Source organism: Sphingomonas sp. VDB2, from assembly GCF_047946695.1.
Lineage (GTDB): Bacteria > Pseudomonadota > Alphaproteobacteria > Sphingomonadales > Sphingomonadaceae > Sphingobium > Sphingobium bisphenolicum.
In genome coordinates, this window is record NZ_CP159616.1 from 2,501 (window position 1) to 117,843 (window position 115,343).

Genomic DNA, 115,343 nt, shown 5'->3' on the forward strand with positions numbered 1-115,343 from the left:
TTCCGAATGGGATAACCCACCTTCACCATTTAAGACTGGTCCTGAGCAATCAGGATCCGTGTTAAATGGGAGAGGTATCACTAAGCTGAATAAAATAGGCTTTGGTGAAGCGAACCCGGAGAACTGAAACATCTCAGTACCCGGAGGAAAAGACATCAACCGAGATTCCGTTAGTAGTGGCGAGCGAACGCGGACCAGGCCAGCGCCTGGGATATAATTAGCAGAAGTCTCTGGAAAGGGACGCCATAGCGGGTGACAGCCCCGTATGCGAAAATGATATCTCAGGACTTGAGTAGGGCGGAGCACGTGAAACTCTGTCTGAACATGGGGGGACCACCCTCCAAGCCTAAATACTCGTACATGACCGATAGTGAACCAGTACCGTGAGGGAAAGGTGAAAAGCACCCCGATGAGGGGAGTGAAACAGTACCTGAAACCGGATGCCTACAAGCAGTGGGAGGGTCCTTGAGACCTGACCGCGTACCTCTTGCATAATGGGTCTGTGACTTAGTGTATCAAGCAAGCTTAAGCCGTTAGGTGTAGGCGCAGCGAAAGCGAGTCTGAATAGGGCGACCATAGTTTGATGCATTAGACCCGAAACCCGGCGATCTATGCATGACCAGGTTGAAGGTGCGGTAACACGCACTGGAGGACCGAACCGTTCAATGTTGAAAAATTGTCGGATGAGTTGTGCTTAGGGGTGAAAGGCCAATCAAGCCGGGAAATAGCTGGTTCTCCGCGAAATCTATTGAGGTAGAGCGTCGGATGATTGCCGTTGGGGGTAGAGCACTGGATGGTTGCGGGGGTCGCGAGATCTACCAATACTAACCAAACTCCGAATACCAACGAGTCTAGTCCGGCAGACAGACGGCGGGTGCTAAGGTCCGTCGTCAAAAGGGAAACAGCCCTAACCTACAGCTAAGGTCCCCAAGTCATCACTAAGTGGGAAAGCATGTGGGATTTCCAAAACAACCAGGAGGTTGGCTTAGAAGCAGCCATCCTTTAAAGAAAGCGTAACAGCTCACTGGTCTAAATAAGAGATCCTGCGGCGAAGATGTAACGGGGCTAAAGTGATGCACCGAAGCTTAGGGTTCAGTCTTTGACTGAGCGGTAGCGGAGCGTTCCGTAGGCCGTTGAAGCGGAAGGGTAACCGACCGTGGAGGTATCGGAAGTGCGAATGCAGACATGAGTAGCGATTAACAGTGTGAGATGCACTGTCGCCGAAATTCCAAGGGTTCCTGCTTAAAGCTAATCTGAGCAGGGTAAGCCGGCCCCTAAGACGAGCCCGAAGGGGGTAGTCGATGGGAACCACGTTAATATTCGTGGGCCTGGAGGTGTGTGACGGATGCCGTAACTGGTCAGGGCTTATTGGATTGCTCCTGGCTGGGAAGGTGTCCCAGGAAATAGCCCCTCCGTATAGACCGTACCCTAAACCGACACAGGTGGAATGGTAGAGTATACCAAGGCGTTTGAGAGAAGTATCCTGAAGGAACTCGGCAAATTGCCTCCGTACCTTCGGAAGAAGGAGGCCCCATCTAAGCGCAAGCTCTGATGGGGGGCACAGGCCAGGGGGTAGCGACTGTTTAGCAAAAACACAGGGCTCTGCTAAGTCGGCTTCAAGACGACGTATAGGGCCTGACGCCTGCCCGGTGCCTGAAGGTTAAGAGGAGGAGTGCAAGCTCTGAATTGAAGCCCAGGTAAACGGCGGCCGTAACTATAACGGTCCTAAGGTAGCGAAATTCCTTGTCGGGTAAGTTCCGACCTGCACGAATGGCGTAACGACTTCCCCACTGTCTCCAGGATATGCTCAGCGAAATTGAATTCTCCGTGAAGATGCGGAGTACCCGCGGTTAGACGGAAAGACCCCGTGCACCTTTACTGCAACTTCAGAGTGGCATTAGGAAAGAGCTGTGTAGCATAGGTGGGAGGCTTTGAAGCATCGACGCCAGTTGATGTGGAGCCATAGGTGAAATACCACCCTGCTGTTTTCTGATGTCTAACCTCGTACCGTTATCCGGTACAGGGACCCTCTGTGGTGGGTAGTTTGACTGGGGCGGTCGCCTCCTAAAGAGTAACGGAGGCGCGCGATGGTGGGCTCAGGACGGTTGGAAACCGTCTGTTAGAGTGCAATGGCATAAGCCCGCCTGACTGCGAGACTGACAAGTCGAGCAGAGACGAAAGTCGGTCATAGTGATCCGGTGGTCCCTCGTGGAAGGGCCATCGCTCAACGGATAAAAGGTACGCCGGGGATAACAGGCTGATGATTCCCAAGAGCTCATATCGACGGAATCGTTTGGCACCTCGATGTCGGCTCATCACATCCTGGGGCTGGAGCAGGTCCCAAGGGTTTGGCTGTTCGCCAATTAAAGTGGTACGTGAGCTGGGTTCAGAACGTCGCGAGACAGTTTGGTCCCTATCTGCCGTGGGCGTCGAAATTTGAGAGGAGTTGACCCTAGTACGAGAGGACCGGGTTGAACATACCTCTGGTGTACCAGTCGTTCCGCCAGGAGCGCAGCTGGGTAGCTATGTATGGACGGGATAACCGCTGAAAGCATCTAAGCGGGAAGCCTCCCTCAAGATAAGATTTCTTAGGACGGTCGAAGACCACGACCTTGATAGATCGGATGTGGAAGTGCGGTAACGCATGAAGCTAACCGATACTAATTGTCCTATTCGCGCTTAAGAGTCCCACCATCAACGACAGTGCTGGAAACAGCAATCGTCAGCGATCGTAGGTTGTTAAGCCAGCCCAGATATATGTTTATATACGAACCAAAATGTGCACGGCATCGATCAAAAACCCATATATGCGCCAGCTTCATTGCTTGGTGACCATAGCGTCTGTGACCCACCCGATCCCATCCCGAACTCGGCCGTGAAACCAGTCTGCGCCGATGGTACTATTGCTCAAGCACTGGAAGAGTAGGGCGTCGCCAGGCATTGAAGCTCGCGCATATATCGGAACACAAAAAACCCATTCACAACGTCTTTTGCGATCTCTGGTCGTGCCTCTGGCGCGGGATGGAGCAGCCCGGTAGCTCGTCAGGCTCATAACCTGAAGGTCGCAGGTTCAAATCCTGCTCCCGCAACCACAGGTCGCACCCAGTCAACCACAGCCCACGTCAGCAGGCAGGCGACCTGGCCCGATGATCCCCAGGATCATCAGCCGTCGGCGTTCAACCCGAACTGCCTTTGGTGCTGCCGTCCCGTCAGGCTCATAAGCTGAAGGTCGCGTTCAGCCGGAGCCGGGCAAAACCCGGCGAAGACCATGGGCCAAAAGGCCCATAAATCCTGCTCCCGCAACCAAATTACATCCCAGTGAGCAACGCGAACGCAAAGATTTGCGTTCCCCGGCAAAGGCCGGGGTCCATTGCACCCCATAACCCCGCCCACAAAGCGGGGTTTTTTATTGCCCGCGCCATGTCCAACCCAACATGCCGGGCGGCGGACATCTCCCGCCGCCGACCCCATATCACCGATCGGCGCCTTCCAACTGCCGACTGAAATACACCATCTGCATCGGCTTGCCTGGGGCGATGTAATGCCATTCGATCAGACGCTCCTGCGACCAGCTGAGGATGGCCGACGAGGTCAACTCGGTACCGTTGTCGCTGACCACCGTGTGCGGCTTGCCGCGTATCCCGATCAGTCGCGTCAGTTCCCGAGCGACCCGCACGTCCGACAGCGACGTGTCACCAGCGCCAGGCGTTCCCGCATAAAGTCGTCGACCACGCATAGGATGCGGAACCGACGGCTGCACGTCAGGGTGTCGGAGACGAAGTCCAGCGACCAGCGCCAGTTCGGGCCGTCCGGCAGCACCATCGGCGCCCGCGTGCCCAGAGCCCGTTTACGACCACTGCGGCGGCGGACCCACAGGTTCTCCTCGCGATATATCCGCAGTAGCTGCCTGTGGTTGGGCGTCAGACCCTCCCGCGCCAGCAGATAGCCCAAGCGACGATAGCCGAACCGGCGACGTTCAGCCGCCAACTCGCGCAGCCGCTGCCGCAGAGGGCCGTCATCCGGCGGCGACGACCCGTACCGGATCACTCTGCGGCTCACGCCAACCAGATTGCACGCCCGACGCTCGCTCAGCCCGTGATGCTCACAAGCATGGGCGATGGCATCCCGCTTAGCGCCGGGCGTCACCATTTTTTTGATGCCAGATCCTTCAGCACAACGTTGTCGAGCATCGCCTCAGCCGAAAGCTTCTTCAGCTTCGCACTCTCATCCTCGAGCGCGCGTAGCCGCCTAGCCTCGGACACCTCCAGGCCGCCGAACTTGGCCTTGTACTTGTAGAAGGTCGCGCCGCTGATCCCGTGCCGACGACATACCTCCGCTGTCGGCATGCCCGCTTCGTGCTCCTTCAAGATCGCGATGATCTGCTCTTCGCTGAACCTGCTCCGCTTCATTCCGTCCGACTCCTTCGCGTCGGACTCTACTCAAAATCGGTCACATTCCAGGGAAGTACGTCAGCGCCATTGTCAATCAGAACGCATCGACTGCATCATGATGGCCATTCAGTCTACTGGCAGTGCTTCAAAGCTAATATTATTCTGCATCTCGATGGTTCCTGGGCCGACCGCCATGGGGCAGCGCACGCCTGGCATGGCGACCACGTCGAACAATTCGGCGATAAAACCGTCCAGCTTGATCCATTCGACCACGTCGCCGGTCGACAGGTCCACGATCATCACACCGCACCAGGCGGTCGCGTCTCGGCCGCGCATCTCGTCGTCCAGTTGCAGGCCCGCGAACGTGCCGTTGCGCGGCTTGGACAGGGTGACGAACGCGAAACCGTCGTGCAGTGCCAGGCCACGCAGGAAGCCGGGACAGAAGGCGATGTCCTTGCGCATGCCGCTGACGGGGTCGATGCGGCAGATGCGGCCGCGACCGGAATCGAGCAGGACGATGCTGCCGTCGCGATCGACTCGGGGGCTGTGGGGCATCGATAGCTGGTCGGTGATGATGCTGCCGTCGCGATAGTCGATGAGGACACCGCCCTCATGCCGCCGCTCGCGCCAGCCGTTCACGACGTCGCTGCGGCTGACCGCCGTCAGATAGGCCGGTCTGCCGTCCACCATCGCGAGGCCGTTGAGGTGGCAGCGATCCTCCGGCGCAAGGCGGGAGATGAAGGGTGGCTTCCACAGCGGCCTGAAGCTGTGCCGCACGTCGAGCGTCGCCAGGCAGCTATATTTGGTGTTGACGAACAGGATGTGGCCATCGGGGTCGACGCCCAGTTCGTGGATGTCGATGTCGCCCGTCGTCTGCGCATTGCGGGGTATCAGCACCTGATCGAACGATCCGTTACCGACTTCGCCGGGGCGCAGCATATTCTCCAGCCGCCAGACCTGATCGAGAGCGCCTAGATACAGCCGACCGGACGGCTGCCAGCACAAACCCATGGCGCGGGTGAATTTTTGTTGATTGAAGGACACGCTGCCGTTCGGCAGCACGCCGACGAGAAACAACTGGCCGCTCTGGTAGCAGCTGAACGCCATGCTGGTGCGGTGCTGGGTAAGCCAGCCGGCAAGCCCACGCGATACGGTGAGATTGGTAGCCTGGTTCGCAGCGGGCGGCGGTGTGGTGGAGGACATGCAGGATCCGGAATCGTGAAGGGGAATGATCGCCGTGCAGGCGTTCGAGGATTAAGGCCTGAACGCCGGCGCGGCAATTATCCCCTTGATTAAATGTCAGAAGCCGATCCGCAGGCCGACCTTGCCGCCGCCGCTGCGATAGTCGCTGCTGAAGCGGGTATCGCCCTCGATAAAGCCGGTAATGCGCCCCTGCGTGATCGACAGCCCGACCCGGCCCTTGCCATAGGCGCCGATCCTGTCGTCATCGAACGATACGCCGGTCGTCATGGTGCTGAACGTCACCGCCGCCTTGCCGCCAAAGGGCTGGACATAGTCGCCCTGCGCATAGAGGTTCAGCTTCGCACCGCCGCCTATGTCGCGCGTGGAGCGTAGCCGCAGGCCCGCACTCGCCCGGCCACCTTCCAGATCGTCGAAATCGACCGTCAATGGCAGATCGAGCGGATCGATCGAGACATGCTGCCAGGAGATGCTGGCGACCGGTTCGATATGGAAGGCGTCCGACCCCAGGCTGAGGCCGATCTCACCGCGTGCGCCATAGGCGTTGCCGTCGATCTTCTTCCCATTCGCACCTGCCGACGCCAGCTTCACATCGATATTGTAGAAGTCATATTTGGCCAGAGCGTTGGCGAACAATATGCCGCTGCTAAAGCTTGCATAAGCGCCCAGGTTCCAGGCGTCGAAGCTGACGCGGTCAACCGACCCGGTGAAGCTGACGATCGAACTGGCATAGCCGCCGGTGAGACCAAAGCCGATATTGCCGTTGCCGATATCGACGCCCAACTGGCTGCCGAACACATCCTGCTTATAGCCGATATTCGCCGCCTGATCGAAGCCGAAAGCGTTGAAGATGCCGGCTTCGTCACGCTTGGCGACCCCACCGACCGCCGACATCCAGAAACCGGAACCGGTCACGCCCGCATCGCGATTGGCGGACAGATGCGCCGCTACGCTGTCGGCGCTCTCGATCCAAAGCGACTGCGCCGTCTCACCGATATTGAGCAGGCGATAGGCCGCGGTCGAGGGCGCGATCGCCAGCGCGAAGCCGTTGGTCGCCGTGTCGAACACAAGGCCGCGCTGGAACAGCCCGCTCGAAACCTGGTTTGCGGCCAAAGTGAAAGCGGTCGCAGAAGTGCCCGTCCCGGCCTGGATTAGCGTCGGAGTACGGCCCAGTTCCGGCGTACCGCTAATGTCGAGCGCCACTATGGTCGACCCCGTCGCTGCGCCGCCGATCACCAGCTTGTCGGCGCTGATCGTCGCGCCATAGGCAAGGTCGAGGCCGAGCGTGCTCGCGCCACTACCCGTAAACGCGCCCGACAGCGTCAGGACGTCGCCTGCGGTGCCATTGCGCAGGTCTGTAAGACCGCTGTTGGCGAAGCTTTCAAGGCCGGTCACGCTGCGGCTGACCGGCGTGGCGGCGAGCGCCGATAGGCTTGCGGCGGCGTTCGGTGCCAAGCGCAGTGTGCCGCTGTTGACGATGGCGTCGCTGCCCGCACTGAAATTCACGTCGCCGGCCAGCAGCAGCACGCCGCTGTTGATCAGTCGATCGTCGCCTGCGCCGAAGCGGGTGCCATCCGTCAGGCGCAAGGTGCCGCTGTTGGTCACGCTGTCATTGCCGTCGGTCAACGCCAGCGCGCCGGATATAGCACCGCTGTTGACGATAGTGATGGGTGCGCCGGTCGCGCGTACCGCTGCGCCGGTGCCGCCGGAGATCGTGCCCGCATTGATCAGACTTGCGCCCCGTCCGGTCTGGAACGTCACGGCATCATGCGTGGCCGAGACGGTCCCGCCCGCCACGACCGTCAGCGCACCAGTCCCATAAGAGACGATGGCGACGCCGTCACGGCCTGTTCCGGTGGCCAAGACCGTGCCGACAGTGACGTCGGCAGAGGTTGCGCCGCTCGCCATGACCGCCGCCAGTGGGCCATCGGTTTCATTGTCGCCACTCGCTTCCACTCTATTGGCGCGCAGGGTGATGCTTGCGCCCTGCGCCTCGATCGAGGCATAGCGCGTCGCATTGGTCACGACGCGGTTCGCGGCGATGTCGACCGCGCCGCCGGTCGCCGCGTAAATGCCGGTGGCCCCCGCGCCGTCGGTGATGATAGTCCCGCTGATCGCGATGCTGATGTCCCCGCTCGTACCGGTGGCCAGCACCCCGTTGCGCCGGTCGCCGGTCGCGATGATCGTGCCGCCCTGGATCAGGATGTCGCCGCTTGTCGAAGAAGCAGCGACAGCCGACGTATTGCCGTCGCCGCTGCTTTGCACCGATCCGAAGGTGATAGACGCGCCGGTGGCACCGCTGGCGGCAAGGCCGGGACCGACGCCGGTGTCGCTCGCCTGGACAAGCTGTTCGACCGTGATGGAGGCCATGCCATTGGCGGCGAAGGCGCCTATGCCCCTGCCATCGGCAACATGCACCGTACCGGCGATCGCCGTTGCGTTGCCCTGGGCGTAGCTGGACACATCCATGCCGAGCGCGGCGGCGCCGGTCACCGTAATACTCTGCGCCGCACCATAGGCCGCACCATAGCTGTGCGAGACGAGGCCGTGTGCGGCCGCCCCGCTGGTCGTGATCGAACCGGCCATGGCGGCGGCAACTTCGCCTGCCTCCACGAGCAAGCCGATCGACCCGTCGCCACTGGTCGTGATCGACGCGACATCGGCATAGGCGCGGACATAGCTGCGCGCATGCACGGCGTTCGCATTGTCGCCTTGCGTCGAGACGGTGCCGGTCGAGATCGCCACATTGCCCTGGGTCGCACCCGCATAGATGCCGGTGGCGCCATCGCCGCTGGTCGACACGCTGCCCGTACCGCTGACCAAGGCGCCGCCGGGACTGCGCACCGCGATGCCGCCTTCCAGCGTGCCCGTGGTGGTGATGCTGCCGTCAAGATAGACCGCTGCGGCATCGGCCGCCTGGACCGAGATGATCGCGCTGGCAGGGTCCTGAAGCCGACCGCCGGGACCGGCAGGCACGTCGGGGCCGCGAAGTTGGTCTGCCGAACCGATGACGGTGCCAAGCACGGTAACCGACGCGGCACCGCCGCTGAGGACGTTGACGCCGCGTGCGCCATCGCCGCTGACGGTGAGATCACCGACGGTCAGTTCGACATCCTGACCCGCCATGATGTCGATCGCGCTGGCGCCATCGCCGCTGACGGTGGCTGCGCCGACCAGTATATCGGCGGCACCGGCGGTCTGGAGGGTCAGACCGACGCTGTCGGCACCCTCTGCTATGATCGAACCGACCCCGACATAGGCGTCCGCGCCCGAAGCAATACTGATCCCCTGGCTTTCACGTCCTGACACGGACACGGAATTGAGCGCGATGCTGGCGGGGCCATATGTCGATACGATCACGCCGCCCGCATAATCGCCTTCTGCCGAGACCTGGCCCGCCACGATAGCCGCTCCGCTGGCGGCGGTGACATCGATAGCCGAGCTGGATTCGCCCTGCACCGAGACGGCGTTGACGGCGACGGTCGCCATGCCGCCATTATAGACATAGACGCCACCGGCGTAATTGCCGGTCGCGGACAATTGGCCGGCGAGAATATCGACGTCGCCTGCCGACTCCACGCTGATCACGCCACTATAGTCACCCGTGGCATTGCCCGACTCCAGTCCGATCGTGGTGCGGCCGCCGCTAGATACCAATATGGCTTGCGCACTCTCCCCTTCGGCCGCCAACCGACCGGCGACGATACCCACATCGCCAGCCGCCGTGACGTCGATCGCATTGCCATATGCGCCGGAGATGCTGGCGGATTGAACGCCGACATTGGCTGCGCCGCCTGTCGTCACCAATATACCGTCGGCGCGATAGCCCTCGACCGCCAACTGGCCTGCGTAGACGGTCGCATCACCGTCTGCCGTGACATCGATCGCGCTGGCGTAGGTTCCCGAGATATCGGCCGATCGCAGCGCGACCGTCGCATCGCTGAACGTCGCCACCGAAATGCCCGTCGCATAATAGCCGGTCGCGCTGATGTCGCCCGCGACGACATTGGCGCCGCCCGATGCGCTGATGCTGATGCCGGTGCTGTAGTCGCCGTCCAGCGTGGCGGTGCCGAGCGCGACATTCGCCACGCCGGCCGTCGTGACGTCGATGCCGGTGGCGGTGTTGCCGGAAGAAGCCAGTTCATCGAGGATCACGGTCGCGTCACCGGCGGACACCGTCCTGATCGCGGTCGCACGATCGCCCGTCGTGCTGGCCGACCCTACGCCGACAGCAACCTCGCCCAAGGCGCTGGCGAAGATGCCATCGGCCCTTCGCCCCTTGGTGGAGAGCGTGTCCACCAGGATGGATGCGTCGCCCCCGCTGCGGGTCGTGATGCCGTTGGCACGGGTACCGGCCGTGGTCACGCTGCCGGCGGCGATCGCGACGTCACCCAGAACATAGGCGGTGATGCCGCTGGAGGACGCGCCGCTCGTGGTGACGCTGCCTACCTGAATATCTGCCGCGGTTGCCGGCTTGGGGATCGATATCTGTTCGCCGTCATAATAAAGGTCGCCGACATAATAGCCTGGCAGATTGTAGGTTTCGGTACGCCCGGCGATGGTGATGCCGTGAGACCCTGCGCCTTCCGTCGTAATCGATCCAACGGTAACAGTGGCGACGGTTGGCGTTTCGATCTCCAGCGCGGTGGAGAAATCGCCCGATGTCGCCACATCGTTCAGATCGACCGTCACATCGGCGCCAGCGAGGATCTGGATCGCCTTGGCCTCGTCGCCCTGCGTGAACACATTGCCATTGCCGCTGATCGTCACCGCGCCGCGCGTATAGGCGGAAATGCCGCCCACGCCGCCGCCCGAAGCCTCCACCGTACCGTTATTGACGATGGCAATGTCACCACCGGTGTCGGCGAAACTGCCGTCGGTATAGACATATTCGCCGTCCGCGCCGATTGCGACCGATCCGGGGATATAGGGCCGCTCGCCGCGCACCCGAACCGCAAAGTCGCCGCCATTGCCGCCACCCTGGGCTGACACGGTGCCATCGATCAGGACGCCAGCCGAATAGCCTTCCACATCGATCGCGGTCGCGCGATAGCCGGTCACGACGACATCCTGCACGGCGACCGCAGCATTGCCGTTCGTCGCGCTGGCATCCACGGCGACGGCGCGTTCGCCCGTCGCGGCGATCAGGCCCGTCGCCACGATCGCGGCATCGCCAAATGCACTGGATGCGCTGACTGTGCGAACGCCGCCGGCGGCGGTCGAGGCATCGATGATGCGTATCAGCGCATCGCCGGTGCCGGTGCTGGCGATGACGCCGAACGAGCCGCTATAATCTTCCGACGTCGCATGGACGCTGGCGAGGTCGATCACGACGTTGCCCGCATCGGATCGGGCGGACACGCCGGTCGAAAGCGCACCATGGGTGACGACGCTGCCGCCGCCGACAACCGCGACATCGCCGGCGCCATAGACATCGATGCCGACGCTGCCCAAGCCGAAGGTTTCGATCGTCCCGAATGCGCCGATCGACGCATCGCCTTGAGCAGACCGAACATAGGCGCCGTAAGAGTTCTGGCCACGCGTGACGATGTCGCCATTCAGCGCCATTGCTACGTCCGCGCCGCGCGCGATTAGGCCATCGCTGCCATCGCCCCAGGTCGAGATGTCGCCAACGCTGACGGTCACGCTGCCCGATCCGCTATTCGGCGTGATCCGCGCCCCGGCAGCGACCGCGGCGCTCCGGTCGCCATAGGTGGCGATCGGGCCTTCGGCGATCACAGTCACGTCTCCGCCGTTCAGCGCGCGCGCATCGATTGCGCGTGCGTCGTCACCATAGGTGGTGACGGAGCGGGCGAGCAGGTCGATCGCGCCGTTGCTGGTTTCAAGATCGATGCCGCGGGCTGAACTGCCGGCCGTCACTATATCCGGGGCGATGGCCGTGATGTCGCCGTTTGCCGTCCTGATCTTGAGGCCGGTCTGGTCGACGCCTTCGGTCACGACCACGGCACCCTCTTCCGCGTAGAGCGAGACCGAGGCAGCGTCTGTCGCCGAAAGGTCGATCGCGGGCGCGGCGTTGCCGCCGGCCGGCATTACGATGGCAACGCCGCTGCGCACCAGCATGTCCAGATCGAGCAGGTCGGACGCCGGATCGGCAGCGGGGGGCTGCGCCCCATAGGCAATGCCGTCGGCGAAAGGATTGCCGCTGTCGTCGCAGATCACGCTACCCTGTTCGCTGACGTCGCCACAGGCCCCGGCAGCTTCCGCCCGATCCGCGAACGACATGCAGGCCAGCGCGGCGACCATGGCCGTGCCGGCGACGAAGGTCATTCGCTTCGGAACAGGCTTCGTCTCGAAAAAGGGCGCGAGATCAAGAACCGTCTGCGTGTCGCGCTCCGGCGCACTGACGACGAAAAAGCTGCGCGAAATGCCTACCGCGAACATGGCGAATCCCCCTGCGACATCGACGGAAGAAGGCTCCCATTAGCCCGCTATCCCGTCGCGCCGCGCAATTCGGCCGTCGCGCAGCGACAAGTCAACGCGTTGGCGGGGTGGTGATACAGAATGCTGGAACTCTGAGACATTATGGGCGTAAAGCATAAAGCCAAATTTAATTATGTTCGATTTTAAAGGTTTATTGATTCGGTCCATGACGTCACCATCCGACAGAGGCATCCCATTTTTCCAGGTATCGACCGACGACGTCTCCGCGGAGATGGCGTTCGCGGCCTTTAAGCAGTCTGTGCAGGATGTCTTCGCCATTTCCAGGCGATCGGACGACGATTATCGGCTCGACCTGATTGCCTGGCATCTGGGCACCATCATGCTCGGCACCTTCCGATCCTCGGCGCTGGCGTTTGATCGATTGCCCGCGCTCGTGGCGTCGAGCGGTCTGGATCATTTCCTGGTCCAGCTTTATGTCGAAGGCGGCTTCACCGGCGTGGCCGGCGACAGACCGGTGACGGTGGGGGGCGGCGACATCGTCATATTCGATCTGGCCCAGACCCTGCAGACGCAGGCCAATGATTTCAGTAATATCACATTGCTGATCCCGCGCGCCTTTTTCGACCCGACTAACGGTCGCATAGATGGTTTGCATGGTCTGGTTTTGCCCGCGGGCGGCGCCATTACGGGTATGCTGGCAAGCTATATGATTGCTTTGGCTGAACGCACCACAGCCCTTGGTGCTGATGAAGCCGATGTCGCGGCGAAATCGACGGTAGCGCTCATCACCAATCTTCTTTCTGCTTCAAACCGCCAAAATCTTTCTACCGCCACCTTCACGCCGTCTCCGATCAGCCGGCTGACGACGGAGATAGACCGACGGCTGCGCGATCCGGACTTGGATGCAGATATGCTGGCGGCATCGTTGGGCATGTCGCGCGCTTCATTATATCGGGCATTCGATACGATGGGGGGCATTGCCGATTACATCCGCCGGCGCCGGTTGACTATCGCCGCGATGGCATTGACGATACCGGAAAACCGTCGACGCAAGATTTCGGAAATCGCTTTCGAATGCGGTTTTTCCAGCGAGTCCGCCTTCAATCGTGCGTTCAAGGCAGCTTTCGGCATGCCGCCAAGCCAGGCACGCGCACATAATAATCTGCTCTGGTCATGGGCCAATAACAACGTTCATCCCAATGCGAGCGCTGATTTCGTGCGATGGATGAGGATGCTGCGCGCTTGAAATTTCCGATTGGCGTAGCTCGAACTGATGCGGGGATGCTCCGCCGTTTTGCGACGAGACGGAAGACCGTCACAGGCTGCAACGGCCAAGGCCGTGCCAGTCTTCGTCAGAAAATCTGGAACGTCGGCCTGTTCCCGATCTGAATTCGGTATCTGCCTTCTTAGAAGGGGAAGGTGGCGGGAATTGAAGCTGTAAAGGGTTTAGACCCACGCAAAGCGCATTTCGCTGGGCTTCCTGCCATGCCGGTCGTTACTCTATATATGCGACAGAGCATTTGGTGGACAAGCTTGACTGGATGACGTGCGCTTGATTCGAGGCCGCCATCCGCTGAGACGCTTTTACTTAGACATACTTCATGATAGCGCTCCCAAGCACAAAATGGGGAGGGTCCGATATGGGCGGTGACATTCTATCCGTGTTGAAGGGCACGTTGGACCCTCACGGCCCCGCGGTGACCGCAAAAATGGTCAGTTACACGCCGGCGGACTATAGCGTTCATTTCTTTCTGCAACTTGTGTTGATCATGGCGACATGTCGCGCGGTGGGATGGCTGGGCCGAAAATTTCTGGCTCAGCCTCAGGTGGTGGGCGAAATGATCGCGGGTGTGATCCTGGGGCCGTCGCTGTTCGGGATGATCGCACCGGAGCTGCACGCGATGATCTTTCCAAAGGAAACCAGCAGCGTCCTTTACGCCGGGTCGCAATTGGGCGTATCCCTTTATATGTTCCTCGTCGGCCTGACCTTGAGGCTTGATCATTTTCGATCCAAGGCGCGCAATGCAGCCATGGTTTCGGCGGCCGGGCTGCTTGCGCCGTTCCTGATGGCCGTGTTGATCACGCCTTATATATTGCAGGTTCCTGGTCTGTTTGCGGATGGGTTGGGGCAGGGGCAGGCCACCTTGTTCATGGGTGCATGTATTGCGCTGACCGCTTTCCCTATGCTGGCGCGGATCATCAACGAGCGCGGTTTGGCGGATAGTCCGCTCGGAACGCTGTCGCTGACGGCGGGCGCATTCGACGACGCGGCGTCATGGTGTGTTCTGGCCGTGGTGCTGGCTTTGTCAGGGGGTAACAGCGCGATCGCGGTCGTCGCGATCGTGGGCGCGGTTCTGTACGCTGCGTTTCTCCTGTTGTTCGGCCGAAAATTATTGGCGCCGCTGGGCCGGGCCGTCGAGGCGCGGGGCGAAATGAGCGCAACGATATTGGCCATAACATTGTCCCTATTCTGCCTGTCCGCTTTCATCATGGATGCCATCGGCATTCACGGGATATTCGGCGGCTTCATTTTGGGTGTGTTCATGCCGCGCGGTCTGTTCGTGGAAGAACTGAAGGCGAAGATCGAGCCTGTAGCGGTCGTCCTCCTTCTGCCGATGTTCTTCACCTATTCCGGCCTTAACACGCGCTTGGACGTCATGAGCTCGGTTCCCTATCTTTTGGTAGCTTTGGGGATATTGTTCGTCTCCATCGTCGCCAAATTTGGCGCCTGTTATCTGGCGGCCCGTTTGTCGGGGGAAGATAATCACACCGCCTTGGGCATCGGAGCATTGATGAATTCCCGTGGTCTGATGGAATTGATCATCGTCAATATCGGCATACAGAAGGGGATAATTCAGCCGGCGCTATTTTCGATGCTGGTGCTGATGGCCGTCGTGACCACGATGATGGCTGGCCCCCTGTTCGAGCTTTTTTATGGTCGGCGTGCGCGCGCTATTGTCCGATTGGCCCCCAATATTTGACAGGCATTGCGCCAACAGTTCGTCTATGCCGTCAGTGCGCCTCCAGGCTTCGAACGCCATAGATGGTGCTTTTGCCCTTGAGGCCTGTGAGCGTGACGGTGGACTGGGCTGCTCGTGTCGGTACGAGTGGATAGTCGATGAGCAGCCATTCATTATGCTTGCGCTGTTCGCGTCGTTCGACGGCGACCTCCTGGCCATCCACGACGATACGCAGTTCGCGGCCGGTGTCGTTGCCCCAATAGGTGATTTGGAGAAGGGCAGGGCCTGGACGACGCTGAATGGTGAAACTGGCCTGCGCGCCTTCCGGCAGGGAGCGATTCTTCTTGCCGTAGAATTCAGCGCTCTGTCCGTCGGTAGCGGTGAAGCCATGATCGCGTTCGGGCTGCATCTCGCCGATGTGGAAAATGTCGATGGTGCGGCGCGCGAGGTCGACGCGCATAGCCTCTGCCGCAAGATAGGCCGCGCGCTCTTTCTGCCAGCTTTGCGGTGTGAAGGTGCGGAAATAGACCGCAGTGCGGCGGTCGTAAAGCGGATAGAAAGGCACGATGTCGTGCTTTTGGCCCAGCACGTCGGTCGCGCGATAATGATGCGGTTGATCGGAAAGGACCGTCAGCGCGCTGGCTGCGTCATTCTGGATCAGCAGAGCAGGGGCAGGACCATCGAAGCGCTGATCCGCCGGCGCGAGATTGGCCGCGAGGACCAGCGGCCCGCTCATATAGGCATAGGTCTCAGGCGCGCCGGCGAGCGGTTCTGATCGCAACGTCATCGGGATGGTGACGGCGATGCGATCGCCCGCGCGCCAGCGACGATCGATGCGCCAGTAACCGTCCTGCGGTTGCGCGGCGAACGGCTGGTCGTTGAGCATGACGGTCGCGCCGTCTGCCCAGGCCGGGCGGCGGATGGCCAGGGTGGTTGCGCGGCGAGGGGCGCGGGCGACCGTCAGGGTGACCAGGCCGTCGTGCGGATAGCGCGTGTTCATGTCCAACGTCAGGCCTTCTGGCAGGTCCAGCGTCGAGGGAATGAAGAGATTGACGAACAGCGTCGACCCATCGCGCCAATAGATGGAATCGGCATGTTTGGCGTGGCTTTCCATACCCGAACCGACGCAGCACCAGAAACTGTCCTCTGGGGTTGAATAGTCACGCTTGGCCCCGGCTTCCATCGGCATGAAATAGACGAACTGGCCCGTATCGGGCCGCTGATGGGCGAGCATATGGTTGATCTGGATTCGTTCATAGAGGTCGAACCAGTCTGCGCTGGGCGACCAGCCATAAAGATGGCGGGTCAGCTTGAGCATGTTATAGCTGTTGCACGCTTCGCAGGTCGCGGTGGTCAACTGTTCGCCCTGCCTGTCCGGCTGGCCGAAATGTTCGCGTTCCGAATTGCCGCCGATGACATAGCTGTGATGGCCGGTGACCGCCGTATGGAAGAAACGGGCCGCGTTGGCGTCCTGCGCTTCGCCGCCCACCTCATGCAGGCGCGCCAGGCCGATGACCTTGGGTATCTGCGTGTTGGCGTGCAGGCCCACCAGCTTGTCTTCGCCGCGCACCAGCGGATCGACCACCGCATGATGGCGCAGCCGCCGCGCGACATCGAGCCAGCGGGGCGTACCCGTCAGCGCATAGAGTTCGGCATAGCTTTCCAATATGCCACCATGTTCGACCGACAGGACTTTCTGGAGTTGATTATCGTTCAACCCCTCGACGATGGTCGCAAAATAGTCGCCGAGGCCGACCGCGATCGACAGCGCAGGGCTGCGCCCGGCCAATTGATAGGCGTCGATCAGACCTGCGAGGATCTTGTGCAGGGCATAGATCGGCACCCAGGCGCCGTTGAGTTCCCACGTCGCGCGGATATCGCCGCGACGGATTTCCTCGAACACGATCTTGCCCGGCACCGATTGGCCGTCGCGCATCACCGTCATGCCACCCAGATAGCCGTCTTTACCGGCCTCCTGAATGCGCTGCATGGATGCCAGCGTTCGGTCCAGAACGGCTGTCAGTTCAGGGTCGTTTCCATTGGCGATGATCAGCGATACGGCGGAGATCCAGTGGCCCATCGTATGGCCTGCGATGCTTTCGCTCTCCCATCCGCGATAGACCGGTGCGGGCGCGGTCAGGCCCGCGCTGATGTAGAAGTTGTGGAGCAACCGTTCCGGGTCGAGCGAGAGAAGATAGCGGCGATTGGCCGCCATCGCATCGGCAAAGGGCGAAGGCTTTAGCCGCACATGGCGGCTGGGGACCGGCGTAGCGCGCCGTGGGCCGCGCGCGGTCGCGGCGCGCAGCATGGTGGGCGAGAGCGGGAAAAGCAGACTGGCCGAAGTCAGCAACGTCCGGCGGGCAAGTGGGTAGCGCATGCCATTCTCTCTCCTTGTCAGCGGCGCAGGGCCGCGTCGCCCCAGGTCACCGGCACGGCGTTAGCTGTAACGCCGTCGGCACGGGCGATGAGTTCGAGGATGGCGACCCCCTCGACGTCTGCGTCCAGCGGCTGGGCAGGTGCCCCGCGACGCAGCGGTGGCGTGCTGGCGAGCGCTTTGCCGTCGCCATAGAGGAAGAAACGGACCGGTTGATCGCCATCCAGCGCGCTGTCGTCCACCCCCACCGACGCGGTGAAGCGGGCAAAGCCTTTGTTGCGCACTTCAAGCCGCGAGTTGGCAAGGATGCCCACGCCCGACGCGAAGGTGCGGCCGGCAATCACAAGCGCCTGATTATAGGGCGTCGCATCGGCCATCGCGCCGCCCCATCCGGCATACATGGGCCGCTCGCCAATCCCGCGCGTGCTGCGCCAGCCGGGTATCGACCGATAGATGGTGGGATCTGGTTCGGGCCGCATCACCCCGTCCACTGCCGGATTCACGACGCCGGGCTGCTCCGACAGATAAAGGCCGTCAGCCAATAGGCGGCCGCCTTTCGCGCGAAACACCAGGGTTTGGCGCGGTTCGACACGCAGCTTCATTTCTTTGGTGAACTCGCTCTTCGCACCCGTCCAAAGATCGGACAAGGCGATCGGGCGATCGGTGCGAAACTTCAGGTGCTCGGCGGTCAGCACAGCATTTACGGTGGACAATCCCCGGTTGAACAGCGCGACGGCTTTATCGCCGTTCGCCAGCGTCTTGACGAGAATCTGGAAACCATCGCTGTCGAAGGCGACCGTCGCCTGATTGCCGGCAGGGTCCTGATTGAGCGCGATCAGCTCTGCATTGCCGAAAATATCGAGCAGCGGTTGGGGTGTGGTGCGCAAGTCCGCGCCGATCAGGAGCGGCGCGTTCATCATCGCCCAGAGTGTGAAATGCGACCTGGCCTCGGTCAGATGTACTGAATCAAAGTCACCCTTGCCGATGAACAGCATATCGGGATCGTTCCAGCTGCCCGGATGCGCGTAAAGCGCGCGGCGCACGGCGCTGTCATAATTGGTAAGCATCCGGCCCCACTCGGGCGAGATGTCGTCGCTGGTGCGCGATATGCTGCCGACATCCTTGCCCCAGGCGCGAACATTGGCGCTGCCCCAGATGCAGAGCGAAAGCAGATAGTCGCCGTCAGGATTATATTGGGCGAGCGATCGGTTGATATCGGCAAAGAGCGTCTTGACCGCCGGGATGTCCGATCGGGTAATGCTGTGCTGGTCGATGAGAGGAGGCAGAGCGCGGAACTGGCCATTGCGGACGCGCTCCGCATCGGCGGCGAACGCGCGGATGCCGCAGCCGTCCACCTTGATCGCGTCGAAGCCCCAGTCCGCGAAAAAGAGGCGGATATCCTGGTCGCTATGCCCGTACAGGCCGACTTCACGCTCGGCCACCGTGCCTTCTGGCAGTTGGGCAGGACCGTCCGAATAGGCCTGGGAGCAACTGTTGCGGCCCAGGTCGGAATAGATGCCGGCCTTGAAACCCATGGCATGGAGTTTGTCGGTCAGGGGACGGAAGGAGGGATCGCCCTTTACGATGCGGGACGAAGGAAATTTGTCGGCCCGGATGATGAGTTTGTTGTCGCTTGTGCGGCGTTTCAGCCACCAGCCATCGTCGATGTTGATGAAGCGATAGCCCTTTTTCGCAAGGCCGGTATCCAGGATACGCTGGGCGGAACCGAGCAGCTTCTCCTCATCGATTTCCGTGAAAAAGGCGTTCCAGCTGTTCCAGCCCATCGGGGGCAGTTTTGCGCTGCCGGACTGATAGGCGCTCCAGCGGCCGGTGGGGGCCAGCGGATCGGCGGCATTGGGGCTGGTGGTCTGCGCCCAGAGGTTGGTGCTGGCGCACAGCGCGATCATAGGCAGGAGATAGCGGCGGAGGGTCATGCGAAATCCTTGGGCGTCAGGGAAACCGGCGCACCGGTCTTGAGTGTCAGGGTCCGGCGTTTGCCAGCGAGGCGGACGGTGCGCGGGCCCGACAGTTCGGGGCGCAGGATCGCATGGTCGAGTTGGCCGTCCTTCCAGTAGAGATCGACGCCGCAGCGGCCACGCACGCGCAGGCCGGTGATCCGGCCGGTCGGCCAGGCTTTTGGAAGCGCCGGCAACAGATCGATGACGTCGCCATGACTATCCACCATCATGGCGACGATCCCCGCCGCGCCGCCGAAATTGCCGTCGATTTGGAACGGCGGATGGGCGTCGAACATATTGGGATAGGTGCGTTCGGGGCCGAGCAGGAAGCGCAGGACCTCATGCGCATGATCGCCTTCGCGTAGGCGCGCCCACAGGCTGATGCGCCAGGCGGTTGCCCAGCCGGTCGCACGGTCGCCCCGTATCTCCAATGAACGGCGCGCGGCTGCGGCAAGATCGGGCGTGGCGTCGGGCGTGATCTGGTAGGACGGGTGGAGGCCGTAGAGGTGGGACACATGACGGTGATTCTGCTCCGGCGCGTCGGAGTCCCAATCCTGCTGCCATTCCTGAAGCTGGCCCTGACTCCCGATTTTATAGGGCGCGAGCGCGTCGCGCGCAGCGCGCGCTTCGGCGACGAGCGCGGCGTCGGTGTCCAGAATGGTCGCGGCCTCGATCGTCTGGGTGAAGAGGTCGCGCAATATCCCCATATCCATCGTTGGCCCCGCGCAGAGCGTCCCGCCATGGCCGTGTGGATTTTCAGGGCTCATCGACGGGTTGGTGACGAGAAAGCCGGTGGTTGGATCGCGCTGGAGCGTATCGAGGAAGAAACGCGCCGCGCCGGCCATCAGGGGATAGATGGACGCCAGATAGGCGCGATCGCGACCATAGTCATAATGGTCCCATAAATGGGTGCAGAGCCAAGCGCCGCCGGTGGGCCACAAGCCGAATTGCGCGCCGTCGATCGGTGCGGTGGCGCGCCACAGGTCGGTGTTGTGATGGGCGACCCAGCCCCGCGCGCCATACATCGTCCGGGCGGTGCGCTCGCCGGTAACGGCCAGTTCGCGCACCAAATCAACCAGCGGCACGACGCATTCGCCCAAGGCTGTCGGCTCGGCCGGCCAATAGTTCATCTGCGTGTTGATGTTGATCGTATATTTGGAACCCCAGGGCGGATTGAGGCTGTCGTTCCAGAGGCCCTGCAAATTGGCGGGCTGGCCACCGGGGCGGGACGAGCAGATGAGCAGGTAGCGAGCATAGTCGAAATAGAGGGCGGCGAGCGCGGGATCGTCGTTGATCTGGGAGGCGGCAATGCGTTGATCGGTGGGCAGCAGCGCGGCCGGCGTAGTGCCCAGGTCAAGGGTGACGCGGCGGAACAGGCGCTGGTGCGCGGCGGCGGTGTCGGTGGCGATGCGGACGAATGGGCGGCCCTTGACCCTGGCCAGCGTGGTGGCGGTGGCGGCGACCGGATCGCCGCTGACATCATCGAAGCGCTTGTGGCTGGTCGCCATGGCGATGAACAGAGTGACGGCCTTGGCGTCGCGGATACTGAGACGGCCATCGGCGCTATGCGTGGCACGGCCGCCTTCGATCTGTGCCGCCAGACGCGCGGCGAAGCAGAGGTTGCCCTCGATCCCCTTGGATGTGCCATTGCGGCCGGTGAGGAGTAGCCCGACGGGGCCATCCGCCATGATCTCGATGTCGCGTTGGAGTGAGCGCAAGGCGATGTCGACATCGATTTTGCCTGACCTGCCAATGGTCAAGTGGACCGCAACGAGCTGGTCAACCGGGGAGGCGACGACCTGACGGACATGGGTGACGCCGTTGGCGTCGAACCGGGTGGTCGCTATCGCCTTGTCGAGATCAAGATCGCGGCGATAGGCGCTGGCGTCGCCGATGCCGGGGAAGTCGAGGATCAGGTCGCCCAGCGTCTGATAGGGCATTTGGGTCAGCGGTTTGGCCATCAGTGTCTGGTTGGCGAGCGCTTCGGCTTCCGCGATTTTCCCTGCGAAGATCAGCGCACGCACTTTGGGCAATATATCCTTGGCCTGCGGATTGACGGGGTCATAGGGCTGGCCTGCCCAGAGCGTGCTTTCGTTGAGTTGCAGCCTGTCCTGATTGACGCCGCCGAACAGCATCGCTCCCAGACGCCCATTGCCAATGGGCAGCGCTTGGGTCCATGCCGTCGCGGGCTGGCGATACCATAGCAAGGGCGCGGCTGATGCGTCGGGCGCTGCGGCGGTCGGCCGGGCTGATATGAGCGCGGCGGTGCCGGCTGCCATGGCGGCCATGGTTTCACGACGGCTCAGGGTCATGGCTGCAAGCCTGTGGCCAAGGGCGCGAGGGTGAAGCTGTCGATATCGACATAGCCGCCCGAGGCGGTGGAATTATAGCAGGACAGTGCGATCTGTTGTCCCTGGAAGGTGCCGGTGCGCCAGTCGAAGGCAAGCGGGAACGGGCCGCCGACTTCCGTCCATTTGCGGTTGTCGAGGCTGTAGGCGACATGGCCCTGCTTCATGTCGAAATCCATGTCAGTACGCAGCCATATGCTGTTGCCGGCGATGGGTATGGCGGGGACGCGGACCTGGGTGCGGGGGCCGTCCTTCGTGCTTTCGGTCAGTTGCATCCGCAGCGATCGTGCGTTTTTCGCACCACCCACGATCGAGATCTGGGCACTATATTTGCCGAAGCTGCCCAAACCGCAGATATCGCTCGCCTTGATCCCGGCGATGTCGAGTTTTGCGATGGCGCGCATCCTTGGCCCCTGCGCCTTTTGCGTCAGCGTGTTGCGCGCGGTCCAGATGCCGTCCGCACGAGTTGCATGAAGACGCAGGAAGCCGGGACGCTGCGTCAGCGACCATTTGCTGTCGTCTGGATTATGGTTCCATTGCCATTGCAACCCAAGTTTCGACGAGGAGAAATCATCCGACGAAGGCGGTTCGGTGAAAGGATGGCCGGCGATCGGCTTGGGCGACCGCTCGGGCACGACGTCGGGCTTGTCTGGCCTGCCCCACCAGGGCCAGTCGTCCTTCCAGAAGATGGGGCTGATATTGGTCATGCGGCCGATGGCACCCGCGTCCACCATGACGAAGCCATACCAGCTACCGTTCGGCATATCGACCATCCCGCCCTGATGGCCGCCGGTCTTGTCGTCGATCGACGGTTTGGTTTCCCATGGCCCCCAAAGGCTGCGCGAGCGCGATATAGTCATCGCGAGCTTGCCGGGGATGGCGTTGAAAAGATAATAATAGCTATTGTGACGGATGATCTTCGATCCCTCCGCGCCCTTGTTATAATAAGTGACTTTGGCGGCGGTGACGGCGGAGAGCTCGTCGTTGAGCGTCAGCAGCGTGACCGTGCCGTCCGAGCCGATCGAGGTGCCGAGATAGGCGGTTCCGTCCGCGTCGATGAACAAGGCGGGATCGAAGGCTTCGCGGTCCAGTTCCTTATAGGTCCAGGGGCCGCCGATCCTGGCCGATCGGTAGATACGCGTCTTGTGGCCGACCGGGGTGACGGCGAGATAGAACAGGCCCTTGTGCCAGCGCAGGCTGGCTGCGTAGAAGCCGTGGCGATAGTCGCCACCGTTTTTGAGGTTATAGCGGGGGTCGCCGTCAAGCCGATCGACCACGTGGGTCGCAATACGCCAGTTCACCAAATCCTTCGAATGGAGGATGGTAACGCCTGGCGCGTTGGCGAAGGTGGTGGAGACGAAATAGAAATCGTCCTCGACCCGAATGATGTCGGGATCGGGATAGTCGGCGAACAGCACCGGATTACGATAGGTGCCATCACCCTGATCGGACCGCCAGACCTGCGCGGGCAGGGCGGCGGCGATCAGGCCGGTGGCAAGGGCGAGGCTAATGCATGCGGTCCGGATCATGGCGGTGCGCCTCAGTTGGCCGGCATGTAGTGATAGGGGCCAACGACCGTGCCGACGAAGCCGCCCGCTTTTTTCGTACTGAGCAGGGTGGCGTCGACGTCAGCCTTCAGCGTCTTAATAGCGCCATCGACGCCATAGTCGAAGGCGATCGTTCCGCCGGTCGCGCGGATGGTGAGGGTCACAGGGCCGCTAGTGGCGACGGGTGCGGAGGCGACCAGCGTGTCGGCATCCGCCGTGTCACGGGTGTACAGGGCGACCACCGGCTTGCCCGCGATCCGGGTGAGGCCGAAGAAGAGGTTGCTGCGATCGCTCTGTACGGCGGCAAGGCCGGCGCGGTCGCCATCCTTGGCCGGGGTGTAGCGCAGCGTGGTGGAGAAGGTGGCGTTACTATGCTGTTGCCGCCGTCCGATGAAGGCGGGAACGCCGTTCAGGTCACCAAGGGACGCGCCGCTTTCCAGCGCCAGCGCGCCGCCCGTGAGGTGGTAGAAGGGCTTTTGCGGTGTACGGATGCCGACCCATTCCATCGGCAGCGCCGCGCCGTCGAATTCTTCGATATAGGCGAAATCGCCGCTGGTGGGCAAAATAGGCTTGGCTTGGGCGGGCAGATTGGGCGCCTTGAGGACATGGGGGATGGCCTGCCCGCGTGGCAGGATGATCGGCCATCCGTCCTTCCACTCCACCGGCAGCAGGAAGGTTTCGCGGCCGATATTATAATGATCGTCGCCGTCATAGGGGCGGACGGCCAGGAAGGTCGCCCACCAGTCGCCATTTTGCGTCTGGACAAGTTCGGCATGGCCGGCCGAGCCGATCATGTCGGGCCGCGCCGGATCAAGATCGCGCTGTGTAAGGATCGGGTTGCCGTCAAACGGGACATAGGGGCCGCGTAAGTCTTTCGAGCGAAAGACGACTTGCGAATGGTTGACGCTGGTGCCGCCTTCGGCCGCAGTCAGATAATAATAGCCTTCCTTGCGGAAGATATGCGGTCCTTCGATCCAGACCGGCTTCCTGGCGATGTCGACGCCGCCGTTGATGAGTTGGGTGCTTTCCCCCACCATCTTGCCGGTGCGCCAGTCATATTCCTGAATCCAGATGGCGCGATGTCCGTCGTAGCGGGGCGCTTCGTCGGGCGCGCGGTTGTTGACGATATAGGCCTTGTCGCCCTCCCAATAGATGGACGGATCGATCCCTTCGAAGGGCAGCCAGAGCGGGTTGGACCAGGGGCCGGCCGGGTCTCGGGCGGTGATGACGAAATTGCCCTTACATTCGACGCAGGTGTTGACGATGTAGAAGGTGCCGTCGTGATAACTGATATCGGGCGCGAACACCGCCTGCGAGGTCCGACGGCCATCGAAATTCAACTGTTCGGGCCGGTCGATGGCATTGGCGATCTGGGTCCAGTTGACCAGATCCTTCGACCGGAAGATCGGCAGGCCCGGATAATGGGCGAAGGACGAATTGACGAGATAATAGTCGTCGCCAACACGTGTCACCGACGGGTCCGGATAATAGCCGGTCAGGATCGGATTGCGATATTCACCGGGCTTGACCACGACCTTTTCCGTCGAATGCCCTTTATAGGTAAAGCGTTCGAACCGCGCCGGGGCGGCGTGGGCGGAGGCGGCGAACAGCGACAGAGACAGAGACAGTATCGAAGGCATGAGCGCAGACAGGCGCAAAGTACGTCGGGCCATGATTATTCTCTCCTCCCACTGCTGCGCTGACGCGCGCCGCATCTATCGTTAGCGCTAACATAATCCGCTATGAATGTTCGGCGCAAGCTGTGTTTATGTTTCCGGATCACTGGCCGTGACACCGGCCTCCGTTTGCACGACAGTCTTCATGGTGCCGTCCGACTCATATTCCAGCCGCTCCACCGTCACGGCACGACGCCCGATCGCGCCACTCTGGTCGCCGATGGCGAGCGCTGCATTGTGCAGGAAAATATACCATTGTTTCTTGAACTCGGTGATGCCGGCGTGGATGGTGAAACTGTATTTGCCCGACCCGGTCAATTCCCCGCGATAGGTCCAGGGGCCGCCGAGCGACGGTGCCGTAGCGTAGGAGATACGCTCGTCGCGATGGGTGGCGCGGTCGAGCGAGGCGTAGGTCAGATAATAGAGCTTGCCCCGCTTGTGCAGCCAGGGCCCTTCCTCGAAATGCGGCGGTGTGATCTCGCGGATCGGCCCGTCGATCTCGATCATGTTGGGCTTGAGCTTCGCGATATAGCATTGGCGATTGCCCCAGGCGATCCACGTGACGTCGTCATCGTCGGTAAAGACGGTTGGGTCGATATCCTCCCAACTATGCGTGCCCTTGGGCGTCATCTGGTTGGTGATGAGCGCCGATCCCTTAGCATCGACGAACGGGCCGGTGGGCTTGTCGGCAACCGCCACAGCGATCGCCTTGCCCGGATGCGTGCCGTCATGTTCGACTGCAGCGTAAAACCAGTATTTGTCATTCTTCTTGATGGTCTGCGACGCCCAGGCGTCCTTCTTGGCCCATTTGAAGTCGGACACGTTCATGATCGGGCCATGGTCGGTCCAATGTCGCATGTCGGTGGTTGAATAGACGAGCCATTCGCGCATGTTGAACATTTCGTCCCGTTGCGCCTCGTCATGGCCGACATAGAGATAGAGACGGTTCCCATCGACCATCGGCGCAGGGTCCGCGGTGAACTTGTCTCGGATGACGGGATTGGCGCCGGGTGCGTCCTGCGACAGGGCTGGCGCCGCCATGGCGCTGAGGAGGAAAAAGGCAAGGAGCGAGCGGCGCATGAAGATGGTCCTTATGGATGGACGTCAGGAGAGGATGATACGGTGCGCTTCCCCTTTAGGATTGGGTCCGCCTTGCTGTTTTCGCCGACAGTTGGCTGTGATCGATGGGAGGGGCCTTGAAGGAAGGCCCGTATTTCCTGCTTTGCCGATGCCGGTCCATGTTTTAGGTCGGCTGATCGATTTGGGAGCGCGTAAGGAAAAACATGGCACGATCGCAGCAGGTGGGGCGTGGCGCGACCATAGTGGATGTTGCAAAGCGCGCCGGGGTTTCCTCGATGACCGTATCGCGGGTCATCAATGGGCGATCGGGCGTCAGCGCGGAAACGCGCGCGGCTGTCGAGGACGCCATCAAGGCGCTTGCCTACACGCCCAATGTCGCGGCGCGCAATCTGGTGAATTCGACGGAATTGCGGATCGGCATCATCTATTCCAATGCGAGCGCCGCCTTCATGAGCGAGTTTTTGACGGGCGTCTTCGAGGAGGCGTCGTCGCGCGGCGCCAGACTGATGTTGCTGAAAGGAGAAGGCGGGCGCCCTCCGGCGGTCGAAGCCATTGAAGATCTGGTTGCATCCGGGCTGAGCGGCGCTTTGCTGGCGCCCCCGCTGGGGGAGGCGCCCGATGTGCTGCGCGTGCTGCGGGATGCAGGATGCGCTATGGCGGCGGTGGGGGCCTATCAGACGCCCGGTACGATCTGCGTTCGCATCGACGATCGCGCGGCGTCCTACCAGATGGCCCGGTTGCTGCTTGATCTGGGCCACCGGCAACTGGGTTTCATATTGGGCAACCCCGACCAAGCGGCGAGCGCGGAACGGATGGCCGGATTCTATGCAGCGGTCCGTGAAACCGGTGGGGTGGAGGTCCATGTAGTTCAGGGCGACTTCACCTATGCGTCGGGACTGGCCGCAGCCGAGCATCTGTTGACATTGCCCAAGCGGCCGACCGCCATTTTCGCAAGTAATGATGACATGGCCGCCGCGGTCGTTTCTGTAGCGCATCGGCGGCATCTGGACGTTCCGACCGAACTCGCTGTGGCAGGGTTCGACGATACCACCCTGGCGAGCACGCTGTGGCCCCCGTTGACTACGGTCCATCAACCTGTGCGCGAACTCGCGGCCGAAGCGCTGAGCCTCTTGATCGCCGAAATCGCGGCGAAAAAGGGCAAATCGCGCGTCCCGCGCGAAACCATCCTCGATCACAGGATCGTCGAGCGTCAATCGACCGGCGCGCATATGTCGTCATTACCTTCATAGAGGAACCAGGCGAAATCGGCTGGGGTCGCCGTGCCGGACAAATCCTGACAGGCCATGCCGACGAAGGTCCCGGTGAAATTGGGAAGGCCGGGACAAGTGACCTCATCCGAGAGGATCGTCGCATCGAGTTGTTGGGGCAGTATATGCCAGATTGATGCCCCTTCGCTCCGCCAACCGAAGATCAGCGCATCTCCGTCGACTTGTGCCCTTAGCTCGATCGATCCTTCCGGCAGCGGTCCGATCACCTCGATAGTAATGCCTTCCGCAAGGGCGGGCGATGCGATCATCAGCTGTAACTCGCGAACGTCCGCTTCCTTGCTGATGCTCAGATAGTAAAATTTCGTGCTGTTATAGTAGAGGATGAGGCCCGCTGCCTGCTGAAAGCAACAGGGCGAAAAGTCCACGCATGTCGTCGCGGTGAAGCGACCATGTTCCAGCCGGCGGGCGACAAGCGCCTGTTCGAAATGGCTGCCGACGGTTTCCCGGCCATGCAGTCTCAGGAAGCCGGGCCGTTCGGACAGGCTGAAAAGCCGCTCCGGCACGGGGGTGCGTAACCATTGAAATTCTGGGGGTAAATCCCCGCGATCAAAGCCGCCATCCCATCTGTTCTGGGGCCAGGGCATCGACGGCAGTTCGGGTGCCTCAGGGGCCTCCATCGGCTGTGCGCTGCCGTCCAGCGTTCGGAGCCATCCATCGTCATGCCATCGCATCGGCTGGATCGCCGTCTCGCGGCCAAGGATACATCGCTCTCGCTTCGGGATGGGCCGTCCGCACAGATAGGCGAGCCACGGCGTGCCATCCTTCAGTTCCACCAAGTCGCCATGGCCTGTGCGCGTAAGCGGCCCTTCGCGATTGCCGGCCGCTGTCAGTACCACGGCGTCGGGGTGAATCGCATATGGACCCAGCAGGTCGCGGGAACGGGCCATCACCACCGCATGATCCCAGCCGGTGCCGCCTTCCGCCACCAAAAGATGATACCATCCGTCGCGCTTGTAGATGTGGGGGCCTTCCGTGAAACCCAGATCGGTTCCTTCGAAAATCAGATGGGGCTGGCCAACGAGTTTCAGGGCGGTGCGATCCAGTTCCTGGATCTGGATGCCCGCGAAACGGCCGCGGCCGGGACGGTGATCCCAGAGCATGTTCAGCATCCAGCTTCGCCCGTCCTCGTCGTGAAACAAGGCGGGATCAAAACCGCTGCTGTTGAGGTGGACGGCGTCCGACCAGTCGCCGTCAATCTGGTCGCAATAGACGACATAATTGGGGAAGTCGCGCAATGACGCGCCCTTCGCGCCGTTGACCGTGGTGACGCCGTACCGCTTCACATTGGTGAAGATGAGCCAGAAGCGGCCATCGGCATAGCTGAGGTCGGGCGCCCAGACGCCGCAGGAATCGGGCACGCCGCGCATGTCCAGTTGTGACGCGCGCGCCAATGGGCGGCCGATCAGCCGCCAATGTTTCAGATCACGGCTATGGTAAATCTGCACGCCCGGATACCATTCGAAGGTCGATGTCGCGATGTAGAAATCATCGCCAACCCGCAGGATCGATGGATCGGGATTAAAACCCGGAAGGATGGGATTTGAGATGATGTTCATGCCGGTTTGCGTATCAACGTCCACAAGAGAATGGCGCCCAGCAGGTCCAGGAGGCCAAGGATGATGAAGAATGGGCCGTAGCCGACCTGGTCGACGGTCTGGCCCAGGAGGAGGGTGAAGACGAGAACGCCCAGATTGCCCGCCAGTCCGGCCAGACCTGCCGCGGTGGCCACCATGTTGCGCGGAAAGAGGTCCGACGCCATCGTGATGACGGTGACCGACAGCGTCTGATGCGCGAACCCGCCCAGACAGAGCAACGCTATCGCGACATAAGGGTTCGTCGCCATGCCGACAAAGGCCATGCCGGTCATCATCACGGCGCCCAAAGTGAAGGTCCAGCGGCGGGCATCGATCAGGTCGACGTTGCGCCGTTGCAGGAAGGTGACGACGGCCGGACCGAACAGGCATCCAAGATCGGCCGCGAGAAAGGGTAGCCAGGCGAAGAGCGCGATCTGCGTCAGATCGAAACCGCGCACGCGGGCCAGATATAAGGGCATCCAGAAGGACAACATGCCCCATACCGGATCGGCGAGCATCCTGGGTAGGGCAATCCCCCAAAGGTCGCGTTGGCGCAGCAGCGACAGGATGGACGCGCGTGTCGCCTGCGGGGCGAGCCGGGCCTCCTGTCCACTGGTAATATAGTCGCGTTCCTGCGCGGTCAGTCGCGGGTGGTGGGCGGGGCTATTATAATAAAATAGCCAGAGTAATGCCCAGACCAGACCGATGGCCCCAGCAATGACGAACGCCAGCCGCCAACTGTGCATCATGACGGCCCATGCTACCAATGGCGGCGCGAAAACGGCGCCGAAGGACGCGCCGATATTGTAGACGCCGCCGGCCAGCCCACGTTCCTTGGAGGGGAACCATTCGGCCACCAGCTTCTGGCCTGCGGGTTGCGCGGAACCCTCGGCCAATCCCAGCAAGCCTCGCAGGGCCGCAAATCCGAACCAGCCGTTGACGAAGCCATGCGCCATTGTGATGAGCGACCAGGCGGCGACGCAGACGCCAAAACCGATACGCAATCCTACGCTGTCGAGAAAATAGCCTGCCGCTGGCTGAAACATGACGCCGAGCTGAAACGCGCTCGTGATCCAGCCATATTCGACACTGTTTATCGACTGTTCCGTCAGAATGATCGGCGCCGCGACCCCCAGGACGGAACGCGAAAGATAGTTGATGACCATCGCGCCCACGAACAGGCCGATGATGGTCCATCTTATTTTTCCCATGCGTCGGGTCATCGCAACCACCGCTTGATAACGTTAACACAAATTATCGGAAGCGGACGTCGTGGGCATAACATCGCGGATTTCCCATGATCCGCGCGCTTGCGTGCATGAAGTGACACTAGTCGTTCCAACGCATGGCATCCTCATCTTTTCAGTCTTGTCAGACTATTGACAACAATCCTGGAAGATATCAATAGACGTTGTTAGCGCTAACTAAATTTCTGTCGAGTCTTTGACATGCTCGGCAGAAGAGGTGCCGTTCCGGAGCTTGCTCCGCGACAGACAGAAAAATCCAGGGGAGAGCATCATGTCACAATCCAGTTTTCGTGTCGTAAAATCCTGCATGGCGTCCGCCACGGTCAGCATGGCGGCCATGCTGGCCTCCATGGTCGCTGCGCCCGTCTTCGCGCAAAATGCAGTTGATGTCGCCGCGCCTCAAGACGCAGAGCGACGCGCCGCCGAGAGTGACATCGTCGTCACCGGATCGCGTATCAAGACCAGCGGCTATACCGCGCCCACGCCAACGACCGTGATCGATTCGGGCGCGATCGAAGCCAACGCGCAGCCCAATATCTTCACTACCATTGCGCAACTGCCTTCCTTGCAGGGGTCGAGCGGCACGTCAGTCAACACGTTCAGCACGTCGAGCGGGCAGCAGGGACTGAGTTCTTTCTCGCTGCGCGGCGTGGGCGCGATCCGTACCCTGACGTTGCTGGATGGCCAGCGTGTCGTCGGCGCGAATGTGACCGGCGTTCCCGACATCAGCCTGTTCCCGCAACTTCTCGTCCAGAGGGTCGATGTGGTGAATGGCGGCGCGTCCGCATCCTATGGATCGGACGCGGTCGGCGGCGTCGTCAATTTCATTACCGACACCCGGTTCAAGGGCGTCAAGGGCAATGTCCAGGGCGGCATCAGCCGATATAGCGACAATGAGCAGTTCCTGATCCAGTTGGCGGCCGGCACCAGCTTTCTCGACGATCGCGCGCATCTGGTCGTCAGTGGCGAATATGCCGATGAAAAGGGCGTAGGCGGCGGCGATTTCGGTATCGGCCTCGCCGGTGGGCGCGACTGGTTCAAGCAGACCAGCCTGATCGACCGCGGTGTCGTGAACGACGGATCGCCGCGCTACGTGCTGCGCGATTATGCCCAGGCCATCAATTATGCCAAATATGGCTTGATCACGGCTGGCCCGCTTCAAGGCACGGCCTTCGACCAGAATGGCAATCCATTTCAATTCAATTATGGTTCAAACGGCGTGCCGACGCGCGGCAGCTCGAATGTCGTTGACGGCTGCTTCCCCGGCTTCTGTCTTGGCGGCGACCTGTCGGGCAATGTCGATGCGGGTCGGACGCTTCAGTCGGCGATCAAGCGTATCAACAGCTATGCGCGTTTGGGCTTCGACTTCGCCGACAATGACGAACTGTATTTCACCTTCAATTTCGGTCAGGTGAAAACGCATAACACGCCGGTCGGCGGGATGAACAAGCCGGGCCTGACCATCCAGTGCGCCAATCCGTTCGTGCCCGATTCGATCAAGGCGGCGTGCGCGACCGCGGGCATCAGCAACTTCAGTTACGGCACCAGCAATGCTGCGTTGGGCAATACCCGCGTGGATACGGATCGTCGGCAGTATCGCGGCGTGATCGGCGCCAAGGGCGCGTTCGACCTGCTGGGGACCGAATGGTCCTACGATAATTATTTCGAGCATGGCGTGAATTTCACCGCCATCGACGTGTCCAATATCCTGCTGACCAATCGTTTCAACGACGCCATCAACGCGACCACGTTGAACGGATCGATCGTGTGCGCCAGCGCCACCGCGCGGGCGAACGGATGTCAGCCGCTCAACATTTTCGGCGGGAATCCGTCGGCCGGGGCGCTTGACTATATTATGCCGGAAAACGGCCCGTTCCAGAGGACCCGCCAGACGCAGGACGTGGTCAGCATAAACTTTTCGGGTTCGCCCGTCGATCTGTGGGCCGGTCCGCTCTCGATCGCATTCGGCGGCGAATATCGGCATGAATTCTACCGGGTGCGCGCCGACGCCTATGGCATGGGTTCGAATTTCGCCCCCAACACCGCGGACTATCCGTTCGACCCCACGCTGCTGCCGGGCGGCAATAATTGGTATGCCGGCAACTATAAGAGCGGTGGTGGCGCTTATGGCGTGAAAGAAGCCTTCTTCGAGGCCGACTTGCCGATCATCAACAGCGATGCGCTGGGCAAGGCGAACATCAATGGTGTGGTGCGCGTGACCGACTACAGCACGTCCGGCACTATCTGGGCGTGGAAGGTTGGTGGCACCTGGAACCTGCCGGTCGACGGATTCCGCCTGCGCGGCGTGACGTCGAAGGACGTGCGCGCGCCAAACCTGTCGGAATTGTTTGCGGCGCCCGTCACCACGACGCTGCCCAACTTCTTCGATCCGTTCACCGGCAGAAATGTGCTGGCGATCCAGAACAGTATCGGCAACGCCAATTTACGTCCCGAAACTGCGCGCAATACGACGGCGGGCATCGCGTTTTCCGGCGCATCCTGGCTGCCGGGTTTCAGCGCATCGTTCGATTACTACAAGATCAAGATCAAGGATGTCATTTCCAGCCTGGGCGCGGGCGACATCGTCAATTTATGTTTCCAGAATGTCCGGCCCGAAACCTGTGGCGCGTTCAACCTGAACAACCAGCAGGGGCCGAACTTCATCAACGTGCAGGCGTTCAACCTGGCATCGATCGATACGAGCGGCTTCGATATCGAGGCCAGCTATCAGTGGCAGCGGCCGCTGGGCCTGCCGGGCAGCCTGACCTTGCGTGGCTTGGCGACCCATGTCCGCAAATTCGTGACGGACTCCGGCCTGATCGGCACGATCCCAGTGGATTCGGCTGGCGTCAACACCGGCAATACGCCCGACTGGAAATTCCTGGCCATACAGAGCTACGAGAATGACAAATTTTCGTTCATGATCCAGGAACGCTGGTTCAGTTCGGGTGTGCTGGGGCATCAATATGTGGTCTGCGAGCCAGGTAGCTGCCCTGCCTCCACCAACACTGCGCCGACCATCGACCAGAACTATATGCCGGGCGCCTTTTACATGGACATCGGCGGCACCTACAATCTCACACCGCAGGTTACCGCCTATTTCAAGGTCGATAATCTGTTTGATCGCGATCCGGCAAAATCACCGTTCTTCGTCAATCCGGCGCTCTATGACGTGATCGGCAGGATGTACCGCGCAGGCGTGCGCTTCCGTTTCTGATCGTCACGTGTCAGGTCGGTCATTCCGAATTCGGCCTGACATAATCATATGAGACTGGGGAGAGGGTGTTCATGAGACGAACCGCCTTCATGGCTGCGATGGTGGCCATGTTCCATCCGGCCGCATTGCAGGCGTCCTCTCCCCCTTCTTCCGTTGCATCCGCGTCCAAGCAGCGGCTCGTCATATTGAGCGATATCGAGGCCGACCCGGACGATACACAGTCTTTCGTTCGGCTATTTCTCTACGCCAACCAGATTGATCTGGAAGGCCTGGTCGCGACGACGTCCGTTCATATGAAGCAGGCGGTCCATGCGGATTCGATCCGAAGCGTCATCGATGCCTATGGCAAGGTGCAGCCCAATTTGAACCTGCACGAACCGGGCTATCCCAGCGCTGGGCGCTTGCACGCCCTGGTGCGCGAAGGACAGCCGGCTTATGGGATGGCGGCGGTTGGCGAAGGGCGGGACACGGCAGGATCGCGCCTGATCGTGCAGGCGATCGAGAAAGACGATCCACGGCCGCTTTGGATTTCGGTCTGGGGCGGGGCGAACAGTTTGGCACAAGCGCTTTACAGCTTGCGCGCCACGAGGTCCGCTGAGGATGTGGCGCGGCTTGTGAGCCGCCTGCGCGTCTATACGATTTCCGATCAGGACGACAGCGGCGCATGGATACGCCGGAACTTCCCCGCGCTTTTCTACATCGTCAGTCCCGGCGGTTATGGCGCCGGGACGTGGACTGGCATCCATAGCCGGATCGAAGGCATCGACAACAGCGTCATCGACAACGACTGGTTACGGGACAATATCCAGCAAGGGCACGGCCCGCTGGGCGCGGCCTATCCCGATGTTTCCTATGGGATGGAAGGGGATACGCCGGCTTATCTGTCCTTACTGCCCAATGGACTGAGCGATCCGGACCACCCGGACTGGGGCGGCTGGGGAGGGCGGTATGAATTCTACGTGCCCGCCGCCGCGGCGACCGACCCCAATGGCTTTACAGGTGGGGTGCCGATCGAACAGGAGACACGGCCGATCTGGACCAACGCGACAGACGCCGTGGCGCCGTTGACCCGTAACGCGACCGGGCGCGCGGTTGCGCCCGCCGAACGGTCGATCAGGGATTTTCGCGCCACGCTCTGGCGCTGGCGAACGGATTTTCAGAACGACTTCGCCGCGCGGATGGACTGGGCGATCAAGGCCTATAAGGACGCCAATCATCCACCGAAGGTCCAACTCGCGCATCCCGACCGGATGACGGTGAAGGCCGGACAGCGTTTCTTCCTGAGCGGTCTGGGCACGACAGACCCTGACGGGGACAGCCTGAGCTATTATTGGCTCCATTATCCCGAAGTGGGTGGCTGGGCGTCGGCGATTCCGTCGGGGATCGCGCCGAATATCGTGACGGTCGATTTTACCGCTCCGATGGTCAAGGAGCGACGCGAGGCGCATTTCATCTTGTCGGTCACAGATAAGGGAACGCCGCCTGTTACCCGGTACCGACGGGTGATTGTGACGATCGAACCCTGAATGGGATAGCCAAAGATGACGGATGAGCGGAGGAAGTGGATGCGGATGCGGTGGTCTCTCATATGCGCGGCCCTTGCAGGCTGGCCTTTTCCGACAGGGGCGCAATTGCCCCCGATGCCGGACATCCCACAGGTCGGCGCGCGTGACCGTCAGGCTGGGGATCAGCTGCGGATCGTCATTCCCAACCGCCCCGACGCCGCGCCGCTGGTCGTGCATGTTTCTCCAAAGGGATCGGACGATGGGGACGGGTCAGCCACGAGACCCTTCGCCTCGCTGGTCCGTGCCCAGCAGGCGGTGCGGATGCTCAATCATGATCACGATGTCACCGTGGCGCTGGCCGAAGGCGTTTATCGCCTGCAGGCGCCGCTCCGTTTCAACGCCAGAGACGGTGGGCAAAACGGCTACACCGTACGTTGGGAAGGCGCGCCCGGTCTGCGCACCATGCTGTCCGGCGGCGCCCCGGTCACGGGCTGGAGCCAAATCGACAAGAAGCGCGATATCTGGGTCGCGCGCGTGCCGGTCGGCATGGACCCGCGACAATTGAGCGTTGCCGGGCGATTGGTCCAGCGTGCGTCGGTGGAAATTCCCCGATCGGCGGTGGCCTTCCATCCATGGGGTCTGGAAATCCGTGACCCTGCTTGGCGATTTCTCGCAAAATTGCCTGATCAGGGCAGGCTGGAAGTCGAAGGGATGAGCTGGTTCACCCATCGCCATGCGGTGGTGGATCATATCGACGGCGACAGGATCGTGATGCGGCAGCCTGGCTGGCGCAACAATCTGGTCGGATATGACACGCTTGCCCGTCCGGTTTCGGTGGAGGTGGCCCGCATGTTCCTAGTGAATGCCTTGGCATTTCTGCGCGATCCGGGCCAGTGGTTCGTCGATCCCAAGGCCGGGCAGCTTTATTATAAGCCGATGCCGGGCGAGAATATGAGCCGGATCGAAGTGGTCCTGCCGCATCTGGACCATCTGGTTTCCATCGCTGGCACCTATGAGGATCCCGTTCGGGATCTGGAATTTCGTCGGCTCCATTTCAGCCATACGAGTTGGCGACGCCCGTCCGGGCCGGATGGCTATGCCAGTCAACAGAGCGGCGCCTACCTTGCAGGCGAACTTGTCGATTACCCGGCCGATCCCATCCGCGATTGCAGTTGGGGGTGCTGGTCGTTCGAACGGATGCGCAATCGTTGGAGTCAGCAACCTGCTGCCGTGCAGCTTGCAGCAGCGCGGCGCATCGTCTTTGACGAAGATCGATTTTCCGAACTGGGGCAGATCGCGCTGGGTATCGGCAACAATCCGGAGGCCAATGATAGCGGCATTGGTTTTGGCGCGGCGGCGATCGAGGTGACGAACAGTGAATTTATCGATCTGGCCGGGGGAGCGATCATGGCGGGCGGGGTGCAGCCTGACGCCCATCATCCCTCGCGTCCGGAGATGGGATTGCGCGATATCGTCATTCGCAACAATCGCATCAAAGGTGTTTCGCACGACTATAAAGAGCAATCGGCCATTCTTGTGACCTATGCCTCTGCTACGATCATCATGAACAATGATGTGTCCGACACGCCCTATGACGGCATAGATATAGGCTGGGGATGGGGTGCCAATGATCCTGGTGGAAGCGCAGAATATTGGCGAAAACAGCGTGGATATTATGATCAGCCGGGAAATATCGTATATGATACGCCAACGACGCTGCGCGATACGGTCGTAAAGGGAAATCGTGTGGGACGGGTGAAGCAATGGTTCCCCGATGGCGGCGCAATCTATCATCTGTCTGCTGATCCAGGCGGCCTGATCGCGGAAAATTATATATATGATGTCACAGGGGCCGGGGGCATCGCCATCTATCTTGATGAAGGTTCGCGCTATGTGACCGTACGTAACAATGTCATCGATAATGTGGGTGGGGTGTGGTTGAATCTCAACACCCAGTCTCATATTGCTCCCAAACGCACCGCGTTGGACAATGTGGCAATGCAGAATTGGTATAATAGTGGAAAGATAAATGGGGAATGGAGCAAATATCTTAATAATATTGAAAATGACAATGTGAAAGTTACAGGCAATAGCTGGCCGATCGAGGCAAGGAAGATTATTGATTCAAGCGGAGTGCGGGGTACGTCACCGACGAGGCCTTAGCTGGAGAAGGCAGGATGGCGTTGGCCTGAGCCGCGATTACAGGTTCTGCGGTGCGCGGACGGGTTTGCACGACGCGTAACGAGATAAGTGCAGGGCCGCACAATGTGCGGTCCATGTGGGGATGGTAAACACCAGGATCAGCGAAACCGTTGCGCTCATGCCACGGCACACGCGCTGCAGTCTCATTCTTGCGATGGGGCGCAGATGCTGCGGCGCTTCGGAATGACGAACGAGCGCGTATAACGCCATTTCAGGCAATAAATACGGACGGTGACCAGGCACGGTGAGAATGAAGAAAATATCCGGGCATAGTAGGCTTTTCTCCGGATTTTCCCGGCATGACACCGCAGCGTGGATGAGGCCTTTGCGTTGTCTGCCTTGCGTCAATTTCAAGAAAGCCTATGGCCGCCGGCAGCAAAAAGAAAAGGAAAAATCATGGCGGCCTTATCAGCGGATGAGCGGCGGGATCATTTTGCGCACTGTGTCCAGCTCTTTGGTGGCATCACATCCTTCTCGCGGCGCCTTGGCATCGACGAGCGGGCTATCCGCCGTTTTATCAACGGCGAGCGTGCTCTCAGTGACGGTCTGCTGGCAGACACCGCGACAGCATTGCGCCAACTTATCGCCGAATCGACCGTTGCCGAAGAGCAAATCTCGCAGATGATGCGTGCCGAACCGCGTCCATAATAGGCAAGAACCGGGAACGGGTCGGAATACGGGCCTTTCGTTCCGCTGACAGTTTGGACACCCCTTGGCTTGGCAGGGCAAGGGGTTTGAGCCGCTGCTGCTGCGCCGCTTCATGGTTTGCGTTGGGACTTTGCGCTCGGTCGGCTTTGGGGCGCGGCAATGCCTCACTGCAACTGCTCGCGTGCATTCACGTCCCTGCAGCGTAGTGACCGCCCGCAGACCCGCAGACCATGCGCTGACATAGGCCAACCCCCTTCCTGCCAACGCAGCGTCCAGAATGGCATTCGCCCGATCGAGGGTCAGCGGACCGTCCAGCGCAACTTCCGGTTCCTGCCCGCATTGCGAGAACGCCCAGCGAGTGGACATGCCAAGTTCAGGGCCGCCGGTGCGAAAGTTGCCGGGTCGAACCGCGGCAACTACGGCGAGGCAGGGCGTTATTTGGCCGTCGTGCAGCGCGATGTCGGGACATTGCATCGCCAGCCCCTGGCGAAGGGAGCCAGATGATAGTCATTGGCATAGATATTGGGCGCGGTGAGATAGTCGGTGGAGACGATCTGCGCGCCGCTGGCCAACGCAGCGTCCCTGCGCGCGCCATCATTGTTCCGAGCATCGGCCGTGTCGATGTCGGCGCGGGTGCGGACGAGATAGCCTTTCTGCACGGCGTCGCGGATATCGGCGCCGCGCGTCAGGGCGTTGTCGAAGAGCATGAATGCCGTGTGGGCCATACCCGCCTTGCCCTGCACGAAGGCCATGCGTCCTTGCAATGAGGGGCGACCGTCAAGATAGGGGGCAAAGGCAGGGAGGTTCATGCCCGGCACCAGATAGAGGAACAGGAACTTGCCCCGCGCCTGCGCCACGGTCGGCCAGCGCCTGGCCAGTGCGGCGGCCTCCAGCGTGGGCATGTCGCCGCGCAGGTCGTCGGGCGTGAAAACCTTGTCCCGGCCCAGGATCGTGCGAATGCTGTCATCGACTTCCTCGAACGCGGCCTTGTCGAACGGCGGTACGGCCGTCGCGCCGGGAATAGCCTTGTCCAGGCCCGACAATTTGGGTTCCAGCAGAATGAAGACCGGGCTGTGGTTCGGCTCTGAATCCGACCATTGTTTCAGGATCGTCAGGCAGGATTTGAGCGTCGGGCACTGGCTGCGGAAATCAAGGTCGGCGACATGGAAGACCTTCATGCCGGGCTTGGCGAGTTCGTCACGATAGATGGGCGCGAGATCGGTGGCACCCTGTTCGCGCAACTGTCGATAGGGCAGCGGATCGGCATAGGCGCCGCCCTTGGGATCGGGCTGCATGTCGATTTCCAGGCTGCGCACGCCGCTGCGCAACTGCGCCTGAATTGGCATCTGCACATAGTCGAGGGTCTTGGCCATGTCGGTGATGCCACCGGGATGCTCGTCCTGCATAGCGGCCGCCTTTTCAGGCGACAGGGTCTTGACCATCGACTGCATCAGCGTGGCGAGGCGCGGCGCCATCAGCGCCATGACGCGCGGGTCAGCGGGCATGGCATAGCTGTTATGGGTGCCTACCACCTGGATCTGGTTGATCTGCAGGGCGTCTTCGTTCGGCGCGGCAGAGGGTTGCGGGGCCTGGGCCACCGCCACCCCTGAAAGGAGCGCAGCGGCAGCCAGACTGCCGACGATGTAGTTTTTCATGATGGGTGTTTCCGGTCCGATAATCAGAAGCTGACGTTGACGAAGCCGCCAACCGTGCGACGGGCATTGGGCGATGTGTAGTGAAGCAGGCCGAGCGCACCGTAATTCTGCCAGCCGGTCGAGAAATAGGTGTCGAACAGGTTGCGGGCATAGACGCCGAACTCGACCGTCTTGCTGGGCAGCGCGAAGGTCAGGCGGGTGTTGACCAGGCCATAGCTCGGCACGTTCGAGTAGGTCGGCTGGCCCACCACGGTCCAATATTCGCTGCGATACGCATAGTCGGCATGGGCGCGCACTTCGAAACCGGAGCCGAATTCGGTTTCATAGTCGATCGCCGCTGTGCCCGACCATTTGGGCGAGTTGGTCAGGCGCGATCCGGTATAGTCGGTCGTGGCGTTGTAGACATAGTCGGTGAACTTGGCGTCGGTATAGCTGAGCGCGCCTGACAGGGTCAGGCCGCGCGCCGGCTGGACCGCGATATTGCCTTCCACGCCCTGCGTGCGCAGGCCACCGGCGTTGCCGATCACCGTCGCGTCCAGCAGGCCGCCATTGCCATCGGGAATCTTGGTCAGGATGGTCGCCTGGAAGTCCTTGAAGTCCGAGCGGAAAATATCGACGTTCACGCGCAAACGGCGGCCGAACCATTCGGACTTGATGCCCGCCTCCCATGCCTTGACCGTTTCATCGCGATAGGGCGCATATTTGTTGCCGACAAAGGCGATACCCGCCGGTTTGTAGCCGGTCGAATAGCTCGCATAGAGCATGACATTGTCGGTGACCTGGAATTGCGGAGCGATGCGATACGAGAAGTTGTCGCCCGACACCTTGCCATAGTCGATGGCGGGGGCGGCGCTCGATCCGACGAAGATCGGCGTATAGCCCGCGATCGGCACGGGATCGACGGTGATGAAGTCCAGACCCTGTGAGTTGTTATCGTGGGTGTAGCGGCCACCCAGCGTCAGGCTGAGCCGGTCCGAAATGTTGAATTTGAGCTGGCCGAAGGCGGCCATCGTCTCGTTCTGTGCGTCGAAGCGGGAAGCGTTTGCGTCCACCCCGATCGCGCCGGTTAGCGCGAACAACCTCGATGCGGGTACGCCGTTAGTGTACAACGGCGCACCGAGCGTACCCCATTGCAACTGCACCTGGCGCGCGCGCAGGTCGTTGTAGAAGCCGCCGACCAGCCATTCAACGAACCCGCCGGTGGGGGAGGCGAGATGGATTTCCTGGCTGACCTTTTGCGTATCCAGATAGCCGTTGTTGAACGGGATATAGGCATAACGATCGACAGGTACGAGGCTGGCGGGGGTCGCATTGTCATAGCGCGTGACGCGATAGGCGGTGATCGAGGTCAGGTCGAGATCGCCAAGCTTGGCGTTCAGGCGCAGCGACGCGCCCCATTCCTCGGTCGCGATCTGGCCAAAGGACGAGTCGGCCGTGTCGGCGCTCTTCGGGCCGGGGAAGACGCCCAGTTCATTGAGGATCGCGGTGACGGCGGCGGGCTGGCCAGAGACCGGCGTACGCACGCTGCTGTCCCAATGATAGGCATAGTCGCCCGACAGCATCAGGTTGAACTTGTCTGATGGTTCCAGATACAGCTTGGCGCGGCCGCCATATTCATGCTGTGATCCAACCTTGCGGTTCAGCGTCACGTTGCGGCCGAAGCCGTCATACGCCTGGTCGAAACCAGACACGCGCAATGCGGCAATCGGCCCCAGCGGGATATTCACCGTGCCGTTCAGGATGCGCTCGTCATGCTCGCCGAAGCTGGCGCTGGCCTTTACGGAGGCATCGCCGATCCTGGGCTTGCCGGTGGTCACCGCGATGACGCCGGATGTGGCGTTCTTCCCGAACAACGTGCCCTGTGGCCCCATCAGCACATCGACGCGCTCGATATCGACCAGTCCGGTCAAGCCATTGGCGCGCTGGCCGTCCATCACGACATCGTCGACCACGACACTGACCGACTTTGCGTTGGAAAAGTCGAAGGAGGTGCTGCCGACGCCGCGGATCTGGAAGGCGGCGCCCTGCGTCGGATCATATTGCACGCCCGGCATGGTATATTGAAGGTCGGTGACGGAGGTGTAGCCGGTCTTGGCCAGCGTCTCACCGCTGATCGACTGGATCGCCAATGGCACCTTCTGGCTGCTTTCGGCGCGGCGCTCGGCGGTCACCACGATTTCCGTGAGGCCTGTATCCTCCGCAGCTTCCTGCGCCTGGGCGATTCCCGCACCGAAGGGCGCGGCGGCGCCCATCAGCATTGTAGAAACCAGGTAAAAGGCGCGCTTTCCCTTGAGAATTGACATGATTTTTGCTCCGTCCCTGTAAATGTTGGGGCGGCACTAGGGCTGATTGGTGACGGTTTTAAGACGATAGTTCGAGTATAATATATGATATAAAAGATAATTTAAAACGATCGTATGGCATCACGCGAGAAGTGCGGTGACATCGGGGCCGGACAACGGCGCTTCTCCGACGGCCATTGCGCGGAGACCATTGCCGATCATCGCCATGACCATTGCCTGCACCCGCGCACGGTCGAAGCCGGGGGCGATGCCCAACCATTGGGCGACCTGAACATGCACATTTTCCGCGCGCCGCCGCCGCATATCGATCGCGAACGGTATGAAGTCGGGATTCCACAATGCGGTCAGGGCGCTATCATGGGTCAGGCGGATCACATCGCCGCTGCCCGGTGCCGCGGCATTGGTCGCCCGGATATCCGCGCGCATCCGTCGATAGATGGCCTCCACCCCCGCGGAAAGTATGTCCCGCTGGGAAGGGTAATGATGCGCCACGCTGGATGCGGCCATGGCGCAGGCGTGGCCGACGACGCGATGCGATAGCGCGCCCACACCCTGTGCGATGATGACGTCAGCGATATGGTCGGCGATGACAGCCTTGGCGCCCTCGGGTATTTCGGCCGCCTTGCCGAGTGCGGCGGCAGCCGGCACCGCCAGTCGGTCGACCAGATGCATATGCCATGCGTTCCGGTCGCCCCCGACCGGCAGGCTGTGGTCCCGCAGCAAGCCACGCACCGTGGAATGGCGCAACAGCCTATAATCCACATTATCCGCCAGCAGCAGCGAAAAGGGCTGTTCGTCCAGGCAATAGCGCGCGACCCTTCGGCTCAGGCCCGGCCGGTCGGTCGGGACGCCCAGCAGATCGGTCCAGAGCTTCTCGCCATGGTCGAGCAAGATCCTCACGTCCGGCATCGCCCGGGCGTCCCGACTGGCGAGGAGCGCGAGTTCACAAGTGACGATCGCCGACGTACGCCGCTCGGGCAGGTCGAGCCATTCGCAGATCAGGTCGGGCAGGATGTGCGCCGCGACAGGATCGACACCGGCCAGTCGTTCTCGCCAGCGATGCCCGACTGCGGTGAGCAGATCGATTTCCCGGTCCACGATCGCGCGGACCAGCGCTGCGCGATCGCCGATGCGGTAGCTGATCGAGCCTACGGATATGCCGGCCTCGTCGGCAACGGTGCGCAGGCTCATGCCGGACAGTCCCCGATGCGCGATGACGGTTCGGGCGGCGTCCAAAATAGCCGCGTTGCCTTCAAGGCTACGGGTGGCGCTTCGATCGGGAGAACTGGTCATGCGCCATTGCATATCGTGTAGCGGCGAACAGTCCAGCTTGACGCGTCGTCCCAATTCGGATTGTCGCCAGCCTGTCACGCATGGCGTCTATCGGCCCGGCTGTGATCGCCAATCGCCTGCTCCCGATCGCCTTCGGCATGACCCATGCGGGCAAGAGCCTGCTGTGGGCGGGCACCGACGCCTTCACCCTCTTCATCCTCATCAAGATACTGCATATGCCGCCAGTCACGGCCGGCGCGCTGTTCGTGCTGTCCTCCTTCTGGAACGCGATGGTAGATGGCGTCTGGGGCCATATCGTCAATCGCTGCGCGGCAATCCGCATGATATTGCCGAGCCTGTGCGGCCTGGCGGCGGGACTGGGCTGCCTGTCCTTCATCGTTCTGCCCTGGTTACCGACCGAGTCCACAGCCGAGACGATTTTTGCGCTTTTCCTGTTCAGGACGGCCTTCTCGCTCCTCGACGTCCCGCACAACGCCACGGCGGCTGTACTCGCCAATCTCCATGGCCATCTGGTCGTAGCGCGGTGGCGAACGATCCTGAGCGCCCTGACTGCAATCATGGTGGCTGCGGCGGCTTTACCGATGATCGACACGGCAGTCATCGGACCGCATATGGCGCGGATGATGTTCCTGGGAATCGCCGGCCTGGCTTGCTTGCTGCTGGCGCCGCTTCCCTGGCTGATACGCATGGCTCGCCCCGCGACGCCAATTTTCCGTAACGCGCGCATGGGCCATGCCAAGGGGGTGTCGCTAAGCGGACTCGCGCTATTCTGTCTCGCCCAGATGCTGGGTTTCGCAGCGCTGGGCTCCATGGGCAAGGCGATGCTACATGCGGGCGCGATGCAGGGCTGGTTGTTCGACTATGCCCTGTTGATCCTCACCGTGGTCCGCCTCGCGGCGGTCGGCCTGTGGTCGCCTCTCGCCGCGCATATGGGGTCCGCCAGAGCGTTGAGTGTGGCTTATATGGGCAGCGCGTTCGCAACCATCGCCCTCCCCGCAGCGATCGGTCAAGGGACATGGAGTGCCGCCGTAATTCTTGGCCTTTTGGGAATGTCCGTTGGTGGCGTGATCCTGCTGGCCTGGTCCAGCTTCTCCGAGCAACTGGGCAATTGGGGCATGGCGGATGATCCGGCCGCCGCCGCCCGGGCCTATGGCTGGTTCACGGCGACATCGAAGATCGGTCTGGGCTTTTCCGGCCTGTTCACTGGCGCCTGGTTGAGTCAGGCGGGCGGTGGCTCGATCTGGGCATTGTGGATGCTCGTCATGCCCATTGCCATCCTGTGCCTCGCAAGCGCTTTGCTGGCTTGGCTCGGTTGGGGTTTGAGGATGCGCGTGACGTTGCAGCGGTTCGAGCCGGCCTGAGTCGCTTGAGAAAATCGCTATGGGCAAAAAATGGGCGCGAGATCAGCAGATCGTTTCCGGCGGCCTTTGCGCACCGAGGCGGGTGGCCCGATTTTCCACCACGGCATGGAACCCATCGCCTCAACGCAGTGGGCGGTGCACGTCGCCCGCCTACATCTTGCTGGGCGACGGACATGATCGGTGCGCCCATATATTCCTCTCAGCATCCCATTCGCAGCCAATATCTTCTGGCGCAGCCAATGAGGGGGCGATGCATCATTGCGTATTCCCATTCGACTGCGGCCCTGCGGGGGCATAGTCCAATCCAAAAGTTCAATATCATTCAGTTTTGAGGTCTTAAGACAAGGGCGATGCCGTTTTCTTCCGTTGCCATCACGGCTGTGCCAGCGGGCAGGGCCTGGGTGACGTCATGCCGATTGATCGGGACCGGGTTAGGACTGTCCGGCGCTGGCCCGCGCAGAAAGGTCTTGTCGTCCAAAACAAGCGTGACATCGATTTCTTCTTCGCTGCGGATGACGATTTGATCTGTCGATATGCTCTTGACGGTGCCGACGACCGGAAGTCGGCCGGATCTGCGCACCGCACGAATATCCAGGGACAGGCGGAACCGGTCGGACGTGTTCGAGCGTCCATAATGCGGCATGGTACGGGTAAAGATCACCACGTCGCCAAGGCGGTAATCGGCCGTGCTCCAACTGTCCTCCGGGATCGGTCCGTCGGTAAAGCCCGCCTTGCCGTCTGCAAATGCCATGTAACCGCGTTTCTCCTGGCCCGCGGCTATGACCAGGCCGCCGACCTTGTCATCGATATCTGTGAGCGGCATCCAGCAGGTGACGAACTCCACGCCGGGATTGGACATGCCATCCTGATGCAGGCCTAGATAAGCGTCGGACGTGGCGTTTTTGTTCGGTGCTACGATGCGATAATAATCCATCGGAATCCAGTAAACGGCGTCGTCCAGCACATCCTCGAAAAACGCGTTGATCCGGGGCTCGCGGACGAACTTCTGCCAGACTTTCCGTTGGTGCAGCGTACGGAAGGTGGCTGGGAAATTCTCGATCGGTCGGCCGTTCCAGAACGGGTCGGTTGAATCGGCATCGACAAGTTCGAGCGCCTTGAGTTCGCGCATATATTCGTCACGCAATGCGATCGTCGCCTCCCGATCGAGAACATCCCGGAAGAACCAGTAGCCATGCTCCTCCCAGATGCGCGTCAGCGCCTCGCGGTCTCCCAGGGCATGGGTGGAATCCATCAGTTCACGCACGTCGTTTCTCCCGCCAACCCGGCTTGTGTCGAAGATATTGGGGGCAAACATGCGTGGCTTGGCCTGACGCGGCCATATGACAGAACGCGCCAGTTTTGCGCCATGTCCAAGGGCGCGAGCCTATCGCATGGTCCATCCGGAAGCGGAGGATATGTGACAAGACCGACGGTAGGAACGAGCGCGCGACCCGACCTTCCCCTGGCGGTGGTGGTCGGGGCCGGTGGCATGGGCGCTGCGATCGCGCGCCGGCTTGGCGCGCGTAATAGGTTGATAGTTGCCGACCGCGATCGGGCTAGTCTGGATCGGCTGGTTGCTGCCCTGTGTGCGGAAGGTCATGATGCGCGCGGCGTCGTGTGTGACGTGACCGACCGCGCTGCGGTTGAGGAATTTGCTGAGGTGGTTGCAAAAGCGGGGCCGCTGGCAGCGCTGGCCCATGTCGTCGGACTGTCGCCGAGCATGGGTGATTTTCGCACGATCATGGCGGTGAATCTAATCGGTGCCCGCCTGATTCATGATGCGATGCTGCCGCTGGCGACCGGCGGCACGGCCGCGATCTTCATTGCTTCGCTGGCTGCGCATGCGGCGCCGATCGATCCGTCGCTGCACGCGATATTGGACGATCCGCTGGCGCCCGTTTTCCTGGACAGGATCGAAACGGCGCCAGATGAACCCGCGACGCCTACACTGGCCTATCGTCTATCCAAATCAGCCCTGATCCGCCTGTGTCAGCGTGAAGCACGGGCATGGGGAGCGCAAGGCGCGCGCATCCTTTCGCTGTCGCCGGGCCTGATCGCGACGCCGATGGGCGCGCTTGAATTTGAAAAGCAGCCGATGAAGTACGACCTGCTGGCCGCCACGCCGCTGGCGCGCGAGGGTACGATGCTGGAGATCGCGGCGACCGTCGACTTCCTCATATCGCGCGATGCCTCCTTCATCAGCGGTATCGACATTCTTGTGGACGGCGGGCTGCTTGCCGCCATGCGCCATCCTGCTTCCGGAGAGCCGACGTGACCGCACCGACAACCCCGATCCCTGTCCATCTGCATATCGGCGACCGTAGATTAGCGCAGGCATCTGGCGGCACGCACGATCATATCTATCCCGCGGACGGATCGACCACGAGCCGCATCCCGCTGGCGGGCGCCGCCGAAGCGCGCGAGGCGGTTGAGGCTGCGTCAGAGGCATTCAAGAGCTGGCGCCGGTCCAAGCCCATCGAGCGGCGCCAGATGCTGCAGCGACTGGCGCAACTGATACGCGATAATGATGCGGAGTTCGGACGGCTGGGGGCGCTGGACAACGGCACCCCTGCAACCTTTGCGGCGGGCGGGGCGCATATCGCCGCTGAATGGATCGACTATTATGCCGGTTGGGCGGACCGGATCGAAAGCCGGGTCAACAGCACGGTGATGGCCGACGGCGAACTGGGCTACACGCTGGCCGAACCCTATGGCGTGATCGGCGTCATCATCACCTGGAACGGTCCGCTGATCTCGCTGGGCATGAAAGTCGCGCCGGCGATCGCGGCGGGCAATACCGTCGTGGTGAAGCCGTCCGAGATGACGCCCTATTCGGGCGAGCTGTTCATGAAGCTGGCGGCGGAGGCGGGCATTCCGGCTGGCGTCATCAACATGATCCCCGGATCGATCGAGGCGGGCGACGCGCTGGTGCGGCATCCTCTGGTCGAGAAGGTGAGCTTCACCGGCGGGCCAGTAACGGCGCGCAAGATATTGGCGGCCTGCGCCGAACAGATGAAACCCGCGGTGCTGGAATTGGGCGGAAAGTCGGCCAATATCATCTTCCCCGATGCCGATCTGGATGCAGCCTGCACCTTCGGCGTGTTCAATTCGATCGGCATGATGAGCGGCCAGGGGTGCGCCTTCCCCACGCGGCTGCTGGTTCATACGGACATTTACGACCAGATGGTCGAGCGGGTGTTGGCGATCGCCGCCCACATCAAGGTCGGCGATCCCTTCGACGCTGCCACGACGTCAGGCCCGGTGATCAACGAGGCCGGCATGAACCGCATCCTGGCGATGATCGAAACCGCGAAGACACGGGGTGCGGGGACATTGCTGATGGGTGGAAACCGGATCGGCGGTGCACTGGCCAGCGGCTATTTCATCGAGCCGACCATATTCGGAGAGGTCGATCCGGATTCGGACCTGGCGCAAAAGGAATTGTTTGGCCCTGTGCTGGCGATCAGCCGTTTTCGTGACGAGGCCGAGGCGATCCGCATTGCCAACGCCACCCGTTACGGCCTGTCCGCCTATGCCGAAACGCGCGATCTCGGCATTGCGATGCGGCTGGCGGAAGAGCTGAAGAGCGGCGTCGTGCTGATTAACCAGTCCCGTAACATCCAGCCCAAGCGACCGTTCGGCGGACTGCTCGACAGCGGCTATGGGCGCGAGGGCGGCAAGGAGGGGCTGGACGAGTTCCTGCGCGTCAAGACCGTCGGCATCGGGCTGCCGCGGTGAACGCGGCTGTCGTGCCATCGCCGGAACGCCGCGGCTTTCGCGCGTGTCCTTATCTGTTCGCCCTGTTGCTGCTGTCGCTGGGCATCGTGCTGGCCTGGGGCGGATTGTCGCTCGTGCGGCTGGGCGGATCGCCCTATTATCTGCTGGCGGGCCTGACCGTCATCGCCAGTGCTGTGCTGGTGGGGACGGGACGTCACGCGGGGGCCAAAGTCTATGGCGTGATGCTGGCGGCGACACTGGCCTGGTCGATCTGGGAGTCGGGCTTCGACGGCTGGGCGCTGACCGCGCGGCTCGCCGCGCCGACGGTGCTGGGCCTGTGGTTCCTGATGCCCTGGACCCGGCGCAAGCTGGCGGGCGACGCGCCCTGGTCCTGGCCGACGCGGATCGGCATAGCGGTGGCCGCGCTGTTGCTGGGCGCGACGCTCAACGCTGCGTTCGGCACCCGGCCGGTCGATCCCCTATTCCAGACCGGCATGGCGCCGGTCCCGGTCGCGACGATGGCGGCGGTCCCCGCGCAGCAGCAGGTCGGCGACTGGGCAAGCTATGGCAATGACGCGGGCGGTACCCGCTTCTCGCCATTGGCGCAGATCACGCCTGCCAATGTCGGCGACCTTCAGCCGGCCTGGACCTACCGCTTCGGTCCGGCGCCGGCCGGTGCGCCCCGGTCGTTGCAGGTGACGCCGATCAAGGTCGGCGACACGCTCTACGCCTGCACCAGCTATAACGACATCGTGGCGCTGGACGCGGAGACCGGGCATGAGCGTTGGCGCTATGGCGCGCACACCGACGTCAGCGGCGTGCCCCACGGCGCCTGTCGGGGCGTATCCTATTATCGCGTGCCCGGCGCGGTCGGCGCCTGCGCCGCGCGCATCTTCACCAACACGATCGACGCGCGCCTGATCGCGGTGGATGCCGCGACCGGCAAGCCCTGCCAGGATTTCGGCCACAACGGAATCGTGTCCCTGCAGGAGGGCATGCCCAAGTCGCCCAAGGGCTATTATTATGTCAGCTCCGCGCCAACCATCGCGCGCGGCCGCATCGTGCTGGGCGGATGGGTGTTCGACAATATGTATTGGGGCGAGCCGTCGGGCGTGATCCGCGCCTTCGACGCCGTCACCGGCAGGCTGAGCTGGGCGTTCGACATCGGACGGCCTGACCGCAAGGGCGCGCCGCCGCCGGGGGAAACCTATACCCCGTCCACCCCCAATAGCTGGGCGCCGATGAGCGTGGACGACAAGCTGGGCCTGATCTACGCGCCCTTGGGCGGGGCAGTGCTGGACTATGCCGGCCACGCCCGCCGCCCGTTCGACGACGCCTGGTCGGGTTCCGTCGTCGCGCTGGACGCGGAAACCGGAACCCCGCGCTGGAAGTTCCAGACCGTCCATCACGACCTGTGGGACTATGACGTCGCGTCGCAGCCGACGCTGGTGGACCTGCCGATGCCGGGTGGCGTCCGTCATGCCCTGATCCAGCCTACCAAGCGCGGCGAGATGTTCGTGCTGGACCGGGAGACGGGCAAGCCACTCTATCCCGTGACAGAACATGCTGCGCCAACGCGCGGCGCGGTGCCGGGGGAGCGCCCATCGCCCAGTCAGCCCTATTCGGATGCGATGCCGTCCTTCCGGGGGCCATTGCTCACCGAGCAGTCCATGTGGGGCGTGACGCCCTTGGATCAGCTCTGGTGCCGTATCGCCTTTCGCGAGGCGCGCTATGACGGGCCGCTGACGCCGCCCGGCTTCACACCCAATATCGTATCGCCCGGCTTCCTGGGCGGGTCGGACTGGGGCAGCGTGTCGATCGACGCCGACCGACATCTGATGATCGTTAATTCCAATCGCATGGCAAATTACATCAAACTCATCGCGCGTGCGACCGCCGACAAGATGGGCATCGCCCCTGCCGACCTGACGAAGACGACAAGCGGGGAGGGGGCGGGCTATGCCGCGCTCAAAGGCACGCCGGTCGCGGTGAAGATCTATCCCTTCCTCTCGCCCATCTTCGCGCCCTGCCAGGCTCCGCCCTGGGGCAATATCAGCGCGGTCGATCTGGTCACGGGCAAGCTGGTGTGGACGCACAGGCTGGGTACAGCGCGTGACAGTGGTCCACTCGGCCTTTCATCCATGCTGCCCTTCCGTATCGGTGTGCCCAATATGGGCGGCGCGGTGACGACGCGCGGGGGTCTGTTCTTCCTCGCCGCGACCCAGGACCGCTATCTGCGCGCTTTCGACACCGCGACCGGCGAGGTGCTGTGGCGCTCGCGCCTGCCAGCCGGCGGCCAGTCGACACCGATGACCTATTTGTCGTCCCGCGGACGGCAGATGGTGGCCGTCGCAGCCGGCGGCCATCCGATGATGAACACCAGGGCCGGCGACTATCTGATCGCTTATGCCTTACCTGCAAAAGCCAAATGAGAAGGACCGGGATATGGGAGAGAAACGCGAGCAGGCTATGGGCCTTCTGAAGAGGATGCTGGCGCCCGAAATGGCCGCCGAACTTGGCAAGGGGCCGACCGGGCCTTCCTTTGCCAGCCAGATCGGCGAGATGGCGATGAACAATATCTTCGAGCCGTTGTGGACCGACGACACGCTGGACACACGGACGCGCAGTCTGGTGACGGTGTCGATCCTGATCGCGTTGCGCGCCTATGACGAACTGGAAATTCATTTCCCCGCCGCCATCCGCAACGGCGCGACGGTCGCCGAGCTGGAGCAGGTCATCTACCAGGCGAGCGGTTATGCCGGTTTCCCCGCTGCGCACAGCGCGCGCAATGTCGCAATCGCCGCGCTGGGGCGCGCAGGCATGTTGGGCTGAGGGTCGGCCATGGACAGTCTTGCGGGAAAAGTCGCCATCATCACCGGTGCCGCCAGTGGCATCGGCCGCGCTACGGCGCTGTCGCTGGCGGCGCGCGGCACGTCGATCCTCGTCGCCGACATTAACGCCGATGCCGCGAAGACGGTGGCTCGAGAGATCGAGACCGCCGGCGGCGACGCCATTGCCCAGCCGTGCGACATCACCTGCGACAACGCGTTCGAGGCACTCAAGGACAGGGCGCTCGACCGGTTCGGTCGGGTCGATATCGTCATGAACAATGCCGGCGGGCTGACCCGGGGATTGCCCGAGCATGTCCCGCTTGACGAGTGGCGCCGGGTGCTGGACGTCAACCTGCTGTCGGTGGTGCGCAGCAACCTCGCTTTCCTGCCGCTGCTGATCGCGCAGGGCAGCGGCCATATCGTCAATACCGCCTCCTTCGCCGGGCTCATGACCTATGCCTTCGACCGGCTGGCCTATTCGGCCTCCAAGGCGGCGGTGGTCCAGATTTCCGAGGGGCTCGCCCTCTATCTGCGCCCCAAGGGTATTGGGGTTACGGTGCTGTGCCCCGGACCGGTGAAGACGAACATCATGGCAAGCCTGCGCACTTTCGGCCCGCCCACCGATACGCGGGGGCCGGGGCCGGCTTTTGACCTGATGGAGCCAGCCGAGGTCGGAGAGCAGGTCGCCGACGCCATATTGGCCAACAGCTTCATGCTGCCGACGCACGCCCAGATCCGCGACCATCTGATCGACCGGGCAGGCGATTGGGATGGCTTCATCGACCGGCAGATTGCCGACCCGCATATTGTCGCCCGCGCGGCCGACGCATGAGCGGTCCCACAGGACGCGCGCGCCGTCCGGCCTACACGCTGGCGCTCCTGACCTGCGTCTATTTCTTCTACCTGCTCGATCGCAATGCCGTGCTGGTGACGCAGGAGTTGTTCAAGGCGGAATTCCACCTGAGCGACACGCAGGTGGGTCTCGCCACGGGGCTGAGCTATGGCGTGTTCTACGCACTGGTCGGCCTGCCGCTCGGCTTCATGATCGACCGGACGAACCGGTCCCGCCTGCTCGGCGCGCTGGTCGCGATCTGGAGCGGGGTCACCATGCTCTGTGCGCTGGCGGGACAGTTCTGGCATCTGGCGGTGTCGCGCGCCATCGTCGGCGCGGCGGAATCGGGCGGATCGCCGACGTCGCTTTCGATCCTGAGCGACCTGTATCCGCCTGAGAAGCGCGCGACCGTTTCCAGCATCTTCTTCGCTGGCGCCGGCGTCGGCGGCATCGTCAGCTTTCTTGTGGGGGGCTATATCGCGCAGCATTTCGGCTGGCGAGCGGTGTTCTTCGTCTATGGCGCTCCGGGCCTGCTGCTCGCCGCGCTCATCTGGTTGACCGTGCCCGAGCCGAAGCGTCGGGCGATCACCGATACGAGCGTGGCGCGCGGCTTCTGGACGACCGCGCGCGGGCTTATCCAGGATCGCGCGCTGCTGCCCGTCTATTGCGGGTCGGTGCTTTATACCCTGTCCATGTCGGGTGTCGGCAGCTGGATGGTGCCCTATCTGATGCGGGTCCATCATCTGCCGGTCGCGACCGCGGGCGTCACGGTAGCGCTTGCCTTCGGGCTGTTGGCGACGCTGGGCAGCATCGCTTTCGGCTTTGCGTCGGATTGGTTCGAGCGGAAACGCAAGGGCGGGATGCTGACCGCGCTCGCCATCGCCGCGCTGTTCAACGGCGGCGCCGGGATCGCGCTCGCGGTGTCGCAATATTTCCCGGTTGCGCTCGCCTGCTTTGCCCTGTGGGGCGTGAGTGCGCTGGTCTATTCCGGGCCGGCCAATGCGGGCATCGCCGGCCTGGCGCCTGAACGCGCGCGCGGCGTGGGTTTTGCTTTGTTCGCAGTGCTGTGCAACCTCATAGGGTCGGGGCTGGGGCCTTTGCTGACGGGCCTGTTGTCGGACTGGCTGGCGCCTGCGCTGGGCGCGCGTTCGATCAGTGCGGCGATTGGCGTGCTTGCAACCGTCCAGCTCGGTGCGGCCGTCGCCTTTTTCCTGGCGGCGCGCCAATGGCGAGCGCGCCAGCAGGTCTGACCGTTCTGACGGCTGCGCAGGAAGTTGTGGGCTGTAGGGTGCTGATGACGACGATTCTGGAGTAGGCACACGTAAAAAAGAGCCCGCCGGATATGTATCCGGCGGGCCATTGCGTCCCCCTTTGGCCGCAATCCTTCAGAATTTGTAGCCCAGCTCCAGGCCGTACATACGCGGCTCGTTATAGGAACGGGTGAAGATGCCCAGGCTCGCCGAACTGGCCGAGCTGGCATAGGCGTAGGTGTCGTTAAAGGCGTTGCGCAGGAAAGCCGCCACCGTCATGCCGCTACCGCCGATGCCGCTCCATTCGATCCGCGCGTTGACATTGTCATAGGCCGCGAACGTGTCGTTGCCGTTGTAGAAGCGGCTCTGGTGATAATGGTCGGCATTCAGCACGATCTCGCCATCGGCCGGGCGGAACGGCAGCACCCAGCGGATCGAGTTGGTGAGCGACCATTTGGGCGAAGCGGGCGTAAGCGAGGGCAGTTGCAGGCCTGGAATGTCAGGCAGCGTGTTCGAGAGGATCTTCTGATGCACATAGGCCAGCGTGTTGGTGAAGCTGAGGCTCCGGTTGGGCTGGAACATCACTTCGGTCTCGAAGCCCGACAGGCGGCGCTTGCCGACATTGATGCCGATCGAACTCGATTGGGGCGCCGACGTGTCGTTCGACGGTACGATGGCTGAGGTGTTGAAGGCGACCACAGCATTCGAATAAGTGCCGCGATAGGCCGATACGTTGAAGCGCAGCCGGCCCTCGCCCAGGCGGAATTCAGACTTCACGCCGATTTCGACATCCTTGAGCGTTTCGGGCTGATAGGATTGATAGGGACGAAGGTCGGCCGGATTGGCCGTGGGCAAGCCGTTGTTGCCGATGCAGACGCCGTTGGAATTGCCCGTCGTGCAAGGCGTGGTGAAGCCCGGATAGTTGAGGCCGCCCTCGCGGTAGCCCTTCCGGTGGGTGACATAGGCGAAGATTGAATCCGAGACCTGCCAGTCGACGCCCACATTGTAGGTAGTTGCGCTTTCCTTCGTGCTTGCCGTGCTGGCGCCAGCCGCCGAGGCACAGGCGTCCGGGGCGATGGAGGGTTCCGACGTGTCGATCAGGATGGTCGGCACCGTGGTCTTTTCGGTTACCGAACAGGCGCTTTGCGACGTCTTGTTGTAGCGGATGCCGCCATTCAGCTTGATGCTGTCCGTGATCTTGAAACCGAGCTGGCCGAACACAGCCTTGTTGGTCTTGTCGGTATAGGCGATCACCCAGGGGCCCGCGGCGGCGGCGACGGGAAAGTTGCTGCCCTCCAAACCGGTCGGGTTTTCCTTGATGTAGAAAGCGCCGACCAGATAATCGAGCCGGTCGTTGAACAGCGTACCGAAGACGTGGAATTCGTCGCTGATTTGCTCTTCGCGCGCCCGGTTCGATGCGGTGATGATCGGCAGCGGCGTGAAGGCGACGCCGTCGGTGTTGAGGTCGGTTTCCAGATGGGTGCGGCGATAGCCGAAGATGTTGCGCAGCGTCACCGCGTCGCTCAACGCGAACTCGGTCTTGTTGGATACGCCCCACAGGTCGCGGTTGAGGCGCTGGTTGATTTCCGAGAAGGTCTTGCGTGGCCCCAGTTGTTGCTGGAGCGCAAAGGCGTCGTCAATGTCGTTGCCCGCCGGAAGGGCGCCGGGAATGGCGCCGCAGCCGGGGTTGAACGCGTTGACGGTATGGCAATCGAAGAAATGGGCCAGTTGCGGGACACGGACGAGGCCCGTGGGCAGCACGGCGCTCAAGATCGAGCCGGTGCCGGCCTCGCGTGCGCGGAACCAGTCGAATATCGTGATATTGCGGAACCCGTCGGTCGGTTCGATCAGCAGCGAGGCGCGGAAGCTGTCCTGGTGAACATCGTCCATGTCGTGCCCGCCGGACAGATTTTTGGTGTATCCATCACGGCGGGTCATCTTGCCGGACAGGCGCAGGGCGATCTTGCCATCGATGATCGGCACGTTGATGGCGCCTTCGACGTCCTTATAATCGTAATTGCCGTAGCTGCCGCGGACATAGCCTTCCAGATTATAGGTAGGTGCCTGGGGCGTAATGATTACGGCGCCACCAATGGCGTTGCGGCCGAACAATGTACCTTGCGGTCCCTTGAGCACCTGAACGCTGCCCAGATCATAGGCTGGAATGTTGGATCCCTGGAAATTCAGCGGGATGTCGGCAAAGTAATTGATGACCGCATTCGGCGCGACGCCGATCGGGATGCGCTGCAGCCCGCGCATGACGACGTTCATATTGCCGCCGCCGCCCTGATGGACGAAGCGTATGCCGGGGGCGACGGCCGTCAGGTCTCCCAGCGAGCGCACGCTCTTTTCGGCCAGCGCCTCGGTGCCGAATGCAATCACCGATACGGGAACGGTCTGGGCATTTTCCTCGCGCCGATTAGCCGTGACGATGATGTCGCTAAAGGATGCGTCGCTGGCCGTTTCCTGTGGCGGCGCCTTCGCGGAACTTTCGGCTGTCTGGGCATAGGCCGGGCAGACCGTCACCGCCCCCATGGCCAGCGCGCTCGCGCTCATCATTTCCATCAACTTCATGATAACCCCTCCCATTGTGCACCCGGCATCGCTTTGTGCGATCTTGCCGACATGGGAGAGCATAGGCAGCGCGGGGAAGGCTTCAATTCAGGAGAACTTGCGGGTTTTGCCGGGCTGCGCCGCGCGGAACGCGCGCTAAAGTCGGATCATGTTACGGGTCGGTACGCCCATGCATCTCCCGTGGAGGTGACTCCGAACGGAAGCGCACAGGTTCCTCATTCGACGGCGGAGGGAGCGAGCGGGCTGCAGCCGTAGAGGAACAGATGCACGGTCCGCTCGGCATGCGCGCGAATGTCGCGATATTCCTCGGCATGGACTGGTTCGAGAATGACATGATTGGTGAAAAAGATGGTCTGGAAGAAATGTTCGGCCAGAAACTCCGGTTCGGCATTCACGAGGGCGCCGGTGCGCAGCATTTCGGCAAAATATTGCCGCAGCGGCAAGCCTTCTTCTTGACGGAACACTTCCAGGCATCGACGGCTCAGTTCGGGATGAGTTATGGCCGCGCTCAACAGGACGCGCGCGAACTGATAATAGGGCTGCGATCCGCAGACGGGACGGAACATGCGCAATATATGTTGTTCGGCAAAGTCGCTCAGCACCTGCTTGATCGGCAGGTCGGTTCGCAATGTATTCCGCAACAGCACCGAACTCGTCCCGACTGCTTCCAGAAGGCATTGCGCGAACAGTTCGGTCTTGTCGCCGAACAACTGGTAGATCGCTGCCTTTCCCACGCCCGCTGCGAAGGCGATCTCGTCCAGATTGGTGCCGGCAAAGCCGCGCTCCAGGAAAATCTCGGTCGCACGATGCAGAATCCGCAGGCGCTTCTGGGGCGAAGCAGTCTCGACAATGTCCAGAGGCACACGCGACGGTGCGGCGGTGGAAACATCCTTCAGCCGCCGGACGGGATCAGAAGCCATGGTCCGCTCTCCACATATAGCAGGCGCTCTTTTAAGCGTCGATTGCCGCCGATGTTTAGCGTGCGCCTTCATCTCCGCCACCTGCCTTCGGACAGGACGCTCAAGGCGCGGCTATTGGTTTTAGAGGGACACAGATATGAAGCAGGCCGTCGATCCATTCGGCATTTTCTTCCAGCTTGGCTATGTCGCCCGCGACATTCGGGGCGCCGTCGCCATGCTGGAAACCCGGATGGGTGCACGCCGTATTGACCTGATCTCGGATTTCGCCGATCCGGCGGGGAATGCCGTCGCGATACGGTCGCTGGCTCATTTGTCGATGGGTGATGTCGAGATCGAGATCATCCAACCCCGGCTCAACTGGCCTTCGATCTATCTCGACGCCCTGCCGATCGGTGGCGCCATGATAGGGCTCCATCATCTGGGCTATATGCAATCCGACATGCCTTCGTGGGAGGCTGCGATGCGGACGATACGCGCGTCGGGCATGGACATCGCCATGGAAGGCGACACCCCGAACGCACGCTTCGCCTACGTCGATACCAGACTTCTTGTGGGGCATTTCACCGAAATGGTCTATCGCGCTTCGAGATAGAGCTTGCGGATGTGGCGCGCGCGCGGGGTCGATGTGTCCCACTGCACCGCATCGTCGCGATCGGCGAGCCGCAGGTCGGGCATGCGCGCGAGCAACTTGTTCAGAAGCAGCGGCACGACATTGCGGGTGATCGCATTGCCTATGCAGGTGTGCATACCATAGCCGAAGGCCAGATGGTCCTTCCCATTGGGTCGGTCGATGTCGAACCTGTAGGGATCGGGGAAGATGTCCGGATCATGACAGGCGACCCCGAGCATGGCATAGACCGGCATGCCTTTGGGAATGACCTTCCCACCCAGTTCCGTGTCATCGGTCGCGAAGCGCATGACGAGCGATACAGGCGGGTCGAGCCGCATACTTTCTTCCAGCACGGCGCCGGCAAGCGATGGATTCTGCCGCACGCGTTCCGCGATGTCCGGATGCCGCGCCAGGTTCATGAGCGAGGCCGCGGCAGCGCCCGCGACCGTCGATACGCCACCGATCAGCAGAACGATCATCATCGCCATCATCTCGTCATCATCGATCGCGCCGTCCTCGGCGCCATCGGCAATGACTCCGATGAGATTATGGCATCGACCTTGCCGGGCAAGCGCCTGTTGTTCCTTGCAATAGGCCGCACCCTGGGCCCAGGCGTCGAGATAGGGTTGCGGCTTGGGATCGCCCGGTCGCATGCTGTCCAGCAGCGGCAGCGTCGCGACATAGTTCATGAAAATCGCCTGGTCCTTGTCCTCGATCCCCAAAAAGCGACGCAACAAAATGTCGATCGAAAGCGGTTTGGTGAGATCGCCGAGCGCTTCGAAGCCTTTGCCTCGCTCCACTATGTCGTCGATCAGCCTGTCGATAAAGATCGCGGCATTTTCGTTCAGCATCTGCGTGCGCTTGGGCGTGAAGGCGGGGTTTACGACTTTGCGGCGGCGCGTATGGTCTGGCGGGTCGGCATAGTTCATCACTGGCAGGCCATTGAAGAAGTCGATCCGCTCCATTCCGGGTAGATTTTTCGGCTTAAGGCTGGAAAAGGCCTTGAAGTTGCGCAGCATCGCCTGGTTTTGCGCGAAGCCTGCGACATAAGCCGATGGCACACCCTCCATATGGATGAAGCCCGGAGACTGGGTGAGCAGCATCGGATGGAATTTTTCTGGATGGCGCCGGAAGGCGTCCCCAAACGGATCGAAGTCGGAAAATTCCAGATCCCTGGCATTTCCCGCAATATAGCTGGTCATCGTCGCCTCCCGCAATTCTTCTCATCGGGGCGACCTTAGGAAGAGACCCTCATGCGGGTCCATCAGGCAGAACTCGCGAGTTCGGGACGAGAATAGGTAAGCCAGGGGTTCACAATTTGTCTCGTCGCATCCGGGCAAGCGGAATGTCCGCTTCTGCGTGTACGAGCGGCAGCAGGCAGCGATACGCCGCCACTTCAGGACGCTCTGCCGAGTGATCCCGTTTTGCTTCGCGAGGGCGCGCGAATGAAGCTGGCGATCACTGTAGCTGGCCTCGACTGGCGTGCGTGGCGTTGCCGCTGCCGTGGAGAAGGTGGCCCATGGCTCCCTCCGCTGCGATGAGGATACCTATACGCTGGCACCAAACGCCCAGCGTCATGCGTTTCCAATGCGCGACGACGCCGGTCTGGCATGCTGCCTGCGGCTATAAAAGCGCGATGATCGCAACACTGTCCGATGATGTCATGAACAGGCTTTTGCCATTGGCGCCAAAGCAACAATTGGCGACCGCCTTGCCGGTGCCTACGATGCCCAGCAATACCCCGTCTGGTGTCAATATATGCACGCCGCCCGGACCGGTCGCAAAGACATGGCCATTGGGCGCCACCTTGATCCCATCGGGCAAGCCCGGCAGACTCTGGGCGCGCTGGCTTCTCATGTCGTGAAACAGGCGCTGATCGATAAGGCGTCCTTTGGCGTCCAGCGTGTAGGCGCGTACCTCCGGCCGCTTTTCGTCGGATAAGGCCAGATACAGGGTGCGGCCGTCCGGCGACAGCGCCACGCCGTTGGGACGGCGGTGATTGCCATCCAGCAGGGCCACGTCACCATCCGGCGTCAGCGCATAGAGGCCATTATGGTCGATTTCGCGCAGCGACGACGCATCGCCATCCGCAAAACCATAAGGCGGATCGGTGAAATAGATGGTGCCCGATGGCGCGATGCACAGATCGTTGGGGCTGTTGAAGCGCCTGGACTGAAATCGATCGGCCAGGATGATGCGCTTGGTTGTTTGCAGGTCGATCCGTACGATCGCGCGCGTGCCGCTGTCGGCGGCGATCAGTTGACCCGTCTTGTCGATGGCCAGACCGTTGAGACCGGCTTCGCGAATGCCGGGAGGCACAGCGGTTTGCAATCCGGCGGGGGAGAGGAAAGGCTGCGCGCCCAGTCCGGCACGCCAGCGATAGACGATGTTGGCGGGCGGATCGCTGAACAGCAGATAGTCGCCCTGTGGCACCCACACAGGCCCTTCGGCCCAGCGAAAGCCGTGGGCCAATATCTCGATCGAAGCGGATGGCGCGATGATCCGATCCAGCGCCGCGGACAGGCGCGTGACGCTGCCCATGGTCGCCGATCCGGCAACAGATTTTCCCACTGCGATCGCAGCGAGCGGCATGGCGGCCAGCGACGCCAGCACGGTCCGGCGCGCGATCAAGCGCCAATCCTGACGCTGCGGCCCTGCGCCGTGGATTGATAGATCGCCTCGATCACGCGCAGGTCGGCCAGACCTTCTTCGCCCGGCACGATCGGCGTCTTGCCCGTCAGGATGCATTCGGCGAAATGATCGAGTTGCCCCGCAAATTGCGTTTTGCCGGCCGGGGGCAGGGTGCGCGGCGCGGTGACGCCATCCTTGCGGATCGTCATGCTTTGGCCGGCATAGGGCGTCGCCGGCTCCATCCCGATCCAGCCCTGCGTTCCGTTGACGCGATAGCTGTTATGCCCGCTGCTGTAACTGGAAATACAGTCCGCCACGATGCCGGACGGAAAGCGCAGCAGGAAGCTGATCCGATCCTCCACAGTGCGGAAACGCGGGTCGGATCGGTCAGTGGATTCGACTGCGCTCACTTCCACCGGTTCCTCGCCCGTCAGGTAACGCGCGGCGTTCAGGCTGTAGATGCCGATGTCCATCATCGATCCGCCGCCGGACAAAGGCTTGTCGAGCCGCCATTGGTCCGGCTTGATCGGAAAGCCATGTTCCGCCGTGATCAGGCGAGTGGGGCCGACATGCCCGCTGCGCGCCAGATCGATGGCCAGGCGGTTATAGGGTTCGAACCGCGATCGATAGCCGATCATCAGCTTCTTCCCCGCCTGGCGACAGGCCGCGATCATCGCCTGACAATCGGCCACGGATGTCGCCATCGGCTTTTCGCACATCACATGCTTGCCAGCCTTCGCGGCGCGAATGGCATATTCGGCGTGCAGGCTGTTGGGCAATATGATGTAGACGGCGTCGATATCGGGATTATCGCGGATGCGATCGAAATCGGCATAGCTGTAGCGATGCGTCTTGGGGACGCCATATTGATCGCCAAAGCTCTCCAGCTTGGCCGGCGTGCCGCTGACCAGCGCTGCAATATGGGCGTGCTCGCACCCGGCGAAATTCGGCATGATCTGGCGTGTGGCATAGGAACCAAGCCCGACGATCGCATAGCCGATCTTGCGCGCCGGCGCCGCCGACACGCCGCTGCCGACGGACGCCAGCATCAATCCGGCGCCCAAACCGCCGATAATGTCACGCCGCGAACCGGTCGCCATATCCGCCTCCCAATATCCTGTGGCTTTGCGCTTTCAGTCAGCCGGCCAACCAGGCGCAGCGCGAAGCCAGCCCAGATTGCGCGCGGCGATCGCGGCTTGTGTGCGGTTGCGCACATTGAGTTTGCGCATCAACGCCGTCATGTGCACCTTCACCGTTGCTTCCGCCATGCCCAGTTCATAGGCGATCTGCTTGTTCAACAGGCCCGAATGGACGCAGCGCAGGACTTTCATCTGGGTGGGGGTTAGCGCCGGCGGCTCGTGGGGTCTTGCAGGCTGTCGGAAGTCCCGCTGATCGGAACTATCGTGCAGGTCCAGCGCAATGAACATCCGTCCTCTCCCTGTTCGATCCGATTTGAATCAGCCAGCCTGTTTGGCTGCCAGCTTGATGAATATCGTTAGCGCTAACAATAAGAGGATTGGTCAGACAGGTTCAAGCCAAAAATGCGATATACGACCATGAAAGGGTAGAATATCGCAAAATGGCGCGATATCTGTCTAACAGATTTATAGAAGCGCTGGTGCGGGACGTCGTGATGGCGGCGCGCGAGAAGGGGGAGAAGGATGACGTTAACATCGCGTCGGTCGGCCATGGCCGACCATGTCCCGACAAGGCTGTCCATCCGCTGGGTCGCCGGACGATGACACCGGCGGATTATCGGCTGATCCTGTCGGCCGTCATCGGCATCGCGCTCTCCATTGTCCTGATCATCCGGGGTCGCTTGCATCCCTTCGTCGGCCTGCTCTGCGGTGCCTTCACCGTGGGCCTGCTCGCGGGCCTGCCCATGGAAGACACTGCCAAGGCGGTCGAAAAGGGGGCAGGCGCCATCCTCGGCGGCACTGGGCTGGTCGTGGCACTCGGCCTTGGCCTCGGCGCGATGCTGCAATTGTCCGATGGCGCTGGCGGCATGGCCCGTGCCGCGCTGCGTCTATCGGGCGTGAAGGGCGCGCCATGGGCCAGCCTGTTCACGGCGATCGTCATCGGCCTGCCGCTCTTCTTCGAAACCGGTCTGGTCTTGCTGCTACCGATCGTCGCATCGGCCGCGGCCGCGCTCCCCGCGGGGCAGAATGGCGATACGGCGAAGCTCCGCCTCATGCTGCCCGCGCTGGCGGGCCTGTCCGTTGTTCATGCGCTGGTGCCGCCGCATCCCGGCCCGTTGCTGGCGGTCAACGCACTGGGCGCCAATCTGGGTCTGACTCTGCTCTACGGCCTGATCATCGGCATTCCGACGGCAATCATCGCCGGGCCGCTACTGGCGCGCTTCACCGCGCCGGGCGTGACGCTCAGCCCGCCCTTGCTCGATCCGGTGAAGGTCGATGTCGGCCCCCCCTCTGTCGGCCGCTCGCTCGCCGCCGTGCTGTTGCCGGTTGTCCTGATCGCCGCAGGACAGGCGGTGGCGCTGCTGCCGCCAGCCGTGGGCGTGCATTTCCATTGGCTTAGCTGGGTCAGCGATCCGGTGGTGGCGCTGCTGGTGGCCGTGCTCGCCGCCTTGCCGCTGCTGTTCGGCCGCCGGATCACCGACCGCACGATCCAGAACGCGATCTGGACCGAAGCGATGACGCCCGCTGGCGGCATCATCCTGGCGATCGGCGCGGGCGGCGCGCTCAAGCAGGTGCTGGTGACGGCCGGGCTGTCCGACATGCTAGTGCGGGTGGCGGATGGCGGCGCGATTTCGCCGCTCATCCTCGCCTGGGGCGTATCGGTCTGCATTCGCCTGGCCACCGGTTCCGCCACCGTGGCGACGATCACCACGGCCGGCGTTATGCAGGGGCTGGTCGCCTCGTCGGGGGTGGAGCCGGAATGGATGGTGCTGGCCATCGGCGCAGGCTCGCTCTTTTTCTCGCATGTCAACGATCCCGGTTTCTGGCTGGTGAAAAGCTATCTGGGGACAGATATGGCGGGCACCTTCAAGACATGGTCGATCATGGAAACAGTGGTCGCGATCGTTGGCCTGTTGCTGGTGCTGTTCGCCAGCAGCATCTTTTGAGGTGGCGACCCATGCCTTCCCGCGACAGGGACATAACCCGATGAACCAGACGCGCCTGTCCGATCATGTCTATGCGGCGATCGTGGACATCATCAAAGGCGAAGGGTTGGAAGTCGGCGGCCGTCTCCCTGCCGAAGCACGCCTGGCCGAAATGTTCGGCGTGTCGCGCGCCATCGTACGCGAAGCGCTGATGCGGCTGGCGTCGGACGGCATTACCGAAGCGCGGCGTGGCGCTGGCTCCTTCGTCAAGAGCCGCCCGTCGGATCGGCTCGCCGCCTTTATGCCGTCCACGGAATTGCCGACGACGCTGGGCAGTTATGAAGTGCGCTTCGTGCTGGAAGCGGAAGCGGCGCGCCTCGCGGCCAATCGCCGAACGCCGCAGGACATGGCGGACGTCGAGGAGGGCATGGAGTTGCTGCGCGCGGCCCTGCTATCGAGCGAACCCGCCCATATGCAGGATATGGAACTCCACCGCCGCATCGCGCAGGCGACCGGCAATCCCGCCTTTCTGGTCGCCTTCGACGCGCTCCATGCGGATGTCGACAAGATCATGCGCGCGGGCGTGGACATCAGCCGCTCGCGCCCGCCCGAGGTGATCGCGACGATGTTGCGCGAACATGACCAGATCGTCGATGCCATCCGCGCGCAGGATGCAGAGGGCGCGGCCCTCGCCATGCGCTGGCATCTCTGGGAAGGACGGCGGCGGTTGATGCCCTGACTATTGGTAGCTTTTCAGCCAGCCAAGCACCTGATCGCGTAGCTCTTTTGGCGACGCATCGGTCGTCAGGACCAAGGCCGCCTCATCGCAGGATGGCCGTTCCAGCGTGACCAACTGGCTGTCGAGCAGGCTGGCGGGCATATAATGGCCCGGCCGGTTCTGCAGCCGCGTCAAAAGCCGTTCGCGGCTATTTTCCAAGAGGACAAAGCGCACCGGCGCGCCGATTCCCGCACGCAGCCGATCGCGATAGCTGTACCGCAATGCAGAGCAGGCCGTGACAACCGCTACAGATGTCTCGATCGCTGTTGCACTGGCCTGCGCCAACCGATCGAGCCAGGGCCAGCGATCCTCGTCCGTCAGCGGATCGCCGCGCCGCATCTTCTCGACCGCGTCGGGCGCATGATAGTCGTCGCCTTCCAGAAACGGGCAGGCGAAGGCGTCGGCCAGCAAAGCCCCCAATGTCGATTTGCCGCAGCCACTGACGCCCATGACGATCACGGCCAAGGGGGCAGGGGCGGCGGCAGATGGCGGCAAAGCAGCGTTCCTTGGAGAACAGGCGATGCCCCCACGGGCATCGCAATGATGCGATCCCCTGTACCAGCCGGGCAAAGACCCTGAAAACTACGACCTTCGTCGCAAGTGCCAAAGCCCGCCTCAGCTTATAGCCGTGCGACGCAGCAAGATGACAAGATGGAAGGTCGGCTATGATCGCACGCAGCATGATCGCCGCTTTATTGGCGGCGACCACTTTGGCAACACCGGCCTGGGCGGCGACGGTATCGGTCTTCCCGGTTGCGCCCGAAGAACCGACCGCCGTCACGGTTCAGGCCAGCGGCGACGGCCGCGCGGACGATAGCGCGGCGATCCAGCAGGCGCTGGATCAGGCGCGCGACAAGACCGGCCACGGCATCGTCTTCCTCCCGTCGGGCACCTATCGCATCAGCCGGACCTTGGTCGTGCCCGCGGGCGTGCGCGTCTATGGCGTCGGGCCGACCCGACCGGTGATCCTGCTCAGCCCCAATACGCCGGGCTTCCAGAAGGGCGTTTCGACCATGATCGTCTTTGGCGGCGGCGATCAATATCGGGTCGGCCAGGTGCCGGTCCCGGTGCCGACCGTGGTCCCGCGCGACAAGGTAGTGCGCGACGCCAATTCGGGCACCTTCTATTCGTCCATGAGCAATGTCGATATTGAAATCGGCGCGGGTAATCCGGCGGCGGCGGGCGTGCGCTTCCGCATGGCGCAACACGCCTTCCTCAGCCATATGGAGTTCCGGCTGGGAACCGCCTTCGCCGGGGTGTATCAAGCCGGCAACGTCATGGAGAATATTCATTTTCAGGGCGGCCGCTATGGCATCGTCACCGAAAAAACCTCTCCCGCCTGGCAGTTCACCCTGCTCGATTCCAGCTTCGACGGACAGAGCCAGGCCGCGATCCGCGAGCATGAGGTCGACCTCACTCTGGTCAATGTCGCCATCCGCAACACGCCGGTCGGGATAGAGATCGATCGCGGCTATAGCGACAGCCTGTGGGGCAAGGATGTCCGCTTCGAAAATATATCGAAGGCGGGTGTCGTCATCTCCAACGAGAAGAATGTCTTTACCCAGATCGGCTTCGACAATGCGCTGGCGGTCAACAGCCCGGTCTTCGCCCGCTTCCGCGACAGCGGCAGGACGATCGATGGCAAGGGCAACGCCTATAAGGTCGCGTCCTTCTCCTATGGCCTGGCTATTCCCGATCTCGGCCACACCGGCGACTATAGGACCGACGCCGACATTCAGGCCCTTCCGGCCATGCCTGCCCGCCGTGCGCCCGCCATCCGCGACCTGCCCGCCATGGCCGATTGGGTCAATGTCCGGTCTTTGGGGATCATGGGCGACGGTAAAGCGGACGACACCGCCGCGATCCAGAAGGCGATCGATACCCACCGCATCCTCTATTTCCCGGTCGGATTCTACAAGGTGACGAACCGCCTGACGCTGCGCCCCGACTCCATTCTCATCGGCCTGCATCCCGCCATTACCCAGCTTTACATTCCCGACGACAATCCCGCCCATGCGGGGCTGGGACCGGTGTTGCCGATCCTGGAAAGTCCCAGAGGCGGCGACAATATCCTTTCGGGCCTTGGCCTCTTCACCGGCCGTGTTAATCCCCGCGCCTCGGCGCTGTTGTGGCGGTCGGGCGAGACGAGTCTGGTCGAGGACGTCAAGATCATGGGCGGGGGCGGCACCCCAACGGCGGACGGCAAGATGCTGGGCGCTTTACGGGTCAACACCGGCGATCCCGTCACCGACGGGCGGCTGGATGCGCAATATCCCAGCATCTGGGTGACGGATGGCGGCGGCGGCACCTTCGCCAATGTCTGGAGTCCCAACAGCTTCGCGCAATCGGGGCTGCACGTCACCAACACAAGCACGCCCGGCCATGTCTATGAAATGTCGGTCGAACATCATGCCCGCAATGAAATCGTCCTCGACAATGTGCAGAACTGGGAGTTCCTGGCCCCGCAGACCGAGCAGGAAGTCGACGATGGCCCCGACGCCATCTCGCTCGATATCCGCAATTCGAAGAACCTGCTGTTCGCCAACTATCATGGCTATCGCGTGACCCGCACCTACGCGCCGGAGAAAAGCGCGGTAAAGCTCACCAACTCCAGCGACATCCGCTTCCGCAACGTCCACATCAACGCCGAAAGCGGCTTTGCGACCTGCGACGACGAAGGCTGCGGCACCTTCCTGCGCGCCAGCAAATATCCGTTCGACAATGCGATCGAAGATGTGACGGCCAGGCGCTTCGTGCGCGAGCGCGAGTTCGCCAGCCTGAACATCGGCGCGGCCGATCGCACCATCCCGCCCGTTTCGCCCGGCAGCACGCCGGTCGAAAAGCTGGAGGACGGTTTCTGGTCGATCTCCGGCGCGGCGGTGGATGCACAGGGCGCGCTCTATTTCATCGACCGTCGGTTCCAGCGCATTCATCGCTGGAGCGAGGCCAGAGGGCTGGAGATCGTGCGCGACCAGGCGCTCGATCCGGTCAATCTGGCGATCGACGGATCGGGGCATCTGCTGGTGCTGTCGTCGCTGGGGCCGAAGGCGGGGGTTTATTCGATCGACCCGAACGGTCCGCCGGACCAGATGACGCTGATCCAGCCGACGCCGACGCGCACAAAGGGGGCGGCGAGGACGCTGCTGCCGGTCAACTGGTGGAACAATGGCGAGTTCAGGGACCAGCTCGATCCAAAAACATACCAGTTCACGACGCTTGCCGAAATGTTCGCCCGCGATGCCGGCACGCCCAAGGCGCGCGAATATCTCTCCCCCGACGGCAGCCTGGCGCTGCCCGCCTTCCGCGTGTGGCAACAGGGACCGGTCGATCATGTCGGCTGGCGCTGGTCGGACAGTCTGAACGCCAATGGCTTGATCGGCGGCAAGCTGGGCGATCGTCTTTTCGTCACCAACGGATCGGAGAATATCACCTATAGCGGCACGGTCGGTGCGGGCGGTACACTGACGAAGCTTAAACCCTTCGCCAATCGGGGCGGCGAAAGTGTCGCGGTAGACGGGCAGGGGCGTGTCTATGTCGCGAACGGTCAGATCTTCGTCTATGGCGCGGACGGGCAGGAAACGGGCAGGATCGACGTACCCGAACGGCCGTTGCAAATCCTGTTCGGCGGCCCGGACAAGCGGACGCTTTTCATCCTGACGCACCACGCCTTGTACGCCGCCAGACCCTGACAATCTGCCTGTCGGCCGCATCTACGACCTATGTCTTAAGTGCGGCGGACGCGGGCACAGACTAACCTGAAAACAATAGCCCATCATGCGGCGTGGCGGCTCTGGGAGGGGCGGCCGATATAAGAGGGGATGATCCATGAAAGCGACGATCGCAATCCATCGGCAGATGGCCGGCGTCAGCCTGGCCGCGATGGCAGCCTTTGCACTGACAGGCCCGGCCCATGCGCAGGCTGCGCCAGCACAGCCTGCGGCGGTTGCGCCGCAGGCGCAAACCGATGACGCTGCTGCGCCGCGCAATGCCGACATCGTCGTCACCGGATCGCGCATCACGACCAGTGGTTTCAATGCCCCTACACCCACCACGGTGATCGGCGAAGAGCAGATCGCCAACAATGCGCAGCCCAATATCTTCACCACCATCGCCCAGTTGCCCTCGCTTCAGGGCTCGACCGGCGCATCCACCGGCACCTTCAGCACGTCCAGCGGCCAGCAGGGCCTCAGCTCCTTCTCGCTGCGCGGCCTGGGCGCGATCCGCACCCTGACCCTGCTCGATGGCCAGCGCGTCGTCGGCGCCAATGTGACGGGCGTGCCCGACATCAGCATGTTCCCGCAATTGCTGGTGAAGCGCGTCGATGTGGTGACCGGCGGCGCGTCCGCATCCTATGGCTCCGATGCGGTCGGCGGCGTCGTCAATTTCATCACCGACACCCATTTCGAAGGATTCAAGGGCAATATCCTGGGCAGCATCACCAAATATGGCGATGATGAAACCGCGCTGGTGCAGGCGGCATATGGCAAGGCGTTCCTGGACGATCGCCTGCATGTCGTGCTGAGCGGCGAATTTGATCATGAGGGCGGCGTCGGCGCGGGTGATTTCGGCACGGACCTGGCCGGTAGCCGCAACTGGTATCGCGCCACAACGCTGATGAACACGGGCCAGACCAGCAATGGCCTGCCGCAGTTCAACTATCGCGATTATGCGCAGCCCTATCAATATGCCCGCTACGGACTCATCAACAACGGTCCGTTGCAGGGCATCGCCTTCGACCAGAATGGCACGCCCTATAATTTCAACTATGGATCGGGCGGACAGCCGACCGGCACCGGCGCGGTGACCAACTGCTATCGCGGCAACAGCTTCTGCGAAGGCGGCGATCTGTCGGGTGCGCCCGGATCGGGCGCCTCGCTCAAGTCGGCATTGGAACGCATCAACGGTTATGGCCGGATCGGCTACGACTTCGCCGACAACAATGAAGCCTATGTCACCGTCAACATTGCCCAGGTCAAAACCAGCAACCAGCCCAGTCCCGGCTATAACCGGTCCAGCCTGACCGTCCAGTGCGCCAATCCCTATCTGCCCCAATCGGTTCGCGACCAATGCGCTTTGGCGGGCATCACCCAGTTCGGTTTCGGCACCAGCAACGGCTCCTTCCCCGATCCCAAGGTCCATACCGACCGGCGTCAATATCGCTTCGTCGGCGGGCTGAAGGGCAAATTCGATCTGGGCGGAACCGACTGGAACTATGATGCCTATTATGAACATGGCATCACCATTTCCGATATTCGCGTTCAGGACATCGTGCTCCAGAACCGCTATGTCGCGGCGACAAATGCGATCATGCTCAACGGCGCGATTGTCTGCGCCGACCCCGCCGCCCGCGCGGCGGGTTGCCAGCCGATCAACATCTTCGGCGGCGCCACGCCCTCTTCGGCCGCGCTCGCCTATGTCGCGCCACACGAAAACGGGCCGTTCCAGCATACCAAACTGACGCAGGACGTCGCGAGCCTCAACTTCTCGGGCAATCCGTTCGAACTATGGGCCGGGCCGGTATCGGTCGCTTTCGGTGGCGAATATCGGCGCGAATTCTACCGGGTGAACGCCGATCCCTATGGCGCGGGCGTCTCTGCGCTCAGCCCCAACAGTCCCGAATATCCAGCCGATCCCCTGCTCAATTCCACGTTGGGCAGCAACTGGGCGGCGGGCAACTACAAAAATGGCCGCGGGAAATATGAAGTCTATGAAGGCTATCTCGAAGTCGATCTGCCCCTGTTCAATAGCGACTCGATGGGCCGTGCGAACCTGAATGCGGCGGGTCGCGGCACCCATTACAGTACGTCGGGCACGGTCTGGACGTGGAAGGTCGGCGGCACCTGGGATACGCCGCTCAGCGGTCTGCGCCTGCGGGCTGTGGCGTCGCGCGACGTGCGCGCGCCCAACCTGTCGGAACTGTTCGCCGCGCCGACGGTCACGACGTTGCCCAACTTCAACGATCCGTTCCGCAACCAGGCGGTGCAGGTGTTCCAGAACACGATCGGCAATACCGCCCTCAAGCCCGAAGTCGCGCGCAATACCGAACTGGGCATCGTGCTGGCGCGCCCGGAATGGATGCCCGGCCTCAGCCTGTCGCTCGATTATTATGACATCAAGCTCAAGGGCGTGGTTTCCAGCCTGTCCGCAGACCAGATCGTCCGCTTCTGCTTCGAGGGCAATCAGGCCTTCTGCGGCGGATTCCAACTTGACGGCGCGCAGGGCACCAACTTCGTCAACGTCCAGCCGTTCAACCTCGCATCCTGGCGGACGAGCGGCTTCGACATTGAAGCCAGCTATCAGTGGCAGCAGCCGCTGGGGCTGCCGGGCAGCTTCACCGTTCGCGCGCTGGCGACCCACATCCGCAAATTCATCGTCAATGCGGGCATCGCCGGGGTCGATCCGGTCGATCAGGCGGGGGCCAATACGGGCGCAACGCCCGATTGGAAATGGCTGGCCGTGCAGACCTATGACAGCGGCCGTTTCAGCCTGACCGTGCAGGAACGGTGGATCAGCGATGGCGTGTTCGGCAATCAATATGTCGTCTGCCAGTCGTCCTGCCCGGTTTCCACCGGCAACCATCCGACGATCGACCGCAACAAGATGAAGGGCGCATTCTATGTGGACGTGGGCGCCACGTTCAAGATCCGCGACACTATCTCGATCTACGGGAAAGTGGACAATCTGTTCGACAAGGATCCAGTGGCCTCGCCCCAGACCAATACCGGTCTGGACGTCAATCCAGCCCTGTATGACACATTGGGCCGTATCTATCGGGCGGGTGTCCGCTTCAACTTCTGATATATTCGTTTCGATCTCCCCAACCTCGTCCCGGCCCTGCACGGCCGGGACATCTTCTTTTCTGGAGCCTGCCGGATGTATCGTGGATTGCGCGGAGCCTGTGTCACCATCCTGCTGGGCCTGACGGCGACGCAACCGGCGTTCGCCTCGCCTTCCGTCTACACCACCGCGCCGGACGAACCCCATGCGGTGACCGTGAAAGGCGTGGGCGACGGTCGCGCGGACGATGGACCAGCGATCCAGCAGGCGATCGACAAGGCGGCGGAAAAGGGCGGCGGCGGCATCGTCTTTCTGCCGGCCGGCACCTACCGTATCAGCCGCACGCTCTTCCTGTGGCCCGGCGTCCGCATCTTCGGCATCGGCCAGCAGCGGCCCGTCATCCTGTTGGGCAAGGATACGCCGGGCTTTCAGCGTGGCGTCGCGCATATGTTGATGTTCACCGGGGCCAAGCGTCAGACCGACAAGGACAGTCCGCCCGCGGCCTTCCCGCCTGCGGGCAGCGTGCCATTTAACAAGACGATCGCCGACGCCAATCCCGGCACATTCTACACTGCGCTCGGCAATATCGATTTCCGCATCATGGACGGCAACCCCGCCGCCACCGCGATCCGTTTCCATTCCGCTCAGCATAGTTTCGTCAGCCATGCCGATTTCGACATCGGGTCGGGTCTGGCAGGCCTCTATCATGTCGCCAACGAAGCCGAAGACCTGCATTTCAAGGGCGGGCGATATGGCATATTGGCGGAAAAACCCTCCCCGGCCTGGCCCTTTGCGCTTGTCGATGCGACGTTTGAGGGGCAGCGCGACGCCGCCATTCGGGAGCATGAGGCCGGGCTGACGCTGGTCAATGTCGCGTTCCGCAACCTGCCGGTCGGGATCGAGATCGACCGGGGCTATGGCGACTGGCTCTGGGGCCAGGATGTCCGCTTCGAAAATGTGGCCAAGGCCGCTATTATCATCTCGAACGAGAAGAACGTCTATACGCAGATCGGCTTCCAGAACGTCCTGGCCGCCAATACGCCTGTATTCGCACGCTTCCGGGAGAGCGGCCGGACGGTTTTGGGCAAGGGGGCCACTTATAAAGTCGCGTCCTTCACACACGGCCTCACCTTGCCGGGGTTAGGTCAGATCGGCGCTTATAAGACCGATATGCAGGCGGAAAATATCGTCAGCCTGCCTGCGGCCGCCGCGCCCGCCATTCGCGCCCTCCCCGCCGTTGCGCAATGGGTGAGTGTCCGCACGCTGGGCGCGAAGGGGGACGATAGCGGCGACGACACCGCCGCGATCCAGAAAGCGATCGACACGCACAAGGTTGTCTATCTGCCCACGGGCTTCTACCGCGTCAGCGATACGCTCCGCCTGCGATCCGATACGGTGCTGCTGGGCCTGCACCCCAGCCTGACGCAGATCGTCCTGCCTGACGGCACGCCGGCATGGCAGGGTGTCGGGGCGCCCAAAGCGCTGGTCGAAAGCGCGCAAGGCGGCGATGCGATCGTGTCAGGGCTCGGTCTCAACACCAACGGCGCCAATCCGCGGGCGACTGCCCTGCTGTGGAAGGCCGGGGCCAATTCCATGGTCAACGATGTGAAATTCCAGGGCGGCCATGGCACCAACCGCTTCGATGGCAGCACGATCAGCCCCTATAATAACAACGGCACCGCCGATCCTGACGCCGCGCGTCGCTGGGCGGGGCAATATGCCAGCCTGTGGGTGACGCAGGGCGGCGGCGGCACCTTCGCCAACATCTGGAGCCCCAGCACCTTCGGCCATCCCGGCATCCTGATTTCCGACACCCAAACGCCAGGTCGTTTGATCCAGGCTTCGGTCGAACATCATGTCCGCACCGAAATCGCCCTCAATCGGGTTGCCAACTGGGAATTGCTCGCTCCCCAGACCGAGGGAGAAGCCGGCGAGAGCGGCGACGCGGTGGCGCTGGAAATCCGCAATTCCCACAATATCCTGATCGCCAACTTCCACGGCTATCGCGTGACGCGCACGCGCGAACCCGCGCCGGCTGCCGTGACGCTCTATAATTCGCATGATATCCGTTTCCGCAATGTCCATGTGAACGGCGAAAGCGGCGTCGGCACCTGCGATGAAAATGGCTGCGCGACATTCCTGCGTCTGACCAAATTCCCGTTCGAAAATGCGATCCGCGATATGACCCATGGCCTGGATGTGCGGGAACGGGAATTTGCCGTACTCGACATCCCCGCCAGGCCAAATCCGGTCTCTGCTGCCGCGTTTCTGGGCAGCAAGATCGAAAAGCTCGCCGATGGCTTCCATTCGGCGGGCGGCGGCGCGGTGGATGCGCAGGGGCGGCTCTATTTCATCGATCGGAAGTTCCAGCGCATCTGGCGCTGGTCGGACGCCGGCAAGCTGGAGATGGTCCGTGACGCCACGCTCGACCCCGTCAACCTGACGGTAGACAGCTCGGGCAACCTGTTGGTTCTGTCGTCCTACGGTCGCAATGGCACGGTGTATAGTATCAGGCCCGACACGCCGGACAGCGACATCAATATCATCGCGGCAACGCCGACCGCTGCCCGTGTAGAGGCCGCCACGGTGCTGCCGGTCAACTGGTGGAATAATGGTGAGTTCAAGGATCAGATCGACCCTGCCACCTATCAGTTCACCACCCTGGCCGAGATGTTCGCCCGCGATATGGCACGGCGCAACGCGCGGGAATATGTGTCACCCGACGGCAGCGTGGTCCTGCCCGCCTGGCGGGTTTTCGCGCAAGGACCGGCGGACCATCGCGGCCTGCGCTTCTCGGACTCGCTCGACAGCTATGGCTTCATTCAGGGGCGGCCAGGCGAGCGTGTCTATGTCACCAACGGATCGGAAAACCGGACATATAGCGGCATCGTCGGCGGAGGCGGCGCGCTCAGCGACCTCAAACTCTTTGCTGAGCGTGGCGGGGAAGGGGTGGCGACCGACGCGCAGGGGCGCGTCTATGTCGCCAACGGCCAGGTGTTCGTCTATGCCGCTAACGGCAGGGAGATCGGCCAGATCGATGTGCCTGAACGCCCCTTGCAAATCCTGTTCGGCGGACCGGATAGACACACTCTCTTCATCCTATCCCATCATAGCGTCCATGCTGTGAAATTGAATATGTAAGCGCCAGTCTTCCCCGATGCCCATATTTAGGCCACCGCACTGACGCTTGTCCAAGCGTCAGTGCGGTGGCCTCGATCGTTATTTGTGAACCGGCCTGAGCATGTCATGCATGTCGAGCCAGCGCACGAAGGCGTCGAACCATCCGGTACTGGTCGTCGTCTTGGGGTACATGCCAAAGCCGTGGCCGCCGCGCTCATAAAGATGAAACTCGACCGGTCGCTTGGCGGCGCGCCAATCGTCGATCAGCTTGAAATCGCGCTCGCCGAACAGGGGATCATCCGCCGCGATCGCTGCGAACATAGGCGGAGCGTCCTGCGGCACCGTCATGCTGCCGAGCGGCCCGTAGATATTGCCGATGAAGGCCGGTTTCGCTTCCTTCGTGGCTAACGTCGTCGCCATCGTCAGCATCGCCCCTGCGGAAAAGCCGATCATGCCGATCCGGTCGGGGTCGACATGCCATTGCGCCCTACGGCTGCGGATCAGGCGAAAGGCGGCGGTGGAGTCGGCGAGCTGAGGGGCAAGGTCCGCGGCCGCGTTGCTCGCGGCCGGGAGCGGCGCGCGCGCGGCACCGGAGAACATCTCCTGCATCGATTTTTCAAACGCCGCCATGCTGGCCGGCGTCTGGCGCAGGCGATATTTGATGACGAAGGCGGCGATGCCCTTGGCGGCGAGGGCGCGCGCGACGTCATAGCCTTCATTGTCCATGGACAGCGTGCGGAAACCACCGCCGGGTGCAACGATGATCGCCGCGCCTGACGCCTTGACCGGATCCGGCAGGAACGGGGTGAGCGTCGCGACGGTGACGTTGCGGGCGAACTGGCTACCATATTGGCGGTGCCAACTTTCCTGCGCCATCGCGCCGGGCAGGGGACCGGTGCCAAGTTCGATTGCGTCGGGCTGCGCCGGCGACGCGATCGGCGTCATCTTCTCCTTGTCTTCCTGCGCCTGGACAAAAGTCGGCATCAGGCAAGCGGCAACAGAGATCGCGAGCAGATGCTTGATGCGAAATGGCAGCCTAATAGTCTTCATCGGCTTTTTCATGGCAGCTATCCTCTCCTGATTGATGATTTTACGACGGAGGCGGCATCGCCTCATTTCGGCAGCGGAACCGCGCGGGAAATACTATAGGCGCCGGTCTGGACCGGCTTGTCTGTGCCGGGCTGTCCGCCACCGACGCTGAGCTGATAGGCGCCAGGGATGAGGGCGCGCTCGCCCGCCATGGTGACGAAGCTCAGGTCGCGCGGAGACAGAATGAATTCGATCGCCCGGCTTTCCCCCGGCTTGAGCGACACCCGCTGGAAGCCGCGCAGCGCGATACGTGGCGCGCCGTCGAACGTCGGCGGGGTGATGTAAAGCTGGGCGATGTCGTCGCCGCTGCGCTGTCCGCTGTTCGTGATCTGCGTGCGGACCTTGATGCCATTTTCCACCGCTCCGTCGATGGGTTCGATGACCGGCGGCGTGTAGGTGAAGCGCGTGTAGCTGAGGCCGTAACCGAATGGATAGACGGGCGTCCCCTTGAAATAGCGATAGGTGCGGCCATCCATGCCATATTCGGCAAAGGGGGGTAGGTCGTTCACGCTTTTGTAGAAGGTAAGCGGCAAGCGACCGCCCGGATCCACCTTGCCGAACAGGACGTTCCCAACGGCGCGGCCCCCGGATTGGCCCGGATACCAGGCCTCCAATATGGCGGAGGCATTCTCCTTTGCCCAGGACAGATCGATCGCGCTGCCATTCATGGCGATAACGACAAGCGGCTTGCCCAGCGCCTTTGCTTTTTCCAGAAAGGCGCGCTGGTCCGTGGGCAGGTCGAGCGTCGTCTTGTCGCCGCCCTCGAAGCCCTCAACCTTCACCGGCATTTCCTCGCCCTCCAGGTCGGAGGTGAGGCCGACGACAGCGACGATGACGTCGGCGTCTTTCGCACCCGCGGCCAGATCGCGGTCCAGATTATCGGTGACCCGTTTCCAGAAGATAGCAGGCGCGGCAGGGATGCCGCTCTCACCCTGGAGGCGAACGGCGTAACGCTCGCCCTCGGTCATAGCGACCTCGGTGAGCTTCAGCGGTTCGGCCCAGCGCGAATAGTCGGTGGCGACGACGACCGGCTTGCCGTTCAACGATATCTCGCCTTTTACACCGGTCAGCGCCAGCCGATAGAGGCCGGTTTCGGGCGCGACAAGATAGCCTGTCCAGACGATCCTGTGATCGGTCGCAACCTGTTTGAATTCCGAGGCGCGTGATGTGATGCTGTCCTCGGTGCGGGTAAGCACCGGTTTGCTCGCAAACTGGTCTTGCGCGGTGGCGTTATAATATTCCGCCTTGATGCCCGGCTTGCCGTCGGGCGTGCGCAGCGCGCCACCGGGGACAAGGTCGCCATCGGTGATCGACGGTGAAAATGGGACGAGCGTGATGGTCGATCCGGGCATTGCCTGCCTAAGGCCGTCGGCGACCGAGACTGGCGGCGCGCTTTTGGCCGAACTGTAATTGCCGCGCAGCACGCGGGTGGCGTCCGCCAAAGGCCCGACAAGCGCGATCCGGGTGCCGGGCTTCAGCGGCAAAACGCCGTCATTCTTCAAAAGCACCAGACTTTTTTCGGCCGTGTCGAGGGCCAAAGCCTGATGATCGGCCGTGCCGATCGCCGCGACCGGCGTCGCGTTGGGCTTGCGGCTTGAAAGGCCCGGCAGATCGCCGTTGCGCAGCCGCGCTGAAAAGAGGCGGACGAGCGCGACATCGATATCCTCGACGCTGATATAGCCCTGCGCCAGCGATTCCTTGTAACGGTCGCCAAGACCCGCCTTGCCGCCCAACGTCGCATTATTGCATTCGCTATCGACGCCGCGGCGCAGCGCGACGGCAACGCCGGTGGCAGCGTCGGGCGCATATTTATGATGGTCGTAGATGTCGACCACGGCGTCGCAGTCCGACACGACATAGCCGGTAAAGCCCCATGCGCCGCGCAGATAATCCTGCAACAGCATAGGACTGCCGCAGGCGGGCTGACCATCGACGCGGTTATAGGCGCACATGATGGACCCGGCCTTGCCCTCCACGATCGCGGCGCGGAAGGCGGGGAGGTAAGTGTCCTCCAGATCGCGCTGGGTCGCGAAGATATTGTCGGTGTGGCGGCTGGGTTCGGGGCCGCTATGCACCGCGAAATGTTTGGGTGTGGCGACGACGTCGGGCAGATCGGGATTGTCGCCCTGCATCCCCTGGACGAAGGCGACGCCGATATGGGCGGTCAGGAACGGGTCTTCGCCATAGGTTTCCTGCCCCCGGCCCCAACGCGGATCGCGGAAGATGTTGATATTGGGGGACCAGGTGTCGAGGCCGGTGCCGATGCGACCCAGATGACCGGTCTGGCGACCGAGCGTGTGCAGCGCCTGCACTTCGGTGCTGATCGCCGACGCGACTTCCTTGATCAGCGGCGCGTCGAAGGTCGCGGCGAGGCCGATGGGTTCGGGGAAGTTGGTGGTGGGCACGGCGCCGATCGCGCCGTGCAGCGATTCGGTCCACCAATTATAGGCCGGTATGTCGAGCCGTGGGATCGCCGGGGCGACGTTCAAAAGCTGGGCGACCTTTTCATCCAGCGTCAATTTGTCGACGATGCTGCGGGCCTTGGCGTCCGCCTGCGCGCGGATGTCGCCGGACTGGGCCTGGCCGGATTGGGCATGGGCGATCGCCGATGTGGTGAGCAGCAGCATGGCGCTGGCCGCGCGCAGGACGAAACCGGTTTTCATTCTTCTCTCCGCTGGGACAGCGCCTTTGCGGCGTCGGTTCTGGGATGGGGGGCGGCTCGCCTTGGGCATGACCGCAGAAAGATACGGACGCGGGGGCGGGCACTGCCCCCGCGTCCGGGGCGCTCAGCGCGAAGCGGCGCCCGCCGCCGCTTTCGCGACGAAGGGGTTGATGGTTTGGATCGTGCCATCGGGATTATATTTCAGCTCGGTGACCTTGACGTTGCGCAGCCGGGTCTGGCCGGACAGTTGCGTGTCGGCGTAAAACAGCCACCATTTCCCGTTCCATTCGACGATCGAATGATGGGTCGTCCATCCTTCCACCGGCTCCATGATCCGACCCTTGTAAGTGAAGGGGCCGTAAGGAGAATCGCCTATCGCATAGGCGAGATAATGGGTGTCGCCGGTCGAATAGCTGAAATAATATTTGCCCTTATATTTGTGCATCCACGACGCTTCGAAGAAGCGGCGATCATGGTCGCCGCCCAGCAGGGGCTTGCCCTTGTCATCGAGTATCTGGACCGCGCGAGGCGTTTCGGTAAATTCCAGCATGTCGCCGGTCATCTTCGCGACGCGCGGAGCAAGGGCCGGCTTTTCGTCCTGGCCCAGATCCGTTTTTGACCCGTTGGCGTCATATTTGCCATCGACATTGCGCTGCAACTGCCCACCCCAGATGCCGCCGAAATACATATAGCTGGCACCATCGTCGTCGGTGAAGACGGCGGGATCGATCGAATAGCTGCCCTTGATCGGTTGCGGCTGCGCCTTGAACGGCCCCATAGGGTCTTTCGACGTGGCGACGCCGATGCGGAACGCGCCTTCCTTGTCCTTGGCCGGGAAGTAGAGGAAATAGGTGCCGTTCTTGTAAGCGGCGTCGGGCGCCCACATCTGCTTGTCCGCCCAGGGTACATCCTTGACGTCTAGCGCGACGGGGCCGACCGTGACCGGGCCGCCGATCTTGTCCATCGACAGAAAGTGATAGTCGCGCATTTCGAAATGGGAGCCGAGATCGTCTTCGGCTGTCGGACCGTCGATATCATGGCTGGGATAGACGTAGATCTTGCCGTTCCACACATGGGCTGAAGGGTCGGCGGTGTAGATGTCCTTGACCAGCGGTTGCGACAGATATTCCGACGCGTCGCGGCGGCTTTCCTTGGCAGGCTGGGCCTTGTTGTCCGGCTGTTCCTGCTTTTGGCAGGCGGCTGTGGCGAGCAGCGCCATGGTCAGCGGCAGGGCCGTCAGTGTGCGCAATGACATGGGCATGTCTATCCTCTCTCGTTATGCGACAATGTTTTTATGGCGAATAGAGATAGCGCTATCATGATGGCAACGCAATCGCTGTCTTGCAGCTTGTGCCATGATTTGATTGCATGTTACCAATGCAACAAATGCGCGCCTTTTAGTATTTGGTAGCGCAAACACGGAGGGGATTTCCCATGCGCGCAAGGCTGACGTCCGCAATCTGCATCGCCATGCTGCTGGCCAGCGCCAGCGGGGTGGCGATAGCGCAGGATGATGGCGGGTTGCGCCTGAATGACAAGGGCTATTTCGAAGGTCCGGCCGTCAACATCCTCGCCTTTTCCAACTGGTATGACGGCTTGTTCGCGGACGCCAAGATCGGCGGGATAGAGATCATCCAGCGCGGCGTGCGCAGCGCCACCAATGGCGACGTGCGGCTGGCCGCGACACCGGGGCAATGGGATCCCGCCGCCGCGCTCGTCAGCCGCCGGGTCGATGCTGCCGCCGGGGTTGTGGAAACGACGCTGCGTTATGCCGAATATGACTGGCAATATGTCGTGCGGGTGGAGCGGGACGGCAGCGGTGCGCGGCTGAGCGTGATCCTGGACAAGCCGGTGCCACAGGCGCTGGCGGGCAAGGCGGGCTTCAACCTGGAGTTTCTGCCGTCCGCCTATTTCCATCACGCCTATATGGCGGACGACCGTGCGGGCATCTTTCCGCTCTATCCCGCCGACGCGATGACGTTGACGGCGGAACGCAACGCGGCGAGCGGGCGGAGCGAGGGGCCGGGCGCCGAGCCGATGCCGATCGCGAGCGGGCGGCGGTTCGTGCTGGCGCCCGACGATCCTGCGCGCCGGATCACCATTGCCGGGGATGCGTCGATCGCGCTCTATGATGGTCGCAATCAGGCGCAAAATGGCTGGTTCGTGCTGCGGTCCATGCTGCCCGCAGGCAAGACCGGCACGGTGCTGCAATGGACGGTCACGCCGCAGGGCGGCGCGACATGGTTGCGCACGCCGGTGATTGCCCACTCGCAACTGGGCTATGCCCCCGGCGGGCCGAAGGTCGCGACGGTCGAGCTGGATCGCAACGACGAGCGCAGGCCGCCCCTGCGGCTGATGCGCATCGGCGCGGACGGGACGGAAACCGCTGTGCCCACGGCGGCCGTCCGGGCGTGGGGCGATTATCTGCGCTACCATTATCTCCAGATGGATTTCAGCGCCGTGCGCGAGCCGGGCCTGTATCGGCTGGATTATGGCGACGTGAAAACAGCGCCTTTTCGCATCGCGGCAGACGTCTATGCCGATGCGTGGCACCCCACCAATGATGTCTATTTCCCTGTCGCCATGGACCATGTTTCGGTCAACGAAGCCTATCGCAGCTGGCATGGGGATTCCCATCGCGACGACGCGCGGCAGGCGCCGGTGAACCATGAACATATCGACCTGTACCGGCAGGGACCGACCACCGACACGCGCTTTCAGCCGGGCGAGCATATTCCGGGGCTGAATGTCGGCGGCTGGTATGATGCGGGCGATTTCGACATTCGCACCCAGTCGCAATATCAGGTGATCCGCTCGCTCGCCGACGCGCAGGAGCGCTACGGCCTGACCCGCGACACGGTGAGCGTCGACCAGGCGCGGCGGCATGTCGAGATGCATGTGCCGGACGGCAAGCCGGATATGGTGCAGCAGGTGGCGCATGGCACGCTGCAATTGCTGGCGCAGTTCGATGCGGTAGGCCATGCGATCCATGGCATCGTGGAACCGGACGTGGCGCAATATACCCATTTGGGCGATGCGGTGAACAAGACCGATGGCCTGCCCTATGATCCGGCGCTGAAACCCGGCGAGGTGAAGGACGGGCGGAGCGGCACGCCGGACGATCGCTGGGCCTTCACCAGCAAGGCGTCGGCGCTCAACTATGGTTCGATCGCCGGGCTGGCGGCGGCGGCGCGGGTGCTCAGGGGGCAGGATGATGCGCTGGCCGGGCGTGCGCTGAAGACGGCGGAGCGGGTGTGGCAGGCGGAGCAGGGGCATGCGCCCGACACGTTCCGCCATGGCAATACGACCGGCGGACCGCTGGAGGCGGAAATGTTCGGCGCGGCAGTGGAATTGCTGCGCACGACCCGCAAGCCGGTCTATGCCAAGGCGGTGATGGCACTGTGGCCCAAGGTGGAGAAGGGCTTCGGCTTCAACGCGCAGACGGCGGTGGCCGCGACCCCGTTCATGCCCGCCGCCTATCGCGAGGCGATGATCCCTGCGGTGCGGCGCTGGCAGGCTGAAAGCGAAGCGCTGGCGAAGGCCAATCCGTTCGGCGTGCCGATCACGACCGGCGGCTGGGCCGGGTCCGGCACGGTGCTGGGTTATGCGCTGACAGGTGAAGCGCTGCACCGCGCCTTCCCGGAGATCGTCGGGCCGGACGCGACCTTGCGAGGCGTCGCCTTCCTGACCGGGCATCATCCGGGGTCGGACATCAGCTTCGTGTCGGGCGTCGGTACGGTGTCGAAGGAGGTCGCCTATGGCAACAACCGCGCCGACTTTTCCTTCATCGCGGGCGGGGTGGTGCCAGGCGTGCTGGTGGTGAAGCCGGACTTCCCGGAAAACCACGAGGACTGGCCGTTTTTCTGGGGCGAGAATGAATATGTCATTCCCGAAGGCGCAGCCTGGATCGAACTCGCCAATGCGGCCAACCGGCTAAGTAGGCCGTAAGGCCGGGCGGGTTGTAGCCGGTCAGACCGGCTGCAACCCGTGCGCCACGATCTTTTCAATAAGGTCGCGATGGCGCGGCAGGCCCGCCCGCAGCTTTGCCGTCATGGCGGCGTTCTCCCGTCGCGCGCGGCTGGCGAGGTGCGTGTCGCGCGCCAGGTCGGGCGCATCCACCTGCGTCTTGAAGCCCATGCCGTAGAGGACATATTGGTAGCTGGCCGCTGGGAAGACTTCCTCGACACGATCGAATTCGTCCAGGAAGCCGGGCGACTGGTAGCGCCAGAGCAGTAACAGATCCTTGAGCCGATCCGGGATCGTTTCCTCCCGCACATTGTCGCGCCAGAAATCGCTGTCGGTGCGCTGGGTCAGCACATAATGGAGCTTGAGGAAATCGATGATCCGGCCCCAGCGATACTGGGTCGTCGCGTTGAAGCGCGCAGCGACAATATCCATCACTTCGCGGCAGGGCGGCATTTGTTCGGCGATGATCTTGGCCGACAATTCGACCAGGACGATGGCGGAGGCTTCGAGCGGTTCCAGGAACCCGGCAGCCAGGCCCACCGCGACGCAATTGCCCTTCCAGAATGTTTCGCGATGCCCAGACCGGATCGCGATCTTACGCGCGTTCAGGCCGTCGGCGGCGGGGCCGATATAGGCGCGCAACTCGCGTTCGGCCGCTTCGTCCGAAATATGGTTGCTGGAATAGACATGGCCGATGCCCCGGCGCGTCTGGATGCCGATGTCCCAGATCCAGCCTGCGCTCTGGGCGGTGGAGATGGTGTGGGAGGCGATCGGGCTGTCCGGCCGCTCATAGGGTATTTGCATCGCCAGCGCCGTGTCGCAGAACAGAACGTCGTTGCAGTCCTTGAACGGCACCTGCATCGCGCCTTCGATCAGCAGCGCCTTGAAGCCGGTGCAGTCGACGAACAGATCGCCTTCGATCTCGCCCGCCTGTGCGGTGCGGATGGCGCGGATGTCGCCATTGTCGCGCATCAGTACCGCTTCGACATCGGCCAGGACATGGCGCACGCCCAGCTTTTCGCAGCAATGGCGTTGCAGGAAGGGCGCGAATTTGCCTGCATCGAGATGATAGGCATAGTTGGCGAGCGCATCATATTCGGCGGTCGCGATCGTCTTGGGCGCGAGGCCATCGTCGCAGATGCGGCCCTGCGCACAGACGCTGTCGCAGAAACTTTCGTCGCCTTCGTTCGCCAGCCAATGCGGGGCGAGGTTCACCTGCCCGAAATTCTGGGGCAGCATCAACGGATGATAATAGCCGTCGTCCGGTGCGCCGGTGGTCCAGCGGGCGAAACGTGCGCCCTGCTTGAACGAGGCATCGCATTCGCGGAAGAAATCAGTTTCGGATACGCCCATGCGCGACAGGGTCGTGCGCAATGTGGGCCAGGTGCCTTCGCCCACGCCGATGATCGGGACGTTGGGGGATTCGACCAGCGTGACCGTGAAGTCATGGCCGATGCGGCTTTTGTGACGTGCGGCGATAATGCCCGCGGTCAGCCAGCCGGCCGTCCCGCCGCCGACGATGATGATGTTGCGGACGGGACTGACCATGCGGAAATTACCCCTAAAAGTGGAGGGGATGTCAACCGACATCCCCTCCAAGGCGAGACAGGGTTAGAAGCGGTAGCGCGCGCCCGCGGTGAAGCGACGGCCATAGGCGTACACATCGAGCAACTGATTCGAAAAGCGCCCATGGGTGCTGATCGTTTCGTTGGTGATGTTCAGCGCTTCACCAAAGACGCTAATCCGCTCGTTGATCTGATAGCTGGTGCTCAGATCGACCTGGAGGCTGGAATTGACGAAGGTCGGTTCCGCGCCAAAGGCCGAGTTATTCTGTGCTTGGCCAAATTCACGCAGATATTTGTCACGCCAGTTGACCGCAGTGCGGAACTGGAAGCCGTTCTTGTCATAGAAGGCGACCAGATTTGCGGAATTGGCAAGGCCTGTGACGGCGAAGCCGCTCTGCGACAGATTGTCTTCGTCATAGGGCTTGTTCGTCTTGACGAAAGTGGCGTTGGCGTTGAAGCCAAAGCCCGTGTCGCCGAAGACATGCTGCCAGGCCAGTTCGACGCCCTTGATCGTCGCTGAGGGTCCGTTGACCCGTTGCGACACGGTGAAGACGGCAGGCGCGCCGGTCGTGGGATCGACCACGCCGTTGATGGTCTGCCGCTGTGTGCCAGCCACGACGAAGTTCGATACGCTCTTGATGAAGAAGTTGACGGACGCGTAGGAGTTGCGTTGATAATACCATTCCGCCGCCAGATCGAAATTGTCGGCGAGATAGGGCTTGAGATTAGGATTGCCGCCGGTCGCCGTCAGTGCGCCGACGCGCTGGCCGACACCCACGTTGAGAACCGGCGTCAGCGTGTTCAATGCAGGGCGCGTGAGCGTGCGCGACGCATCGAAGCGCAGGTGCAGCGTATCCGTCAGTTCCAGCTTCATGTCGAGGCTGGGCAGGAAGTAGGAATAGCTGCTCTTGGTCGAAATCGGCTGCGATTCGCCGAAGCCGACCGTCAGCAGCGTTGGATCAGCCGTGCTGCCGGTAATGGAGATCGGCAAACGTCCGATGCCCGCCGACACCAGCTTCGTGATTTCTTCGCGCGCGCCGGCATTGAAGTGGAACGGCATACCGGCCACATCCGCTTCGAAATTCACCCGGACATAGGCCGACCAGGTTTTCTCACGCACATTCTGAACGCTGCCAGGGTCGAGCAGCAGGTCGAACATACCCGTATAGGCGGTGCCACAGCAGCCATAATTGTAACCGGGAATATTCTGCGCTTGGGGATTGCCCAAGCCTTCCAGATAACGCTGATATTCCCTAGCATCAAATTTCAGCAGGCCCGGTGGCAACATGCCGGAAAAACCAGGAATGAAATTGTTAGTGCCGATCGTACCCTGAAGAAGGCTGGACGGGATCAGCACCCCGCTGCCCTGACCGGACGGACCACCATAGCCGGCATAGGCCTGCCAGAAATTGTTGGTGAAGGTGCTGCTGTTCTGGAGCTTGAATTCGTCCTCCATATAGCGACCACCAAATTTGATGGTAAGATTATCCTGTTCCCATGTGGCACCAAGACGGAACTGCTTGATCTCATCGCTATTGAGTTGCTGCTGGCGCACGGTGACGTGCGATCCGATGATGCTCGTGTCGATCCAGCGCGAGGCATCGCCATTGGGACCGTAAGCGGTCAGTTCCGGGAACGCGCTGCTGCTGTTGCCGGTAACGCGGATGCCGTTTGCGGTTCCGAGCAGGCCGCCATAGCCGATATCGCCATTTTCGCTGCTGATTTCACCGCCCGGATTCTGACGGCTCTTCGAATAGCTGGCGTCGGCTTCAATCTTCAGATTGGGGGTAGCGTCCCATTTCAGGTTCAGGCCGACCTGATTGGTCTCCAGCACGCGGGTATCGGTTCCGGCGGTGAAGTCGGTCGGCGAACCCTGCTGCACGAAGTCGATCGTCGTGCCGTTTTCATCCTGCTCGACATTGCGCATCGAACCCTGATTGAACCAGACGCCGAAGCCGGAAATGTCGGTGACGATCTTCTGCCGCGAATAGTTGTCGTCCAGCGTCAGGACGATGTCATCGGACGGCGCCCATTGTAGCGCGATGCGGCCATCGATGCGTTCGTCCTTGGTATAGCGCTGGTCGGCACCATATTGCTGGCCATACCAGCCAACGACGCTCTTCCGATCGCTTGCCGACGCGGTGGCGGCGTCGGAGGGGTTGCACGTTGCAGCGTTGCTGCCGGCCAATTGGCACGGCGCGAACAGGCCGCCCTGCCAGCCCGACACATAGACGCGGTTCACCTGCGTATCTCGGCGGGTATAGATGCCGTCGACCAGAATGCCGATCGTATCGTCGGCAAAGGTTTTGCTGAACAAAGCGCCGATCGTCGGCACTATCTTTCCGGCATCGTCCTGCACCGAACCCGAAGCGCTCAAGGCGACGCGAGTGCCGGGGCTATCGAACGGCTTGGGATAGGAGATGTTGACGGTCGCGCCGATCGAACTGCTGGACAGAGAAACATCCGGTGTCTTCAGAACTGAAAGTTGGCCGACGAAATCGGCGCCAACCGAAGAGAAATCGACCGAACGACCACCCGTTGCGGTCGAGATGCGGCGGCCGTCGATCAGCGTTTCGTTGAAATCACCGCCAAAACCGCGAACGGTGATGCCGTCCGGTTCGCCACGCGATCCCGACCGATTGATCGACACACCCGGCAGGCGCTGCAACGAGGCTGCAACGTTCGAATCCGGGAACTTGCCGATATCTTCCGCCGAAATGACGTCCACGACGCCCGCCGAAGACCGCTTGATATCGAGATTCCGTTGCAGTGACCCGCGAATCCCGGTGACCACGATATCGGATTCGCTGGTTGGCGATGTAATTGCGACCTGTGCGTTTTCCTGGCCGATGGCCGGAACTGCAATCGCCACGGCCAGTAAGCTGGCAGTGGACGCAAGCGTAACTCGGCGATGCGTCGCGCGAATTTTATGGAAATTATACTTCATGATCCTCCCCAAGTTCAGACATTGTCTCGCCTGAACACCGAGGCACGATTGCCACGGCGATCATTTTTATCGATCCAGAGGAGCGTTGGCCTTTGCCTGTCTGGCAAATTTCGACATCCCCAACCGGTCTTCTTTTTTTCTATAAGAAATGTTAGCGCTATCTAAACAGGCGATCAAGAGAAATTGTATGTGTAATTGCCACATCAAGCTAAAGCGCGCAGCTACGTTATAAATCGGCGATTTTTCTTGGTGATCATAGGCCGGGATAATGAGGAGGAGAGGATATGGAAACGCTGGAACTGGTAGATAGTGACACACATGCCACAGTGAGGCTGCGCCCTGCTGACGAGGTTCTTGCACCGTTCGTTCGCGTGGTGCTCAGCGAGTTTCCTGCTGCGGCGGTCGCCTGTCCGCTCTTGCTGTCGAAAAGGTCGGATACCGGGGCCTTCTATGTTGGCGCGTTGCTGGGGTTCAAGCACGGTGAGTGCCTGATCGACTCGCCCGATGGCCGACTGGCTTTTTGTTCGCTGGAAGCCGCGAGGGAGGGGTTTTTCGCAGTTGAGGACAATATCGCGCTGGATCGCGCGCATGATCGCTTCGGCGCGGGTGAAGGCGAGTCTCTATTCGACGGCGAGGGGTGTCCGACTGCGCCCCTAAAGGCCGCCCAGTCGGCGTTGGGGCGGTTGATGGCCGGCCAGGAAGCGACGGACGTCTTTATCGCAAAGTTGTTATCCTATCGGCTGGTGGAGCCGATCGACGTCTCGCTCTCGTTCGATGACGGTGAAACACTGCGTCTGGAAGGTCTGTACACCATCAGTCTCGATGCCCTGAGCGATCTGGAAGATGCAGCGATACTCGATCTTTTCCGGGCGGGGCATATGCAATGGGCTTATGCCATGATCACGTCGCTCCAGCATATTGCGCTGATGGCCAGGCGGCGCAACGAGCGGCTTGCGTCGATGCTGTGAGCGGGGGCAACGCGGCCTCGAGCTTGGACGAGCGCAATGCGGCGGATGTTGGCGATGCCGACGCCCTGCGCGCGCTGGCTTCGTCGTGCCGGCCGGTCGTGATTCGCAAGCATTGCAGCCACTGGCCTGCGGTCGCGGCGGCGGCGCGCGGGACGGATGCGGCGATGGCTTATCTGGCGCAATATGATGCTGGGCTAACGGCCGAATATTTTTCCGCGCCCGCCTCGCTTGCGGGGCGCTATCATTATGGCGCAGGCATAAGCGGCTTCAATTTCTTGCGGGAAGTGATAGCTGTTCGCGATGCGTTGGCTCGGATCAGCGCCAACGCTCTTGGCGAGCGCGAAACAGGCTATATGGGATCGCTACCGACGGAGGCGCATTTCCCCGGCTTTGCGGTCGATAACCCGAGCATGCTGTTGGACGGGCATGTTCGCCCGCGGCTGTGGGTTGGAAACCGATCTACGGTCGCATGCCACTATGACAGCTATGATAATCTGGCTTGTGTCGTAGCGGGCCGCCGCCGCTTTACGCTCTATCCGCCCGAAGCGATCGGCGACCTGTATATCGGACCGATCGATCACACGCTGTCGGGGCAGCCTGTGTCCATGGTTGCAGGGGTCGCGGAGGACACGGACGCCTATCCGCGGTTCGCGGCGGCGCGTGCGAAAGCCATCGACGTGGAATTGTACCCTGGCGATGCCCTTTACCTACCCAAGCTATGGTGGCATCAGGTCGAGGCGCTCGATTCCATCAACATCCTCGTAAACTATTGGTGGGACGGTTTTTCGGCCGGGCCTGATTCGCCCTATGCGGCCTTGCTCCTCGCGATGATCGCCATTGCCGAACGGCCAGCGTCCGAACGGGCAGCGTGGCGCGCCTATTTCGATCATTATGTATTTCGTGTCGATGGGCATCCGCTGGCGCATCTCCCCGAGGAGAAACATGGGGTGTTGGGGCCGTTGGCCCAAGGGAATTATGGCCGCATCCGGACGTTGGTGATGCGGATGCTGCGGGGCAGCTAAGCGGCTTTAAAAAAGAATATTGTATTGCTGGGAGGAAAGTTTGGCATGAAACGGACAATGCGGGTCACGGCGGTTCTGACGGCGATCTTTGCTGCCGGCACGATGCCTGTATCGGCGCAAATGGCAACGGACGGCCCGGTGGCGGTCGCTGGCGCAAAGGCGGTGACGATCGAACGGATCAAGGTCCATGCACCGACGATCGAAGGCAATCTGGAAGGCGAGGCGACGGATCGCGACGTGCTGGTCGTGCTGCCGCCCAGCTATGGCAAGGATCGGGGGCGGCGTTATCCAGTCGTTTATGCGCTGCATGGCTACTCGATCGGTGCGGAACAGTGGAGCCGGGAAATCCATCTGTTGGCGACAACGCAAAATGCCTTCGCCAAGGGTGCGAAGGAGATGATCCTGGTGTTGCCCGACTCCAAGACCGTGCATAATGGGTCTATGTATGCGCGGTCGGTGACGACAGGCGACTTCGAAACCTTCATCGCGCGCGACCTGATCGCCTATGTCGACGGCCATTACCGGACTATCGCTCGGCGGGAGAGCCGGGGGTTGGTCGGGCATAGTATGGGCGGATATGGCACCAGCCGGATCGGGATGAAACATGCCGACATGTTCGGCGCGCTCTATATGATGAGTCCCTGTTGCCTGTCGGCGCGAGACGCCGGGCCGATGGATGCGGCGTCCATCGCGGCGCTGGATGCGGTCAGGACACCGGCTGATGCGGCCAGATTGCCCTTCATCCTGCGAGCGCAACTCGCGACGGCTGCGGCATGGTCGCCCAATCCGAAGAACCCGCCCCTCTATCTGGACTTACCGGTCAGAGACGGGAAGGCGCGGCCCGATATTCTGGCCAAATGGGCCGCTAACGCGCCGCTGGCTTTCGTAGATCAGTATATTGGCGACCTGCGCCGCTATGCGGCGATCGCGATCGATGTCGGTGACAGGGACGGGCTGAAGGCGGATGCGCAGTCGCTGCATGATGTTCTGGACCGCAACGGTGTTGGCAACAGTTTCGAGATATATCAGGGCGACCATACCAGCCGGGTCGCGTGGCGGTTTCAGGATCAGGTGCTGCCGTTTTTCGATCGGCACCTCGACTTTGCGACAGCGAGGTAGACAATTGTGCGCGGTTTAACGCTCGGCCGCTTGGTCGATCATAGATAGCGATAACAAAATCATTGTTACGCAGGGGAAATCGGTTATCCCTACGGTAACGGTCCGGCACAGGCCGATCCATGAGGCGAGGAGCGGACGGCCATGTTTTCGCGCAATCATGTAAAACGCTTATCGGCTCTATTTTTGGGCGGTATGGCGCTTATAGCGCTGACCGCGTGGGCGGCGCCGCAATTCGATCCGATGTTCAGCGACCATGCGGTGATCCAGCGCGATCATCCTGTCATAGTGACCGGGCGTGGTGCGCCACAAGAAATGATTGCGGTAACATTCGGAGTCGAAACGCGTGAAGTACGGGTCGGCACGGATGGTCGATTTGAAGCGCGGTTCGCGGCAACGAATAGCACAGGGCGGATACGACTGGAAGCGCGTGCGGCGTCGGGCAGCGTCGTGGCGCAGGACGTGGCGGTGGGTGACGTGTTCCTTTGTTCGGGCCAGTCGAACATGGAGCTGGAAGTGCGCAGCGCGCAGGATGCGATGACGCAGCTTCGGACCTCCGCCGACGATCAGTTGCGCCTGATGCTGGTGCCGCGCGCCGTGGCGGACGATCCGTTGCGTGATTTTCAGCAGGCGGTGTTCTGGCGACCGGCCAGTCCGGACAGCGTCGCCGATTTTTCCGCCGCCTGTTTCTATATGGCGCGCGCGTTGCGCAAGACGGCGAAGGTGCCGATCGGTGCGATTGCCAGCAGTTGGGGCGGATCGCGCATAAACCCGTGGATGGGCGCGCGGGCGCAGGCGGCGATCGGGCAGGGCGCGCAGTCCGCTTTGGTGTCGCTGCATGGGCGCGATCCCGTTGCGGCGGAACGAGCGGCAAGCGCGGAATGGGAAAAATGGTGGCGCAAGGCAACAGGCGATACCGCGGGCAAGGAGCCGTGGCAGGCCGATAGTAGCGTGGTCTGGAGCGATGTGCCGCGTATCGGGCCGTGGGAAGAATGGGGTGTGTCTGCGCTGGCTGATTTCAACGGCATGATATGGTATCGGCGCGAAATCGACCTGACGGTGGCGCAGGCTAATGCTAGCGGCACGCTGTCGCTGGGGCTGCTGGACGATGTTGGCCGGGTATGGATCAACGGCAAGCCGGTCGGCATGAGCGCGCGCAGTTGGCAGCCGAGCAGCTTCGACGTGCCGCCGGGGGTGTTGCAGCCGGGGCGCAATGTGATCATCGTCAATGTGCTCGACAACTATGCCAATGGCGGCCTGTCCGGTCCGGCTGAAGTCATGAAACTGTCGCTGGGGCCGGCAGGGGACATGTCGCTGGGGCCGGCAGGGGACATGTCGCTGGGCGACGGGTGGCACTATGCGGTAGCGAAGCAATCACCGCCGGGCGCGCCGCGCGTGCCTTGGGGTGACACGACCGGCACGGGCACGCTGTATAATGGGATGATCGCGCCGCTGGGGGCGATTGGTTTGAAAGGGGTCGCCTGGTATCAGGGTGAATCGGATGTCGACCTGCCCGGCTATGCCGATCGAATGAAAGCAATGATGGCCGATTGGCGTCGGCAGTTCGGGGCGCCCGACCTGGCCTTCGTCGCGGTGCAACTGGCCGGCTATGGCGACCCGGCTACCAAGCCTGCGGAGAATGGCTGGGCGGCAATGCGGCACGTGCAATATCAGGCGATGGCGCGGGACGATCATGGCGGCCTGGCCACCGCGATCGACCTGGGCGATCCGTTCGATATTCATCCGGGTGAAAAGCAGGAGGTCGGCCGTCGGCTGGCGCGGGCGATGCGGGCGGTTGCCTATGGCGAGGCGCTATCGCGCACCGGGCCGCAGGCGTCGCGAGCGATCGCCACGGCCGATGGCGGTGCGGCGATCGATTTTACCGGCCTGACCGGCGGGCTGCACGCGCGCAGCGCGGCGCAGGCGATCGGCTTCGAACTATGCGGCGAGGCGGTGGGCAGTTGCCGCTTCGTGGGCGGCAGGATCGAGGGCGGGCGCGTGATCCTGACCGGGGATGGCCAGCCTGCGGTGCGGGTGCGCTATGCCTGGGCCGGGGCGCCGGTCGTGAACCTCTATGACGAAGCGCCCTTGCCGGTTGGCTCGTTCGAATTGCCGATCGTGCCGATGCGCTGAAACATGGTGCGCCGGGGTGGGAGGCGTGAATATGCGATGCAGGATGAAGACACTTACGGTGGCGTGGCGTTGCGAGCTGCCGATGAAAGGAGAGGGGAGATAAGCTCATGGCAAGGGCTTTGGCCTGCTCGTCACGAAGGAATAGGTGCAGCTTTACAGCGAAAGTCTGACGCATCGTCCTGTCGCGGATCGGATATTGCAGCAAGACCGTTGGCGGGCGAGCAAAAACGCCAGCTCGTCACGATGATGGCAAGCCCGCTCCGGCAACGCCGAAATATATCGATGAACGGCCGATCAGTGTCGGTTCACGCCTTGAACCTCACAATCTCCGCCAAGGCGTTCGAGGCCGAGCCAGCGATCGATGGACCGGTCACCCCCGCCACGGGCGAGCAGAAGGAGCAGCAAGCCAGCCCAGATAAGATGGGTCGGCCAGGCGTCGGGATAGACAAATATCTCTATCACCAGGGTCATGCCCAGCAAGGCAGCAGCAGCCGGTCGCGTAAACAGTCCGAGTAGCAGCAGGATCGGGAAAAGATGCTCCGAATAGGTAGCGGCGTGCGCCGCAATCTCCGGCGGCACGAATGGCAAGGCATATTCGGTCCGGAACAGTTCATAGGTGGAGGGCGCGATGGTCAGCAGGCCCTCCACCTTGGTTCGACCCGACAGGAAGAAGGTGGCGGCGATGCCCAGACGCGCGATCAGCAGCAGCAGGCTTTCAGGGACCAGCCGGGTCAGCCGACCGCAGCCTTCAGCATAATAGCGCGCAAAGGATGTCATCGCTCTTCTCCGCAGAATCAGCAAGGGTCAAGCCTTGGGCGTCAGCGATCCGAAGCCCTTGGGCGTCTTGATGCTGGTGCAGGTGCCGGCCTTCACCAGCTTCCAGGCGTCGCCCTGATAGGCGATCCGCGACGTCCCGGCGCAACTGGTGCCGGTGCCGGCCTTGCAGTCATTCTTGCCCGCCTGGGCCACGCCATAGCATTTTTCCATCGGCTTGGCCGGCGCGGCAGCATGGGCCGCGCCGGTCGTGATCGCGATGGCGAGGGCTGCGGCCAATAGGGCTGGGGTGGACGACATGATATTTCTCCGTTGAAAAGCGTGATGGCCTGACATGCGACGGAGCCGTTGTGGACGGCCCCGTCGCACGGCAACCCTGGGAGGCCAAGCGGGCCGGGTTACGGAAGCTTCTTCGCGACGGAACGCAAAGGCGTTACACATGGCGCTGGAAATGGGAGCGCAGCATTTTTCTGTCGCATCGCTGTAACCTTGGGGTCGCTGGCTCCGAATGACTGTTCGGGAGTGCGTATGCGGGCGAGCGAAGAACAGCTCAGGATATGGATGATCGGCGGTCTCGATGGAGACGTCGATGCCTATACCGCCTTGCTCGGCGCACTCGTCCCGTTGCTGCGATCCTTTTTCGGACGCCGCTTGCGCGGTGCGGCCGACGATGTCGAGGATCTGGTACAGGAAACATTGATGGCCATTCACACCCGTCGCGGCACCTATGACAGGACGCGGCCTTTCGTTGCCTGGGCTTATGCCGTGGCGCGCTACAAGATGATCGACCAGTTCCGGCGGAACCGGCACATGGTGCAGATAGAAGGGCTGGAAGAGATATTGGTTGCAGAAGGGTTCGAGGACGCCTGCGCTGCCCGCATGGATATCGACCGGTTGCTCGGCGGGCTGTCGCCCAAGCAGGCCAAGGCGATCCGCGACACCAAGGTTGATGGACTGAGCATTGCGGAGGCCGCCCAATCCGCTGGACTCAGCGACGCGGACGTCAAAGTTTCGGTCCATCGGGGCTTGAAAGCGCTCGCCGCGCGGTTGAGGGGAGACGGCTGATGCAGACCGACGACCTTATTCGCGCCCTGGCAGGCGATGCACGCCCGGTCCCGCGCCATGCGGTGGAACACAGGGTCGGGATCGGCCTGGCCGGCGGCGCGATTGTCACGCTGGCGGCGATGGCCGCGACGCTGGGATTCCGGCCCGATCTGGGCGCCGCGATACAGGCTTTCCCTTTCTGGATGAAATGGGCCTATACCCTATCGCTGGGGATCGGCGCGATCGGCGCAACGATCTACTTGGCCCGGCCGGATGCTAGGCGCGCGCGCGGGCTCTGGCTTCTGGCCCTGCCATTGCTGCTTCTGATGGCTGCCGCCGCAAGCGAGTTGATCCGAACCCCGGTCGAGGGCTGGCTCGCCCTGTGGCTGGGCCATAGCTGGACGAAATGCTCGATGCTGGTGGCAGGCTTGTCCGTGCCGCTGTTCGTTGGCCTGCTCTGGGCCTTTCGTCGCCTCGCCCCGACCCGGTTGCGCCTGACGGGGGCAATGGGGGGTCTGGCGTCGGGCGCCTGTGCGGCAACGCTTTATGGGCTGCATTGTCCGGAGGTGTCCGCCACCTTCGTCCTTACCTGGTATACGCTGGGCATGGCGCTGGCGACGCTGGGCGGCGCGTTGGCCGGACCGCGTTTCCTGCGCTGGTAGAGCGGGTGTAACCATCGCGCGGCTCGCGCCGAAGAACCTATGCCATCCCGGCAATTTCTTCGGAGACTATCTCATGACCAGCATCAAGACCGGCGTCAGCATCGCCACCACCGCCGCGCTGCTCGCCATCGCCGGCGTTTCGGCCTCCGCGCCTGCCTTTGCGGCCCATGATGCCAAGACCGCCCATTGCTATGGCGTCAATAGCTGCAAGGGCACGTCCGACTGCAAGACCGCCAAGAACGACTGCAAGGGCATGAACAGCTGCAAGGGTCAGGGTTTCAAGGAAATGTCGGCTGAAAAATGCACCGCCGCCGGCGGCAGCCTGACCGCGCCTGCGGCGCAATAATATCGGCCTTCGCGCTCGCCCCATCATGGCCTGCGCGCTACCGAGGCCCGGCTTCCCCCGGCCGGGCCTCTCCTTTTCCGGAGCGTTTCGATGACCGCCACTCCCATCGCCCCCTTTGCCGGCTTCGGCCTGGGCCTGCGCACGCCGCACTATCAGGATTTCCTGACGAGCGCGGTGCCGGTCGATTTCGTGGAGGTCATATCCGAAAATTTCATGGTCGATGGCGGGCGTCCCCGCCATATCCTCGATCAGATCCGCGAACGGCATCCGGTGGCCTTGCATGGCGTGTCGATGTCGATCGGATCGGCCGACGGGCTGGATCGCGCTTATCTGGTTCGCTTGAAAACACTGGTCGACCATCTCGATCCGCTGTTCGTGTCCGATCATCTGTGCTGGACCCGAATAGAGGGTTTCAACGCGCACGACCTGCTGCCGCTCCCCTACACCGACGAAGCGCTGGATCTGGTCTGCACCAATATCCTCCATGCCCAAGACATGCTGGAACGGCCGATGCTGATCGAAAATCCATCCACTTATCTGCAATTCACCGCCGACAGCATGACCGAATGGCAGTTTCTGGACGCGATGTGCGCACGCACCGGCTGCGGCCTGCTGCTGGACGTGAACAATATCTATGTCAGCGCGGTCAATCACGGCTTCGATCCCATGGCCTATCTAGCCGGCGTGCCGGCCGACCGCGTGCGCCAGATCCATTTGGCGGGGCACAGCGAGGGTCGCGACCGGCTGATCGACACGCATGACCAGCCCGTGCCGCCACCGGTCTGGTCGCTCTATGCCGAAGCGTGCCGCCGGACTGGGCCGGTCGCGACCATGATCGAACGGGACGACGACATTCCCCCGCTCGCGGACCTGCTAACCGAACTGGACATGGCCCGTGCGATCGCGCCTGTGGACAGGAGGCAGGCGGCATGAGCCTGGCCGCGATGCAGCGCGCCTTCGCCGGATGGCTGACCGACCGGCCGGGATCTATGACGGCTTGGGTCGACGGCGCGGCGCAAGCAGGGCTGGACGTCTATCATAATGGCTATCGGGTGCGATTGGCCGACTGCCTGCGCGAGATGTTCGAAAAGACGGCGCTCTGGCTGGGTGAGGACGCATTCATGGCCGTAGCGCGCGCGCATATCGACAATAGCCTGCCCCATGGCTGGACGCTCGGCGTCTATGGCGACGGGTTTGACCGGACGCTGGCGCGCCTCTATCCCAATGATCCCGAAATCGTAGAACTGGCCTGGCTGGACCATGCGCTGGCCAGGGCGTTTGAGGGATGCGATGCCGATCCGGTCAGCGCAGAACGACTGGCGGGGGTGGATTGGGATGATGCGTCGTTGATGTTCGTCCCGACGCTCAGGACCGGACACACGATCACCAATGCTGGCGCGATATGGTCGGCGCTGGCAGCGCAAGAGCAACCGCCAGCGGCCGCCATGCTCTCGCGGTCGAGCGCGATGCTGGTGTGGCGGCAGGATTTCACGCCCTGTTTCCGCACGATCGAGACGGTCGAGGCCGACATGTTGGCCGAAGCCGTTGCAGGTGCCCGCTTCAGCACATTATGTGCGTCGCTGATCGATCGGCTGGGCGAGGAAGCGGGGGTGGCAACCGCCGGCGCCCTGCTCGGCCAATGGATCGGCGACGGACTGATCGCCGATATCCGTTAGGCCGGCGCGAACCGCATTGCCACACCGTTCATGCAATAGCGCAACCCCGTCGGGCGTGGGCCGTCATCGAAGACATGACCCAGATGGCCGGCGCATCGCGCGCAATGGACTTCGGTTCGCGCGCCACCCAGAGACCGATCGACGCTGGTGCCGATGGCGCGCGGAAGATGATCGTAGAAACTGGGCCAGCCGGTGCCGCTGTCGAATTTCGTGGTCGATGCATAGAGCGGCAGGGCGCAGCCCGCGCAAAGGAACCGACCCTTGCGATGCTCCTTGTTGAGAGGGCTGGTAAAGGGATATTCGGTCGAAGCCTGCCGCAGCACCGCATAGGCCTGTGGTGAGAGGCGCTTGCGTCATTCGGCCTCGCTGAGCTTGAATGGAGCGGGGGCGGCGGCGATCGCTGCCGCGCCATGCCCACTCATCCACTGCCAGGCCAGCGCGCCGATGGCGGCGGTGCCGGCGAAGGCCAGGAAGGAGCGGCGCGAGGATTGGGGTTCTGTTTGTGTCATATCCCATATTCGTGGGACCGGGCCGAATGGTTTCAAAAAAAATGGACAGGGTCGTAACCGTATGTCGATTTGCTTCGTATCTCTGTCATGATCCTTTGACGGAGCCTTGCCATGTCCCGCATCTTCCCGGCCGCCGCAGTCCTTCTTGCCTGATCGTCCTCACCAAGCCAGGTGCTGCCGCCGAGAGGGCTGTTCTGGCACCCGCTGCCGCGACGACCGAGCCGGTGACCGGACATCGCGAAACCGCGACCTTTGCCGGCGGCTGCTTCTGGGGGGTGGAGGGCGTGTTCTCGCATGTGAAGGGCGTCGTCAGCGCGACGTCGGGCTATGCCGGGGGCGACGCGTCGACCGCCGATTATGAAAGCGTGTCCACCGGCACCACCGGCCACGCCGAATCCGTCAGGGTCGTGTTCGATCCGACGCAGGTAAATTATGCGGACCTGCTGCGGATTTACTTTTCCGTCGTGGCGGACCCGACCCTGCTCAACCGGCAGGGGCCAGACCGGGGAACCCAATATCGATCGGCCCTGTTTCCCGCTTCGCCCGCACAGGAGAAGGTTGCCCGCGCCTATATCGCGCAATTGTCGGCCGCCCATGTCTACGCCCGGCCGATCGTGACGCGGATCGAAGGCAATCTCCGCTTCTTCCCGGCCGAAGCCCATCACCAGGACTTCATGGCCCGCAACCCGACCTATCCTTATATCGTCATGAATGACCGGCCCAAGGTTGAGGCGTTGAAGCGGCTATTCCCCACGAGCTGGAAAGCATAAGCACCCTATCAGCGGGCAGGCGTTACATCCTTCACGAAATGCGCGATGTCCGCGACGACGCTCGCGCGATAGCGGAATGGCCGGGCGATCGCCGTCACCATGCCGATATGACCTATGCCGGGATAATGCTTGATCCGAACCGGAACGCCTGCCGCGCCGAGTTTCGCGGCCAGGGCTTCGCTGTTGCGTGGGCGCACGGTTTCGTCTGCATCGCCGACCAACAACAGGGTCGGAGGATCGCCCTTGCCGGCCCAGCGTACAGGCTGCGTCTCCGTCGGGTCTGGCCATGCGCCAAACGCGGCCTTGCTCGCCGCGACATCGAACGGCGCGAAATCATAGGGGCCGGCGATCCCGGCCAGTCCCTTGATCGCCCTCCGATCCGCGCCCAGCCATCGATCATCGACCGCCAGCATGGCGGCGATATAAGCGCCCGCTGAATGGCCGCACAGGATGATCGAATCCGGCGCGCCGCCATAATCCTGCCCATGCGCCATCACCCATCGGACTGCGCTTGCGCCGTCCTCGACAAAATCGGGATAAAGATTGTCTGGTCCGATTCGATAATCGGGAATGACGACCAGGAAACCCTGCGCAGCCAGGGCGCGGCCCACAAAGGCGTAGCCCGCCTTTGTGCCACTGGCCCATGAACCGCCGTAGAAGAACAGGACGACAGGAAGTCTGGCGTCGGCGCGCCTGTAGCGTGGCGCATAAATGTCCAGTTTTTGTCGAGGGCCTCGATCGTAGGGAATATCCCGTGCGATCCTGACACCATCGTTATCCTTGGGCACCAGCGCGTCGAATGTCAGGAGTGGCGAACAAGCTGCACTGGCGAGGGCCGCCACTCCACATGCGCCCGCTGCCATCCATTTCCATCGTTTGCTCATCGCCTTCCCTAACATGAAGAGCGACGATGCCCAGCGTCACCGGTACGATCCCGAACGCGCAAGTGCATGATTGGCAAAGGCACTGCTTGCGTAGCCGGTGCAACTTCAGGAACCGGACTCGCCTTTGCAAGGGAATAGAATCATAAGATCGCAACCACAGCCGCGATGATCTGGTTAAACCGAATGTCGATCCGCTCTGATAAATCAATCCGCCCGCTCGGTTGGGTCAGATCATGAGCATTGGATTACACCCACTGAAGCCACAATGAATCCGGCGTCAGTATGCGCAATCTTGGCCAGCAGGCGGTATGGGCCTCCTGCTGGCACTCCTTTTACATCATGCCGTTGGCGTTCAGCTCAATTTCCCCAACAAACTGTCCACCGCGACCTTTGCGTCGCCGTAGAACATGCGGGTATTGTCCTTGTAGAAAAGCGGGTTTTCGATGCCGGAATAGCCGGTGCCCTGTCCGCGCTTCGACACGAAGACCTGCTTGGCCTTCCACACTTCCAGCACCGGCATCCCGGCGATCGGCGAGTTGGGATCATCCTGCGCCGCCGGATTGACGATGTCGTTCGATCCGATGACGATCACCACGTCGGTCGAGGGGAAGTCGTCATTGATCTCGTCCATTTCCAGCACGATGTCATACGGCACCTTGGCTTCGGCCAGCAGCACGTTCATATGCCCCGGCAGGCGGCCTGCGACCGGGTGGATGGCGAAACGCACGGTCTTGCCGGCTGCCCGCAGCTTGCGAGTGAGTTCGCTCACGCTCTGCTGCGCCTGCGCCACCGCCATGCCATAGCCCGGCACGATGATGATGCTGTCCGCTTCGTTGAGCGCTGAGGCGACACCGTCGGCATCGATCGCGACCTGCTCGCCCTCGATCTCCGCCGCTGGTCCCGTCGTGCCGCCGAAGCCGCCCAGGATCACCGACACGAAGGAGCGGTTCATCGCCTTGCACATGATGTAGCTGAGGATCGCGCCCGAAGAGCCGACCAGCGCGCCGGTGACGATCAGCAGGTCGTTGCCCAGGGTGAAGCCGATCGCCGCCGCCGCCCAGCCCGAATAGCTGTTGAGCATAGAGACGACCACGGGCATGTCCGCGCCGCCGATGCCCATGACGAGGTGGAAGCCGATGAACAGCGCCAGCGCCGCCATGGCGAGCAGAACCGTCAGTTCGCGGCCTTCCACGCCGATATTGCCGACATACATCACCAGCAGCACGAGCGACGCCAGCAGCGCCGTGGCGTTGAGGACATGGCCGCCGGGTAGCTTCTTCGCCTTGCCGTCCAGCTTGCCCGCGAGTTTGCCGAACGCGACGATCGATCCGGTGAAGGTGACCGCACCGATGAAGATGCCGAGAAACTCCTCGACCTTGAGGATGTTGATTTCCACCGGCGTTTTATGTGCGAGCAGGCCGGCAAAGCCGGTGAGCGCTGCACGCGCGGCCGGATCGAGCGTGTTCACCGTTTCCAGTTCGAAATGTGCGTTGAAGCCGATGAAGACGGCCGCAAGCCCGACGAAGCTGTGCAGCGCCGCGACGAGCTGGGGCATTTCGGTCATCTGGACCCGCATCGCCACGATCCAGCCGATAACGGCTGCGACGGCGAAGGTGCCGGCCACGATCGGCAAATTGGCCGCCCCAGGGCCAAAGAGTGTGGCCAGCACGGCCAAAGCCATGCCGGCAATGCCGTACCATACGGCGCGCTTGGCGCTTTCCTGATTGGAAAGGCCGCCCAGCGACAGAATGAAAAGGACCGCAGCCGAGAGATAGGCTGCGGACACCACACCGGTATCGAACATGAAATCTACCCCCTTAGGACCGCTGGAACATGGCCAGCATCCGGCGCGTGACCAGGAAGCCGCCAACGATGTTGATCGACGCGATCAGGATCGAGATCGTCGCCAGCGCGAGCACCACATTATTGGATGACCCGACCTGGAGCATGGCCCCCACCACGATGATCCCGGAAATGGCGTTGGTCACCGCCATCAGTGGCGTATGCAGCGCATGGCTGACATTCCAGATCACCTGGAAGCCAACGAAACAGGCCAGCACGAACACCGTGAAATGCGCCATGAAGCTGGCGGGCGCTACGGCGCCGACCGCGATCAATAGGATCGCGGCGACGATCAAAGTCGTGACCTGCGACCGGGTCTGCGCCTTGAACGCGGCGACGTCCTTCGCACGTTTCTGTTCGGGGCTCAGTTCCTCCGCCTTGGGCTTTGGCTTCTGCGCCGCGATCGCCTTGATCTTGGGCGGGGGCGGCGGGAAGCTGACCTCCCCTTCAAAGGCGACGGTCGCGCCCCGGATCACGTCATCCTCCATATTATGGACGATCACGCCATCCTTGCCCGGCGTCAGGTCAAAGAGCATGTGGCGGATATTGCTGGCATAGAGCGAACTGGACTGCGCCGCCATCCGGCTGGGAAAGTCGGTATAGCCGATGATCGTGACGCCGTTCGGGGACACGATCTTCTCGTCCGTGACGGTCAGTTCGCAATTGCCGCCGCGTTCCGCCGCCAGATCCACGATGACCGATCCGGGCCGCATGGCTTCGACCATGTCCTTCGTCCACAGGACCGGCGCATCACGCCCCGGAATAAGCGCGGTGGAAATGACGATGTCGACGGTCGGCGCCAGTTCACGGAACTTCTTGAGCTGGGCTTCGCGGAATTCGGGGCTGGACGGGGCGGCATAGCCACCGGTCGCCGCGCCGTCCTGCTGTTCCTCCGAAAAGTCGAGATAGACGAACTGCGCGCCCATCGATTCGATCTGTTCGGCGACTTCGGGCCGGACGTCGAAGGCCAGAGTGATCGCGCCGAGCGATGTGGCCGCGCCGATCGCGGCCAGGCCGGCGACGCCGGCGCCGATCACCAGCACCCTGGCCGGCGGCACCTTGCCCGCCGCCGTTACCTGCCCCGTGAAAAAGCGGCCGAAATTGGCGCCAGCCTCGATAACCGCGCGATAGCCGGCGATGTTCGCCATGGACGACAGTGCGTCCATCTTCTGCGCGCGCGAAATGCGCGGCACCATGTCCATCGCAATGACATTGGCGCCAGTCTTGCTGATGGCGCCCAATTCTTCGCTGCGCTGGCCGGGATAGAAGAAGGAGATCAGCGTCTTGCCTGCGGCGAGCCGGGCTGCCTCATCTGCTTCGGGCGGACGCACTTTGACGATGACATCCGACGCGGCCCACAATTCGCCAGCGGTTGGAACCACAGTCACGCCTGCGGCGCGATAATTGTCGTCGTCAAAGCCGGCCGCTTTGCCGGCTCCGCTCTCGACAAAACATTCATGGCCTAGCTTTTGCAGTTGCAGGGCGCTGTCAGGTGTCAGCGCAACACGCGCTTCCCCCTTCGCCACTTCTCTGGGTGCACCTATTCTCACTCTTCCTTCCTCCCCCTTTTTCTCGCGCGGATGCGACCTTGCAGATAGGCTAATGGTCGATCGATCCTCTTTGGGCTATACTGAAAGACTTGAGGGCATAGAAGGTGAAGTTTAGTACTTCGATCGCTAAGTCTGCGTCATATCCGGCGGATGGGGCGCGCGACCGGGCGTGGTACGCGCTTGGCAGTTTGTCGGTCAGGTCATGCAAATGCGTGATTGGCGGCTTTTCGGCCTGCTTTTTGAGGCGACGATGATGGGTGCCCGTTGTCGGGCGGATAACGGATTTCTACGCTCATGCCGCGGATCGGCATTTACATGCCAAATCAGATTGATTGATGGCTCGCGAGCGGGATGATCGAGAATGCGAATGCAGGGGAAAGTCGAGATGCCGATACAATCGTTCGAGGCTTCCGGTCCTCCGGATCGCGCAAGCCTGGATTTCCTATTTCCGCAGGAGTTCGAGACGTCGCTCGATGCTGCCGTCGCGGCGATGGGTGCGCGCTTTGAAGTTCGCCGCTTTTTCTGGCGGGAGCGTAAGGAGATCGCCTTTACGCCGCCGTGCAGCTATTTCGAGGTGACGCGCTTTCCCTCCATGGGCCGTTACCTCGCTTCCGCCGCCGACTTTTGTGCCCAGGGAGAAGTACGCTTCTATCCCTGGGCACGGCCGTTCCAGATGCATTGGGAGGAGCACGAACAGAGATCGCTTTTTTGTCGAATAGATGTTCGCGCGCTTACCGGATTGTCGATGGAACTGTCCGACCGACAACTGCGTGATACCATCGATATGCGCAATCCCCATGTCAGGGCGCTCTTGCTGCGGGCACAACGGGAATTGATGGCGCCGGGATTGTGTTCGCAGCTCGTCCTGGATTCGATCAGCATGGGATTGGCGGCCGAAATCGTGCAGCAATTCGGCCCGGAAACGCGATCGGACTTCTCCAGCGGTCCAGCGTTGGACCGGCGCTATCTGGCCGGCCTTGTCGCCCATATCCGAGAACAGCCCGGCAAGGTCGAGATAGCGAAGCTGGCGGCAGAACGAGGGGTCGGTGTCCGGCATTATGAACGCCTGTTTCGCGCCGCGACGGGCGAAAGTCCCGCGGCCTTTTGCCGTCGTCATATGCTGGCTCTGGCGAAGGACCTGCTGATGGACCGGTCGCTTCTGGTCAAGGAAATCGCCTATCGCTGCGGCTTCGCCAATACGGCAAGTTTCGGTGTGGCCTTCCGCCAGATGGAAGGCTGTTCGCCGCAGCAGTTCCGCAACCGGTTTCTGACTCACTGAGCCGCAATTTCCGACATCTGTTTTCGATCGGCGACATCGATGCCGCCTGCGCTTTTCAGCGGTGTCCGGACCAGTCATCCTGACCAAAATGGTCGTCAGACCGGCTTGAGAGAGGATGGCAATGACATTTGGATTTCCCGAGGCGGACGCGCTGCTGGCACGATATCCGCTGCCCGATTATCTGCGGGACAATGTGCGGCCCGGACTGGAGCAGCTGCTCGCCTCGATGGCGGAAGACCGTGCGCTCAACGCCAATGGCCATGCGCGGGCGCTGCACATCATCGCCGACGACCTGTCCCGGCTGAAGGCGATCGCCGACGACCGGGCACGCTATCCCGAGATTGCCGACGTCGAAATCCGGCAGCCGCTCTTCATCCTGGGCCTGCCCCGGTGCGGCACCAGTTTCCTGCACGCGCTGATGGAAGGCGACCCGCAGGTCCGTACGCCGCTGATGTGGGAAGTGGCCGAGCCATCGCCCCCGCCCGAAGCCGCAACCGCCGATACCGACCCGCGGATCGCCCGGTTCGACGAACATCTGCGCGCGCAACTGGGCGGTGACGCCGACGAATTGCTGAAGGCTCATCCGCTGGGCGCCAGAATTCCTCAGGAATGCGGGTCGTTCATGACGACCGCCTTTCAGAGCAGCAATCCGTGCATGTTCCAGCATCTCCCGCGCTTCTACGACTGGTTCAAGGGCATCGACGCGACCTTCCGCTACGAAGTCCACAAGATGTGGCTTCAGCATCTGGGCTGGCGCCATCCCGGCCGGCATTGGGTGCTCAAGATCCAGGAGCATATGTACAAGCTCCCGGCGCTGCGCAGGGTCTATCCCGATGCGCTCTTCATCCAGCCGCATCGCGACCCGACCACCGTCATCGCCTCCATTTCCCAACTGATTAGCGTCATCCGCGGGCCGTCCTACGACCAGCTCGACTTGCATGCGCTCGGCGCCGAGTTCCTGCAACTCTGGTGGGACGGGGTGAAATGCTGCATGGATTACCGCAAGGCGCACACGGATCTGCCGATCTACGACATGCGCTACAAGGATCTGGTCGCGGACCCGGTCTCGACCATTCGGGCCGCCTATGACCATTTCGGCTGGGATTTCACGCCGGACTCGGAAGCCGGCATAGTGGGCTGGCTGCGGGAGAATCCGGCGGGCAAGCATGGACCGCGGAGCTATACGCTGGCCGATTATGGCCTGACTGCCGAACAGGTCAGCGACAGGTTCGCCGACTATATCGAGACCTACCATGCCTATCTCTGAACCGTCGCAATGGCGTGCCTGGCTGGACCGGATGGCGGGGGCGGACGGCGTGCTGGACAGGCTGGCCGATTCGGGCGACCCGCAGGCCAGAGCCGAAGCGCATCGGCTGTTGTTCGCCATCCTCGCCACCGGCTATCAGACCGCCTTCGCCGATCCCGATCATCCCGATTTCGTGCCGTCGGTCAGCAACATCCTCAACACGGTCGGAGTCAATCCCGACTTCATCTATGGCGCGGCGCGGATCGACGGCAGCGGCGTCTACAGGCTGTCGGGCACGCGCGGGGACGGGGTGTTCGTGTTCCTCGATCTGGTCGCGGGCGGGCTGGGACCGATGGAGGATCTGGGGCCTTCGGTGGGCATGATCGATCTGGATGCCTGTACATTGGGCCCGGACGGCGCATTCGACATCCTGTTGGGCGGTGAGCGGCCCAAGGATGGTGCGGGCGACTGGTTCCCGCTCGACCCGCGCGCCGTCACCATCGGCCTGCGCCATGCCTATTATGACTGGGGCGCGGGGCGCGATCTGCGCATCGCGATCGAACGGGTCGACCGGCGCGTGGGCGGCGGCCCGATGCCCGCGGCCGAGATCGCCCATCGGCTCGATCGCCTGTCGGCCTTCGTCGAACGCTATGCCGCATTCGCCCTGGGCTATAGTCAGCGGCAGCGGACGCAGGGCTTCGTCAACAGGCTGGAATATGACGACTGGGCCGGTCGTGGCGGCGTTGCCGGGCAGCATTATTATCAGGGCATCTTCCGGCTGGAACCCGGCGAGGCGATGATCATCGACACGGCGGTGCCCGACCCGGTGCGCTACTGGAACGTGCAGCTCAACGATCCGCTTTGGAACACGATCGACTGGATCAACCATCAGAGCAGCCTCAACGCCGCGCAGGCGCGGCTGGACAGGGACGGCCGCTTCCGAGCCGTCATCGCTCTGGACGATCCGGGCGTGCCCAACTGGCTCGATCCGGCCGGCCGCGACGAAGGGTCGCTGATGCTGCGTTGGACCGGGGCGAGTTCCGGGCCTGAGCCGACGCTCAGGATCGTGCCGGCGGCGGAGTTGCGCTCGCATCTTCCAGGCGACACCCCGCTGGTCACGCCGGCGCAGCGCGACGAGACGATCCGTCGTCGCCGGCGTGGTGCGCAATGGCGACGGCGCTGGTGACGGGATCGACCCCATCGGGCGAAAGGACGGCCGTGGGCCGCGCGCTGGTAGGATGACGACAGGGCGTGGCATTCTTCCGGCCCAGTTTTGGGAAGGGGACGCACATGGACTTTGCGGGGAAGGTCGTACTGGTCACTGGCGCCGGGTCGGGGCTGGGCCGGGCGGCGAGCCTTGCGTTCGCACGGGAAGGCGCGGCGCTATGCCTGGTCGGGCGCAGGCGGGCCAAGCTGGAAGAGACCGGGCGTCTGATCCGCGAGGCAGGAGGCCGATCTGTCGAACTGGCGTGTGACCTTGGCGAGCCGCGTGGCTGCGTGAAGGTGATCGAAGCGGCGATGACCGCCTTCGGCCGGCTGGATGTGCTGTGCAATATCGCCGCCGATGTCATGTTCCACCGCCTGGTAGACATTCAGGAGGAGGAATGGCACCGGACCATCGCCTCCAACCTGTCCGGGCCCTTCTTCCTCATGCAGGCGGCCATGCCGCACCTTATCGAGAGCAGGGGCAATATCGTCTGCGTCGCCTCGACCGCGGGTTTCATGGGACAGGCCTATCTGGCGCCCTATGCCGCCTCCAAATTCGGACTGGTCGGCCTGACGCTGTCGCTCGCGATGGAGATGATGGACAGTCCCGTGCGGATCAACATCCTCTCGCCCGGCCCGATGCGGACGGAAATGACGCAGGGCATGGCCTTCCCCGATTTCGCCGATCCCCGGCTGCTCGCGCGCTATACGGGCCTGCGCCCGCCATGCCCGCCCGAAGATGTGGCCGAGCCGCTCCTGTTCCTCGCGTCCGATCGCGCGCGCCATGTGCACGGCGCGTGCTGGGCGGTCGACGGCGGCATCACCGCCGGCTAGGTCGCCTCTCTATCGACCGACCGGGTAAAAGACCGACTTCTGATTTTGATATTCGTGCAGCCAGTCCGGACCATATTCCCGTCCGACGCCGGAGCGCTTGTAGCCCCCGATCGGCGCATAGGTCATGCGCCCGGTGCCGCCGTTGAGCATCACGCTGCCCGCACGGATCTGCATCGCCATCTCATAGCCCTTGGCGGCGTCGGCAGTCTCGATGCCGCCGTTCAGGCCATAGCGGCTGTCGTTGGCGATGCGGATCGCCTCTTCGTCGGTGTCGAAACCGATGACGCAGCCGACCGGGCCGAACACTTCTTCCTGGGCGATCGTCATCTTGTTGTCGACATCGTCGAAGATCGTGATGTCGGTGAAGAAGCCCTTGTCGAGGCCGGCCGGGCGGCCGCCGCCATGCACGATCCGCGCGCCCTCGTCGCGGCCAATGGCGATCAGCCTTTCGACCTTTTCCCGCTGGGATTCGCGGATCAGCGGTCCCATCGCCACGGTGGGATCGGCAGGATCGCCGATCCTGAACTGGTTGGCGATGGCGCAGGCGGTTTCGACGAAGGCCTGCCGGACGCTGTTATGGACGACGAGGCGCGTGAGCAGGGCGCAGCCCTGCCCCGCATTGACCGACAGCACTGCAACCGCCATGCCCGCAGCGCGGGCGACGTCGGCGTCATGACGGACGATCAGCGCTGACTTGCCGCCCAGTTCGAGATGCACACGCTTCAATGTGGGGGCGGCCTGCGCCATGATCGCGGCGCCCACGCCTTCGGACCCGGTGAAAGTGACGAGGTCGATGCGCGGATCACTGGTCAGGGTCGTGCCGACTTCCGGCCCGCCGGTCACGACGTTCAGTACGCCCCTGGGCAGGCCGATCTCCTCGGCGATCTCGCCGAACAGCAGCGCCGAAAAGGGAGTGAAGGGCGACGGCTTCAAGACCAGCGTATTGCCGGCGAGCAGCGCGGGTACGATCTTCGCCAGATTGATGAGGAAGGGGAAATTATAGCCGGTGATGGCCGCGACGACGCCCACCGGCTCGCGCACCACGGTCGTCCCGCCGATCTTCTTCGGCCCGTCGGGGTTGAAGGGATCGGGGGTGATGTCGATAGGCAGGCGGACGCTGTCTTCGCGTGTCGAATGGTCGAGTGCGGCCAACAGATGATCGAGCGGATTGGCGACCTGCATGCCTTGGGTAATGCCCTGCGAACAGCCGACTTCCGCGACGATCAGCGCCGCGATCTGCTGCCTGCGTGCATCCAGCGCGCCATGCATCCGGCGCAGGTACGTCGCGCGTTCGGACATGGCCATGCGCGGCCAGATGCCCGTGTCGAACGCATCGCGCGCGGCCCCGATCGCTGCCTCCACTGCGGCGGCATTGCCCACCGGCGCGTGGCCGATCACCGCTTCGGTGGCGGGATTGATGATAGCGTCGCGTTCGCTCCCGCCATCGACCCAGGCGCCATCGATATAGAGCTTGTCGAATGCGGTGAAAGGCACGGTCATATCACGGGTTCCTGATGGGGCTGCAGAATCATGTCCGCGGCGTTGAGTGCGATGGCCATGGCCGGCGCATTGGTATTGCCCGACACGATGGTCGGCATGATGGAGGTGTCGACCACGCGCAGACCGGTGACGCCGCGCACGCGAAGCTGGGGATCGACGACGGCGGCGTCATCCGCGCCCATGCGGCACGTCCCGCAAATGTGGAAGGATGTTCCGCCAAGGGCTATGGCGTTGGCCAGAATGTCCTCGTCTGCCTCTATGCCGACGGTCTTGCCCGTTTCCTCGACAATCCAGTCCTTGAGCGCGGGCTGTTGCGCAAGGCGGCGGAGCCAGCGGAAGAGGGCGACGAAATGGCGTCGGTCGGCATCCGTGGCCAGATGATTGGCGTCGATGACCGGCGGGACATCCGGATCGGCCGAGCTTATCCGGACATGGCCCTGGCTGTCCGGCCGCATATAATAGGCGATGACGGTCATGCCGGGATAAGGGTCGAGAGCCACCGCCCCTTTGTCGTCCGTGTGGAAGGAATAGAGGCCCATGCCAACCTGCGCGTCGGGCCGGTCGAGCGTGGCATCGGTCTTGACGAAACCGCCCACTTCATGCGCCGCATGGGTCAGCGGGCCTTTCGATCCGAAGGCATAGCGCAAAGCCGACATGATGAGGCCCAGGCCGGACAGTTTTTGGTTCAGGCTGTTCCCCCGGACCCGGTAGTTGAAGCCCAGATAGCGATGTTCACGAAGGTTGGCGCCGACGCCGGGCGCATCGACAACGATCGGAATGCCGAGCGATTCGAGCAGGGCACGGGGACCAATGCCGGACAATTGCAGCAGCTTGGGGCTCTGCACCGCGCCTGCGGACAGGATGATCTCCCGCCGGGCGGCGACCTCATGCTCGCCATTCTTGTTGCGCAGCAGGATGCCGCTCGCCCGTTGCCCATCGAACAGGATACGCAGGGCGTCGGTCTGCGGCAAAACATCCAGATTCGGTCGGCCTCGCACAGGCTTCAGAAAAGCGCGGGAGGCGGAGAAGCGTTTGCCGCGATAGGTGGATGTCGGCTGATAGCCCATGCCGCCCTCGGTCACGGCCGGCATGTCGTTCATGTCGTCCACCCGTTGCGTCCCGGCCTGACCGGCGGCAATCAGGAAGGCTTCGCACAGCGGGTCGCCCGAAGGGTGGACGCTGATCTTGAGCGGGCCGCCCGCGCCCCGCCACGCCTTGGCGCCCAGGGCATGGTCCTCCAGCGCGACGAAATGCCGGCCCATGGTCTGCCAACCCCAGCCCGTGCAGCCTGCCGCTTCCCAGCTATCGTAATCGGCCGGAGCCCCGCGCACATAGACCATGCCATTGACCGAACTGGACCCGCCGACCGCGCGGCCCTTCAGCCATATTTCCTGGGGTGCGTTGCCGCCGGGCGATACGGCGTAATCCCACACATGAGGATTGCCCGGCGCCAGCAGCTTGCCGATACCGCGCGGCATGGCGATCAACGGGCTGCTGTCGTCCGGCCCCGCCTCCACCAGCAGAACCTTGATGGTCGGGTCTGCCGACAATCGATTGGCCAGCACGCAGCCGGACGACCCCGCGCCCACGATGATATAGTCATAAAAATCAGCCGGCATGTTCGCTCTTTTCACGGGCATGGCGCGATGGAACAGCAATGGCTGTCTGCTTGACCTGTCGGCGGGCAGGGTCGTGCTGTCGATGATGAGCGTCAGCCGAATGCCAGAGGCAGGCCGGGCACGTCCCAATCGATGCATATGACCTTCCCGGAACTGCCCAACGTGACGAAGGCCACCCGCCCGTCCTTGCCGCCAAAGCAGATATTGGTCGTGAGGAAATCCCCGGTCTCGATCTGCAGAGGCGTTCCCCCCTCGGTCGGAAAGATCAATATAGCGCCCTGGCCGGGCGAGGCGCAGCAGATGCGCCCGGCGCTGTCCACGGCCAGGCTGTCGAGGAATTGACCAGGCCCGGCCCGACCGACGATGCTGTGCCCGTCCGGGGCGGTTGAGGCCGTCTTGTCGATCATGCCGGGCGCCGACAACCGATAGCGCAGCAGATGCGCCTCATAGGTGAGGGCGACATAGAGGGTGCCTCCATCGGGCGAGAGGCCGACGCCATTCGCCCCATCCAACGGTCCCGCGGCCAGTCGGATGTCCGACCCGTCGGCCTTGGCATAATAAAGCCCGCCCCGCATGCGCGCGGTGCCGCGATCCCTGCCGAAATCGGTGAACCAGAAGCCGCCCGCTTCATCGAACACGAGATCGTTCGGTCCCCAGAAAGGAGTCGCGTCGGTGGAGGCGTATAGTGTTTCGAAAGCGCCGCTGGCGGGATCGACGACCTGGATCGCGCCGGGGGGCGTGTCGAGAGGGGCCTCGATCGGCATAAGGCCGCCGTCGGGCAGGATCAGCTTGTCGAAACCGCCATTGTTGCAGACATAGATTCGCCCGTCAGGCCCGATCGCCGCTCCGTTCGGGCCGCCGCCCAGATCGGCTATGGTGGAGCGCACGCCGTCCGGTCCCAAGCGCGACAGTCGTCGGCCCAGTACCTCGACCAATATCAGGCCTCCATCGGGCTGAGCGATCGGCCCTTCGGGCATCAACAGTCCGCTTGCAAAATGGGTCATCTCTTCCTCTCCTGCCGGCTGCCAGCCTTTCCGGACCGCACGTCATCCAGTGGATATCGGCATGAACCGCCATCGGACCCTCCTTTCGACAGGTAATTGAAAGCGCGGATTGGCGTCTTATCCCCCGCACACCCGATCCATCGGGGAAATGTGGAGGGGATGGCGACATAGTGCGCAGACAGATCGGCATATTCAGCTGCCAGAAAAGCGCGATCGACGGGCATTTGCGCGCGGCGCAGTGCGACAGCCATCCATCGTTGATCTCATGAACAGCACAGGCCGGCGGCAGACCGGCTTTCAAAGACAATGGTCATGCTTTGACCGCCAGGGAGAAGAAGAATGAAGATAACCGGTTTCATACTGCCAATGGGGTTGCTGCTGACGACGTCCCAGACGGCGTTGGCGCAGTCGTCCACCGCCGCGCCGCAGGAGGGGGCTTCCAGCGACATCGTAGTGACCGCGCGGCGCACCGCCGAGAATATTCAGGAGACGCCGGTTTCGGTCGTGGCTTTCGGGGCGGATTCGCTGCGGCAGGCCAATATCCGCGATACGCAGGATCTGCTGGTCAAGACGCCAGGCGTGTTCCTGGCGGGTTCGGGCGGGCGCGAAAACACCAATTTCTCCATTCGTGGCCAGTCCAAGGCGCTGGCCGGCAACAGTGCGCCCGGCGTCATCAGCTATTTCGCAGAAGTGCCGTCTCCTACGGTCGGGTCCAGCATTCCTACTTACGATCTGTCCTCGGTTCAGGTGCTCAAGGGGCCGCAGGGGACGTTGTTCGGCCGCAACACGACCGGCGGCGCGATCCTCTATTATCCGACGGCGCCGGACTATAAGCTGGGAGGATATGCCAAGGCGTCCTACGGCAATTACGACGCCAAGTTACTGGAAGCCGCAGTCAATATACCGCTGACATCGGATACGCTGGCCATCCGCGTCGCCGGGCAGATACAGAAGCGCGACGGCTGGACGAAGAATATCGGTATCGGCGGCGACCCGGACGATCTCAATTCGCGCGCGATCCGCGGGTCGATCCTGTTCGAGCCGAGCGCCGCGTTCCGCAACACGCTGATTGTCGATTATTATCACAATGACGCGGTCGGCGGCGCGTCCGTGCTGACCGATGTGCTGCCCGGCCCCAACGGGCTGACGGCGACGGGGACGGCCAAGGCAGCGCTGGCTCAATTGGCGTTGCAACGCGCGCGCGGGCCGCGCGTGATCAATTCGGACATCGATGCGTTCGAAAAGGTCGAGCGTTTCGGTATTACCAACCGGACCGAGTTCGATCTGTCCGACGACATCACCTTCATCAATATCTTCGGTTATCGGCGTACCAAGATCGACTATTATTCCAGTGTCGATGGATTGCCCACCTTGATCGCAGACGGCAGCGGTGCGATCCCCGCCGGGCTGCCGGTGACGATCGTGGGTGGGCGTCAGACATCCGACGTCCGGCAGATCAGCGACGAAGTGCAATTGAAGGGATCGGCGCTCGGCAATCGTCTCGACTGGCTGGTCGGGGCCTTCTACCTGGACAGCAAGCCGCTCGGGCCGTCGGGCACCTATATTCCCGTCTTCACCCTGCCTGGTATTACCGATGCTCGCTTCAACTACAGTTTTTACAGTGAAAAGAGCCGGGCACTGTTCGGCAACGTCAATTATGAGATCGCGGAAGACCTGCACGTCAATCTGGGCGTGCGCCACACCTGGGACAAGATTGAGGCCTGCGTCGGCGGCGGCCTTAATAACCAGCCCGTCGTTTCTCCGGATGAATGCGCCGAAGGCGCGGCAACGATCCGCAATTCGAGCGTCAACAGGACTTCGTCCAAGGCGCTGACCTGGCAACTGGGCATCGACTGGAAGGCGTCGGATGCGATCTTCCTCTACGCGATCACGCGCCGGGGCTATCGCGCCGGTGGCATCAACAGTCCGACGCTGGCCGGGCGGCTGGCGCCCTTCCAGTCTTTTGCCCCGGAAAAGGTGACGGATGTGGAGGTCGGTATCCGCTCTGATTTCACCATGGGCGACGTCAAATTGCAGTTCAATGCGTCGCCCTTTGTCGGCTGGTATAATAATGTACAGGTGCCGATTTCGGGTCTCAATACCCAGGCCAGTTGCAGTACGACCGTACCGGGCGGGACCAATCCGCCAAAATCGCCGGACGGCGATTGCGATGCCAGCAACGATCCAAGCGGCGGTACGCTGCTGGTCAATGCCGGAAAGACCCGTGTCGCGGGCCTCGATCTTTCAACCCGCATCCAGCCGACGTCGACATTGTCGTTCGACGCCGGTGCAACCTTCCTCGATCTCAACTCGCGCTCGTTGACGGTGCCTGCCGATCTGCAATCCTATCTCGCTGCGCTCGAGGTGCCGTTCAATCTGGTTGCAAAGACGACGGTCACGGCTGGCATGCGCTGGACATTGCCGGTGTCGCCCTCGCTGGCGGAAACCGTGTTCAGCCTGGACTATTATCACTCCAGCAAGGTTCGCTCCTCCGACCAGGTTCTGCCCGCCTATGACCTGGTCAACGGACGACTGGACCTGAATGGTGTGGGTGGAAGCAAGGCCGACATCAGCTTTTTCGTGCGCAACCTGTTCGACAAGAAATATCTGGCGTCGAGCAATGTAGGATCGGCGGCGCTGGGGATATTCAGCGGATTCTACGGCGCGCCGCGCACCTATGGCGTGGAGGTCCGCTATCGGTTCGGCGACTGACGGCAGGCACTGAACGCGGTGCGTCAATTCCGTCCTGTCCGCAACGGCCGCCTGGCCGCGTAAGGCGGATGACGCACCGGCCATAATGCACAAAAAAGACCATAGGGAGGACCGTCGATGGCGCAGACCGAAGCCGATCAGGATCAGGCCGAAAGCCGCGAACAACTTAGCCGGTGGCTTGAGGATGTCCTGGGCTGTTCCGAAGTCATGCTGGAAAAGCAGCGGCGCTGGCGTCCGGTATGGCGCGCCACGGCGCAGCAAAATGGCGTGAAGCGCGACTTTCTGCTCAAGGGCGACCGCACCTGGCCGACCCATCCCTATCCGCTCGTGTATGAAATGCGCATGCAGCGCGCGCTCCATGAAAATGGCATTCCCATTCCGGCCATATTGGGGATGTGCGACCAACCCAACACCATCGTGATGGAGTGGATAGAAGGCGGACGGGATCCCGGCCTGGTCCAGCAGGCGATCGAAAGCGCGTCGGTCATGACCGAGGATCGGTGGGCCGCATCCCTGCGCTACATGGAGATATTGGCGGATATACACCGCTTGCCGAGCCAGCCCTTCGTCGAGGGCGGCGCTTATTTGCCGCAGGGTTCACGCGAGATCGCCCTGCACAATTTCGAACGCTTTCATGCCATGACGGCCGAGCAGGGCATCACCGATCCGCTGCTGGAATTTTGCGCGCGTTGGCTGCGTCGCAACTATCCCCGACATCGGGAATCCCTCTCCTTCGTTACGGGCGATTGCGGCCAGTTCCTTTCGGATGGCGTCGAGGTGACCGGCATATTGGATGTAGAAATCGGGCATCTGGCGGATCCCATGCGCGATCTGGCCTGCTTCCGGGGGCGTCACCCGATCGAGAATATGGGCGATGTCGCCGCCCTGTTCCGTCACTATGAAACGGCAATCGGTGTGCCGCTCGACTATGATGCGATCGCCTATCACACCGTGTCATTCCTGGCCGAAGCCATTTACGGCCCTCTGTTCGGGATGCACGAGATGGGACGCGGCGGTGATTGGGTCGAGGCGGCTGTACAGGTGCCTATGATCGCACGGCGATGCATGGAGGCCTTGGCCGAGATATTGGACGTGCCGCTCGATGACATCGTGCTTCCGCCTCCCGCCGCCGTCGACCAGAATGACCTGGCGCTTCAAAAATTGCAGGCCGAGATTGAGCGTTTGCCGGAAAGCGGATCGCTGCAAGGATGGCAACGCAATATCCTTGCCTCCATTCCTCACTATCTCCGGAACCAGTTGCGCTATCGCGATTGGCTGCGCGAAGAGGATGCCAAGGACGTCGAGGCGCTGCTGGGTGCTGCCTATGCCGATGCCGCCGAGGGTCAGGTCGCATTGATGCGCTTCATCGAGAAGAGCGCGCCTGCTGATGATGCCGCCCTCACACGCTTCTTTCACCGGAGGATGCTGCGCCAGTGCCTGGTGATCGCAGGCCACGATGCGCCTGCCGATCATCTTGTTCTGGTGCCTATGGAGCCCTTGTTGCGGGGATAGGCGCATGGGCGCCCCGTGGGCTGTGGGAATATCTATCTCGCATTGGCTTTCGATGGGGTCGAGATACCTATCCAACGATATGTGTCTTCTCCGTATGAAAAGATAAAATGCTTGGATAGAAATATCAGGCGGTAGCGAACAGCGTGATGCGTAATAATTGTGTGATGTCCTGCCGTTGTAGGCATTCAAAATGCTTTGAGCGAAAAAAATAATAATAAATCAATAATATGCGCCATTTTATTTAAAGAAATGTCAAATAAAAACGAAAAATGAAATAATAATAAATAATTTAAACTTCGTAAGTTCATAATATTAATGGTGGAGGGGATGACATGGGTAAAATATTCCGCGCAATCCTTATGGTCGGTACGGCAATGGGTGTCGGATGTGCAGGCGCAGGCCATGCAGCAGAAATGGCCGAGCAAGGCGCCAGCGCCGATGACAATGGCGGCGTACGCGATATCATCGTGACGGCTCGCCGCACTTCGGAGAATCTGCAGACGGTTCCTGTGGCCGTTACGGCACTCGATCCGACGGCGTTGCTAGAACGGCAGATCGTCGAAGTAGCGGATGTGGGCCGCGCGGCACCGGGTTTGTCGGTGCAATCCGGCGGCACCGGCAACGCATCGCTCATATATCTCGCTATCCGGGGCAATGCGCAGAACAGCCCCAATTCATTTTCCGATCCTGCGGTCGGCATCTATGTCGATGGCGTCTATTACGGGCGACCGATCGCCGGGAATCTCGGGCTTCTCGATCTGGCTTCGGTCGAGGTCTTGCGCGGAACCCAGGGAACCTTGTTCGGACGCAACACGACGGGTGGCGCATTGAACATGACGACCGTGCAGCCGGACGGCAATTTCGGCGGCTATGTCACTGGACGCATCGGCAACTATGAAAGCTGGTCGATCGAATCCGCGCTGACTCTGCCGATTTCGGGTGACGAATTGTCCCTGCGCTTGGCTGGACGCTATGGCGAGAGGGGCAAGGGCTTTGGCGACAATCCCATAAGAGGGGTCGATGCAGCCCGTATCGATCACGACATCGCGGCCCGTGGTACGCTGAACTGGGAGCCGTCGGCGATCCCGATGACCGTATCCCTGTCGGCCGACTATGCCAATATCAAGGATACGTACAATAATGTCGCTCTACGCGGTATCAACCCGACAGGACCGGCACTGGCACTCTATTCCGGCCAATTCGACATTGCGAGCTTCCTCCAGAACAAGAGCCGCTTCTACAGAAATTATAATGATCCCAACACTGGCAACGCCAACATCGATACGCCGTATAATTATAACAAGACATGGGGTGTCCGTGCTACCATCGAATATGATCTGGGCGACGTTAAGATCAAATCGATAACGGCGTATCGGGAGGCGGATACCGGGGATGGCACCGATCTTGACGGCACGCCTGCCAAGATCGCGGCCTATGCGAGCGACTATTCGCAAAAACAGCGTAGCGAGGAACTGCAATTTTCCGGTAACCTGGGGAAATTGGAGTTTATTTTCGGCGGTTTCTATTTCAAGGAAACGGGCGATGAACAGTCCCAGTCGCTCGTCTTCCAGG

Annotated in this window: 73 protein-coding genes, 1 tRNA gene, 2 rRNA genes and 2 pseudogenes (2 of these 78 running past the window's edge); 41 read left to right on the forward strand and 37 right to left on the reverse strand. The window is 62.2% G+C overall.

Annotated elements, in window-relative coordinates; all coding sequences use genetic code 11:
- The 3 genes from ABT375_RS18650 to ABT375_RS18660 all read left to right on the forward strand — a co-directional run.
- A 23S ribosomal RNA gene (locus ABT375_RS18650) occupies window positions 1-2,683 on the forward strand (it extends 110 nt beyond the left edge of the window).
- 141 nt (window positions 2,684-2,824) lie between these two features.
- Window positions 2,825-2,939: ribosomal RNA gene (gene rrf, locus ABT375_RS18655) — 5S ribosomal RNA — on the forward strand.
- Between the two features lie 76 nt (window positions 2,940-3,015).
- Window positions 3,016-3,092, forward strand: a tRNA-Met gene (locus tag ABT375_RS18660).
- Between the two features lie 422 nt (window positions 3,093-3,514).
- Here ABT375_RS18660 and ABT375_RS18665 read toward each other — a convergent pair.
- The 3 genes and pseudogenes from ABT375_RS18665 to ABT375_RS18675 all read right to left on the reverse strand — a co-directional run.
- Window positions 3,515-4,409, reverse strand: a pseudogene (locus tag ABT375_RS18665) (IS3 family transposase); the annotation flags it as partial.
- Window positions 4,410-4,517: 108 nt separating this feature from the next.
- Window positions 4,518-5,594 (reverse strand): TIGR03032 family protein, encoded by a 1,077-nt coding sequence (locus tag ABT375_RS18670; protein ID WP_261937066.1) that lies wholly within the window; start codon window positions 5,592-5,594, stop codon window positions 4,518-4,520.
- A 96-nt stretch (window positions 5,595-5,690) separates the two neighbouring features.
- On the reverse strand, window positions 5,691-11,993 hold the full coding sequence (locus tag ABT375_RS18675) for an autotransporter outer membrane beta-barrel domain-containing protein (protein WP_416465372.1): 6,303 nt from the start codon (window positions 11,991-11,993) through the stop codon (window positions 5,691-5,693).
- Window positions 11,994-12,198: 205 nt separating this feature from the next.
- On the opposite strand from ABT375_RS18675, the gene ABT375_RS18680 reads away from it, so the two are divergent.
- Window positions 12,199-13,239 (forward strand): helix-turn-helix domain-containing protein, encoded by a 1,041-nt coding sequence (locus tag ABT375_RS18680; protein WP_416465374.1) that lies wholly within the window; start codon window positions 12,199-12,201, stop codon window positions 13,237-13,239.
- 394 nt (window positions 13,240-13,633) lie between these two features.
- The gene (locus ABT375_RS18685) at window positions 13,634-14,974 is read left to right on the forward strand and encodes a cation:proton antiporter (RefSeq protein ID WP_416465376.1); all 1,341 of its coding nucleotides are present in this window, start codon (window positions 13,634-13,636) and stop codon (window positions 14,972-14,974) included.
- A 31-nt stretch (window positions 14,975-15,005) separates the two neighbouring features.
- Here the strand turns inward: ABT375_RS18685 and ABT375_RS18690 are convergent, their stop codons facing one another.
- From ABT375_RS18690 to ABT375_RS18715, 6 genes are all read right to left on the reverse strand, one after another.
- Window positions 15,006-17,330, reverse strand: a complete 2,325-nt coding sequence (locus ABT375_RS18690) for a beta-L-arabinofuranosidase domain-containing protein (protein ID WP_416465377.1) — start codon at window positions 17,328-17,330, stop codon at window positions 15,006-15,008.
- A gap of 17 nt (window positions 17,331-17,347) precedes the next feature.
- Window positions 17,348-19,261: an NPCBM/NEW2 domain-containing protein gene (locus ABT375_RS18695; protein WP_416465380.1), complete on the reverse strand. Its 1,914-nt coding sequence runs from the start codon at window positions 19,259-19,261 to the stop codon at window positions 17,348-17,350.
- A complete protein-coding gene (locus ABT375_RS18700; RefSeq protein WP_416465382.1) occupies window positions 19,258-21,597 on the reverse strand; it encodes a glycosyl hydrolase family 95 catalytic domain-containing protein in 2,340 nt (779 codons plus the stop codon). The genes ABT375_RS18695 and ABT375_RS18700 overlap by 4 nt, the downstream gene beginning before the upstream one ends.
- Window positions 21,594-23,162, reverse strand: a complete 1,569-nt coding sequence (locus ABT375_RS18705) for a glycoside hydrolase 43 family protein (RefSeq protein WP_416465384.1) — start codon at window positions 23,160-23,162, stop codon at window positions 21,594-21,596. The genes ABT375_RS18700 and ABT375_RS18705 overlap by 4 nt, the downstream gene beginning before the upstream one ends.
- A gap of 11 nt (window positions 23,163-23,173) precedes the next feature.
- Window positions 23,174-24,820 (reverse strand): glycoside hydrolase family 43 protein, encoded by a 1,647-nt coding sequence (locus ABT375_RS18710; protein ID WP_416465866.1) that lies wholly within the window; start codon window positions 24,818-24,820, stop codon window positions 23,174-23,176.
- Window positions 24,821-24,946: 126 nt separating this feature from the next.
- A complete protein-coding gene (locus ABT375_RS18715) occupies window positions 24,947-25,936 on the reverse strand; it encodes a glycoside hydrolase family 43 protein (protein WP_416465386.1) in 990 nt (329 codons plus the stop codon).
- 203 nt (window positions 25,937-26,139) lie between these two features.
- Between ABT375_RS18715 and ABT375_RS18720 the strand changes: the two genes are divergently transcribed.
- Complete coding sequence (locus ABT375_RS18720; RefSeq protein ID WP_416465388.1) at window positions 26,140-27,186, forward strand: LacI family DNA-binding transcriptional regulator; 1,047 nt, start codon at window positions 26,140-26,142, stop codon at window positions 27,184-27,186.
- Here ABT375_RS18720 and ABT375_RS18725 read toward each other — a convergent pair.
- From ABT375_RS18725 to ABT375_RS18735, 3 genes are all read right to left on the reverse strand, one after another.
- On the reverse strand, window positions 27,147-28,781 hold the full coding sequence (locus tag ABT375_RS18725; protein WP_416465390.1) for a glycoside hydrolase family 43 protein: 1,635 nt from the start codon (window positions 28,779-28,781) through the stop codon (window positions 27,147-27,149). The two genes, ABT375_RS18720 and ABT375_RS18725, sit on opposite strands and share 40 nt — an antisense overlap.
- Window positions 28,778-30,022, reverse strand: coding sequence for an MFS transporter (locus ABT375_RS18730; RefSeq protein ID WP_416465392.1), 1,245 nt, complete (start codon window positions 30,020-30,022; stop codon window positions 28,778-28,780). Before ABT375_RS18730 ends, ABT375_RS18725 begins: the two co-directional genes overlap by 4 nt.
- Window positions 30,023-30,223: 201 nt before the next feature.
- A complete protein-coding gene (locus ABT375_RS18735) occupies window positions 30,224-30,385 on the reverse strand; it encodes a hypothetical protein (protein ID WP_416465394.1) in 162 nt (53 codons plus the stop codon).
- Between ABT375_RS18735 and ABT375_RS18740 the strand changes: the two genes are divergently transcribed.
- From ABT375_RS18740 to ABT375_RS18755, 4 genes are all read left to right on the forward strand, one after another.
- Window positions 30,384-33,263 (forward strand): TonB-dependent receptor plug domain-containing protein, encoded by a 2,880-nt coding sequence (locus ABT375_RS18740; RefSeq protein WP_416465396.1) that lies wholly within the window; start codon window positions 30,384-30,386, stop codon window positions 33,261-33,263. The genes ABT375_RS18735 and ABT375_RS18740 overlap by 2 nt on opposite strands.
- Before the next feature lie 71 nt (window positions 33,264-33,334).
- Complete coding sequence (locus ABT375_RS18745) at window positions 33,335-34,789, forward strand: nucleoside hydrolase-like domain-containing protein (protein WP_416465398.1); 1,455 nt, start codon at window positions 33,335-33,337, stop codon at window positions 34,787-34,789.
- 114 nt (window positions 34,790-34,903) lie between these two features.
- Window positions 34,904-36,931, forward strand: a complete 2,028-nt coding sequence (locus ABT375_RS18750) for a right-handed parallel beta-helix repeat-containing protein (RefSeq protein WP_416465400.1) — start codon at window positions 34,904-34,906, stop codon at window positions 36,929-36,931.
- 351 nt (window positions 36,932-37,282) lie between these two features.
- On the forward strand, window positions 37,283-37,618 hold the full coding sequence (locus ABT375_RS18755; RefSeq protein ID WP_416465401.1) for a hypothetical protein: 336 nt from the start codon (window positions 37,283-37,285) through the stop codon (window positions 37,616-37,618).
- A 434-nt stretch (window positions 37,619-38,052) separates the two neighbouring features.
- On the opposite strand, the gene ABT375_RS18760 is transcribed toward ABT375_RS18755, so the two are convergent.
- The 3 genes from ABT375_RS18760 to ABT375_RS18770 form a co-directional block, all read right to left on the reverse strand.
- Window positions 38,053-39,273, reverse strand: a complete 1,221-nt coding sequence (locus ABT375_RS18760; RefSeq protein ID WP_416465403.1) for a Ca2+-dependent phosphoinositide-specific phospholipase C — start codon at window positions 39,271-39,273, stop codon at window positions 38,053-38,055.
- Window positions 39,274-39,296: 23 nt separating this feature from the next.
- Window positions 39,297-41,576 carry a TonB-dependent receptor gene (locus ABT375_RS18765; protein WP_416465405.1) on the reverse strand — a complete coding sequence of 760 codons (2,280 nt, stop codon included), beginning with the start codon at window positions 41,574-41,576 and terminating at the stop codon, window positions 39,297-39,299.
- A gap of 120 nt (window positions 41,577-41,696) precedes the next feature.
- The gene (locus ABT375_RS18770) at window positions 41,697-42,869 is read right to left on the reverse strand and encodes a TetR/AcrR family transcriptional regulator (protein WP_261937082.1); all 1,173 of its coding nucleotides are present in this window, start codon (window positions 42,867-42,869) and stop codon (window positions 41,697-41,699) included.
- Window positions 42,870-42,949: 80 nt separating this feature from the next.
- Here ABT375_RS18770 and ABT375_RS18775 point away from each other — a divergent pair, with 80 nt between their 5' ends.
- A complete protein-coding gene (locus ABT375_RS18775) occupies window positions 42,950-44,230 on the forward strand; it encodes an MFS transporter (RefSeq protein WP_416465406.1) in 1,281 nt (426 codons plus the stop codon).
- A gap of 322 nt (window positions 44,231-44,552) precedes the next feature.
- Here ABT375_RS18775 and ABT375_RS18780 read toward each other — a convergent pair whose 3' ends face one another.
- Window positions 44,553-45,494, reverse strand: coding sequence for a phytanoyl-CoA dioxygenase family protein (locus tag ABT375_RS18780; RefSeq protein ID WP_416465408.1), 942 nt, complete (start codon window positions 45,492-45,494; stop codon window positions 44,553-44,555).
- On the opposite strand from ABT375_RS18780, the gene ABT375_RS18785 reads away from it, so the two are divergent.
- The 6 genes from ABT375_RS18785 to ABT375_RS18810 are packed head-to-tail and all read left to right on the forward strand — an operon-like array spanning window position 45,423 to window position 52,860.
- Complete coding sequence (locus ABT375_RS18785) at window positions 45,423-46,505, forward strand: SDR family oxidoreductase (RefSeq protein WP_416465410.1); 1,083 nt, start codon at window positions 45,423-45,425, stop codon at window positions 46,503-46,505. The two genes, ABT375_RS18780 and ABT375_RS18785, sit on opposite strands and share 72 nt — an antisense overlap.
- Window positions 46,502-47,968, forward strand: coding sequence for an aldehyde dehydrogenase family protein (locus ABT375_RS18790; RefSeq protein WP_416465412.1), 1,467 nt, complete (start codon window positions 46,502-46,504; stop codon window positions 47,966-47,968). Before ABT375_RS18785 ends, ABT375_RS18790 begins: the two co-directional genes overlap by 4 nt.
- Entirely contained in the window at window positions 47,965-50,379 is a 2,415-nt protein-coding gene (locus tag ABT375_RS18795; RefSeq protein ID WP_416465414.1) for a membrane-bound PQQ-dependent dehydrogenase, glucose/quinate/shikimate family, read from the forward strand. Before ABT375_RS18790 ends, ABT375_RS18795 begins: the two co-directional genes overlap by 4 nt.
- A 13-nt stretch (window positions 50,380-50,392) precedes the next feature.
- The gene (locus ABT375_RS18800) at window positions 50,393-50,779 is read left to right on the forward strand and encodes a carboxymuconolactone decarboxylase family protein (protein WP_416465416.1); all 387 of its coding nucleotides are present in this window, start codon (window positions 50,393-50,395) and stop codon (window positions 50,777-50,779) included.
- 9 nt (window positions 50,780-50,788) lie between these two features.
- Entirely contained in the window at window positions 50,789-51,610 is an 822-nt protein-coding gene (locus ABT375_RS18805) for an SDR family oxidoreductase (RefSeq protein WP_416465418.1), read from the forward strand.
- Window positions 51,607-52,860: an MFS transporter gene (locus tag ABT375_RS18810; protein WP_416465420.1), complete on the forward strand. Its 1,254-nt coding sequence runs from the start codon at window positions 51,607-51,609 to the stop codon at window positions 52,858-52,860. Before ABT375_RS18805 ends, ABT375_RS18810 begins: the two co-directional genes overlap by 4 nt.
- A gap of 135 nt (window positions 52,861-52,995) precedes the next feature.
- Here the strand turns inward: ABT375_RS18810 and ABT375_RS18815 are convergent, their stop codons facing one another.
- The gene (locus ABT375_RS18815) at window positions 52,996-55,434 is read right to left on the reverse strand and encodes a TonB-dependent receptor (RefSeq protein ID WP_416465422.1); all 2,439 of its coding nucleotides are present in this window, start codon (window positions 55,432-55,434) and stop codon (window positions 52,996-52,998) included.
- A 215-nt stretch (window positions 55,435-55,649) separates the two neighbouring features.
- Window positions 55,650-56,354: a TetR/AcrR family transcriptional regulator gene (locus ABT375_RS18820; RefSeq protein ID WP_261937092.1), complete on the reverse strand. Its 705-nt coding sequence runs from the start codon at window positions 56,352-56,354 to the stop codon at window positions 55,650-55,652.
- A 136-nt stretch (window positions 56,355-56,490) separates the two neighbouring features.
- Here ABT375_RS18820 and ABT375_RS18825 point away from each other — a divergent pair, with 136 nt between their 5' ends.
- Window positions 56,491-56,946: a VOC family protein gene (locus ABT375_RS18825; RefSeq protein ID WP_416465424.1), complete on the forward strand. Its 456-nt coding sequence runs from the start codon at window positions 56,491-56,493 to the stop codon at window positions 56,944-56,946.
- Here the strand turns inward: ABT375_RS18825 and ABT375_RS18830 are convergent.
- From ABT375_RS18830 to ABT375_RS18845, 4 genes are all read right to left on the reverse strand, one after another.
- Complete coding sequence (locus ABT375_RS18830) at window positions 56,928-58,166, reverse strand: cytochrome P450 (RefSeq protein WP_416465426.1); 1,239 nt, start codon at window positions 58,164-58,166, stop codon at window positions 56,928-56,930. The genes ABT375_RS18825 and ABT375_RS18830 overlap by 19 nt on opposite strands.
- Before the next feature lie 421 nt (window positions 58,167-58,587).
- Window positions 58,588-59,595, reverse strand: a complete 1,008-nt coding sequence (locus tag ABT375_RS18835; RefSeq protein WP_416465428.1) for an SMP-30/gluconolactonase/LRE family protein — start codon at window positions 59,593-59,595, stop codon at window positions 58,588-58,590.
- Window positions 59,592-60,695 (reverse strand): Gfo/Idh/MocA family protein, encoded by a 1,104-nt coding sequence (locus tag ABT375_RS18840; RefSeq protein ID WP_416465430.1) that lies wholly within the window; start codon window positions 60,693-60,695, stop codon window positions 59,592-59,594. The genes ABT375_RS18835 and ABT375_RS18840 overlap by 4 nt, the downstream gene beginning before the upstream one ends.
- A gap of 33 nt (window positions 60,696-60,728) precedes the next feature.
- Window positions 60,729-61,022, reverse strand: a complete 294-nt coding sequence (locus tag ABT375_RS18845) for a response regulator transcription factor (protein WP_416465432.1) — start codon at window positions 61,020-61,022, stop codon at window positions 60,729-60,731.
- A gap of 311 nt (window positions 61,023-61,333) precedes the next feature.
- On the opposite strand from ABT375_RS18845, the gene ABT375_RS18850 reads away from it, so the two are divergent.
- On the forward strand, window positions 61,334-62,680 hold the full coding sequence (locus tag ABT375_RS18850) for a gluconate:H+ symporter (RefSeq protein WP_416465868.1): 1,347 nt from the start codon (window positions 61,334-61,336) through the stop codon (window positions 62,678-62,680).
- Between the two features lie 40 nt (window positions 62,681-62,720).
- On the forward strand, window positions 62,721-63,398 hold the full coding sequence (locus tag ABT375_RS18855) for a FadR/GntR family transcriptional regulator (RefSeq protein ID WP_261937098.1): 678 nt from the start codon (window positions 62,721-62,723) through the stop codon (window positions 63,396-63,398).
- Here the strand turns inward: ABT375_RS18855 and ABT375_RS18860 are convergent, their stop codons facing one another.
- Window positions 63,399-63,887 (reverse strand): gluconokinase, encoded by a 489-nt coding sequence (locus ABT375_RS18860; RefSeq protein ID WP_261937497.1) that lies wholly within the window; start codon window positions 63,885-63,887, stop codon window positions 63,399-63,401.
- A gap of 215 nt (window positions 63,888-64,102) precedes the next feature.
- Here ABT375_RS18860 and ABT375_RS18865 point away from each other — a divergent pair, with 215 nt between their 5' ends.
- The 3 genes from ABT375_RS18865 to ABT375_RS18875 all read left to right on the forward strand — a co-directional run bounded on the left by ABT375_RS18865 (window position 64,103) and on the right by ABT375_RS18875 (window position 73,355).
- Window positions 64,103-67,126: a glycosyl hydrolase family 28-related protein gene (locus tag ABT375_RS18865; protein WP_416465434.1), complete on the forward strand. Its 3,024-nt coding sequence runs from the start codon at window positions 64,103-64,105 to the stop codon at window positions 67,124-67,126.
- A gap of 136 nt (window positions 67,127-67,262) precedes the next feature.
- The gene (locus ABT375_RS18870; protein ID WP_416465436.1) at window positions 67,263-70,235 is read left to right on the forward strand and encodes a TonB-dependent receptor domain-containing protein; all 2,973 of its coding nucleotides are present in this window, start codon (window positions 67,263-67,265) and stop codon (window positions 70,233-70,235) included.
- Window positions 70,236-70,310: 75 nt separating this feature from the next.
- Window positions 70,311-73,355 carry a glycosyl hydrolase family 28-related protein gene (locus ABT375_RS18875; protein WP_416465438.1) on the forward strand — a complete coding sequence of 1,015 codons (3,045 nt, stop codon included), beginning with the start codon at window positions 70,311-70,313 and terminating at the stop codon, window positions 73,353-73,355.
- A 78-nt stretch (window positions 73,356-73,433) separates the two neighbouring features.
- Here the strand turns inward: ABT375_RS18875 and ABT375_RS18880 are convergent, their stop codons facing one another.
- The 3 genes from ABT375_RS18880 to ABT375_RS18890 all read right to left on the reverse strand — a co-directional run bounded on the left by ABT375_RS18880 (window position 73,434) and on the right by ABT375_RS18890 (window position 78,346).
- On the reverse strand, window positions 73,434-74,396 hold the full coding sequence (locus ABT375_RS18880; RefSeq protein ID WP_416465440.1) for an alpha/beta hydrolase: 963 nt from the start codon (window positions 74,394-74,396) through the stop codon (window positions 73,434-73,436).
- A 50-nt stretch (window positions 74,397-74,446) separates the two neighbouring features.
- On the reverse strand, window positions 74,447-77,086 hold the full coding sequence (locus ABT375_RS18885; RefSeq protein WP_416465442.1) for a glycoside hydrolase family 3 C-terminal domain-containing protein: 2,640 nt from the start codon (window positions 77,084-77,086) through the stop codon (window positions 74,447-74,449).
- 123 nt (window positions 77,087-77,209) lie between these two features.
- Entirely contained in the window at window positions 77,210-78,346 is a 1,137-nt protein-coding gene (locus tag ABT375_RS18890) for a glycoside hydrolase family 43 protein (RefSeq protein WP_416465444.1), read from the reverse strand.
- Between the two features lie 173 nt (window positions 78,347-78,519).
- Between ABT375_RS18890 and ABT375_RS18895 the strand changes: the two genes are divergently transcribed.
- Window positions 78,520-81,033: a glycoside hydrolase family 9 protein gene (locus ABT375_RS18895; protein ID WP_416465446.1), complete on the forward strand. Its 2,514-nt coding sequence runs from the start codon at window positions 78,520-78,522 to the stop codon at window positions 81,031-81,033.
- 21 nt (window positions 81,034-81,054) lie between these two features.
- Here ABT375_RS18895 and ABT375_RS18900 read toward each other — a convergent pair whose 3' ends face one another.
- Both ABT375_RS18900 and ABT375_RS18905 read right to left on the reverse strand, forming a co-directional pair.
- Entirely contained in the window at window positions 81,055-82,599 is a 1,545-nt protein-coding gene (locus ABT375_RS18900; protein WP_416465448.1) for a tryptophan halogenase family protein, read from the reverse strand.
- A gap of 63 nt (window positions 82,600-82,662) precedes the next feature.
- Window positions 82,663-85,563 carry a TonB-dependent receptor gene (locus ABT375_RS18905; protein WP_416465450.1) on the reverse strand — a complete coding sequence of 967 codons (2,901 nt, stop codon included), beginning with the start codon at window positions 85,561-85,563 and terminating at the stop codon, window positions 82,663-82,665.
- A gap of 284 nt (window positions 85,564-85,847) precedes the next feature.
- Here ABT375_RS18905 and ABT375_RS18910 point away from each other — a divergent pair, with 284 nt between their 5' ends.
- The 4 genes from ABT375_RS18910 to ABT375_RS18925 all read left to right on the forward strand — a co-directional run bounded on the left by ABT375_RS18910 (window position 85,848) and on the right by ABT375_RS18925 (window position 90,802).
- The gene (locus ABT375_RS18910) at window positions 85,848-86,531 is read left to right on the forward strand and encodes a SapC family protein (protein ID WP_416465452.1); all 684 of its coding nucleotides are present in this window, start codon (window positions 85,848-85,850) and stop codon (window positions 86,529-86,531) included.
- Between the two features lie 23 nt (window positions 86,532-86,554).
- Complete coding sequence (locus ABT375_RS18915; protein ID WP_416465454.1) at window positions 86,555-87,553, forward strand: cupin-like domain-containing protein; 999 nt, start codon at window positions 86,555-86,557, stop codon at window positions 87,551-87,553.
- A gap of 45 nt (window positions 87,554-87,598) precedes the next feature.
- Window positions 87,599-88,672: an alpha/beta hydrolase gene (locus tag ABT375_RS18920; RefSeq protein WP_416465456.1), complete on the forward strand. Its 1,074-nt coding sequence runs from the start codon at window positions 87,599-87,601 to the stop codon at window positions 88,670-88,672.
- Between the two features lie 141 nt (window positions 88,673-88,813).
- Window positions 88,814-90,802, forward strand: coding sequence for a sialate O-acetylesterase (locus ABT375_RS18925; protein WP_416465458.1), 1,989 nt, complete (start codon window positions 88,814-88,816; stop codon window positions 90,800-90,802).
- A 294-nt stretch (window positions 90,803-91,096) separates the two neighbouring features.
- Here the strand turns inward: ABT375_RS18925 and ABT375_RS18930 are convergent, their stop codons facing one another.
- Together ABT375_RS18930 and ABT375_RS18935 are read right to left on the reverse strand one after the other, a co-directional pair.
- Entirely contained in the window at window positions 91,097-91,579 is a 483-nt protein-coding gene (locus ABT375_RS18930; protein ID WP_416465460.1) for a DoxX family protein, read from the reverse strand.
- Window positions 91,580-91,606: 27 nt separating this feature from the next.
- Window positions 91,607-91,876 carry a DUF2282 domain-containing protein gene (locus ABT375_RS18935; RefSeq protein ID WP_416465462.1) on the reverse strand — a complete coding sequence of 90 codons (270 nt, stop codon included), beginning with the start codon at window positions 91,874-91,876 and terminating at the stop codon, window positions 91,607-91,609.
- A gap of 228 nt (window positions 91,877-92,104) precedes the next feature.
- Here ABT375_RS18935 and ABT375_RS18940 point away from each other — a divergent pair, with 228 nt between their 5' ends.
- From ABT375_RS18940 to ABT375_RS18960, 5 genes are all read left to right on the forward strand, one after another.
- On the forward strand, window positions 92,105-92,641 hold the full coding sequence (locus ABT375_RS18940) for a sigma-70 family RNA polymerase sigma factor (RefSeq protein ID WP_416465464.1): 537 nt from the start codon (window positions 92,105-92,107) through the stop codon (window positions 92,639-92,641).
- Window positions 92,641-93,282, forward strand: a complete 642-nt coding sequence (locus tag ABT375_RS18945) for a DUF1109 domain-containing protein (RefSeq protein WP_416465466.1) — start codon at window positions 92,641-92,643, stop codon at window positions 93,280-93,282. The genes ABT375_RS18940 and ABT375_RS18945 overlap by 1 nt, the downstream gene beginning before the upstream one ends.
- A 73-nt stretch (window positions 93,283-93,355) precedes the next feature.
- Window positions 93,356-93,628 (forward strand): hypothetical protein, encoded by a 273-nt coding sequence (locus ABT375_RS18950; RefSeq protein ID WP_261937115.1) that lies wholly within the window; start codon window positions 93,356-93,358, stop codon window positions 93,626-93,628.
- 90 nt (window positions 93,629-93,718) lie between these two features.
- Complete coding sequence (locus ABT375_RS18955) at window positions 93,719-94,561, forward strand: DUF692 domain-containing protein (RefSeq protein ID WP_416465468.1); 843 nt, start codon at window positions 93,719-93,721, stop codon at window positions 94,559-94,561.
- Complete coding sequence (locus tag ABT375_RS18960) at window positions 94,558-95,304, forward strand: putative DNA-binding domain-containing protein (protein WP_416465469.1); 747 nt, start codon at window positions 94,558-94,560, stop codon at window positions 95,302-95,304. Before ABT375_RS18955 ends, ABT375_RS18960 begins: the two co-directional genes overlap by 4 nt.
- Here the strand turns inward: ABT375_RS18960 and msrB are convergent.
- A pseudogene (gene msrB / locus ABT375_RS18965) lies at window positions 95,301-95,813 on the reverse strand (peptide-methionine (R)-S-oxide reductase MsrB). The gene ABT375_RS18960 and the pseudogene msrB overlap by 4 nt on opposite strands.
- 149 nt (window positions 95,814-95,962) lie before the next feature.
- On the opposite strand from msrB, the gene msrA reads away from it, so the two are divergent.
- A complete protein-coding gene (msrA, locus tag ABT375_RS18970) occupies window positions 95,963-96,583 on the forward strand; it encodes a peptide-methionine (S)-S-oxide reductase MsrA (protein WP_416465870.1) in 621 nt (206 codons plus the stop codon).
- Between the two features lie 8 nt (window positions 96,584-96,591).
- Here msrA and ABT375_RS18975 read toward each other — a convergent pair whose 3' ends face one another.
- The 3 genes from ABT375_RS18975 to ABT375_RS18985 form a co-directional block, all read right to left on the reverse strand.
- Window positions 96,592-97,482 carry an alpha/beta hydrolase gene (locus tag ABT375_RS18975; protein ID WP_416465471.1) on the reverse strand — a complete coding sequence of 297 codons (891 nt, stop codon included), beginning with the start codon at window positions 97,480-97,482 and terminating at the stop codon, window positions 96,592-96,594.
- Window positions 97,483-97,819: 337 nt separating this feature from the next.
- Window positions 97,820-99,271, reverse strand: coding sequence for an NAD(P)(+) transhydrogenase (Re/Si-specific) subunit beta (locus tag ABT375_RS18980; protein ID WP_224546756.1), 1,452 nt, complete (start codon window positions 99,269-99,271; stop codon window positions 97,820-97,822).
- 13 nt (window positions 99,272-99,284) lie between these two features.
- Entirely contained in the window at window positions 99,285-100,859 is a 1,575-nt protein-coding gene (locus ABT375_RS18985; protein ID WP_416465473.1) for a Re/Si-specific NAD(P)(+) transhydrogenase subunit alpha, read from the reverse strand.
- A gap of 385 nt (window positions 100,860-101,244) precedes the next feature.
- On the opposite strand from ABT375_RS18985, the gene ABT375_RS18990 reads away from it, so the two are divergent.
- From ABT375_RS18990 to ABT375_RS19005, 4 genes are all read left to right on the forward strand, one after another.
- Complete coding sequence (locus ABT375_RS18990) at window positions 101,245-102,138, forward strand: helix-turn-helix domain-containing protein (RefSeq protein ID WP_416465475.1); 894 nt, start codon at window positions 101,245-101,247, stop codon at window positions 102,136-102,138.
- A gap of 121 nt (window positions 102,139-102,259) precedes the next feature.
- Complete coding sequence (locus tag ABT375_RS18995; RefSeq protein WP_261937123.1) at window positions 102,260-103,405, forward strand: sulfotransferase family protein; 1,146 nt, start codon at window positions 102,260-102,262, stop codon at window positions 103,403-103,405.
- A complete protein-coding gene (locus ABT375_RS19000; RefSeq protein ID WP_416465477.1) occupies window positions 103,392-104,570 on the forward strand; it encodes a hypothetical protein in 1,179 nt (392 codons plus the stop codon). The genes ABT375_RS18995 and ABT375_RS19000 overlap by 14 nt, the downstream gene beginning before the upstream one ends.
- Before the next feature lie 104 nt (window positions 104,571-104,674).
- Window positions 104,675-105,424, forward strand: coding sequence for an SDR family NAD(P)-dependent oxidoreductase (locus ABT375_RS19005; RefSeq protein ID WP_416465478.1), 750 nt, complete (start codon window positions 104,675-104,677; stop codon window positions 105,422-105,424).
- A 9-nt stretch (window positions 105,425-105,433) separates the two neighbouring features.
- Here the strand turns inward: ABT375_RS19005 and ABT375_RS19010 are convergent, their stop codons facing one another.
- The 3 genes from ABT375_RS19010 to ABT375_RS19020 form a co-directional block, all read right to left on the reverse strand.
- Entirely contained in the window at window positions 105,434-106,924 is a 1,491-nt protein-coding gene (locus tag ABT375_RS19010) for an aldehyde dehydrogenase family protein (RefSeq protein ID WP_416465480.1), read from the reverse strand.
- Window positions 106,921-108,543, reverse strand: a complete 1,623-nt coding sequence (locus ABT375_RS19015; protein ID WP_416465482.1) for a GMC family oxidoreductase — start codon at window positions 108,541-108,543, stop codon at window positions 106,921-106,923. The genes ABT375_RS19010 and ABT375_RS19015 overlap by 4 nt, the downstream gene beginning before the upstream one ends.
- A gap of 92 nt (window positions 108,544-108,635) precedes the next feature.
- Window positions 108,636-109,547, reverse strand: a complete 912-nt coding sequence (locus tag ABT375_RS19020) for an SMP-30/gluconolactonase/LRE family protein (RefSeq protein ID WP_416465483.1) — start codon at window positions 109,545-109,547, stop codon at window positions 108,636-108,638.
- A gap of 339 nt (window positions 109,548-109,886) precedes the next feature.
- On the opposite strand from ABT375_RS19020, the gene ABT375_RS19025 reads away from it, so the two are divergent.
- The 3 genes from ABT375_RS19025 to ABT375_RS19035 form a co-directional block, all read left to right on the forward strand.
- On the forward strand, window positions 109,887-112,259 hold the full coding sequence (locus ABT375_RS19025) for a TonB-dependent receptor (RefSeq protein WP_416465485.1): 2,373 nt from the start codon (window positions 109,887-109,889) through the stop codon (window positions 112,257-112,259).
- Between the two features lie 117 nt (window positions 112,260-112,376).
- Window positions 112,377-113,771 carry a phosphotransferase gene (locus ABT375_RS19030; RefSeq protein WP_416465487.1) on the forward strand — a complete coding sequence of 465 codons (1,395 nt, stop codon included), beginning with the start codon at window positions 112,377-112,379 and terminating at the stop codon, window positions 113,769-113,771.
- Between the two features lie 413 nt (window positions 113,772-114,184).
- A protein-coding gene (locus ABT375_RS19035; protein ID WP_416465489.1) for a TonB-dependent receptor crosses the window boundary here: on the forward strand, window positions 114,185-115,343 show its beginning. Its footprint extends 1,193 nt past the window's final position; the window shows 1,159 of its 2,352 coding nt (coding positions 1-1,159); the start codon lies at window positions 114,185-114,187; the stop codon falls past the right edge of the window.

Bases quoted from the DNA above. Each gene is read 5' to 3' on its own strand.
- ABT375_RS18670 (WP_261937066.1), bottom strand. From the start codon at position 5,594: ATGTCCTCCACCACACCGCCGCCCGCTGCGAACCAGGCTACCAATCTC.
- ABT375_RS18675 (WP_416465372.1), bottom strand. From the start codon at position 11,993: ATGTTCGCGGTAGGCATTTCGCGCAGCTTTTTCGTCGTCAGTGCGCCG.
- ABT375_RS18680 (WP_416465374.1), top strand. From the start codon at position 12,199: ATGACGTCACCATCCGACAGAGGCATCCCATTTTTCCAGGTATCGACC.
- ABT375_RS18685 (WP_416465376.1), top strand. From the start codon at position 13,634: ATGGGCGGTGACATTCTATCCGTGTTGAAGGGCACGTTGGACCCTCAC.
- ABT375_RS18690 (WP_416465377.1), bottom strand. From the start codon at position 17,330: ATGCGCTACCCACTTGCCCGCCGGACGTTGCTGACTTCGGCCAGTCTG.
- ABT375_RS18695 (WP_416465380.1), bottom strand. From the start codon at position 19,261: ATGACCCTCCGCCGCTATCTCCTGCCTATGATCGCGCTGTGCGCCAGC.
- ABT375_RS18700 (WP_416465382.1), bottom strand. From the start codon at position 21,597: ATGACCCTGAGCCGTCGTGAAACCATGGCCGCCATGGCAGCCGGCACC.
- ABT375_RS18705 (WP_416465384.1), bottom strand. From the start codon at position 23,162: ATGATCCGGACCGCATGCATTAGCCTCGCCCTTGCCACCGGCCTGATC.
- ABT375_RS18710 (WP_416465866.1), bottom strand. From the start codon at position 24,820: ATGCCTTCGATACTGTCTCTGTCTCTGTCGCTGTTCGCCGCCTCCGCC.
- ABT375_RS18715 (WP_416465386.1), bottom strand. From the start codon at position 25,936: ATGCGCCGCTCGCTCCTTGCCTTTTTCCTCCTCAGCGCCATGGCGGCG.
- ABT375_RS18720 (WP_416465388.1), top strand. From the start codon at position 26,140: ATGGCACGATCGCAGCAGGTGGGGCGTGGCGCGACCATAGTGGATGTT.
- ABT375_RS18725 (WP_416465390.1), bottom strand. From the start codon at position 28,781: ATGAACATCATCTCAAATCCCATCCTTCCGGGTTTTAATCCCGATCCA.
- ABT375_RS18730 (WP_416465392.1), bottom strand. From the start codon at position 30,022: ATGACCCGACGCATGGGAAAAATAAGATGGACCATCATCGGCCTGTTC.
- ABT375_RS18740 (WP_416465396.1), top strand. From the start codon at position 30,384: ATGCTGGCCTCCATGGTCGCTGCGCCCGTCTTCGCGCAAAATGCAGTT.
- ABT375_RS18735 (WP_416465394.1), bottom strand. From the start codon at position 30,385: ATGGCCGCCATGCTGACCGTGGCGGACGCCATGCAGGATTTTACGACA.
- ABT375_RS18745 (WP_416465398.1), top strand. From the start codon at position 33,335: ATGAGACGAACCGCCTTCATGGCTGCGATGGTGGCCATGTTCCATCCG.
- ABT375_RS18750 (WP_416465400.1), top strand. From the start codon at position 34,904: ATGCCGGACATCCCACAGGTCGGCGCGCGTGACCGTCAGGCTGGGGAT.
- ABT375_RS18760 (WP_416465403.1), bottom strand. From the start codon at position 39,273: ATGAAAAACTACATCGTCGGCAGTCTGGCTGCCGCTGCGCTCCTTTCA.
- ABT375_RS18765 (WP_416465405.1), bottom strand. From the start codon at position 41,576: ATGTCAATTCTCAAGGGAAAGCGCGCCTTTTACCTGGTTTCTACAATG.
- ABT375_RS18770 (WP_261937082.1), bottom strand. From the start codon at position 42,869: ATGACCAGTTCTCCCGATCGAAGCGCCACCCGTAGCCTTGAAGGCAAC.
- ABT375_RS18775 (WP_416465406.1), top strand. From the start codon at position 42,950: ATGGCGTCTATCGGCCCGGCTGTGATCGCCAATCGCCTGCTCCCGATC.
- ABT375_RS18785 (WP_416465410.1), top strand. From the start codon at position 45,423: ATGCTCCTCCCAGATGCGCGTCAGCGCCTCGCGGTCTCCCAGGGCATG.
- ABT375_RS18800 (WP_416465416.1), top strand. From the start codon at position 50,393: ATGGGAGAGAAACGCGAGCAGGCTATGGGCCTTCTGAAGAGGATGCTG.
- ABT375_RS18805 (WP_416465418.1), top strand. From the start codon at position 50,789: ATGGACAGTCTTGCGGGAAAAGTCGCCATCATCACCGGTGCCGCCAGT.
- ABT375_RS18810 (WP_416465420.1), top strand. From the start codon at position 51,607: ATGAGCGGTCCCACAGGACGCGCGCGCCGTCCGGCCTACACGCTGGCG.
- ABT375_RS18815 (WP_416465422.1), bottom strand. From the start codon at position 55,434: ATGAAGTTGATGGAAATGATGAGCGCGAGCGCGCTGGCCATGGGGGCG.
- ABT375_RS18820 (WP_261937092.1), bottom strand. From the start codon at position 56,354: ATGGCTTCTGATCCCGTCCGGCGGCTGAAGGATGTTTCCACCGCCGCA.
- ABT375_RS18825 (WP_416465424.1), top strand. From the start codon at position 56,491: ATGAAGCAGGCCGTCGATCCATTCGGCATTTTCTTCCAGCTTGGCTAT.
- ABT375_RS18830 (WP_416465426.1), bottom strand. From the start codon at position 58,166: ATGACCAGCTATATTGCGGGAAATGCCAGGGATCTGGAATTTTCCGAC.
- ABT375_RS18840 (WP_416465430.1), bottom strand. From the start codon at position 60,695: ATGGCGACCGGTTCGCGGCGTGACATTATCGGCGGTTTGGGCGCCGGA.
- ABT375_RS18845 (WP_416465432.1), bottom strand. From the start codon at position 61,022: ATGTTCATTGCGCTGGACCTGCACGATAGTTCCGATCAGCGGGACTTC.
- ABT375_RS18850 (WP_416465868.1), top strand. From the start codon at position 61,334: ATGACACCGGCGGATTATCGGCTGATCCTGTCGGCCGTCATCGGCATC.
- ABT375_RS18855 (WP_261937098.1), top strand. From the start codon at position 62,721: ATGAACCAGACGCGCCTGTCCGATCATGTCTATGCGGCGATCGTGGAC.
- ABT375_RS18860 (WP_261937497.1), bottom strand. From the start codon at position 63,887: ATGGGCGTCAGTGGCTGCGGCAAATCGACATTGGGGGCTTTGCTGGCC.
- ABT375_RS18865 (WP_416465434.1), top strand. From the start codon at position 64,103: ATGATCGCACGCAGCATGATCGCCGCTTTATTGGCGGCGACCACTTTG.
- ABT375_RS18870 (WP_416465436.1), top strand. From the start codon at position 67,263: ATGAAAGCGACGATCGCAATCCATCGGCAGATGGCCGGCGTCAGCCTG.
- ABT375_RS18875 (WP_416465438.1), top strand. From the start codon at position 70,311: ATGTATCGTGGATTGCGCGGAGCCTGTGTCACCATCCTGCTGGGCCTG.
- ABT375_RS18880 (WP_416465440.1), bottom strand. From the start codon at position 74,396: ATGAAAAAGCCGATGAAGACTATTAGGCTGCCATTTCGCATCAAGCAT.
- ABT375_RS18885 (WP_416465442.1), bottom strand. From the start codon at position 77,086: ATGAAAACCGGTTTCGTCCTGCGCGCGGCCAGCGCCATGCTGCTGCTC.
- ABT375_RS18890 (WP_416465444.1), bottom strand. From the start codon at position 78,346: ATGCCCATGTCATTGCGCACACTGACGGCCCTGCCGCTGACCATGGCG.
- ABT375_RS18895 (WP_416465446.1), top strand. From the start codon at position 78,520: ATGCGCGCAAGGCTGACGTCCGCAATCTGCATCGCCATGCTGCTGGCC.
- ABT375_RS18900 (WP_416465448.1), bottom strand. From the start codon at position 82,599: ATGGTCAGTCCCGTCCGCAACATCATCATCGTCGGCGGCGGGACGGCC.
- ABT375_RS18905 (WP_416465450.1), bottom strand. From the start codon at position 85,563: ATGAAGTATAATTTCCATAAAATTCGCGCGACGCATCGCCGAGTTACG.
- ABT375_RS18910 (WP_416465452.1), top strand. From the start codon at position 85,848: ATGGAAACGCTGGAACTGGTAGATAGTGACACACATGCCACAGTGAGG.
- ABT375_RS18920 (WP_416465456.1), top strand. From the start codon at position 87,599: ATGAAACGGACAATGCGGGTCACGGCGGTTCTGACGGCGATCTTTGCT.
- ABT375_RS18925 (WP_416465458.1), top strand. From the start codon at position 88,814: ATGTTTTCGCGCAATCATGTAAAACGCTTATCGGCTCTATTTTTGGGC.
- ABT375_RS18930 (WP_416465460.1), bottom strand. From the start codon at position 91,579: ATGACATCCTTTGCGCGCTATTATGCTGAAGGCTGCGGTCGGCTGACC.
- ABT375_RS18935 (WP_416465462.1), bottom strand. From the start codon at position 91,876: ATGTCGTCCACCCCAGCCCTATTGGCCGCAGCCCTCGCCATCGCGATC.
- ABT375_RS18940 (WP_416465464.1), top strand. From the start codon at position 92,105: ATGCGGGCGAGCGAAGAACAGCTCAGGATATGGATGATCGGCGGTCTC.
- ABT375_RS18945 (WP_416465466.1), top strand. From the start codon at position 92,641: ATGCAGACCGACGACCTTATTCGCGCCCTGGCAGGCGATGCACGCCCG.
- ABT375_RS18950 (WP_261937115.1), top strand. From the start codon at position 93,356: ATGACCAGCATCAAGACCGGCGTCAGCATCGCCACCACCGCCGCGCTG.
- ABT375_RS18955 (WP_416465468.1), top strand. From the start codon at position 93,719: ATGACCGCCACTCCCATCGCCCCCTTTGCCGGCTTCGGCCTGGGCCTG.
- ABT375_RS18960 (WP_416465469.1), top strand. From the start codon at position 94,558: ATGAGCCTGGCCGCGATGCAGCGCGCCTTCGCCGGATGGCTGACCGAC.
- ABT375_RS18975 (WP_416465471.1), bottom strand. From the start codon at position 97,482: ATGTTAGGGAAGGCGATGAGCAAACGATGGAAATGGATGGCAGCGGGC.
- ABT375_RS18980 (WP_224546756.1), bottom strand. From the start codon at position 99,271: ATGTTCGATACCGGTGTGGTGTCCGCAGCCTATCTCTCGGCTGCGGTC.
- ABT375_RS18990 (WP_416465475.1), top strand. From the start codon at position 101,245: ATGCCGATACAATCGTTCGAGGCTTCCGGTCCTCCGGATCGCGCAAGC.
- ABT375_RS18995 (WP_261937123.1), top strand. From the start codon at position 102,260: ATGACATTTGGATTTCCCGAGGCGGACGCGCTGCTGGCACGATATCCG.
- ABT375_RS19000 (WP_416465477.1), top strand. From the start codon at position 103,392: ATGCCTATCTCTGAACCGTCGCAATGGCGTGCCTGGCTGGACCGGATG.
- ABT375_RS19005 (WP_416465478.1), top strand. From the start codon at position 104,675: ATGGACTTTGCGGGGAAGGTCGTACTGGTCACTGGCGCCGGGTCGGGG.
- ABT375_RS19010 (WP_416465480.1), bottom strand. From the start codon at position 106,924: ATGACCGTGCCTTTCACCGCATTCGACAAGCTCTATATCGATGGCGCC.
- ABT375_RS19015 (WP_416465482.1), bottom strand. From the start codon at position 108,543: ATGCCGGCTGATTTTTATGACTATATCATCGTGGGCGCGGGGTCGTCC.
- ABT375_RS19020 (WP_416465483.1), bottom strand. From the start codon at position 109,547: ATGACCCATTTTGCAAGCGGACTGTTGATGCCCGAAGGGCCGATCGCT.
- ABT375_RS19025 (WP_416465485.1), top strand. From the start codon at position 109,887: ATGAAGATAACCGGTTTCATACTGCCAATGGGGTTGCTGCTGACGACG.
- ABT375_RS19030 (WP_416465487.1), top strand. From the start codon at position 112,377: ATGGCGCAGACCGAAGCCGATCAGGATCAGGCCGAAAGCCGCGAACAA.